The organism is Marivita sp. (assembly GCF_048006345.1).
Taxonomy (GTDB): Bacteria; Pseudomonadota; Alphaproteobacteria; order Rhodobacterales; family Rhodobacteraceae; genus Marivita.
The window spans coordinates 2088411-2202360 of sequence record NZ_CP180351.1 but is presented as its reverse complement, the minus strand read 5'-3'; the positions used below and the strand labels follow the sequence as shown (position 1 = coordinate 2202360).

Genomic DNA, 113950 nt, shown 5'->3' with positions numbered 1-113950 from the left:
GGGTGGAACGATGGAGAACGCTGTTGTCGTGGATGGCGACACGGTTCTGACCCCCGGTGGTTTGCGTCATAGCGATGAAGCCGTGCGTCACAAGATGCTCGATGCGCTGGGCGATCTCGCCTTGGCAGGTGCGCCTTTGCTTGGGCATTACGAAGGCCACAAGGCAGGCCACACTTTGACAAACATGCTCCTGCGCGAACTGTTCGCAACGCCCGACGGCTACCGCGTGCGCGACTGTGACTCGGTGCTTGCGGCACGGCTTCCGGGCGCGGGTGTCGAAGCGCACGAGATTCCCGCGGTTGCCTGACCGCTGCGTCTGGCGTGCGGATCACACAGCACACACCCCTTGTGCAAAACCTCAATCGCTTGTGTGCCTAAAGGCGTTTTGCCTTCCGATTTAATGTGCTAGGACCGATGGCAGACAAGTGGCACATATAGCCACGGCGGCTTAACGAAGGTGACGGGCATGGCAGCGGGCAGAAGCGCAAGAGCTGTGATCGGGGCGGGGCTCTTGGTGTTGACGCTGACGGCGTGCAGCAATGGCGAACGTCCGGGCTTTGGCCCCGGCGGCGTTCCGATCGAGAATTACACCGCCGAGCAGATCTTTGAACGGGGCGAGTTCGAACTGAACAGCAACGACCCCGAGGATGCCGCGTTCTATTTCTCGGAAGTGGAACGGCTCTATCCGTATTCGGAACTCGCCAAGCGGGCTGTCATCATGCAGGCCTTTGCGCATCACAAGAACAAGGACTACGAAAACAGCCGCTCTGCCGCGCAGCGTTATGTCGACTTCTACCCGACTGACGAAGATGCTGCCTATGCGCAATATCTCCTCGCGCTCAGCTATTACGACCAGATCGAAGAAGTGGGCCGCGATCAGGGCCTTACCTTCCAGGCGCTGCAGGCATTGCGTACGGTCATCGAACTCTACCCGGACAGCGAATATGCGCGGTCGGCAGTGCTCAAGTTCGATCTCGCATTCGACCATCTTGCCGGCAAGGAAATGGAAATCGGGCGCTACTATCTACGTCGCGATCATCACGCTGCCGCGATCAACCGCTTCCGCGTTGTGGTCGAAGACTTCCAGACCACAACCCACACCGCAGAGGCGCTGCACCGTCTGGTCGAAGCGTATCTGTCGCTGGGTTTGACCGACGAGGCGCAAACGGCTGGCGCGATCCTGGGTTACAACTACCAGTCGACCGACTGGTATGAGGACAGTTTCAAACTGCTCACCGGGCGTGGTTTGGAATTGAAAGCGACCGGAGACAACTGGCTGCGGCAGATCTATCGCCAGATGGTCAAGGGTCAGTGGCTTTGATCGGGGGGCGGTGCGTCTGACAACGCACCCTGTTGCACAGAATGCTGCGCGCGCTTGAAATACGGGACATGTTGATCATCGACCGGCTGGAGCTTGAGTTCCAGCCGGGTCTCAACGTGTTGACCGGCGAAACCGGCGCGGGCAAGTCGATCTTGCTCGACTCGCTGGGTTTTGTGCTGGGCTGGCGGGGCCGCGCCGAACTGGTCCGCAGCGGGGCTGATCAGGGCGAGGTGACCGCAGTATTCGATCTACCCAAAGGTCATCCGGCGCACGATGTCTTGGCCGAAGCCGGATTCGAGGATGCGGATGAATTGATCCTGCGCCGCGTGAACACCGCCGATGGCCGCAAGACGGGGTGGGTCAATGACCGCCGCGTCACCGGAGAGATGCTCCGCGCCCTGTCCGACACGCTGGTCGAACTGCACGGGCAGCATGACGACCGGGGATTGCTGGACTCAAAGGGGCACCGGGCGCTTCTGGATCAGTTCGCGGGCCATGATGACCTGCTGGCTGCGGTGAGAACCGCGTGGAGTGCCATGTCCAAGGCCCGCAAAGCGCTGACTGAGGCCGAAGCGGCGTACAAGGCCGCACAGGCCGAAGAAGAATTCCTGCGCCATTCGGTGGGGGAGTTGGACAAGCTGTCCCCCGAACCGGGCGAGGACGCAGACCTCGACGCGCGTCGACGTATGATGCAAGCCTCGGAACGTATCCGCGACGACATCGCCCGCGCCGCACAGGTGATGGGGCAGGACGGTGCAGAGGGCGCGTTGTCGGATGCGCTGCGCTGGCTCGAAGGGGTCAGTGATGCTGCTGAGGGGCGTCTGGACGATCCGCTTGCGGCGCTGGCGCGGGCCATGGCCGAACTGGACGAGGCGGCGCGCGGCGTGTCTGCCTGTCTCGATGCTCTGGAGTTTGATCCGCACGAGCTTGAAGCCACCGAAGAACGGCTGTTTGCCCTGCGGGCGCAGGCGCGCAAACATGGGATTGCGCCGGATGATCTGTCCGGTTTGGCCGACACCCTGCGCGATCGTTTGGCCGCATTGGATCAGGGTGCAGACCGCATGACGCGGTTGCAATCCGAGTTGCGCAGCGCTGAAAAAGCCTATGACAGCTCGGCGATGACTCTGCGCGACAGCCGCGCGGCAGCGGCCAAACGGCTGGACGCGGCGGTCTGTGCTGAATTGGCTCCGCTCAAGATGGAACGCGCGGTGTTTGTGACCGATGTCGCGGCCGCGCCCGCTGGACCCGAGGGCAGCGATGCTGTGGCCTTCACCGTTGCCACCAATCCCGGCGCACCGGCTGGCCCCATCGGCAAGATCGCATCGGGCGGTGAACTCAGCCGGTTCCTGCTGGCGCTCAAAGTGTGCCTGTCGGAACAGCGCGATGCCGGACTGACGATGATCTTCGATGAAATCGACCGCGGTGTCGGTGGGGCGACCGCCGACGCCGTCGGTCGTCGTTTGGCGGCTTTGGCCGAAGGCGGGCAGGTGCTTGTTGTCACCCATTCCCCTCAGGTGGCGGCCCTTGGGGCGCATCACTGGCGGGTGGAAAAGCGGGTTGCGGACGAGCAGACCACCTCGACCGTGGTGCCACTTGATCCGCTTGCACGGGAAGGCGAAATCGCCCGCATGTTGTCGGGCGATACCATCACGGATGAGGCCCGCGCGGCGGCGCGGGCGCTCTTGGCGGGTTAGAGGCGCATCATCCCGTATCCGGAGTCCGGCTTCATAGCCGGGCATTTTTTCCGTTCGTTTGCGCCTTGCTTAATGTTCGTGAAGCGCTTGCAAGTGTGTCCTGATACCGACGGTTTCGGACTGTGATCCCATCAGGGGTGGACAGTCCCGACGCATTGAATAAGCCTTGGTAATCAGAAGCTTTTTGGCGTTGTTCGCCTTCCCCGAAAGGACCGCTTGGCATGGCGCCAGCTTTGCGTGGTCAATTGCAGGCAACGAAAAGACAGTTCGCGCGCGGCTGGGATTTGCTGCGCCATAAAGGACCGTCGCAATTCCAGTTCTGGTTGATCGCGCTTTTGATCGGGATTGCTGCCGGTCTGGCCGCCACGTGTTTCAGGCTGGCGATCACGTTCCTGCAAACCTCGGTCTACGGCACGCCCAGCGTCACGACGATCCACAGCTATGCCGAAACCCTGCCATGGTGGATGCTCTTGTTGATCCCGACGGTCGGTGGCCTCGTGGTGGGGGTGATCGTGCATTACTTCACCCCGGACGGTCGGGTGCGGTCAGTCGCCGACGTCATCGAGGGCGCGGCGCTGAACGATGGCCGCGTGGAAAAGAAGGCAGGCATCGCCTCGGCCATTTGTTCGTGGATCACGTTGTCGACGGGTGGAAGCACCGGGCGGGAAGGGCCGGTGGTTCATATCGCCGCGATGATTTCGTCCTGGGTGTCGAACACGATCCGCGCCGATGGGATCACGGGACGCGATCTTTTGGGCTGCGCCGTGGCGGCTGCAGTATCGGCGAGCTTCAATGCACCGATCGCGGGGGCCTTGTTCGCGCTTGAAGTCATCCTGCGCCATTTTGCAGTGCACGCCTTTGCCCCCATCGTTGTCGCCAGTGCGGCGGGAACGGTGATCAACCGCCTCGTGTTCGGAGATGTGACGGAATTCAAACTCCCCGGCACCACGACAGTGGAGTTCTACCTGGAACTGCCGGCTTTCTTCATCCTGGGTCTCGTCTGTGGCCTAGTCGCGGTTGTGATGATGCGTGCCGTCTTCCTTGCAGATGACGTGGGATCGCGGTTTCAGAACAGGATGGGTTTGCCGCATCTGCTGCGTCCGGCCATTGCTGGAGTGATGCTTGGGGCGCTGGCAATCTGGTTCCCGCACATCATCGGTGTCGGCTACGAGACCACGTCCCGCGCTCTGACCGGCGCGCTGCTCTGGCACGAGGCCGTGGTCTTTGCGATGCTCAAGGTGATTGCCGTTGCCATCACCATGGGCGGGCGCATGGGCGGCGGGGTGTTTTCCCCTTCGCTGATGCTGGGCGCACTGACCGGGCTGGCCTTCGGCCTGATCGCCACAGGGCTTTTCCCCGAACAATCGGGCACCGCCACACTCTACGCTTTGGCAGGAATGGGGGCCGTTGCCGCCGCCGTGCTTGGCGCACCCATCTCGACCACGCTGATCGTGTTCGAACTGACGGGTGACTGGCAGACCGGGCTTGCGGTGATGGTCTCTGTCTCAATGTCGACGGCTGTGTCCGCACGCCTTGTCGACCGGTCGTTCTTCCTCACTCAGCTGGAGCGACGCAACGTCCACCTTGCCGCCGGACCGCAGGCCTACCTGCTGGCGATGTTCCGGGTGCAGGGCGTGATGCGCAAACCTACTGACAGCAACGCGGCCGATGAAGAGGCGTGCCTGACCATGATCGAACAGGGACTGTTCGTGCAGGCGCAAGCCACCTTGGAAACAGCGCTGCCACTCTTCGACAAATCAGGCGTGGCCTTCCTGCCGGTGGTGAAACTCGAAGGACCCGAGGACACGCCCGTCTTGCAGGGTGCGCTGTTCCATGTGGACGCTCTCAAGGCCTACAACCGCGCGCTGGCAGCGACGGCTGAAGAAGAACACAGCTGACACCGCGGATCAGATCCGTTCGACCTGCACTCCATCCTGAACCCAGAACGCAAGATGGTCCTTGATCTCGGCCACGTCCTCGTTCGGGTTTTCATAGGACCAAACTGCATTGGAATAGGTCATGCTTTTCGAGACGATGTCGAAATAGCTGGCCTCGCCCTTATGCGGGCAGGTTGTCTTGTGATCAGACACATCCAGAAACGCCATCGCCACATCGGACCGCGGGAAATAGATGACAAACGGCATATCGCCTTCCGTCAATTCCAGAGCATTGGTGCTTTCCGCGATCACGGCGCCACCGGCGCGCACCACCCAAGTGCCTTCAGCGGGTCTGACTGTAATGTGTTTCTGCATGATCCATCCCTTTTGACTGCGATGTACCGGGGTTAACGGGGGAATGTAAATGTTTATGGTCAGATTGGCGCGCAGGCACGCGTCAGCCAAGTTGACACATCGCCCTCGACCAAGGGTCCGATCCGCTCCAAAACCTCCGTATGATAGGCATTGAGCCAATTGCGTTCCGCTTCGGTCAGAAGCCCCGTGTCGATCAGCCGCGTGTCGATGGGCACATAGGTCAGCGTCTCGAACCGGTACATGTCCGGCACTGTCTGACCGGGCAGGGCCGGGGCCTCTTCGACGACGATGAGGTTCTCGATGCGAATACCGAATGCGCCTTCGCGGTAGAACCCTGGCTCGTTCGACAGGATCATCCCCGGCATGAACGGCACTGTCCCCGTGCGCGCCAGCCGTTGCGGCCCTTCGTGTACGCTGAGATACGACCCGACACCGTGCCCGGTGCCATGACCGTAATCAAGTCCATGCTCCCACAGCGCCACACGTGCCAAAGCATCCATGTCGCGCCCAGCCAGCCCCTTGGGCCAGCGCAGACGGGAAATCGCGATCATGCCCTTGAGCACGAGTGTAAAGGCGCGTTTTTCGTCTGCGCCAACCGTTCCAATGGCAACGGTGCGTGTGACATCCGTCGTGCCATCCACATATTGCCCGCCACTGTCCACCAGAAGCAGACCCGGCTCGACCTGACGGTTGGTCTTTTCCGTCACCCGATAATGCACAATGGCCCCGTTTGGACCGGCACCGCAGATCGTGTCAAAGCTGATGTCGCGCAGCGCGTTGGTCGCCGCGCGCTCACTTTCCAGCCGGGTGACCACATCGATCTCGGTGAGGCTGCCCGGCGGTTGATGGTCCAGCCAGCACAGGAACCGCGCCATCGCTGCCCCGTCCCGAAGATGCGCCGCGCGCGCGCCGTCCAGTTCAGCAGACGACTTGCAGGCCTTTGGCAAGGCGCAAGGGTCCTGCGCCTCGATCATCTTGATGCGCGCCTCAGCAAGCGTGTCCGCCACGATCACCGGGCAACTGCCCGGGTCGATCTGCACCGGGCCCTCGAGACCCGTCAAGGCCGGCAAGAATTCCTCAACAGGGGCAACGCGCACTTTGGGCCCAAGGTGATCCCCGAGATTGACCAGCTTTTCAGGGTTTACATACAGTGTGACACTGCCCTCCGCATGCAACAGAGCAAATCCAAGCATAAACGGCGTGCGGGGCAGATCATCTCCACGGATGTTCAAGAGCCAGCAAATACTGTCGGGCAGGGTCAACACGGCTGTTGTTGCAGAACCCAAACCCGCTGAAAGTCGTGCGATCTTGGCCTCATGCGTTTCGCCAGTCAGCTCGACAGGCTGCGCAAAAGCGAGAGTCGCGGGAGGGGCGGGTTGGTCTTCCCAGATTCGATCCACAAGGTTTTCGACCCGCTGCAGGGTCACTGACCCTGCGCTAGTCTCCAATTCCCGGACCTGTGACACGGTGTGCAACCATGGATCGAACCCGACAACCCCACCTGCCGCGACATTTTCAGACAACCAGTCGCCCAGCGACACTTCCGGCCAAGGCACCGGCGTGAACACATCCGCCACCTGCGCCCGCACCTGAACCCGATAGCGGCCATCAATGAACACGCCAGCCTTGTCCTGCAACGCAACGCAGAAGCCCGCCGAACCGGTGAACCCGGTAAGCCAAGCCAGTCGGCTGTCGCGCTCAGCCACATATTCGCCCTGATGGGCATCTGCGCGCGGAACAATGAATCCGTCCACACCCGCAGCCGACATCTCGGCGCGCAGCGCAGCCAGTCGCGGCGGGCCCTGTTCGGGCGAAGATGTCTCGGAAAAGCTTTGGAACATGATGCGGTCTCTCTTCGATATGGCGCGAGCGAACCCGGAATGACACGCAATGGCAAGCCCTGCTGCACCTGTTCAGGGGTTTGAAAAGCCCCCTGCTTCTTCTCTTTATAAATACGCAAACCGCGGCCCGCAGGGCCGCGCTGGTCGGACCGGCAAAGCCGGTCCGAAACCCTGATCAGCTCGCGCGCTTGATGCCCATGAGCCGTGCCCGTGCCCGCGGATCGCTGTCGAAGAGCGATGCCAACTGCTCGGTCATGGCCCCCGCCAGCTGCTCCACATCGGTGATCGTCACGGCGCGCTCGTAATAGCGGGTCACGTTGTGGCCGATGCCAATAGCCAGCAATTCCACCTGCTTGCGCCGCTGAACCATGGCGATCACGTCGCGCAAGTGTTTTTCAAGGTAATTCGCCGGGTTTACTGACAACGTACTGTCATCAACCGGGGCGCCGTCTGAGATCACCATCAGGATCTTGCGCGCCTCAGAGCGGTGCAGCATCCGCCGATGTGCCCATTCCAGCGCCTCACCGTCGATATTTTCCTTAAGCAGGCCTTCCTTCATCATCAGGCCTAGGTTCGGGCGGGTCCGCCGCCAAGGCGCATCGGCGCTCTTGTAGATGATGTGGCGCAGGTCGTTCAGGCGACCGGGCTGCTGTTCGCGCCCCTCATTGAGCCATTTCTCTCGCGCCTGACCACCTTTCCAGGCCCGCGTGGTAAAGCCGAGGATCTCGACCTTGACCGAACACCGCTCCAGTGTCCGGGCCAGAACATCCGCACAGATCGCCGCTATGGAGATCGGGCGTCCGCGCATGGAACCGGAATTGTCCAGAAGCAGCGTCACCACCGTGTCGCGGAACTCGGTGTCCTTCTCGACCTTAAAAGACAACGGCGTCGTCGGGTTGGCAACAACCCGCGCCAGACGGCCGGCATCCAGAATGCCTTCCTCCAGATCGAATTCCCATGAGCGGTTCTGCTGCGCCTGCAGGCGGCGCTGCAGCTTGTTCGCCAAACGGCTTACCGCGCCCTTCAACGGTTCAAGCTGCTGATCCAGATAGGCGCGCAGGCGCTCCAGTTCGACCGGTTCGGCCAGGTCTTCGGCCAGGATTTCCTCGTCATAGGTCGAATCGAACACCTTGTAGTCGGGATCGGCCTCGGAGATCGGGGCAGGGGGCGGCGGCTCCAAGGGCGCTTCGCCGTCGGGAATTTCGGTCTCGTCGCTCAGTTCCTGATCGGCCATTTCGTCCATGGACACCTGCGCCTGGCTGGGGTCCTGGGTTTCGTCCTGGCTCGATTCAGGGTTGGCGTCTGCGTCTTCGCTCTCGTCCTCGTCCTGACCGGTGCTGTCGGGTTCCTGCTCGTCGTCGCTGCCTTCTTCGGCCTGATCCTGCGCGTCCTCGTCCAATTCGTCGGGATCGTCACCCAACTGGTCACCATAACCCAGATCGGTGATCACCGCGCGGGTGAAGCGGGCAAAGGCCGCCTGATCGCTCAGAACATCCTGAAGGTTCTCAAGCGTGCCACCCGCCTGATTTTCGATAAAGCCGCGCCACAGGTCCATGACGTTCTGCGCGCCCGCAGGCAGGTCACGCCCGGTCGCCAGATGACGCACGAGGTATCCCGCTGCTTCGGCGAGAGGCGCGTCCGAGGCTTCCTTCACCTGATCATACCCGCGGCGCATTGCGTCATGCCCGATCTTGGCGTCGATATTACCAGCGGTGCCCGGCATATCGCGCGCACCCATCGCTTCGCAGCGGGCGGTTTCCATGGATTCGTAAAGCTCGCGCGCCAGCTCTCCCTGCGGGGCATAACGCGCGTGGGTGCCGGCATCATGATACCGGCGATACATCGCCATGGCGTCGGCGGTGCCGCGTGCCAGCATCACCTCGTCGCGGGTCAGACGGCGGCTGATCTGCGGCAGGCGCATCGCATCGCCCGAAATGCCCGAAGGGTCGACCGAATAGCTGACCGTCAGGTCAGGGTCGCGCGCCATGACCTTGGTCGCTTCGGCAAGCGCCTTCTTGAACGGATCGGCGGGGTTGTCACTGGGTTTGCTCATGACCTGACCTTTCCACGCAGTTCAGTCGCGCACAATGCAATCTGGTGAAAGACGCAACGCCGCTTGCCGGCTTCTTTGGGCCGAAGATACCTCGGGGGTCTGGGGGACGAACCCCAGACTGTCGGATCGGCTCTGCCGATCCGAAACCCATCACCCCAGGCTCAGAGATGCCGCACTCTCGGGCAGCTCTTCGTCAAAGCAGCGCTGGTAGAACTCGGCCACCGTCTGGCGCTCCAACTCGTCGCACTTGTTGAGGAACGACACGCGGAACGCGTAACCCACATCGCGGAAAATCTCGGCGTTCTGCGCCCAGGCGATCACGGTCCGCGGGCTCATCACGGTGGACAGATCCCCCGACATGAACGCGGTGCGCGACAGGTCCGCCACGGTCACCATCTGGCGAACGATCTTGCGGCCCTTCTCGGTATTGTAATGCGGCGCTTTCGACAGAACGATCGAGGTCTCGGCGTCGATTGACAGATAGTTCAAAGTGGCCACCAGCGACCAGCGGTCCATCTGGCCCTGGTTGATCTGCTGCGTGCCGTGATAGAGGCCCGTGGTGTCGCCCAGACCCACCGTGTTGGCGGTGGCGAAGATGCGGAAATACTTGTGCGGGGTGATCACCTGGTTCTGGTCGAGCAGCGTCAGCTTGCCGTCGGTTTCCAGGACCCGCTGGATCACGAACATCACGTCCGCCCGGCCCGCGTCGTATTCGTCAAACACGATGGCGGTCGGGTTGCGCAGCGCCCAGGGCAGGATGCCTTCCTGGAACTGGGTGACCTGCTTGCCGTCCACCAGCTTGATCGCGTCCTTGCCGATCAGGTCGATCCGGCTGATATGGCTGTCGAGGTTGACGCGCACGCAGGGCCAGTTCAGCCGCGACGCGATCTGTTCGATATGGGTCGATTTCCCGGTGCCGTGATAGCCCTGGATCATCACGCGGCGGTTGTTGCGGAACCCGGCAAGAATCGCCAGCGATGTGTCCGGGTCGAACTTGTAGGTGCTGTCGATGTCCGGCACGCGCTCCGTGCGCTCGGGAAAACCGTGGACAACCATGTCCGTATCAATGCCAAACACCTCGCGTACGGAAATTTCTTCTGTCGGTTTGGCGTTGATGTCGATCGTCCCGTCGGCCATGTTGCGGACATCCTTCTCAGCTGGGGTTTGCGTGTGTGTGGTGCAACATAATGGCGGGAGGAGCAAGGGAAAGGGCATGGGAATTCGTTCATGACGCCGCAAGAAGAGGTGGAAAACCTCATTGTCCGTGTGGCGATGGGCGACCGTGCCGCGTTCAATCGCCTGTATGACAGGACATCTGCGAAACTTTTTGGCGTTTGCCTGCGTGTGTTGAATGATCGCGTGGAAGCCGAGGAGGTGTTGCAGGACGTGTTCGTGACGGTGTGGAACAAGGCGGACAGTTACAAGATCAACGGGTATTCCCCGATGACCTGGCTCATCACGATCACCCGCAACCGCGCGGTGGACCGTCGGCGTGCCATGAAGCTGCCCCCCGTTCCGATCGAGACAGCCGACCTGATGCCTGATAGCAAACCCGGACCCGAAGCCAGTGCCGTCGCCGCGTCCGAGGCGCGTCAGATCAAGGCCTGTCTGGATGAACTGCCGCGCGCGCGAGCGCATCTGGTGCGCCGGGCCTATCTCGAAGGTGACAGCTATGCCGATCTCGCGCAGGCGACGGGCGTGAACCTGAATACCATCCGGACATGGCTGCGCCGCAGCCTGATGGCCCTGCGGGAGTGTTTGAGCAGATGAGCGATCAGACCCTCCCCCCCGATGGCCCAGAAGAGGACGAAGACCGCGTTCTGGCTGCGGAATACGCGCTGGGACTTCTGACCGAAGAAGAACGCGCGCGGTTCGAAGAACGGCTCGACACTGACGCCGCGCTGCGTGCCGAAGTCGTAGCTTGGGACGAACATTTCGCAGCTGTCATCCTTGACGACGTCGAAGAGGTGGCCCCGTCGCCGCAGCTTGCCAAACGCCTGCAGACGATCCTTTTCAAACCGGAGAAACAGTCTTTCTGGCAGCAGATTTGGCCTTATGGCCTGGGCGGTCTTGCCGCCGCGCTGGTACTTTGGCTGTCGATCAGCACGGGTATCCTCGTGCCCGAAGACAGCCGCCTGCAACCCGATCTCGTGGCCGAACTGGCTCCGACGCCAGATGGCGAAGGGCTGGTGATCCGCGCGACTGTCGACACAACGCTTGCCGCGGTCGAAGTGGTCCGAGCGGCAGGCACCCCGCCGGACGGTCGGGTGTTCGAGCTTTGGCTGATTGCCGGCGATGCTGCACCGGTTTCGCTGGGTCTGCTCGAGGACGGCAACAGTACCCTGATCGACCTGCCGCAAGACCTCTTGGCTGTGCTGCCGGGTGCGCTGCTGGCGATTTCCGATGAACCCCCCGGGGGATCGCCGACAGGTGCGCCAACAGGTGCCGTGCGCGCCGCAGGTCCGCTCACGTCCTCGTGATCTAACTGTGATGCGCTTTTTTGAAACACACCTGACCTGAGCTTCGTGTCTTCGTGCGACCCGCAGGACATTCCGGCGGGAAACCCTGGAGGACAATATGACACTGAAGACTTTCATCACAGCCGCTCTGGCAGCCACTGCACTCACAGGCGCCGCATTTGCTCAAAGCAATTCCGGATCCGACAACCCGATGGTAGGGGGCGCCGCAATGTTCCCGGATAAAAACATCGTCGAGAATGCCCTGAACTCTGCAGACCACACAACACTGGTGGCGGCGGTCAAGGCCGCCGGGCTTGTCGATACCCTGATGAGCGAAGGGCCGTTTACCGTTTTTGCGCCCACCAATGCCGCGTTCGACCGCATTTCAGATGAATTGCTGAACGCGCTCTTGCAGCCGTCGGCCAAGGCGCAACTGACGCAAATCCTGACCTGCCATGTGGTGGCGGCAAATGCGATGTCCGATGCTATCGCGGGCATGATTGCGGATGATGGCGGGATGCACCCCGTTCAGACCGTGGGTGGCTGCACCCTGCAGGCCAAGATGGACGGATCCAAGATCACCCTCACAGACGAAAACGGTCGCGAAGCCGCTGTCACGATTGCCGATGTGCGGCAGTCGAACGGCGTCATTCATGTGATCGACCGCGTGCTTTTGCCGGCTCAGTAACCCTTTGAACCCCATCCTAGGGGTGTCTGAGATCGCGCAAAAGTGTGTGCCCCGGTCTTGCGTGTTGGCGGGCCGGGGCACCATGTTCAATCAAGTGAAGGAGGACACGATGTTGAGACGACATTTCCTGCAAACCGCCGCTGCCGCTCTGGGCCTTGGGGCCTTGACCAAAGGCGCAGGTGCAGCCGAAGGCACTTTCGAAATCACGCGATCCAAGGCCGAATGGAAAGCAATGCTGACCTCTTTGGAATATCGTGTGATGCGAGAAGAAGGCACAGAACGGGCGTTCTCCTCGCCGCTCAACGACGAAAAACGCGCAGGTATGTTCCACTGTAAGGGATGTGACCTCGCACTCTATTCATCCGAGCACAAATTCGACAGCGGCACAGGATGGCCCAGCTTCTGGCAGGCACAGGCAAGCGCCATCGAAACCAAGCCTGACAGGTCGCTGTTCATCACTCGCACCGAATGCCACTGCCGCCGCTGTGGCAGCCATCTGGGTCATATCTTCGATGATGGCCCGAAGCCGACAGGCAAACGTCACTGTATCAACGGCGTCAGCCTGACGTTCAGCGCCGCTTAACCGAATTTCGGGTTAGGCGCCTTTGGCGCCCAGCCCAAGTTGCATCAGCGTCTTGCGCACCGGTGTAAGGGTGTAAAGCGCGTCCAATCCCTTGGCTCGTATGTCGCGAAGGGGTTGCGCGCTGAGCATCGAGGTCCGGTTGAGCAGCGTGATCCCGGCAACGCGCGCCCGAATATCTGCAATCCGCTTTTGGTGGTAGGCATCCAGCATCTTGCGATTGCCGATGTCATCTGAATGGCGGGCCAGATCGCGCAGGACGCTCAAATCCTTGAGGCTCATATTGAGCCCCTGCGCGCCGATAGGGGGCACGACATGAGCCGCCTCTGCCACAAGTGCAATCCGTTCGCCGCTCAGGCGATCCGCATGTTGGCTGATGATCGGCCAGATCGTGCGTCGTGACGCTAGTTCCAGCGGCCCGAACAGGCTACAGGACCGCGTTGTCATCGCGTGTTCAAACGCCTCCGGCTCAAGCGCCATCAGCGCTTCTGCCTTTGGGCCTTCCTCCATCCAGACAATCGCCGACGACGGCCGTCCATCAAGATCGGGCAGGGGAACAAAGGTGAATGGTCCCCCCGTTCGGTGAATCTCGGTCGAGACATTGCCATGGGGGATCGGATGCGTGACAGCAAAGGCCAGCGCTTTCTGGCCAAAGCGCGTGGTTTGCACGTCGATCCCCGCCGCCTTGCGCATGGGGGAATTGCGCCCGTCAGCGGCAATGACCAGCTTGCAGCGCACCTTGGTGTCATCGCTAAGCTCGACGCGGGCTTCGGCTTCGCGGGTGAAGAGGGACGTCGTCCGAATGCCCGCGCGGAAGGTGACAGTGTCGAGCCCTTCAAGATGCGCCACGAATTCGCGCCGCAACAGCCAGTTTGGCAGGTTCCATCCAAACGGCTGATCTGAAATGTCGGAGGCGTTGAATTCCTTGGTGACGCGTGCTTTGGGTTCTTCGCCTCCTGCATCGACGATCCGCATCACCTGCAACGGCATCGCATGCGCGGCAAGGCGCGGCCAAAGTCCGATCTCGTCCAGAAAGGCCTGCGCGGGCTGCAGGAACGCCGTGGTGCGCAGGTCCGCACCTTCTGCATTGCGGTCCGTGACGGGCGGTGCCGGATCAAGGCAAAGCACCGAATACCCGTCGGCCCCAAACGCCGCCGCTGCGGCCAGTCCGGCGATCCCGCCCCCGGATACGACGATGTCATAGGTCATGGCGTGGCCTTTCGGTTCGGGTGACACACCCTGCTTATAGGCAGGGTGGTCGCAAAGCGCGATGCGTCAGGGCGCGCTATTTTCCGACCGTGATCAGGATCAGCACAACCATGATGACGGGAACCATGGCCAAAGCCGCCATGGTTAGCGCAACAACACCCCATGTTTTCACGGCCAGCACCAGAAGGGTCAGCAGCGCGACCAGCAAGTAGTAGATCGTGTCCGGCCCACCTTCGTTCAGATCGCGAGCAATCCAGCCGAAAACCGGCACGGAATAGAATGGATTGCGGCGGTAGGCGACGGCTGGTTCGGAAATGGACATGTAAGACCCCTCTTTTTGTCTGCTTGAGAGATAGGCAGCAAAATCGGGGCGGAAACTGCCAAATTGCCGCAACGCAGCAATGAACCGTCAGGTCAGCCGGGCAAGGAACTCGGTCAGGTCTGATGTGTGGTGATGGATGTGATCCGCCGCAACCGCGTTCGGCGCCACATGGACCGTGCGCATCCCCATCGCGTGCGGGGCGGCCAAGTTGCGGGGGTCGTCTTCGAACATCGCAGCACTCCGCGTGTCGGTGCCATCTCGGCCAAACACTTTTTCGAACGCGCTGCGCTCGGGCTTGGGATGGTAATCGGCATGTTCCACGCCATAGACCGCGTCGAATATCCCGTCGAGCCCGCGCGCCTTGAGCACGTTGCGGGCATAGGGCTCAGACCCGTTGGTATAGACAATCTTGCGGCCCGGCAGGTCCTTGATCAGGGATGCCAGATAGGGGTCTTCCGACAAAACCGAAAAGTCGATGTCATGCACATCGTGCAGGTATGGCGCCGGGTCCACATCATGTTCGCGCATCAACCCGGCCAGTGTGGTTCCATAGGTTTTCCAATACTCTACGCGCAGCATGTTCGCCCGGTCCCGATCGACGCCCAGCGAGTCCATGACAAACTTCGTCATGCGCACTTCGATCTGATCGAACAGGCGCACCGCCGGTGAATACAGAGTGTTGTCGAGATCGAACACCCAGTGGCGGACATGTTTGAAAGCGGACTTGACCATGACGGGCAACCTAGGCGGTGTGTGCCGGCGCGGCAATGGCTCAACTTGCGTCTTTTGATAAACCAGCGCTATCGTGAGGAAACTGGATAGGGATCACACGGTATGAAAGATGTGAAGCCTCCTCAGAAAGACGCGTATGCGTCGATCCTCGAGGCGATTGATGTGGGAATCTACCGGCCGGGCGACCGGTTGGTGGAAAGTGATCTGGCTGAACGGTTCGGCATGTCACGGACACCGATCCGCGAAGCGCTGCAACGGCTCGAGACGCAATCGCTGCTGACGCGGGACGGGCGGTCGCTGATCGTGGCGTCGCTCGACCACAACCAGATGGCCGAGCTTTATGTGGTCCGCACCGAACTGGAAGGACTGGCTGCCCGCCTTGCCGCACGACATGCCACCGATGAAGAGGTGCAGGTGTTGCAGGATATGGTGCATGACGACCGGGCCTTGCTGGACGATCCGTCCGCTTTGGCCCGGGCGAACCGCCGGTTCCACAAGCAGATCCATCTTGCCTCGCACAACCGCTTCCTTGTTCAGCAGCTTGATCTGGTGCACCGGTCCATGGCGCTGATGGCGACCACATCGCTGGCGGCGCAGGGCCGGGGTGAAATCGCGCTGGCCGAACATCAGGCGATTGTCGATGCGGTCAAACAGCGTAACGAGGATGCGGCCTATAAGGCGTTGCGAGACCACATTTCGGTTGCCTTTGTCACCCGCTTGAAGCTCGACTCAATGGCCAAGGATCAGGCCTAGTCAGCGGATCGTGGCGTGGATGTCCCCGCCGGGGACATCCGGTTCGGACCGGCCATGTTCGGTCTTGTCCCAATAGAACGGCTTGAACACCAGTTCCGACCACGCCTTGTAGACCGCGAAGACGCCAAGCGGAAAGTAGAAGAACATCATCGGCACCCACTGCATCAAGCCTTTGTGCTGCGTGCGTCCGACCGCAAAGAATCCGGTGAGCAGGGATACCAGCTCGGCACAAAGAAAAAGGGCCAGAAGGCCCTTTGCCCAGTCCGACGGGATCACGTCGAACAGTGGGGTCGAGATCCCGAAGCAGACCAGCCAGAATGACCAAAGTGCCGGGGCCAGCGTGAATTGCACAATGGTGGTCAGGAAGAAGATCTGAAATCCAAGAAATTTCCGCGCACCGATCTGTTTCAGCAGGCGGAAAGGACGGCGCATGTGGACGAGGTAGGTGACGATATACCCCTTGAGCCAACGGGATCGTTGCCGGATCCAGGGCACGATCCGGTTGTTCGCTTCCTCCCGTGTGACGGTCGGGATCAGGATCGTGCGGTAGCCGAACCGGTAGAGCCGGATGCCCAGATCCGCATCCTCGGTCACGTTATGTGCGTCCCAGCCGCCGACATGCTTGAGCGCCGCACGCTTCAGGTAGACGGTTGTGCCCCCAAGCGGGATTGGCAGACCAAGACGCGCTGCACCAGCCAGCACGACCCGGAACCAGATCGCGTATTCGATGGTGAAGCATCGCGCGAGCGCGTTCGACTTGGTGTTGTAGAAATCGAGTATGCCCTGAACACAGGCGACATTCGACGGCGCATGGTGAAACGCCTCGACCACCCGTTCGATCTGGTCGGTGGCAGGCGCATCCTCTGCATCCAGCACGCCGATGATGTCACCGCGCGTGTGCGCCAAGGCGTAGTTGAGGGCGCGGGGTTTAGTCTTGAGTTCACCATCGGGCACCCGAACCACCCGCATCCAGCCGGGCAGAGAGACCGCGTCGATCATTTGGCGGGTCTGAATGTCCTTTTCTTCCAGCACGAGCACCACATCGAGCAGTGCCTTCGGATAGGTGAGTCGAGACAGGCGGAGCACCAATTCATTCGCAATCGCCGCCTCGCGGAACAGCGGCACTATCAGACTGACCACGGGCTTCTCAGAGAGCGGCAGATCAACCGGTCGATCTGGTGGTTTTCTGTACCCGGCCACAAGTACAACGACCTTGAACATCACCGTCGCAATCAGGTTCACCACCGCAACGGCGGTGATCCCTGCAAAGAACGCATTTGGAAACAGATAAATCAACGCAAGGCTGACGCCGAAAAACAAGGACGCCACGATGCCGCGCGACAGGGTGAGTTTGTTGATGTCCCGGCAGGAATAGTCGTCCGGTACAAGCCGTTCGGCCCGGTCGGCGAGGTAGTCGCCGTGTCGGTCCGTCACGATGCGCACCAGATCTTCCTCGGCCACCTCGGCAAACAGGACCGGCCCAAGCGACTGTTCAAGGATATCGCGCAGACGGGTGCGGTCGCGGCCCGGAACGGTTGCCACAAGGATCGCGTCCCCGATCCTGCCCCAAGGCAGGATGCGGTACTCCAGACACATCTCGGGCGCGAGCAACATGTCCAGATCGGGGTCCGGTGGATAGATATCCGGGTCCAGACGCCGCTGCCGCGCGACCAGTTGCCGGGCGCTGTGCATAAGGCGCGCGGCATCGTCATGTGGTCGAGATGCAAAAAGCGGCCTGTCGCGCCGAAGCCCCGGTTCGAGCACCAAAGGCGATGTGCCGCGTGTTTCCGACCTGCCGAACATATGCCCCCCGGACCAATCCGGGGGTCAGTTAAGCCTCAAACGGTTAAGCGGCAGTTAATGCCCGTTCAGGCAGAAACGGTTTTCCGCGCGGCCATCGAGTCGGCAAAGCGTTCGAACAGGTAAAAACTGTCCTGCGGGCCTGGGCTGGCCTCGGGGTGCTGCTGCACCGAAAACACCGGGCGGTCCGCCATGCGAATGCCGCAGTTGGACCCGTCGAACAGCGACACATGTGTTTCCAGCACGCCCTTGGGAAGCGTCTGGCTGTCCACAGCAAACCCGTGGTTCATCGACGTGATCTCGACCTTGCCGGTCTCGGTATCCTTGACTGGGTGGTTTGCGCCGTGATGGCCGTGGTTCATCTTGACCGTCTTCGCCCCCAACGCCAGCGCCAGCATCTGGTGGCCAAGGCAGATGCCGAACATCGGCAGGTCAGTCTCGTTCAGGATCGTCTGGATCATCGGAACAGCATATTTGCCCGTCGCCGCCGGATCGCCGGGGCCGTTGGACAGGAATACCCCGTCGGGATTGTGCGCCAGCACCTCTTCCGCAGTGGCGGATGCGGGCAGAACCGTCACATCACAGCCCGCACTGGCGAGGCAGCGCAGGATGTTGCGCTTCGCACCATAGTCGATGGCCACCACCTTGTGCTTGGGGTCGGTCTGCCGCGCAAAACCATCCGGCCAGGCCCAGCGCATTTCGTCCCAGCGATAGGACTGCGCACAGGTGACGTCTTTGGCCAGATCCAGCCCTTCGAGACCGGGAAAAGCGCGGGCCTTTTCCACCAGCGCGCCAATGTCGAATTTGCCTTCGGGGTTGTGTTCAAGTGCCACATGCGGCGCGCCAAGCTGCCGGATCGCACGGGTCAGGCGGCGGGTGTCGATGCCACCGATGGCAATGCGTCCCCGCGCGGTCAGCCACTCGCTCAGTTCCTGAACCGCGCGCCAGTTCGAGCTTTGCGTCGGCATCCACTTGACCACCATACCCTCGGCCACGGGATCGCCGGTTTCGTCATCGTCCGGGTTCACACCCACGTTGCCGATATGGGGAAAGGTGAATGTCACGATCTGGCCCGCGTAGGACGGGTCGGTCATGATCTCCTGATAGCCGGTCATCGCGGTGTTGAAGCAGAGTTCCGCCACCGATGTGCCAGTTGCCCCAAAGCCCTGACCATAGAAAATCGTGCCATCCGCAAGGGCGAGGCAGGCGGTCGGTGTGTCGTTGGAAAGCTGGGACATGGCGCGACTCCGCAGGGATAAAATCTCGCGGAACCTAAGGCTGTGCCGCCTTGTGGTCAAGTGAAGTCGGAAAATGTGATAGTGTTGTTTATCAATGGCTTAGCGTAAATGCTGGGTGCTTGCTTCTGAAAGGGTCCTCGCTTAATGTGCGCGCTCGTTCAACCTTGGGATAGGAACTCATGGACCTTCGCACCCGGCTCAACACGTCTGTCAAACAGGCGATGCGCGACAAGGACAGTGCACGGCTCTCGACTCTCAGGCTGATCAATGCCGCGATCAAGGATCGTGACATCGCAGCCCGTGGGGAAGGCAACGAAGACGGGGTGGGGGACGACGAAGTCCTTGGCATCCTTGGGAAAATGGTCAAGCAGCGCAAGGATACCGCCAAGACCTACGAAGAAGGCGGGCGGCTTGATCTGGCCGAGCGGGAATTGTCCGAGATTGGCGTGATCGAGGAGTTTCTGCCGCGAAAGCTTACGGATGATGAGGTGACTGCAGCCGTGGATGCTGCGGTGGCCGAAACAGGTGCATCGTCGATCCGGGACATGGGCCGCGTCATGGGTGCGCTCAAATCCAAATACACCGGGCAGATGGATTTCGGTGCGGTGGGCGGCATGGTGAAGGACCGGCTCGCAGCCCTGTGAACATAAGCGTTTCCGTCAACGGAAACGCGGCCCTGCGTCGACGCAGGGCCCTCCGGTGTCACAGACCGAACTCACTTTTGAGGGTGTCCAGCACGTCGGGGTCGTCGATCCGGTAGCGCTGTACAAACCGCGTCTTGTATCCCACGCGTCCCCGCCGCGCGCCGAAATTCTCGCCATGGTTCAGCATGTAGAGCACCGATGGCCGCAACAGCGGGCTTAATGTCTGCCCCGCAAGCGCTGCGAGATAGGGAAACATCCGGTGTTCATGCTGCGTCATCTCGGCCAGGAAGGCGGTCGAGGTTGGCTCTGACGGCGTGTGATAGACGGCTGCACAACTGCCGCAGAGCTTCCAGAAGGGTTTGCGCATCGGGGCGGACAGACTGCGCCTGTCGGCAAGTCCGATGTCGCCGGTCGCGACATCCATGACATAGCCCGATTGCACAAGATACCCGCCGCGCTTCTGCCGTGTCAGCATCTCGGTCACAGTGCCCTGTCGCAACAGGTCATCCGCGTCGAAGGACATCACATAGCCCGGTCGCGTGACCAGATCGGGAAGCGCTTCGCAAAGCACCCGCAGCTTGCGCCACTTGTCGTTGCCCGGCGTGGGGTCGGTGAAGGGTAGGTAGGTGATGCGGGGATCATCCGGCAGGTCAGGCCGTGACTGGCAACAGACCGCTGCACACCAGTCAGGGGCATCTTGTGCCACGAACCCTTCCAGGGTGGTCCGCAGCCGCGCCACAACAGCTTCCCAGTCGCCGACGTGATCGGGGCCGACCATGGGCAGCAGGAACGTCACCTGCCGTGCCGTCTCGTGTGGAATGTCCCGCTCCCGAACCGCCAGAGCCGCGCGTTCCGATGCGACCATCTGTGCAGTCGGATCAGTCCGACCCAACAGCGTCGTGCGCAGCAAATGCCGCGCGCGGGTGAGTTTCGGGACGGCGGGAACCTGTGCCATGCAGCCTCGGGTCAGGGGGTGGCGATGCGCCGAACCTTCTCACTCAGCTCTGCGTACAGCTCTTTGCGTTCGTCTTCGCTCAGAAACGCGCCGATCTCAACCTCTCTTCCGGCACCGGACAACGTGACGTAATGCGGCACCGGCCCGCCTTTCTGGTGCAGATTGACCTGCGTCCAGTACGGGTTGCAGTGCCATTCCTGCGGTGCGCCTTTCGGCGTTTGCCGGGTCAGGTGCAGATCGTCAGGTGTCAGCGTCAGCACTTCCATGATCTGCAAATCCCGCTCGTTCCGCCGCAGCGCGTACCACATGGCACCCAGCGCCATCAGCATGAAGGGCAGGATACCCCACAGCAGAACCGTGCCGATCAGCCCATAAAGCGGGATCGTGGAAAGGGTGAAGATGCCAAGGATAGTCGCCGCAAACCCATGGGCAGGCAGCGATTGGTGCGGCCACAGGCGCAGTTCCTGGTTGTCCTGAGAGGTGTCGGTCCAAGTATATGGCATGGTGGTTCAATACCCGGTCAATAGAAGATCGCAAGCGCGGATAATCTCGTCGCGCTGATGTGCGGCAGAGCCTATGTAGGTCACAAGTGAAGACGTCATGACAGTTGCCATCTGCTGAGGAAAAAGATGCATCTTGCTGTCACCCTCAAGAATGACCGGCATGAGGGTCTTAAAACCGGTGTTCATATCTTTGTTCGACACAAGTGGAACTACGACCCGCGTGGGAAGGTGCATCAGGATGTCTGCTTGAACCACCAAGACTAGAACGCCGTCATCGCTACGGTAAATGTCGAACTGACGGGCCATGCGTCAGAACATACGGTGTTTGGACAACAGAATGCCGTGTTCTTCCACAAACTTGTCATAAGCCTCAAACGCAGCTTTGTTTTCGTCTTTCCATAATTCCGCCTCGGCACGGCGGACATCCTGTTCGATCCCCGCTTCGGCAGCGCGGGACAGGTTCACTCCGGCGTTTTTGGCCCGAGCGATGAGGTCGGCGTCAAGGCTGAGACTGGTGGACTTGCGTGGCATAAGTATACTCCTGTGGAAGAAGTGTACTATCAAACCTACCCGCAAACAACGGTGGGTTTGATAGCAAAAGGCCCCGGCGTTTCCACCGGGGCCTTTCTTTTCAAATTACTCTCAGCTCAGTGTGCGTGCGACTTTTCCCAGTCTTCCCGCTTCGGCAGCTGCTCGAACGTGTGCTCGGGCGGCGGGGAGGGCAGGGTCCATTCCAGCGTGTCCGCGTATTCGTTCCACGGGTTCTTCGCTGTTTCCGCGCGTCCACGGGCAAGGCTCCAAGCCATCACGCCGATGAAGAACAGGAACGAGGCGAAGGACAGGAACGCGCCCCAGCTCGAGATGTAGTTCCAGAAGGCAAAGGCTTCCGGATAGTCGATGTAGCGACGCGGCATACCCTGACGACCCAGGAAGTGCTGCGGGAAGAACGTCAGGTTTGCACCAATGAAGAACGTCCAGAAGTGCAGCCTGCCGGCCCATTCCGGGTACATCTTGCCGGTCATCTTGGGGAAGTAGAAGTAAATGCCCGCGAAGATGCCGAACACCGCACCAAGGCTCATCACGTAGTGGAAGTGCGCAACCACGTAGTAGGTGTCATGGTAGGCCCGGTCCACAGCGGCCTGAGACAGAACGATCCCGGTCACACCACCCACGGTGAAGAGGAACAGGAAGCCGAACGCCCAGAGCATCGGTGTCTTGAACTCGATGGAGCCGCCCCACATCGTCGCGATCCAAGAAAAGATCTTAACGCCTGTCGGCACCGCGATGACCATCGTGGCCAGCATGAAGTAGGACTGCTGGGTCAGCGACATGCCCACGGTGTACATGTGGTGCGCCCACACGACAAAGCCCAGTGCACCGATTGCGATGATCGCCCAGACCATCGGCAGGTAACCGAAGACCGGCTTGCGGCTGAAGGTGGCAATGACGTGGCTGATGATGCCGAATGCCGGCAGGATCACGATGTACACTTCCGGGTGGCCAAAGAACCACAGAATGTGCTGGTAGAGAATCGGGTCACCACCGCCTGCGGGATCAAAGAAGGTCGTGCCGAAGTTACGGTCGGTGAGCAGCATGGTGATCGCGCCTGCCAGAACCGGCAGCGCAAGAAGGATGAGCCAGGCTGTGACAAAGATCGACCAAGCAAACAACGGCACTTTGAAGAGCGTCATGCCCGGTGCGCGCATGTTCAGGAAGGTGGTGATCACGTTGATCGCACCAAGGATGGACGACGCACCCGACACGTGGACCGCGAAGATTGCGAGGTCCATGGACATACCGCCTTCAGTGGTCGACAGCGGCGGGTAGAGAACCCAACCCACACCCGAGCCAAGCTGGCCGTTGCCGCCCGGTGCGAAGACCGAGCAGATCGCCAGCGTCGTACCGGCCACGAAGAGCCAGAAGGACAGGTTGTTCAGACGTGGGAACGCCATGTCCGGCGCGCCAATCTGCAACGGCATGAAATAGTTGCCAAACCCGCCGAAAAGCGCCGGGATCACCACGAAGAACATCATCAGGATGCCGTGACCGGTGATCAAAACGTTCCAAAGATGGCCGTTCGGGGTACATTCGCCAACCGCTGCTGCGGTCAGGCGGGCGCCTTCCATACACATGTACTGAACACCGGGGTTCATAAGCTCCATGCGCATGTAAACGGTAAAGGCCACCGAAATGAAGCCCGCGAGACCTGCGACGATCAGGTAGAGAATCCCGATGTCCTTGTGGTTCGTGGACATGAACCAGCGGGTGAAAAAGCCGCGCTGGTCTTCATGTTCGTGGCCGTGAATGGCGGCGTCTGCCATATCTGCCTCCTGCTGGTTCCCAATAAAAAGGCGCAGGGATTCTCCGAGCGCCATTTGTTCCATCGCCGTTTTAGAATGTGAGACCGGCGGCGGCAACGGACGTATTTGACGCAGATCAAACTTTATTGTCGCACTTTGGTCGGAGCGTTGGCGCAACCGCGCGCTGACCGCAATGGGCCAAGCCGCTGATATCAATGTGTTGTTTCTCAAAATGAAAAGCCCCGGACGCAACTTCGCGTCCGGGGTGTCATGTGCGCGTGAAAACGGTTTAGCCGATCAGGCCACCATCGTCGCGGGTGACGGCAACGACTGCAGACCGCGGCAGGCTGCCTTCGCCATCCGGCCAGTTGCCGCCGTTGTCGCCCGGGTGCTGGATACCGATGAACATCGTCCGGCGATCTGTCGACCAGCACAGGCCGGTGACTTCACAGCCGTTCGGGCCGGTCAGGAAGCGTTCAATGCGGCCTGTCACAGGGTCGCCCGCCAGCATCTGGTTGTTGCCCATGCCGGCAAAATCGCCCTCGTTGCTGTCGTCGCCGTCGGTCTGGATCCAGATCAGACCGGTGTTATCGATGACCATGCCGTCGGGCGAGTTGAAGAGGTTGCCTGCGTTGATGTTTGCCGAACCCGCTTGCGCGCCTTCTGCAACCGTCGGGTTGCCCGCCATCACGTAGAGATCCCACGAGAACCCGTCCGCGCCGTGGTCACCGCCCTCGGGGCGCCAACGCACGATCTGACCGTAACGGTTCGTGTCTCGCGGGTTGACAGCGTTGACCGTCATCGGGTCGCCACCGGCATTGGTGCGCACGGTGCCATCGTCGTTCAACACACCGCGGCGCGAGTTGTTGGTCAGGCAGCAATAGGCTTCGGATGCGTTCGGGTGAACGGCGATCCATTCGGGACGGTCCATCGTGGTCGCGCCGACCTTGGAGGCCGCCATGCGGGTGAAGATCGAGATCATCGCCTGGTCCATACCGGTTGTCGCCGGTGTCAGCGGAACCCAGCGGCCGCTCATGTCGTCCCCAAAAACGGCGACAGACAGCGTGCCGTCCACCAACAGGGTCGAGGTATCTTCGCCCGGCACATAGACGTCATTGCTGACCCAGCGATACATGAACTCGCCACGCTCGTCGTCACCCATGTAGACCACAACGCGGCCATCTGCAGCGATGCCATAGGCGGCGTTCTCATGCTTGAACCGGCCCAGAGCGGTGTGCTTGATCGGGGTCGAGTTCGGATTCGCCGGGTCGATTTCCACGATATAGCCCGCGCGATGTGGCTCGTTCGGGTTGGTTGCTATGTCAAAGCGCGCATCGAAACCGTGGTAGTTGTAGCGGCCCGCATCCACCTTGGTGGATACGCCGTAGCGCCGGAACCCGTCCATCACCATCGAGTTCGCGGACACTTCGGACACAGCACCGAAATAGCCGTTGAAGTTTTCTTCGCAGGTCAGGTACGTGCCCCACGGTGTCCGGCCGGACCCGCAATTGTTGAACGTGCCCAGCGACGCCATGCCGGTCGGATCGGCTTCGGTCTTGAGCAGGTCGTGACCGGCCGCAGGACCAGAGAATGTCATCGGCGTGTTGTGGTGGATGCGGCGGTTGTAGGGGCTGTCGATCACGACCGACCAGCCATCATCGCCCTGTGCCAGTTCCATGACGGTCACGCCCTGAAAGCTTTGCAGGATGCGCACATCGTCCAGCGATTTTGGCATGCCGTCTTCGGTGTGCGGCAGGTTGACCTTGGGGTTCACGTATTCGCTGTTGACGACGAAAATCTCGCGGCCGTCGACATTGAACAATTCCATGCCGTCGGTGTTTTCGCCCATCACGCGGTCTGCATGCTCGAGCGCCACGCCGTTGGCGGGGTCAAACGCGCCTTCAGCATCCGAGAAAAGCGCATCGCCCCAGCGGACGACGGTCTTCCAACTGTAGCCTTCGGGCACGTGGATCGTGCCGTCGGTCTGGGCCGCGATCGGTGTGAACGGGAAGCGCGACGCAGGCTGCGCCATCGCCGTGGTGCCTTTGAGCATGCCTGCGCCCATGACAGCGGCACCAGAACCGAATGCCAGAACACCGCCAAGGAAGCCACGACGCGAGATCGCGCGCTCGACCACCTTGTCGAAATCATTGCCTTCGGGGCGTGGGAAATTCAGCTCGTCCCATTCGTCTGCAGAAAGGTCGTGAATGTCTTTGGGTGTCATGATCCATGTCCGATGTTGATTGACGAAAGCCGGTCGGCGGCGTCCTGCGCCGCGCCGGTCGCGGGCAATTCACCGGATTCGCGTATCAGTTCCGTGACAGGTTTGTGTCAGTTTTGCTGCATCGCCGAAAACGCCGTCAAAGCTCTGCCGCAGCGCGACATCCACATCGTCCATCGTCACCGGCAGCCCCAGATCGACCAGCGATGTCACCCCATATTGCGTGATCCCACAGGGCACGATGCCGTCGAAATGCGAGAGGTCGGGTTCGACATTGATCGAGATTCCGTGAAAGCTCACCCATTTGCGCAGGCGAATTCCGATTGCCGCGATTTTGTCCTCGGCGATTTTACCATCAGGTAAACTTTTCTTCTCAGGCCTCTCGATCCAGACCCCCACACGCCCGTCGCGGATATGGCCGGTCAGGCCAAACTCGCCCAAGGTCGCAATCACCCAGCGTTCAAGATCCTGTACGAAACACCGTACATCCCGCCCGCGCTTGCCCACATCGAGCATGACATAGACCACCCGCTGACCGGGGCCGTGATAGGTATACTGACCACCCCGTTTGGTCTGGAAGACGGGAAAGCGGTCGGGGTCTTTCAGGTCTTCAACCTTGGCGCTGGTTCCAGCGGTGTAAAGCGGTGGATGTTCCACCAGCCAAACCAATTCCTCGGCAGTGCCTTCCGCAATCGCCGCCGCCCGCGCCTCCATAAAAGCCACGGCCTCGTCATAATCCGTCAACCCGTCGGTGATGCGCCATTCGACCTGTGGTGTCGCCATTGTTTTCTTGACTCGCGGTTCATTCGATCCAGAATGGTGGCAATTTTTCGCCGATTTCCTCTGCAATGAACATGTTTTGAAAGGCTTCGCAATGTTCCGTCGGATTTCTCTTAATACCGTATTGGCGGTCAGCCTTATGGCGGCGCCTATTCCCGCAATGGCCAACGATGCTTTGATCGGTGGTATTATCGGTGGGGTGATTGGCGGTGCAATCAGCAACAGCAACAAACAGCGCAGTTCTGCGCCCAAGCGCACATACACAGCCGCCGCGAAACCGAGCATCAGCAGCGCGCAGCGCGAGTTGAATCGTCAGGCGCAGGTCGCACTCAATTATTTCGGGTTTAATGCAGGCACGCCGGACGGTGTAATGGGCCGCAATTCCCGCGCCGCGATTTCCTCGTATCAGGCGCATTTGGGGTATTCTCCGACGGGCCAACTCACGTCTTTCGAGCAGGATTTCCTGATTTCCTCTTATTACCGTGCTCAAGCTGGCGGACCAAACACGGCACAACTGATTGCAAGCAACCCGCAGGGCGTGCGCGGCCTGCTGATCATCTATCGCGATGAACAAATGAACGGCTCGGGCAACAGCGCCACTGCTGCGATCGGCGGGCATTACGGCTTGCCTTCGATCGTTGCCGCGGCGGTCAATGAAGTGGCCAAAAGCTCGGACCCGTCAGCGGAACAACTGGTTCAGCGCCATGGCTTTATCCAGCTCGCGGATATCAACGGCGATGGGCAGACGGATTATATCATCGACACGTCGGTGACCGGCTCGGCCTTCTGGTGTAACGCGCAAGCCTGTACGGTTCGGGTCTTCGCATCGACCCCTGAGGGGTATGAGCGCAATGACTTCCAGGCGTTCAATGTGACCCCGGCGATGTTCTCCTGTGTGCGCGGAACATGCACAAAGACCGACAATGCACCGCAAATGGCGGCTGCGAATCTTGCACCGCAAGCTGCACAACCAACTCTGCCTCAAACCCAGCTGGCCGGTGCACCTGCAGCAGCTATGCCTGCTTTGCCTGTGCCCAGCGCACAAGCCGTGGTGAGTGGTCAGGTGCCAGCCGCCGCGGCCGCGCCCGCAGCGCAATTGCCTTCGTTCATGGTGGGCGGGCAAGCCCCGGCGCAGCAATCTCTCGCGTCTTTCTGCAACAAGGTCAGCTTGCTCACCAGTTCCAATGGCGGCTTCGTCACCGAAGCAACGCTCAGCGATCCGGATTTCGCACTGGCTGAACAGATGTGCCTCACACGCACTTATGCGATGGCACAGGGTGAAGACCTGATGGCCAAGGTGCAAGGTGCAACGCCCGAGCAGATCACCGCGCAGTGCAAGGGTTTCGGGCCGGTGCTCAAAGACCATGTTCTGGCCGTTTCGCTGAAATCACGCGAAGAGGTTTTGCAAGGCGTCTCGTCCTTCATTCTGTCGAGTGGCATGTCGCCCCAACAGCTTGCAGGCACAGCGCGCGTCTGTCTGTCGGTCGGCTACCGGGTCGATGATATGGACGTTGCGATGGGATCGGCGCTGCTGCTCACCGCGCTCGGCGAAGCAGGGTATGCTGAATTGACGGGACACCATCTGAGCCAGGGGATCGGCGCGTCGAAGCGTAGCGAGATTGCGGCGTCATGGTACGATGCGGCTCTCAGTTCCTTTGGTGCAAATGGCGTTTCGGTGTTCGCACCGGGTCAGCCAGAGCGTATGACCCTTGTCCAGAAGGCAGCGATGATGATGTCCGGTCAGCCCAGCGCAGCGGCAGCACCGGTCACGCAGCCTCAGCAGGCGGCCTTGCCCTTGCTGGTTCTGGAATAAGTCTAGGGTCATGAACTTATTTGCATCCCGGCACTGCGTCGGGATGCATTACCGGGGCAACAGCCCCGCCTCCTTGATCGTCGGGATATGGCGTCGGCTGACCGGGATGTCACCCCCAATGGTCATTTGCAACACCGCCCGGTCGCCATCGCGGGTGACTGCGGCGACCTGATCGAAGGCCGCCCAATGCGAACGGTGCACCTGAGCGCCGGGTGTGGCACCCACTTCGCGGATCGCATCTGCAAGGCGCATCAGGATCATCTCTTCTCCCTTGGTGGTACGCACGCGGACATAATGATCCTCGACCGAGATCGCGACCAAAGCCCCGCGTTTGTCGAAGGGAAGGCGGTCGAGCAACGGCACCGTCTCTGGAGCATCTGCGGGCGCGGGGGACAGGTGCCGCGAGAAGAGGTCGATAACGGCCATCACGATCACCGAGATCACCAGCGTCGTGCCCGCGAGCGTCAGACTGCCGGGGCCAAAGGGCACAACGCCAAAGACCGGCCAGTTCAGCGCACTGACAAGCGCAGTCATCGCGAACCCGGTCAGGCATCCCGCCAAGAGAATGCGGGCCAGATGCGCCCTGCCAGAGAGCGAAGGCCGCAAGACCGCGTAGGCGATGAGATAGCCGATGACGTAGCCGAGAACTGTCAGCACAGTCCAATACACCGCACGCGGCAGCAGCGACAGCGAAGACAACGTCCCGAACGGCCCGATCAGCCACAGCACCACGCTCACCGCCGCCAACGCTGTCAGGGTCAGCGGATGCAGCAAATGCGCCCGCCATTCACGAAGCGCGGGATGCGGGCGCGGGTCACTCACGAAGCTGGGCCGTCATTGGCGTATCCTTTCTGGCGGCATGCGGTGCCGCGTCGTTTTGGTGCCTCATCGACACCCTGACGACAAGAGGACGCCATGACGCTTTTGCCTTTTCTGACTGCCCCGATGCCCATTCAGGTACATATCATTGCCGCTGTGCTGGCTCTCATCCTTGGGCCAGTCGCCCTTTATCGACGCAGGCGGGACCGGACACACAAGGTGGTTGGCTATGTCTGGGTGACAGCGATGACGGTGTTGGCCGTCGGGGCGTTCCTGATCCCGTCGCATTTCACACCCATCGGCATCGGCCCGTTGCACGGGTTCGCGATTCTGACGCTCTGGTCGCTTTGGACCGGGATCAAGGCCGCCATCGCCCGCGACATCGAGCGGCACGAGGCGATCCTGCGCAGCCTCTATTCGAACGGTCTCATCATCGCCGGTGCCTTCACTTTTCTGCCGGGCCGCACGATGAATCGGATGCTGTTCGGGGCGCCATCACAGCTGGGTTGGCTGGTGATCGCGGTCCTTCTCGGACTGGTTGCGCTGCGCGTCATTCGGCAGCACAGGGCGCGATGGGGCTGGGCATGAGAGTTTGTCAAAATTTGCCCTTGCCCCCGATTGCGACCTTCGCTAATGAGCCGCCTACCAAGTCAAGACAGTGCGGTCGTGGCGGAATTGGTAGACGCGCAGCGTTGAGGTCGCTGTGGGGTAACTCCCGTGGAAGTTCGAGTTTTCTCGACCGCACCATTTTTCAGAACTACGCCAGATTAGCCGGTCGATTGGCCAAGGAAAGCCTAGCAGAATTTCTTTTGCTCCAGATGGCAGATAGCGCGCGTCACCCAGTAACGCCCACGTTGTTTCGACCAGATTTCCGCATCATATTGCGCTCGTGTGCTGCCTGAGAAAATCGCTCGGTCGATGAGGCTTTCATCGTCGTCATGGAACAAGCCGTGTTGTGTGTTGTGCTCTGTCTTCAGAAGCTCATCAAGCGGACCGTTCGGTTGGTTTGCTCGATGATGTAGCTGAATCTTCGCGCCATCTTTGCCATAGGGTGGTTGGCCGTTCAGCATAATTTCGATGTTCTTGCCGTCCCAGGTCCAGAGTTGCCCCCTTAGCAAGCCGACCCACGGGTCCTTGTATGGATCGGTTCCCCGCATTGCGAGGCCTCCATCGTAGATCTTGCCGTATCTGGTTTCGAGTATTTGTGGGATGCGAACTCTCTCAAGGCCGCACGGGTTCTTTTTCAGGCTGGAATTGCCTTTTTGCTGAAAAGTCAGGGACATGGCGTCCGTCCATCAAATGTTTCCTGATCAATGTGAAATTCAGAATACACTATTTTCGCTAGTTTGTCTCATCAGCAAGCGCTTGTCTTGGTGGTGCTACTTTGCAAGCCGTTTTCGGAACACTCGCGCTGCCAAGGGCGCGCCCATGATGACGACGAAAATCCGCAATACATGGTGCGCCACGACAAAGGCGACGTCTGCCCCCACGATCAGCGCAAGTACAGTCAGTTCCGCCTGACCTCCGGGGGCGAAGGCCAGCAATGCCTCCCTGCCGGGGGCCAAGTCGAGTCCGTAGATCGCCTCCACAAAGATCAGCGTCAGCACGATCAGGATGCCGCAAAAGCCCAGACCGGCGGCGAGGTCCTTGCGAATCTCGGCCATCGTGATCCCGGCGTATTTGGTGCCGATGGTCATGCCGATGAAGAACTGCGCGGCCCAGATCGCTTCGGCAGGGGGGCGGTTGTGCAGCCCGCCTGCGAGCGTCAGCGCGGCGGTGACGATTAAGGGCCCAAGGATTGACGCGCCGAAAAGGCCCACCCGTTTCGCCAGTCGCCAGCCGGTGATCGCGCAGACGGCCATCAGCAGCAGCTCCAGTGGCGGGATACTAGTCGCGGGCGCACCGGGCGGGTTCGACAGGTCCGCCTCCCAGATGCCGATCAGCAGGAAGGGCAGGGCGACCACGATCACCATCACCCGTGTCGCGTGGATCAGGCTGAGCGCGCGGACATTGGCACCGGCTTCTTCGCCGAAGACAATCATATCCTGCAAGCCACCCGGCATGGTCGCGTAATAGGCGGTGGCGAAATCGTAGCCGCAGAAGCGCTGGAAATAGGGCACGCCGGTCACCCCGATCACCGCGACCATCACGGGGACCAGCAGCAACGTGGGCCACATCGCCGGGAAGGTTGCCAGCACGGCGGGGGTCAGCGTTGCGCCAACGGCGACGCCCAGAATGGTGCGCATCGTGTCGTTGAGCGGTTTGACCCCGCGCATGGGCACACCGGCAAGGGCTGCGGCAAGGCAGGCAAAGATCGGTCCCATCAGCCACGGCAGCGGCAGATGTAACAGCTTGAACAGGGCCACACCCACACCTGCGATCGCAAAGGTGCGCAGGACGACTATCATGCGGACATGCCTTTGAGTCGGTAGCGCAGCGAAGTTTGCAGATGTGCCTCCGCAGCGTCGGCGGCGCGGTCTCCATCTCGCTGGCGCAGCGCGGTGGTTACGTCGCCATGCTGCGACACGACGATGCGGATGCGGTCGGGGTCTAAGTACGTCGTCGGGCCAAGCAGGATCAGCGCGTTGTTGATCGCCTCGGCCGAGGCCAGCAGAAACCGGTTGCGGGCGGCGCGGTAAAGCGCCTCGTGAAAGTCCTGATTGATCGCCGCGCCCAAAGTTGGCGTGTCCTGTGCATCGAGGATCCGGGCGTTCATGTCGTCCAGCGCGTCGAACTCAGCCTCGGACCCATGCTGTGCCGCCATACGGGCGGCGGTCCGTTCGAGCACGATGCGCATCTCGTAAAGCTCGACCACCTCGGTCTGCGAAAGCTTGCGGATCACCGCGCCGATGCGGGGGCGGTGTTCGACAATGCCGTTGTTTTCCAGCCGCCTGATCGCCTCGCGCACAGGGGTGCGGGAGAGGTTAAGCCGTTGGGCCACATCTTCCTCTCGCAACCGGTCACCGGGCGCAAAGTCACCGCTGCGCAGGGCGTCGATCAGGCTGGCATAGGCTGCCTCGCCGCTGGAGAAGGAGGATTTATTGGGGTCGGACATTTTGTATCCCTTCGGATACAAAATGAGTACGATATCAATTGGAGCGAGTCAAACATCCGCGGACGTAAAAAAACGCGCCAGGAGTGGCGCGTTCTCGTTCGGCTAAATCAGGGATCAATCCGCCTGCGACAGTTGGAACGGCTCAGGCACCATGCCATGTACGTTTGCGTGTTCCAAGGCACCTGCGTCCAAAAGCTCTTCGTGGACCATCAACACCTTCATGCCATGCGACAGGTCTGTGCGGTCGTGAATGGCGCGAATTTCGGTCTGGTCCTCGGCGTCGAGTTTCGCAATGTCGAAGTCGGTCACATAGGCGCTGATGACCTCGGGCAGCGTTTCGGCCGAAAGGCTCAGGGGCATCAGTGTCATCAGTGCAGCAATCAGTCGGGTCATGGTCTGGTATCCGTGTGGCAGCGGTTCACCAGATCAACGCGGATTTGCGGCGCAAAGTTCCGAAGTCGCGCCACAGGGTGTCGCGGTACGGCTTTGTAACGCCGCCAAATGTAGGGAAAATCCTAAGGCAGCGTGCCTAGCCAGAACCATGCTGTGATGACGGACAATGCGCTTGCCATCAGCACCGAAGAGGCCACGACCCGACGCGCGCGACCATAGATGTTGGCAAACACATAGCAGTTCACACCCGGCGCCATCGCGGCGGTCAGCACGGCGCTGCGGAACGCGCTGTCGTCGAGATCGAAGGCGGTGCCGAGGGTCCATGTGATCGACGGATGCAGCAGAAGGCTGATCGAACATATGAACAGAATGATCCGCATGTCGCCTTCTGGCCGGTAGCGGAACAGCACACCCCCCATGGCGAACAAAGCCGCTGGCAGGGCGGTGCGCACCATCATGTCCAGCGCATCGGTGAAAGGTGCGGGCAGGGACACGTTCAGGACATTGAACACCGCACCGAGCGCGATGCCGATCACCAGCGCGTTTCGGAACATCGCCTTGGCCACAAGCACCGGCAGTTCGCGGTTTGGCTGGCCTGCGGCGCGGGCGCGGACGAACTCCATCGTCGTGATGCCCAGTCCGTAGCAGAGGGGCGAATGCAGCGCGATAATCGCGTAATTGGCAGCGAGCGCATCCGGCCCGAAGGCGCGTTCGGTGATCGCTAGGCCCAGAAGGACCGAATTGGCGAAGAGGCAGGTGAAGCCGATGGCCACGGCGTCTTCCCAGTCGCGGTTGAAGAGGTAGCGCGCGCCGAAAAGGCCCGCGAAAAAGCAGGTGAGCGATCCGGAATAGAAGCTGATCAACAGGGGCAGCGAGAAGCTGTCACCAAGGTCGAGTGTCCAGATGGCGCGGAAGAGAAGGCAGGGGATGGCGACGTTCTGGGTAAAGGACATCAGCCCGTCGATGGAGGCCGCCGACAGCAGCCCGCGCCAAGCCACAAGATAGCCGAAGCCGACAACCAGAAAGACCGGCAGGATGATGTCGAGAAGCGCCTGCATCAGTCGCGTGTCCGTACGGTTCGCCCGCCGTATTGTACGGTCGGCGTCACGCCAGCGGCTGCGTGATCACCATGCCGTCATAGGCCGGTGTGATGTGGTCGGGGGTTTCAGCGTCGACTGTCGCGTAGTCGAGATCAATATGCATATTGGTCAGAACGCCTTGGCGCGGTTTGGCGCGCTCCATCCATTCGAGCGATTGCGCCAGATGCGCATGGGTCGGGTGCGGATCGCGGCGCAGGGCATCGAGGATCCAGACATCGAGGTTTTGCAGATGGTCGTTCCAGACATCCTCGGGGATCTTGGCGACATCCGGCAGGTACGCCAGATCGCCAATGCGGAACCCCAGCGCGTCGATGCTGCCGTGGTTGACCTTGAACGGGGTCAGGGTGACGGTGCCCCCCGCGCCGTCGATATGAACCGGGCCATTAATCGTGTTCATGTCCAGGATCGGCGGGTAGGGGCTGTCCGCCGGTTGCACAAAGGCATAGCCGAACCGCGAGAAGAGATCATTCTGCGTGTCGCCATCGGCCCAGACCTGCAGCCGCTTCCGCATGTTGAAAACGATCATGCGCAGGTCATCCAGCCCATGAACATGGTCAGCATGGCTGTGGGTGTAGACGACTGCGTCCAACTCTCCGATCCCGGCACTTAGCAATTGCGCGCGCATATCGGGACTGGTGTCGATCAGAACACGTGTGATGCCCGCGTCGGTGACGCGCTCGACCAGCATGGAGCAGCGGCGGCGGGTGTTCTTGGGGTTGTCGGGATCACAGGCACCCCATTGTCCGCCAAGGCGCGGTACACCGCCAGACGACCCGCAGCCAAGGATGGTGAAACGCATTTCGCCCATTATGCGGCGGCCTCGTATTGCGCGGCTTTCCAGAACAGGCGCTCGAAATTGGCCTCGGTCTGGGCGGCGAACTCTGCGTAGTCCATTTCGTAGATCTCGGCGCCGACGCGGGCGGTATGGGCTGTGTACGCCGGTTCATTGCGTCTGCCGCGATGGGGTGGCGGCGCAAGGTAGGGGCTGTCGGTTTCAACCAGAACGCGGTCCACCGGGGCGACGGCGAAGATGTCCCGCAACTCCTGACTTTTGGGGAAGGCGGCGATGCCGGACATGGACAGGTAGAAGCCAAGGTCCAATGCGGCGCGTGCAAGCTCTGCTGACGAGGAAAAGCAATGCATCACACAGGTATAGGGCTTGGTCTTGAACCCATCTGTGAGGATTTGCGCCATGTCGTCATCGGCTGCGCGGGCGTGGATGATCAGCGGCAGGCCAGTTTCCTGCGCGGCCTCGATATGCACCTTCAGAGAGGTTTTCTGAATCCCAGCACTTTCGGCGGTGTAATGGTAATCGAGCCCGGTTTCCCCGATGCCGACGAATTTCGGATGCTGCGCCAGTTTGACCAGTTCATCGACCGTCGTCAGGGGTTCATCCGCAGCACTCATCGGGTGGGTGCCTGCGGCGTAAAACACCGGGTCAAATTCCTCGGCGATGGCGCGCACCTGCGGCTCAAGGCGCAGTCGGGTGCAGATCGTGACCATGCGGCGCACACCGGCGTCCAGCGCCCGGGCGATCACCTCGGGGCGTTCTTCGTTGAAATCCGGGAAGTCCAGATGGCAATGGCTGTCGGTGATCTGCGGTATAGACATGAGGCTGGTATCAGGGATGCAGGCAGGAGCGTCAAGACGTGGCTTACGACCTGGGGCAGCCCTCCTGAAGGGCAAGGAAGCTGGAGAGCAGAAGCGACCCGGCCTCCACATTCACCGCCCGACCGTGGCGCAGGCGTTCGCCCTGATCCTGTGCCAGTTGCGCCCAGTGCCGGGCGGCTGTGGGTGAGGGGCAGAGGCGTTGGAAGGTCTGCGCCTCTTGCGGTGCCGCTTCGGGGTCTGGGGGCTGACCCGTGGCACCCGTACGGGCAAGCCGGGTCAGGGCGCGGTCGAACAGACCCAAGAGCAGATCAAGCCGCTCTTCCTTACCACGGCCTGCCGCGCTTTCGGCCAAGGCGATGGCGTGCTGGCGGCTGAGGTCGGGCAGGGTAGAGAGCAGTTTGACGAGGTCTGCATAGAGTTTGAGCCCGTCCTGCTGCATCAGGCGCACCGCTTCGCCCACAGAGCCGCCAGAAAGCGCGGCCAGTGCTGCGGGGTCGGATACGGTCTGGTCGATCTCGGTTGCTGCAAGCGCCTGCGCCATGTCGGCGGCATCGAGTGGGGCCAGCCGCAATTCGCGGCAGCGCGACCGGATGGTGGGCAACAGGCGTGAGGGCTGGTGGCTGACCAAGAGCAGCGTTGTGCGGTCTGGTGGTTCTTCCAGCAGTTTGAGGATCGCATTGGCGGCGCTGACGTTCATGTCGTCGGCGGCGTCGACGATCACCACGCGCCGCCCGCCATCGGCAGAGGACAGCGCGAAAAATCCCTTGAGGCGGCGCACCTCGTCGACGGTGATCTGGGCCTTCAGGCGTTTGGCCTTGTCGTCATAGGGCCGACGCAAAGCAAAGAGGCCCGGCTCTGATCCCGCCTTCATGCGGCGGGACACGGGATGCTCTGGATCGATATGCAAATCGGTCGGGGGCGGTGGCGCACCGAAGAGGCCATCCTCCTGAGTGATGGGTGTGGCCAGCAGGAACCGCGCGATCTGCCATGCCAATGTGGCTTTGCCCACGCCACGCGGCCCGGTGATCAGCCAGCCGTGGTGCAGCCTGTCGGAACTGAAAGCTTGCAGGAAATCCGCCTGCGCCGCGTCCTGACCGTAAAGCTTGAGCGTCTCGCGCGGATGCGGAGCGCCGTCGATGCGGTCTGGTTCTGGCTGTGTCGCGTCACTCATGTCAGATGCGGGCTTACCGCAGCCCAGACATCCTCTGCAACGCTGTCTGCGTCCCGCGCGCCGTCGATCACGCGGAAGCGGCCGGCATATTCCTTGGCCAAGGCGAGAAACCCAGCGCGCATCGCCTCTTGCAGGGACGCGCCGAAATCCTCGAACCGTTCTTCGACGGTGTTGCGCGCCTTGGCGCGGCTGAGGCCGGTTTCCGGGTCCATGTCGATCAGCAGGGTCAGGTCAGGTTCCACCCCGATCATCAGATCGTGCAGAGCATCCACCTTGGCCCGTAGATTGCCGCGCGATAGGCCCTGATACATGCGGGTGCTGTCGGCAAAGCGGTCGCAGATCACGACTTTGCCTGCCTTAAGCGCGGGCTGGATCGTGCGTTCCAGATGGTCGCGGCGGGCGGCGGTGAAAAGCAGGATCTCAGTCTCGGCAGACCAGCGATCGGGATCGCCCTGCAACACCAGCGCGCGGATTTCCTCGGCCCCCGGGCTGCCACCCGGTTCGCGGGTGTGGATCACATCCACCCCTTCCGCGCGGAGCCGGTCCGCCAGCATCCGCGATTGCGTGGATTTTCCCGAGCCATCAATCCCTTCGAAGCTGACGAACAGCCCGGATCGGCTCACATCGTATCCTCGGCGGGGGTCTGCATGCGGCCCAACAGAACCTGCGACACGCTCATCATCCGCGCGACGAAGCCGCTCGCCGGCACCGCGCTGGCTGCGAAAAGTGGGATGCGGTGTTCGGGCAGGCCCTCGGGGCTGATGATCAGCTCGGCCAGCTGCCGCCCTTCGACGATCGGTGCTTCGATCGGTCCGGTGTAGACCACCTCGGCAGTCACGCCCTGGCCGGGGGTGTTCGGCAAGAGCAGCGTCACGTCTTCCTTGGCCATAAGGCCAACGGTCTCGCTCGCCCCCATCCAGACATCGGCTTCAGCGATCACGGCACCCGCGCGGGTGACGGTCTTTTCCGCGAATTGGCGGAAGGCCCAGTTGACGATGGATTCCGATTCCTGTGCGCGGGCCTCAGCCGTGTCCAACCCGGTGATGGTAAAGATCACCCGGCGGTCGCCCTGCTTGGCCGATCCGACAAGCCCGTAGCCCGCTTCCTGCGTATGCCCGGTTTTGAGCCCGTCCGCACCGATCCCCAGTGCCAGAAGCGGGTTGCGGTTGAACCGGTTGGAGGACTCGGCCTCGTCGAACAGAAACTCTTTTTCCGCAAACATCGGGTAGAATTCAGGGAAGTCTTCGATGATATGGCGGGCCAGCAGGGTCAGGTCGCGCATCGACATCACATGCCCCGCAGCCGGCCAGCCGCTGGAATTCTTGAACACGGAATTGGTCATGCCCAATTGCTGCGCGCGTTGCGTCATCATGCGGGCGAACCCGGCCTCGGATCCGTCGGGAGACAGGGCTTCGGCCAACACCACACAAGCGTCATTGCCCGAGAGCACGATGATACCTCGGATCAGGTCTTCGACCGAAACGCGTTCACCCTGACGCAGGAACAGTGTCGAGCCGCCAAAGGAATTGGCATGGGCCGACACCGGCAGTTCCTCGTCCATGCGCAAACGACCGTCTCGCACCGCTTCGAACGCGATGTAGAGTGTCATCAGCTTGGACATGGACGCAGGCGGCAGAGCCTCGTCTGCATTTTTTGCCAGAAGCACCGTGCCGGTCTTCTCATCCAGCACGAACGCGGCAGTGGCCCGCGTGTCGAACGCCGCTGCAGAAGTTGTGGACAGCAGCAGCGCGGCAAGCCCGGCGGAAACAAGACTGCGGTATTTGCGGATCATGGCAGCTCTCCTGTCATACCTGCGGGGTCGGGTCAGTTGGTGACGGCATAGGCGTCGGTAAAGCCTGTATCCTTGATCTTGGCAAGCAAGGTGCTGCGCTCTGCGCGGGTCTGTGCCGGTCCGACCAGAACGCGCCAGAAGGTCTTGCCGCTGGAGGTCTGTTCCAGAACCGTGGGCACCATGCCCGCCTGTCGCATCGCGGTTGCGGTGTTGTTGGCGTTCTGTTCGATGCTGAAGATGCCGATCTGGATGAAGGGCTTGTCCAATGTGGACGTGGCGGCGGGCGCGGCCGCCGGGGCAGGTGCGGTATCGAGGGCTGCAGCTGCGGATTCCGCAATCGGATCAAGCGTAGACTCCGCGACATCGGTCGGCGCGTCAAAGCTGCCATCGCCGATGGGCGCATCCTGCAGCGGCGCTGACGCGGCGTCGTCCGGGACTTCCTCGCGGCGCAGGGCAACAACGTTCAGTTGCGTGGGCGCGCCAGCCAGAACCCCGAGGGCCGCGGCGGCATCGGAGGAGATCTGCAGTCGCGGTCCGGGCGTTTCACGCTCCTTGCGGAACAGCGCACCGATCACGAAGTTGCCGTTGGTCTCGTTGCGGATGATCACCCGTTCGGGCTCGGACACATCCGGGTGTGCCGCCCAGACGCCCCCCAACGAGGGGCGACCGTCCCAGAGGCCGTTTTCGCTGACCTGGAACACCTCTGGCGCTTCGACATCGCGCTCAACCAGCCGCGTGGACCGGGTGCCAGCCGCAGGTGATGCGTCTTGCGCCGCTGCATTAGAGCCGCCCTGCAGAAATGCGGGAAGGTTTGCCCCCTCGCATCCGGCCAGCGCAATCAGCGCCGCGCTGCACATCGCGGTTGTCCGCGCGCTGCGCCATAGCGGAGAGTTGGTGATCCTGAAGTCCATTGCCTGCTCGCCTTCTGCTATGCCCATTCGGGCGCATGTCAGGGCTGATCGCCCCGCGCCGCTCGTTGTTTTGCGCAAAGCTTACAGTCTTCGGTGCGTCAAGAAAAGTCTGACGGCATCGATGCGCAGATTTTCCCCGCTGCCGCTTTCAGAATCGGATTTCAGAGGCTATGTGACCTGCCACCGGAGGTTTGGCAGAGTGGTCGAATGCGGCGGTCTTGAAAACCGTTGGGCGTGAGAGCGTCCCCAGGGTTCGAATCCCTGAGCCTCCGCCACCAAGCATTTTGAAATAGTTTCGTTGGGTCGCCTGTGGCGGCCTTTTTCTTTTGTTTGTATGAGCTTGACGTTTGCCTTGGTTTGTCTTGAGTTTCTTTCGATGGGGCCTATATTCGCTCCTTGAGTGGTATGGAATGTGGTATTTCTGGAATGGCCCTATCTGGGAAGCTGACCAAGAAGTTGGTGGAGAATCTGGGCGCTGGGCGTCACGGCGATGGCAACGGGCTTTACTTGGTTGTTGACCCGTCCGGTGCGCGGCGTTGGATCGTGCGGGTGGTAGTCAAGGGTCAGAAGAACAAGAAGGGCGCGCCGTTGCGCACGGACTTTGGTTTGGGTGGCGCGGACGTTGTGACGATCAACCAAGCGCGCGAACGGGCTTTGGAATACCGACGTATGGCCAAGCAGGGGCTGAACCCCCGTTTTAATGCGAGGCAGGAAATCCCAATATTCGAAGAAGTGGCGCAGCAGGTGCACATTGACCGAATGCCGACATGGAAAAACGCCAAGCATGGTCAGCAATGGATCAACACCTTGCGGGACTACGCTTTCCCCAAGATTGGTAAGATGCCGATCGACAGCGTTGGTCAGCCGGAAGTCATGATGTGCCTTGCGCCAATCTGGACGGAAAAGCACGAAACCGCGAAACGTTTGGCGCAAAGGATCAAGACGGTTTTGGATGTGGCGCGATCCAAAGGCTTTCGATCCGGCGAAAACCCGGTCACTGCGATCAAGGAGGCCGGTGTGCTTCCCAAAGTCAAAACCAAGCCGAAGCATCACAAGGCCATGCAATGGAAGGAAGTTCCTGCGTTCTATGCTGACCTGAAATCACGTAACGCGATGGCGGCAAAGGCGCTGATGTTCACCTGCCTGACAGGATCAAGAACGGGCGAGGTTCTGGGATTGCGTTGGGAAGAGATCGACTTTGAAGAGCGGCTTTGGACCTGTCCGGCCGAGCGGATGAAAACAGGTGAGGATCACCGAGTTCCACTGACAGATGAAATGCTGGCGATCATTGAACCGTTGAAGGCGCTGCGGTCGGAGTATGTGTTTGAAGGGCAGAAGCGGCATAAGCCTTTGTCCAACATGTCGATGCTGATGTTGTTGCGCCGGATGCAAGTCGAAGGCGTCACAGTGCATGGGTTCCGCTCAACCTTCCGAGATTGGGCGTCCGAAGTAGCCAACGTGCCCCGAGAGGTTGCCGAAAAAAGCTTGGCGCATTCGGTCGGGTCAGACGTAGAGCGGGCTTATGCACGGTCTGATCTTCTGGAAAAGCGTCGTGTGTTGATGGAAAGGTGGAGCCAGTTCGTGTCTGGTGGCGTTGGCGAAGTGATTAGTCTCCGGATTTCCGAAAAAAGTTAGGCAAAAAGGTCGACCCATCGACACCTTTTAACAAACTCACATCAATTGAAACAAACCGAGAACAGTTCTTGCCGTGTAAAAAGGTCTAAGCGATAGTACCTTTATGCGGAACTATTTGAACAGTGATGGTGACTCGGATTTAGCGGAGAAGCTGCACCGGATCATTGACGAACTCTTGCGGCCATTCGGTAGGGGAAGTCCGCGAAACGGCTTCTTTGGTACGGGCTTGCCTTTTGATGTCACGAAGCCCAACCAGCATGACTCGAAAGCGGACTTCACGCGTGAGTACGAAATCGTAAAAAACAGCCTTGCGCATGTTAATAGTATTTTGTTCACGATGATCGACGACAAAGATCCTGAAAAAAAGAAGACTCTAGATCAGTTGCAGCGAGAGATTGATCGAAAACTGCGTCTTGCCACGTCCCAAGCAACGATTGAGACCACAACTGATTTGATCCGTCGAAACGTTGCCGACACCGGCGGTTTTGTTGTAACCCTTTGGCTTTTTGTAGATTTTCAGAAGGTGTTGCGTGCTCGTTTAAAGGAGTTAGATGAGCAGCGTGATAAGTTCTGGAATGTGCCTCACCGTGCTCCCGACTACTATGCGCGGGCAATCGCAAACCGTCTGGCGAAGCTCTATGCAAGAGAGACAGGTCAACGACCAACCTCTGGAAGTTCGCCTGTTTCTGGCGCGTCTTCGACAAGCTTTACGAAGGCATTGGAGCAAATATTCGAAGTGCTTGGTATCCAAAGTGGTACCCGATCCCCGGCTGATTGGGCGATTGAGCATCTAACCGAAGAAGATTTTATGCCACATCAGAACGCTCTGGCAAATTTGGGTTTTCCAATAGATGACAACCCGCCCCAGATGGGCTCACTGCTTGGAACGCTGCTTGAAGGTGACGACACTTAAGACCTTTTGGCCGACGTGATCTCGCTTTTTACGAACAGAATCAATCATGCCTGAATGTCTCCGAAGAAAACCAATGGAGACTAAAAAATGGCAAACCTATTTGAGCAAAACCGGAACTACGTTCTTGGCGATCCTGAACTTCAGCTGATTGGTGATCGAGACAAGTTGGCCCAATGGCGTCATAAAGGCATGGGCCCTGCCTTCTACAAGCTGGGCCGCAAAATCATCTATCGCGGCGCTGATCTTAATGCTTGGGCCGAAGCCAACCGCGTAGACCCTGCGCAAGGGGCTGAGTGATGGCGCGGCGTTTCCCGACACGGGGCCTCTGCAAAGATCGGGTCTATGCGATCAAAAATGCAGCACGCATCATTGGTGTGTCAGAGGCAACCTTCCGCAAGTGGCCCAAGGATGGTCTGCGCCTGATAACGGATCAACGCCCGTATCTTGTCAGAGGCGCTGACCTTATCGAGTTCATGCAAAAACGGGCAGCCGCCAACAAGGCCCCGACCGAGAAGGGACAGTTTTATTGCATGACATGCAAAGTACCGCGCAATCCTCGCGATGGAACTTTGACCTACAAGGCCACCACTGCTCTGACGGGACGGATAAGCGGCATTTGTGACGCTTGTGGTGGCAAGGTTGGGCAGTTCTGCAGCGCAAACGAGGCCGGTGATTTCATCGACCTGACAGCCGTGCCGCCCAAGGCTGGGTCACACGCCTAGTTTGACCCAGCAATCTGCACTCAAACGCACACTTCGGACCTGCCGAAGACACCCGCCTTTTTGCAACGTCCAAGCATTTCAATTCCAACCGCCAACACAAAGGATACTGGCATGAAAAAGATCGACCCAAAAAACGAACGTCTGAAACTCGAATATCAGGAATACCTTCGACACGCTGAAGGTTTGGATCACAAGACCATCGACAAGGTGATGGCCGCGATCCGGCAGTTCGAGATGTGCACCAATTGCAAGCCGTTCCTGCGCTTCAACAAGGATCAGGCTATGGCATTTAAGGACTGGCTGGACACCGCCCGCAACAGCCGCACGGGCAAGCCGCTATCCAAAGCAACGATAGCATCAACGCTTCGAGCGGTGCGCGAGTTCTTCCGATGGACTGCTGGCCAGAAAGGATACAAGGCTGCAATTGGCCGGAATGATTGGGTCTACTTCAAACAGGCGCGCAAGGATGCCCGCGCGGCCCAAGCCTCCGCACGGCGCGCGGTGCCCAGCGTGGCACAGGTCGAAAGAGCATTCGAAGCAATGCCTGATGCGACAAGTCTTCAGAAGCGCGACCGAGCCCTTTTAGCCCTTCTGATGTTAACGGGCGCGCGGATCGGCGCGGTGGCGTCTCTGCGCCTCAAGCACGTCGATCTGGAGCGGCGGCACGTCTTTCAAGATGCCCGCGAAGTGAACACCAAGGCGGCTAAGACAATGAACACCACATTCTTCCCGATGGGTGATCAATACATCGCTGCCTTGGCTGACTATATTTTTCATTTGACCCAAGACCTGATGTTCGCCCCCGAAGACGCACTTTTCCCCAAGACTGAAATCATACGCGGCCCTAACGGTTTTGAGGTGGCAGGCCTCTCGCGGCATCCCTTCGCTAGCACCGGGCCATTGAACGAGATCGTCAAGGAAGCCTTTGCCGCTGTTCAACTGCCCCGCTACACGCCCCATAGCTTCCGACACATGCTGGCTCTGCATGGCGACAAGCTGTGTTCAACGCGCGAGACGTTCAAGGCATGGTCGCAGAACATGGGGCACACTAACCCGCTGACCACTGTGTCAAGCTATATGCCCGTATCTGCTGATGCCCAGCGCGAGATCATCTTGGGATTGGGTGGTCCGAAAGAAACTTGATATGCGGGCAGCCCGTCGAAACGGAACGCCAGATGGAATTGATCCTTAACATGGCGCGGTCCGAATAAGTCGATCGTTGAGCAATCACAAGTTGACTAAAGCCGCGCAGAATGGAACGTCTCTAGGAAAAACCTGAGGGGTTCTATGCAGGGATCATTGACTGCCGCGCTTGAAGAAATGCGCCTTCGCTCATTGTCTGAGTTTGAAAAAGGCGAGTATTTCGAAAGGCTTGTGAAGGTTTTCCTCCAAGAGGATACCTTGCAGAGCCAGTCATATGACAAAGTTTGGCTTTTCAAGGACTGGGCGGTCGAACGGGGTCTTCCTGCGAATGATACCGGGATCGACTTGGTTGCGCGACATTCTGACGGTTCTGGTTTTTGCGCAATCCAGTGCAAGTTCTACGCCGCTGACAGCAGCATCAGCAAAGCACAGATGAACTCGTTCGTAGCAGCCGCCTCGACGAGAGAATTTATTAGCCTGATTATCGTCGACACGACATTGCGTGACTTCAGCCCAAATCTCACGGCAATTCTTGACCGTTCGGAAAAGGACTGGCACCGCATTTCGCTGGCTGACCTTGAGAAGAGCCGCATAGATTGGTCGGCATACCTCAGAGATAAAACGGTCAGGCTTGCCGAACCGAAAACGCTTCGTGATCACCAGAAAGAGGCGCTGGAGGCGGTTCGCGCGGGCTTGCATGACGCTGATCGCGGCAAGCTGATCATGGCGTGTGGTACGGGCAAGACCTTCACTGGCCTCAAGATCGCGGAAGAGCTTGGCGGCAAAGGCAAGTTGATCCTTTACATGGTGCCTTCGCTTGCGTTGATGTCCCAAACGGTCCGGGAATGGAAAAACGACTGCGCTGACGATTTCTTGGCCTTCTCTGTCTGCTCAGATGTGAAAGTTGGCAAACGTCAGAGCGATGGCGACGTGATCCAGTTCACGGTTCACGATCTTGCATTCCCTGCGACGACTGATGCCGCCAAGATCGCGCAACAAGTTGAGGACAGTGACCGCGAAAAGATGATCGTGGTCTTCTCGACCTACCAATCCATCCAAGTACTGACCGCCGCCCAGAAAACCCACGGCTTGCCGGATTTCGACTGGATCATTTGCGACGAGGCGCACCGCACCACAGGTGCGACCATCGGAGACGATGAAAGCAACTTTGTCCGTATCCATTCAGACGAACACGTCGCAGGCAAGAAACGCCTCTACATGACTGCGACCCCCAAAATCTTTGGGGAAAACGCAAAGTCGAAGGCCCAGCAAAATGATGTGGCGCTGGCGTCAATGGACGATGAGGCGATGTTCGGCAAAGTCCTGTATCATCGTGGCTTTGCATGGGCGGTCGAGAATAACCTGCTGTCCGACTACAAGGTCATCGTGCTGGCTGTTGATGAAGGTCTAATCAGCGCGGGCGTTCAAAACCGTCTGGCCGAATCCAGCGAAATGAAACTGGACGACGCGACCAAGATCATTGGCTGTTACAAGGCGCTGACCAAACACGAGCTGATTGGCGAAATCGCGGAAAACCCCAAGCCGATGAAGCGGGCGCTGGCGTTCTGCAAAAACATCGCAGTCTCCAAAATGATCACCGAAGAGTTTGCTGCAGTCGTTGAGGAATACCGCAACAATGATGAAATCGGGGATACCAGCGGGCCAGCACTCGACGTTCAAACCCGCCATGTGGACGGCACCTTCAATGCCAAGCAACGCGAAGACTGTCTGGATTGGCTCAAGGCCGAAACGGATGATGACACCTGCCGCGTTCTGACCAATGCGCGATGCTTGTCTGAGGGGGTAGATGTGCCTGCGTTGGATGGCATCATTTTCATGCACCCGCGTAACAGCCAGATTGACGTTGTTCAGTCCGTGGGCCGCGTGATGCGCCGTGCCGAAGGCAAGGACATGGGGTACGTCATTTTGCCCGTCGCGGTGCCTGCTGGCGTGGCACCAGAAGACGCGCTGAATGACAACGAACGCTATAAGGTCGTCTGGCAAATCCTGAACGCGCTACGCGCCCATGACGAGCGGTTTGATGGCACCATCAACCGGATTGGCATCGAAGGTGAAGATGTCTCTGACAAGCTGCAAATCATTGGCGTATCGCAAGAACTGATGGCGACCACTGCCGTAGTCGAAGACATCGACCTCAACAAAACGAAAGCCACGGCACGAAGCGACGTTGGCGGGCAGGCTGGGGATCGCGGCGATGATGAACTTGTCATCGAAGGGCCGGAAAATACCCAAGGCGCATTTGTGTTCGATGAACTGACTAAAGCCATCCGCGCCAAGATCGTCGAGAAATGCGGAACCCGCGAGTATTGGGACAAATGGGCCAAGGACATCGCCAAGATCGCGGAAACCCACATTACGCGGATCAGAACCATCACCGCCAAAGAAGGTCACGAACGTGATGCCTTCTTGGCGTTCTTGGATGAAATCCGGGACGATCTGAACCCGGAAATCTCAGAATCAGACGCCATCGAAATGCTGGCTCAACACCTGATCACCAAACCCGTCTTCGACACGCTGTTCCGGGACAACAAGTTCACCAAGAACAACCCCGTGTCCAAGGCGATGGAAACTGTGCTGGATCAGCTCCACCATCACAACATCGGAAAAGAGGCTGAGACGCTTCAGGGATTCTATGACAGCGTTCGCAGGCAGTCAGAGGGCATCACCACCGCAACGGGGCGACAGGCGCTTGTGGTGCGCCTCTATGACCAGTTCTTCCGCTCTGCCTTCCCCGCGATGACGCAAAAGCTGGGGATCGTGTATACCCCCGTCGAGGTGGTGGATTTCATCATCCATTCCGTCAACGACGTGCTGAAATCAGAGTTCGGGCAAACGCTGGGCAGTAAGGGCGTTCATATCCTTGACCCATTTACCGGAACGGGAACGTTCGTCACGCGCCTGCTGCAATCGGGGCTGATCAAACCCGAAGAGTTGGAGCATAAATACAAACACGAAATCCACGCGAACGAGATTGTCTTGCTGGCCTACTACATCGCCGCGATCAATATCGAGGCGGTCTATCACGACATGGCCAAGGAACACGCGATTGCACAGGGTAAGAGCGGCGAAGACATGCCTTATGCACCCTTCGATGGGATCGTGCTGACGGATACGTTTCAACTGTACGAGCAAGACAAGGACATGATCGCGGACCTATTGCCGGATAACTCAGAGCGGCGAACGGCCCAAAAAGAGCGCGATATTCGGGTGATTGTTGGTAACCCACCGTATTCCTCTGGCCAGCGGAGTGCCAACGACAACGCCGCAAATATTGAGTATAAGAACTTGGATGCAGCAATCGCAGGTACTTATGCAGCCCACTCGCACTCATCCAATCTGCAAAACCTTTACGATAGCTACATTAGGGCATTTAGGTGGGCCAGTGAACGAATTGAAGACTCTGGCGTTGTGGCTTTTGTTTCTGGAAGCGCGTGGATTGAGCGGTCGTTTGCGGATGGGATGCGAAAGTGCTTGGCTGAGGAGTTTAGCGATCTTTATATATTTCATCTGCGCGGTGACATTCGAAAGAACATGCTCTCGAAGGGGGTAGCTAAAGAAGGTCAGAACATTTTTGGTTCGGGGAGTATGACAGGAATTTCAATTGCGATCATGGTTAAATGCGCTTCGAAAACGGCGCGAGGAAGAATACACTTTCATGATGTTGGTCTTGACCTAACAACTATTGAAAAATTGGATGCGCTTCGGACCCTTAAGTCAATAGAAGGAATTTCTGAGAAGGGTGGCTGGAAAATTATTATACCAGATGAGCGCAATGATTGGCTCGATCAAGTAGACACTAGTTTTGAGAACTTCATTGTGACTTTTGACAAATTGAGAAAAGAAGCTTCGATTTTTGCTACTGCGACTATGGGTATGACCTCAAGCCGAGACGCTTGGTGTGTCAACGCTAGTAAGGTCAACCTCGAACAAAATATAAGGCGAACAGCAAGCTATTATAATCGAAAGCTAGAGTTTGGGGCAGACTTAGGCGCGGACCCAAAAGAAATCAGTCTAAGTCGCAGCCTCAAAGGTCGATTTGCGAAGAGAAAGCCCATAAGCGTTGATGTCGAAACGATCTATTGTACTCTCTATCGCCCCTTTCAAAAGCAAATGACCTATTTCTCTCCACAGTTGAATGAGTATATATATAAACTGCCTCAACTTTTTCCGACGAAAGTCGTTAAGAATTTGGTGTTACAGGTGTCTGGCGTTGGCGCGCGGGCCGGATTTTCCGCCTTAATTATGGACGCACTACCCAACTATCATACGATTGATTCGGGAATGTGTTTTCCTCTCAAGCTTTACGAACCCGCCAGCGCCGAGGACGGCCTCTTTGCTACGGGCGAAACCGGCTACACCGAACGCGACGGGATCAGCGATGCGGGACTAAAGCACTTCAAAGACGCCTATCCGGGCGAGCAGATCAATAAGGAAGACTTGTTCTATTACATCTACGGCCTTCTGCATTCTCCCGACTATCGTGAGCGATTCAAGAACAACCTGTCCAAAGAACTTCCCCGCATCCCCGCCGTCAAAACCGCCGCCGATTTCTGGGCATTTTCCAAGGCGGGCAGGGCGCTGGGCGATCTGCATGTGAACTACGAAACCGTTGATCCATACCCCGTGGTGATCGCGGAAGGCGACCTGCGCTTGGCCCATATCGAAGACCCTAAAGCCTTCTACCGCGTCGAAAAGATGAAGTGGGGCGGCAAGGGCAAGGTGAAAGACAAAACCGTCGTCCACTACAACCCGCGCATCACCATGACAGGCATCCCGCTTGAGGCTTATGACTACGTCGTCAACGGCAAACCCGCGCTGGATTGGGTGATGGAGCGCCAATGCGTGAAGAAAGACAAAGCCAGCGGCATCGTCAACGACGCCAACGACTACGCAAACGAAACAGTCGGCAACCCTGCCTATCCGCTGGAGTTGTTCCAGCGGGTGATCACGGTAAGCTTGGAGACGATGAAGATCGTGAATGGGTTGCCTGAGTTGGATATTGATTGATGTCGGTTGATCAGTGTGTCGCATTGGTGCGTAGAGCGGTTGCGCGAGTTACAGAGCAAGTGAATGCAGGCAATTTCTCGGACTTCAACGAGGCGACAATCCAGCATCATTTGGCGTTTCAACTGCATCTAGATGCTGTTTTTCAACGTGGCCACGACTTGGACATTACACTGGAGAAGAAGATCAGGCGTGCTGCTGGCAACTTTCCCAAAAAGAACCGCGCCACCGCAAACATCGACATTTTTTTTCAATTGCCTGATGATGGTACGCGGTGCGCAGTTGAGTTGAAGTGTTTTCATTACGCCAATCACCGAGAGCCGAACAATCGCTATGACGTCTATGCTGATCTAGCAAATTTAGAAATCTATCTGGAAGAACATGCCGATGTAGGTGTGTTTGTCTTGTTCACCGACCATCGTCATTATTTTGACAACACGTATCGCGCCATGAGACCTGCAACCAGTGGTTTCAATACGCGCGAAGGCCATCAGTATCATGTGGGTACTGAACTAGTATATGACACAGTTGATCCTTACGGCCCCCCCCCTCACCCTAAATAGGAATTTTCGATTTTTGTGGGGAAACGCGGGACATCCAGCTCGTTTGCTAATTTTGGAAGTCAGATGACAGAAGTAATCCGAGGCTAAAATGGAACTAACGACATTCACCACGAACCCGCGCTCATTGGAAGACTTGCTTAAGGAAGCAAAGAACGGGAAGATACAGCTCCCCGATTTTCAGCGGTCATGGGTTTGGGACGAAGACCGTATAATTGATCTTCTCGCGTCCATCTCCCGCGCCTTTCCCATTGGCGCAATCATGACATTGAAGACGGGTGGTGACGTGAATTTTCACCCTCGACCCATCCAAGGCGTGGATGAGAAAACTCAATACCCGCCAGAAGAGCTTTTGCTCGATGGGCAGCAACGGTTGACGTCAATATATCAGGTTGCCATGCGTGGTGAAGTTGTTGAGACGACGACAATCAAGCATAAGAAGATTAAAAGATGGTTTTACATCGACATTCGAGCAGCAATTGATCCATCTATTGACAAAGTAGACGCCATTTTTTCAGTGCCGGAAGACAAGAAGCTCAAGTCGAGTGATCGATGGCCATCCGGCCTGAATCTTCAAACCCAAACTGATGAGTTCGAGAACCTTATCTTTCCGATATGTGAGACATTCAATTGGAACAACTGGCAGCGGGATTTAATCACATTTCTAAATGAGAATGGCACGTTTGGTGAACTTTGGAGTGACGTGATCGTTCCTTTTGAGCAGCAGTTTATAAGTGTCTTTAGGGGGTATGATGTACCCGTTATTTCTTTAGGAAAGTCGACAAGCAAAGAGGCTGTTTGTACCGTTTTCGAAAAGGTCAACACCGGTGGTAAAGCTCTCGATGCTTTTGAGTTGGTTACAGCCATGTATGCCGCCGAGGGTCACAAGTTGCGCGATGACTGGTATGGAGATGGGAAAAGCAAAGTCGGTTACGCTGCCCAAATTGCAGCGTTCAACTCCATTGGGGAAAAGAAGGAAGGCGTGCTTAGCAAGGTGGACAACACCGATTTCCTTCAGGTTATCTCCTTGTTCCACACGCGTGATTTGCGACTGGCGGCAGTTGGCGAAGGCAAGCAGGGTAAAGATCTTCCACAGGTTACAGGAAAGCGCGCGGCCTTGTTGAATTTGCCGCTCTCCGCATACCTTACTTATCGGGAGAAAGCTTTGCTCGGTTTTGAGAGGGCTGCGAAGCTCTTGCATATGTTCAGTATCTTCTATGTCCGTGACCTGCCGTATCAAACGCAGGTCATACCTCTAGCCGCGATACTTGCTGATATTGGCCAGAGTTGGGAGAGCGCGGCGGTTCGAGAAAAACTAGCGCAATGGTATTGGTGCGGCGTCTTTGGGGAACTGTACGGCTCGGCTGTTGATACGCGCATAGGATCAGATTTTATGGAAGTTCCAGCATGGTTTGAAGGCGGCCCAATGCCCAAGACAGTCTTGGAAGCCAATTTTCATCGAGACCGACTGCTTTCCATGAGAATGCGCCTCTCGGCTGCATATAAAGGCGTAAACGCGCTTCTTATGAAGAGCGGGGCAAAGGACTTTCGGTCTGGTCAAAAATTTGAACACACAAGTTTCTTTGATGAAGCGGTGGATATTCATCACATTTTTCCGCAAAAATGGTGTTTGGCCAACGGCAAAGGGCGAGAGTTCGACTCCATCATCAATAAGACGCCATTGTCAGCACGTACAAACCGCATAATTGGCGGTGACGCCCCGTCAAAGTATCTTGAGAAGTTGGAAGCTGGTTCTTCTGACGCTGAAAATGTTGATCCTAAGGAGCTAGACAGGTACCTGGAGTCACATCTCATCGATCCAATACTGCTTCGCGAAGACAAGTACGAAACGTTCATGTCTGTCAGACAGCAGAAGCTCCTTGACTTGATCGAGAGCGCCATGAAGAAGCAGGCTGGCTCGGATCAAGATGACGAAGGCTCTTGGGGGGAGCAGGTAGCTTAAGCGTGAAATTGTTTGCTTTTGTATCAATGAGTGGTATTTTGTGTGGTATAATTATTTAGTAACCAAGAAAAGTCAATATATTTCAATGTCTTGGTGGATTAAGTAGGCGGACTGAGCCTCCGCCAGATTTCACAACCCAGGTCCAACGCTCTTCATTTTTTTTGGGCTTTTGTCGAAATCACGTTTCCTCAGGTGTCATCCGATCAGAAGACGCCATTCCGGCGGCTTCCAGACCTGACAGGAGACAGCCAATGACCGCACTTTTCCTCAAACCCGCCCGCAATCTCACGCCCCTCTGGTTCACAGTCGCCGCGCTTGGCGGAGTCGCTTGGAACCTTTTCGGCGCCGTCCAGTTCGCGGGTTCCGTCACCGCAACCGAAGCGAGCCTGATCGCGTCCGGCATGACGCCGGAACAGGCCGCCGTAATGACGGGCTATCCGTTCTGGATGACGCTCGCCTTTGCCGTGGGTGTGTCCGGAGGACTGGTAGGCAGCATCTTTCTGCTGCTGCGCAAATCCGCAGCGATGTCGGTGCTGCTGACCTCGCTGATCGGCTATGTCGCGCTGTGGATCGGCGACATGGTTCACGGCGTCTTTGCGGCCCTCGGCGCGCCGCAGGTCATCATTCTGACCACAGTCGTCGCGATTGCCGCGTTGCTTTTCGCACTGAGCCGTCATCCCGCCGCGAAAGACTGATCGCCAATTCAAGAACGATGCTATCAAACACCGAGGAGAATCCGACATGCAATTCATGCTCATTCTGAACGAAACCGAGGAAGACTTCGCCCAGCGAAATGACCCCGAGCACGCGCAGACATACTGGGGCGGGTGGACAGCCTTCATCGGCGCCATGGCGCAGGCCGGGATCATCGTGAAGGGCGATGGCCTCCAGGGGCCGCACGCTGCGACAACCTTACGCTTGAAGGACGGCAAACGCGTGGTCGAGGACGGCCCCTACGCGGACACGAAGGAGCAGCTTGGTGGCTATTTCGTGATCGAGGTGCCCGATCTGGATACAGCGCTCGACTGGGCCGAGAAGGCGCCCTCGGCCCGGACCGCTTCGGTCGAGGTGCGTCCCATCCTGCCGATGCCGACCCTGCCGGCGTGACCAGGGCGGACGGCTCATCCGGTGCAGCCCGGGCGGCCGAACGCGCCGCCCGGGAAAGTTACGGCAAGCTCGTCGCCATCCTTGCAGCGCAGGACAGGGACATCGCCGCCGCGGAGGACGCTTTGTCGGATGCTCTCGTCGCGGCTCTTCGGGTTTGGCCGGAACAGGGTTTGCCCGCAAACCCAGAAGGCTGGCTTGTCACCGCCGCTCGCAATCGGATGAGGAACGCCGTCAGGGCCGCGACGGTACGACGACGAGCCGAGCCGGAAATTCTCCTCCGAATCGAGGAAATCGAAAACAATGGGCTTACGAAGGTACTGGAATCAGACGACCGGCCAAGACTGATGTTTGTTTGCGCGCATCCCGCCATCGACGCGGCCACGCGCGCACCCTTAATCCTGCAGACCGTGCTCGGGATAGATGCCGCGCGGATCGCCCTCGCCTTCATACTCCCGACAGCCACGATGTCCCAGCGGCTCGTTCGTGCCAAGGCGCGCATCCGCGACGTGGGCATCGCCTTCGCCGTTCCCGAACCGGAGGACATGGCCCCAAGGCTCGACGCCGTGCTCGAGGCGATCTACGCCGCGTTTGGCTCAGGCTGGGACGCATTGGACATGACCGACGACCCGGATGCTCTGACGGGCGAAGCGATCTGGCTTGCCCGACTGATTGTTGCGCAAATGCCGGGCGAGCCTGAGCCGATGGGCCTTCTCGCCCTGATGCTCTATTGCGCGGCACGCCGTCCGGCGCGGCGGGATGCGGACGGCCACTTCGTGCCGCTCGACCGGCAGGATGCGCGTCTGTGGAACCGCGACATGGTCATCGAAGCCGAGGGCCTTCTAGCGCGCGCGTCACAGGCGGGGCGCTTCGGCCGCTTCCAGTGCGAGGCCGCAATACAGTCGGTCCATATCCAGCGCCCTGTGACGGGACGGCTTAACCTCGCCGCGCTCCGGACACTCTACGATCTTCTCGTCGACCGGACCGGCAGCCTGGGGTCAAGGATCGGCCGCGCCGTCGTTATTGCGGAGGCGGGGGATCCGATTCAGGCATGGGCCGAGCTAGAGGCGTTGCCCAGGGATCGTGTCGCGGTGCACCAACCTTGGTGGGTGGCGCGGGCACGGGTCGCGGAACTCGCAGGTGATGCAGTCGGCCGTGCCGAAAGCCTCCGTCGTGCCATCGAGTTGACACAAGACCCAGCCGTCAGAAAGTTTTTGCTAAAGCAATAATGTACGTTCTCTCAGGGATGGAGAACGTCGGATCTCCGTCCCGTCCCCTCCGTTATCATCCACCAAAGAACGGCCATCGACTTCGGCGAAGTTCGAACTGGCGTATTTTGATCCGCTTCAGGTTGACCGCGCTGCTCGCTGTCGACGCTACGCGGTCAATCGACGTGGTTGCGCACTTTCGGAAGGGGCATCTCCTCCCAGCGCCAAGCTTGTAGGCAACCAAGCGGATCGGATGAACTGGAGGCAAGGAATTCATGACTTCCGACCCCGACTCGATTGACTTGCTCAGGCAAACACGGATTGTGTGACGCATCGTAACTCTTTGGGGAAATTGCAGAGTTTATGGAAAACGAATTTGAAGAAAGCCTTGCCGCAACGCTGGCATCCTTGGGTCCGATTGCCGGTTTTGGTGGGCTTGCGGCGCCGACAACAGAAGACGAATTGCTGGCGCTGACGGTTGGGCAGTATCTTGATCTGCTTGATCTGGCGGAAACAACGCTCCGGGATTTTCAGCCGATCATTGCGGCACAGCTGAGCATCATCACATCGCAGCCCGGTATCGAACCGGAGGCCCTGTCCTTCCTTCAGGCTTGGGCGGCGGGTGATTACAGCCTGCTGACGGCCGCCTTCGACGAAGCCCGTTCCCTGTTGTTCGGTGTGCCGCGCGAAACGCTTTTGATCAACGTGCAGGGTCTGGACGGCAATGGAGGCACGCTCGAAGACGATTTTCGTCTGGCTTTTGACGAGGCAGAAGCCAGTCTTGCAAACCTGCTCTGGACCGATTTCAACGGCCTCTTCACATCTCCCACCTTCACCATCGACCCTGATACGGGAAGCTGGTTCGCGCCCGGCAATGCCTTTACGGGCGGATCGCTGGTCGAGCTTTGGACGCTTGTCGGCGAAGCGGCGAGCCAGGCGTTCCTGACCTATTTCAACTCGCAAACCTCTTTGATCAATGATCTTTTCGGTGCCGGCATCACCGCTGTGCAACTGGCACAGGCCGAGGCTGCGGCACAAACCGCGTCGGCGATTGCGTTTGAGGCGCTGCAAGGCTTTGGTGCAACGCTGACGACTTCGGACGATGTCGACCTTGGTGCGTTCGAGTCGCTGGCTCTGGCGCAGTTCCAGGCGGTTGTCGGTGCGATCACCGGCGTCCTGCCGGGAGTGGCTGGCGCACTGAACCAGCTGATCCTCGGCTCGCGCAATTCGGACCCGACCTTTGTCGTCAATCTTGAAGGCAATGTGGACGGATCGGACGAAGGCGACTGGTTCTATCTCAATGACCTTGCCAATATTTTCAACGGCGGGCTTGGGCAGGACATCCTGTTCGGCTTCGGCGGGGACGACCGTTTCACCGGCGGTGCGGATGATGATGCGCTCTTTGGCGGTGACGGTACAGGCGACACGGCGGTTTATTCCGGCCCGCAGGCGCGCTTCACGATCCAGATCGAACGAGACGGCGTGACAGTGATCGACCGCTCCGGCGCTGAAGGCACCGACGCGCTGAGCGAGATCGAATTCCTGTCCTTCGGCGATGCGGCCGATTTCAATCTGGCAACCCAGGTCGGTATCGCGTCATTGAGTGCAGAGGAGATCGCCACCTTTGTCGAACTCTACATCGCCTATTTCAACCGTGCTCCCGATGCCGAAGGCCTCAACTTCTGGGGGTCGGCCTTTGCCAACGGGTTCTCGCTTAAATCGATCGCGACCTTGTTCCTCGATCAGGCGGAAACCCGTGCTGCCTATCCTGACAGTCTGAGCAATCTGGATTTCGCAACACAGGTCTACAACAACGTGCTGGGTCGGACGCCGGATCAGGACGGTCTCGACTTCTGGGCGGGCGCACTCGACAGCGGGGGTGTGACCCGCGATCAGTTCATTCTCGAAGTGCTGCGCGGTGCCAAAGCCGATCCCGATAGCAGCGCCTCGCAGGAGTTCATCGACCTGCAACTGGGCGACCGGGCCTACCTCTCGGACAAGACCGATATCGGCACGTATTTCGCCGTGATCCGGGGACTTTCCGACGTGACCGAAGCGGATTCGGTGATGGATCTTTTCATCCGGGGCGACCAAAGCTCGATCAACGCCGCGTTCGAAGCGACAAACGCGATCTACAATGCAGCGCTTGCGGCGGATGGCGGAGATTTCCTGATCCAGCTCGTTGGTATCGTCGACGATCCCTTCGCGATCTGATCCGTAGAGACCAAACACTGCGACAGCGCGCCCCTCGACGGGCGCGCTGTTCGTTTTAGCTACCGCCCCATGACAGAGACCACCAAAACACAGGGCGGGGCAGCATGAAGATTGCGATCATCGGGTCGGGCATGTCCGGTTTGGCCTGCGCAAACCGATTGGCACGGGCCGGGATGGCGCCGACGGTCTTCGACAAGGGGCGCGGCATTGGTGGGCGTATGGCGACCCGTCGCGCGGATGGTGGATTTCAGTTCGACCACGGCGCACAGATGATCCCCTGCGACAGCGCCGGGTTTCAGGCGTTGCTTGATGAAGCCAGGGCATCTGGCCACGTCGCGGATTGGAACACTGGCGATGGGGTGTCGCACGCGGTCGGCACCCCCGGGATGACGGCGCTTGCCAAATCTTTGGCTACGGACCTTGACCTGCGTCAGGCGACCGAGATCACATCGGTGACACGCAGCGCTGCGGGCTGGGACCTGACCGCAGATCAACCGCTTGGCACGTTCGACCGGGTCGTTTGCACCGCCCCTGTTCCGCAAACGATAAAGTTGGTGGGGCGCGCGCTGACCGAACCGTTGGACCATGTGACCTACGCCCCAAGTCTCACATTGATGGTCGCCCTGAACCGACGCATCGACGCGCCAGCCACTCAGACCAACCCGACGGACGCGCTTGTGTGGATCGCCCATGACAGCACCAAACCGGGTCGGAAAACGCAGAACTGCTGGGTCGCGCAGGCCAGTGCCGAATGGAGCGTCGCCCATCTGGAACTCAGCAAGGACGAGATCGCCGCGCTGATGCTCGACATCTTTCTGGCCCATCACGGTCTTGCCGCGACCGACGTCGCCTATGACACCGCGCACCGCTGGCGCTATGCTCTGGTCACCCAGCCGCTTGGCCAAGCCTTTGTCAAATCTCCGGATGGAACGCTCTACGCAGGTGGCGACTGGTGCCTTGGACCCCACATCGAACACGCATGGCAAAGTGGGACTGCCATTGCAGACGATATCCTGCGCGCCGCATGACCCTGAACGATCCGCGCATCCAACGGCTGATCACCCTGATCCGCGCCGCACTCATCCCGCCTCCGGGAAAGGGCCGCATTGCGCTTGCCGTGACCATGGGCGCACTCTGCCACGTGATCTTCGCCATCGCCGTTCTGTCGATGATGGCCGCCATGTTTTTCGGTATGAGCGAAAGCTTTGGCACCGTTCCGTGGCCGTGGGCCATCCTCGCCAATGCGGCGCTGATCCTGCAATTCCCGCTGGTCCACTCTTTCCTGCTGTCCAAACGCGGCACAAAGATCGTGTCCCGCCTGATCCCCGGTCCGCATGGTGGCACGCTGGCCACCACCACCTACGCAATCATCGCCTCGATCCAACTGGCCGCCCTTTTCCTGCTCTGGACCCCCAGCGGCATCATCTGGTATCGCGCCGAAGGCACCGCCTTTGCCCTGATCTGCACGGCATACGCCGCCACATGGCTCCTGTTGCTCAAGGCCAGCTTTGACGCCGGGGCCGAGGTGCAATCGGGCGCGCTGGGCTGGATGTCGCTTATGGGAAAGATCAAACCGGTCTTCCCAGACATGCCGACCCAAGGCCTTTTCCGCCTGATCCGACAGCCGATCTATGTGGCCTTTGCGCTGACGCTCTGGGCGGTGCCGGTCTGGACGCCAGATCAACTGGCGCTCGCAATCAGCTACACCGCCTACTGTCTGTTTGCTCCGCGCCTCAAGGAAAAACGTTTCGAACAGCGCTATGCTGCCGCATTCCATCGCTATCGGGCCAACGTGCCCTACGTCCTGCCGAAACTTACGACCAAGGAGCCGAAAGATGGCGCAAACCCGGCGCAACAACCTTGAGATTTACGATGATGTGGCCGACCGCTGGTGGTCCGACGACATCCGCTGGGTCCGCACGCTCAAGAACATGGTGCCGGGGCGGCTCAGCTGGTTTGACCGCAAGTTCGACTGGCAGGGCAAGGACGTGCTCGACCTTGGTTGTGCCGGGGGCTTCATGGCCGAAGCCATTGACGACCGCGGCGCCCGCGTCACCGGAATCGACCCCGCGAAAGAGGCCATCGCTGCTGCAAGCGCTCATGCCAAGAGCGAAGGCAAGACGATCCGCTACGACGTTGGAGTGGGTGAGGCGCTGCCCTATCCAGATGCAAGCTTTGACGCGGTGGTCTGCGTCGACGTTCTCGAACATGTACAGAGCCTGCCCATGGTCATCTCCGAAGTGCGCCGCGTCCTGCGCCCCGGTGGCATGTTCCTGTTCGACACCATCAACCGCAATCCCATCGCGCGGCTGGCGACCATCACCATGGCCGAGGATGTGCTGAAACTGCTGCCCAAGGGCACCCATGACCCCGACATGTTCATCAAGCCATCAGAACTCCGCGCCGAATTGGAAACCGCCGGGTTTGCCGTGGGTCAAATGGTCGGCCTCGGCCCGCGCGGGATCAACTGCAAGGGCGATTTCACCTTCGGTCGCGTTCCGGGAACGATGATCATCTACATGGGCACCGCCCGCAGAACCGACCAGACAGGAGCCTGACATGACAACCCTTGCCTTGCTCTCGACCGCACTCCTTTTCGGCGGAATGGTGCTCTACTCCTTCGGCTTTGCGGCCTTCCTCTTCACCGCCCTTCCAGCCGAAACCGCAGGCCCCACCATCCGCCGCGCCTTTCCACATTTCTATCTCTTCGTCATCGCCGGGGCAGGGCTGTCAGCTGTGTTCCTCGCGATGACCGACCCGCTAGGTGCCGCGATCATGGCCGCCATCGCGCTGACGACGATCCCAACCCGCCAAATCCTGATGCCCGCGATCAATGCCGCCACCGATGTCGGCAACAAACGCCGCTTCGGCTTATTGCACGGCCTCTCAGTTGTGATCACTTTGATCCACATTGTTGCCGCAGCCTATGTGCTGCACCGCTTTATCGGTTGACTTCGCGGGGCTAAGGCCCCATGTGCACCTCATCGCCGCGCAGCCGCGTGAGCTTGCCGCGCCCGTCATCTTGGGCGCACCGGCGATACAAGAATTCAGTTCCCCATCACGCAGGGTCCCTGACGCAGTACCAGACGGTACGGGACGGTCCCGTGATGTCTTAAGGTCCTGCGACGCCCTCGTTTGCCGCGATGATGCGGCACCATACCCTCCGTGTGCGCAACCGCATGCGGTCGCAAAGGATACCTTTTGTCTGATTTTGACACTCTGGGCCTCAAGCCCATTCTCCTCGCCGCTCTCAAAGACGCTGGCCTCACCACACCCACCCCGATCCAGGACAAGGCGATTCCGCTTGCCATGGCGGGCAACGATGTTCTGGGCCTTGCCCAGACCGGCACCGGCAAGACAATGGCCTTCGGCATCCCGCTGGTCAGCCACCTGATGGACATGCCCGAACGCCCTGCCGCGAAAACCGCGAAATCGCTGATCCTCGCACCGACCCGCGAACTGGTGAACCAGATCGCCGAAGCGCTGCGCACCCTGACCAAGAAAACCCACCTCAAGGTGAATGTCGTGGTCGGTGGCCAGTCCATCAACAAGCAGATCCATCACCTGCTCAAAGGCACGGACATTCTGGTCGCCACACCGGGTCGTCTAATTGACCTGATGGACCGCAAGGCGGTTGATCTGCGCACCGTCAAGCACCTCGTGCTGGACGAGGCCGACCAGATGCTCGACATGGGCTTCATCCATGCCCTGCGCCGCATCGCGCCCAAGCTCGGCACACCGCGTCAGACCATGCTGTTCTCGGCCACCATGCCAAAACAGATGGAAGACCTGAGCGCGGCGTACCTCACCAATCCACAGCGTGTGCAGGTCGCCCCTCCGGGCAAGGCTGCCGACAAGGTCACCCAATCGGTGCATCACCTGTCCAAGGCCGACAAACCCGCCAAGCTGCGTGAAATCCTGTCGCGCGACCTCGATGCGCTCACTCTCGTCTTCTCCCGCACCAAACACGGCGCGGAAAAGCTGATGAAGGGTCTTGTGGCCGACGGTTACAATGCCGCATCCATCCACGGCAACAAAAGCCAGGGCCAACGCGATCGCGCCATCAAGGCGTTCCGCGATGGCGAGATCAAGGTGCTGGTCGCCACGGATGTGGCTGCGCGCGGCATCGACATTCCCGGTGTGGCCTATGTCATCAACTACGATCTGCCCGATGTGCCCGACAACTACGTCCACCGCATCGGCCGCACCGCCCGTGCAGGCCGTGAAGGCGAGGCGATTGCCTTCTGCGCGCCGGATGAGGCGGATCTGCTGCGCCAGATCGAAAAGCTGATGAAAATCGACGTTCCTGTGGCAAGCGGTTCGGCTCCGAAAGACCCGGTCGCCCGCAAGCCGCAGACCCGTGGTCAGGGGCGTGGTGGCAAAGGTGGGCAAAGCCGCCCCGCCGGTGCGGCGGCCAAGCCGAACGGCAACCGCCGCCGCCGCAACCGGGCGCGCAAAGCCGCTTAAGAGACCTTCGCGTCCCTTCTTCGGTTTTCAAATACTTCAGGGGGGTATGGGGGGGGACAGCGTCCCCCCACCTGTCGGAGCGGCCCCGCCGCTTCGATCTCAAGTCGCGCAGCGCCCCGCAATTTCCCCAAGGTCACCCCTCCCACACGGCCAGACCGGTCCTATGTTGAGGTCAAAGCCAGTGACAGAGGGAGCACGCCGCGATGCAACTCAGGATCAATGGAACGCTTCACGAGGTCGATGTCGAAGACGACATGCCGCTCCTGTGGGTCCTGCGCGATGAGCTTGGTCTGACCGGCACCAAATTCGGCTGCGGCATCGCGCAATGCGGAGCCTGTACGGTGCATCTGGATGGCGTTGCCGTCCGCTCCTGCCAGACTTGGGCCATCGACGCAGAAGGTGCGGACATCCGCACCATCGAAGGTCTTGGCACTCCCGACGCGCTGCACGCGGTGCAGGCGGCATGGCTCACCGAACAGGTGGCCCAATGCGGGTACTGCCAGTCCGGACAGATCATGCAGGCCGCCTCTCTTCTCGCCGAAAATCCGCAACCCACCGATCAAGAGATCGACGACGCCATGTCCGGCAATCTTTGCCGCTGCGGAACCTATCCCCGCATCCGCGCCGCTGTGAAGCGCGCCGCAAGCCAGATGCAGGAGGGCTGATCATGGGACGCCTCAAAACCATCGCCCGCCGCACGTTTCTTATTGGCTCTGCCGCAGTTGCCGGTGGTGTGGCCTTTGGCGTCTACACCGTGCGCAAACCGCATGAGAACCCGCTGACGGCTGCCGTGGGCGAGGCGGTGCTGACGCCTTATGTCAAGATCACCCCTGACGGTATCACCCTCATCACCCCCCGCGCGGATTCGGGGCAGGGGGTCTACCACGTTCAGGCCGCGCTCATTGCCGAGGAACTGGATGTCGATCTCGACCAGATCAAGGCCGATCCCGGCCCGCCCAGCCCTGCCTATTGGAACACCGCACTTGCGGCCGAGGCCGCAGAATTCCTGGTGCCTGCCGCTGGCATGATGCAGGACATGGCCGAAGGGGCGGTGAACTCTGTGATGAAGGTCATGGGTCTGCAGATCACCGGCGGCTCGACCAGCGTGCCCGATCAGTTCGAAAAACTGCGTCTGGCAGGCGCGTCTGCGCGCGAGACGATAAAGGCCGTGGTTGCGGAACGTGAAGGTGTGGCGGTCGCGGACCTCACCACCGCGTCCGGCAACGTGATTTTACCAGATGGTCAAAAAATCCCCTACATCAGCCTCGCCGCCGATCTGGCCGGGGCCAAGGTGGTGCAGGACGTTCCCCTCCGCGATCCATCGCAATGGCGCTATATCGGCAAACCGATGCAGCGGATCGACATGCTGGCGAAAAGCACGGGGACGCAAGACTACGGCATCGACGCTTCGGTCGAGGGCATGGTCCACGCCACCGTCCTGATGAACCCCGCGCAGGGTGGCGGGATGACGGACTATGACGCCTCCGAAGCGCTGGCCATGCGAGGCGTTAAAGCCGTAGTCCCGATCTCCGGTGGGCTTGGGATTGTCGCCGACAACACATGGCGCGCGTTCCGCGCCGCTCAGGCGATCAACGTCACCTGGGAAGACCCAAGCTTTCCGCTTGAGCAAGCCGAGCATTGGGCCGCACTTGAGGCGGCGTTCACGCCTGACGCGCAGGACAGTCAGAAACGCAACGACGGTGATGTGGACACCGCACTCAGCGATGGCGAGGTCCTCACCGCCGAGTACCGCGCGCCGTATCTGGCCCACGCGCCATTGGAGCCGGTCAACGCTATTGTCCGCGTCGACGACGACCGTGCCGAGGTTTGGACCGGCACACAAATCCCGCGCTTCATTCAGGCCAATGTCAGCCGCATTACCGGCATCCCGGCCAACAATGTGACCGTACATGTTCTGATGATGGGCGGCAGTTTCGGGCACCGGCTGGAAGACGAGGTGGTCAAACAGGCGACCGAAATCGCGATGCAGATGAAAGGCACGCCGGTCAAGCTGACCCTCTCGCGCGAAGAGGACATGATCCACGACTTCCCACGCCAGATCGCAATGGCGCGGATGCGGGGCAAGGTGGCGAACGGGCAGGTCGAGGCGCTGGATCTGGGCATCGCCATGCCCTCGGTCATGGCCTCGCAACTCAGCCGCCAAAACCAACCCGCCCCCGGACCGGACAGCCAGATCGTGGCGGGCGCGTGGGAACAGCCCTTTGCTATCCCGCACCAGCGCGTGACGGGCTATCGCGCCCAGCAGCTTGCGCCGATCAGTTCATGGCGCTCGGTCGGCGCATCCTCCAACGGGTTTTTCTACAACGCTGCCCTCGACGAGTTGATCGAAGCTGCGGGCGCCGACCCTTTGGACGAACGTCTGCGCCTCTGCAGCGATCCGCTGGCGCGGCAGGCACTGGAGGCGGTGGCCGAGATGTCGGACTGGTCCGGCATTGGTGGGCTTGCGAATGGGTCAAAGACCGGACGCGGTGTGGCGCTGACCAAGTCGTTTGGCGTGCATTGTGCGCAGGTGATCGAGGTTACCGACACGGACGCGGGCCTTCGCATCGACAATGTTTGGGTTGCTGCCGAAGTGGGCCGGGTTGTCGATCCGGTCAATTTCGAGAACCTTGTGCAGGGTGGGGTGATCTATGCGCTGGGTCACGCCATGAATTCCGAAATCACCTATGCGGGTGGCATCGCCGAACAGTCGAATTTCGACCTGAACCCCGGCATGCGCCTGCATCAATGTCCCAACATCTTTGTGCGCGGGCTGGAAAACGGCGACCGCGTGCTTGGCATCGGCGAACCGCCTGTGCCGCCTGCCGCACCGGCCTTGGCGGGGGCGATCTGGGCGGTGACGGGCACGCGGTTGCGGGAGATGCCGTTCAGCAAGTCGGTGGATTTTGTGTGAGGCAAAGAGATTTTTACCAGATGGTAAAAGATTGTGCGCTTACGTCTTGAAAGCATCACTTACAAATACGGTTAAATTATTTGCCTTTTCGTTACCGTAGCTGACCGTTATCCTAGAGGTCATCATTGGGAATGACGAAAGGCGGGCTCTCAGGTGCCAGAGCGAGACCACTTGACTGTGACGGTGCAACGCGGAGGCCCCGACGCGCCCATGCGGCCCCAGACATTCGAGGTTCCGGCCTATGACAACCAGACCGTTCTGGATGTGGTGTCGTGGATTCAGCAGAACGCCGATCCAACCCTGACCTACCGCTTCGCCTGCCGGGTCGGCATGTGCGGAAGCTGTGCAATGATGGTCAACGGCGTGCCGCGCTGGACCTGCCGCACCCATGTGAGCAAGGTTCTGGATGGCAATGCCATCGAAGTCGGCCCGCTGCGTAATCTGCCGGTGATCAAGGATCTCGCCGCCGACATGGACCCGTTCTTTGACAAATGGGTATCTGCCGAAGGCATGCACCACCCGACGCGGACGCGGGATGATGCCATCGAAGCGATTGATCCGGTGGCGATGGACCGGCAAGAGGCGAACGCCGGGATCGAGTGCATCAACTGCTCGGTCTGTTATTCGGCCTGCGATACGGTTGCGGGCAATCCCGATTACCTTGGTCCCGCCGCGCTGCAACGGGCGTGGACTCTCTATAATGACGCCAAGGATGCGGACCGCGACGCAATCCTTGATGCGGTCTCGGGCAAGGGGGGATGCCATTCCTGCCATTCGATGGGGTCCTGTACGGCCTATTGTCCGAACGAGCTGGACCCGCTGTCGGCCATTGCGGGGCTGAAGCGCGCAACGGCCAAGCGGTTTTTCGGAGGGCGCAAGGGATGAGCGAATTCCACCTCTACATGGCGCAACGTCTGTCGGCCTTGGTGATGGCCCCGTTCGTGATCGTGCATATCGGCGTGATGATCTACGCCATCCAAGGCGGGCTGTCGGCGGCGGAAATATTGGGCCGGACGCAGGGATCGGCCTTCTGGTTTGCCTTCTACGGCCTGTTCGTGGTGGCGGTGTCGATCCATGCCGCCATCGGGTTGCGCACCATCCTTGGCGAGTGGGCGGGCTTGCGAGGGGGCGCGCGCGATGGGGTCGCAGCGGTGATCGGGCTGGGCCTTCTGGCGCTGGGCGCACAGGCGGTCTGGGCGGTGACGGCATGAAGATCGCGCGCGCTCATCCGCTCTGGCTGGCCTATCTGCTGCACAGGCTCTCGGGTCTGGGCCTTGCGCTTTTCCTGCCGCTGCATTTCTGGGTGCTGTCCTATGCGCTGAACGATGCGGCCAAGCTGGACGCCTTTCTGACGCTGACCGAGATGCCGTTGGTCAAGCTGGCCGAGTTCGGTCTGGTCTTCCTTCTGGCGGTGCATTTCTTTGGCGGGCTGCGCCTGATCGCGCTGGAATGGCTGCCGTGGTCCGCGCCGCAAAAGACATGGGCGGCAGCGGCGGTGGCCGGGTCGTTCCTTGTTTCGACAACCTTCCTCTTGCAGGCGATCTGACATGTTCACGACAAAAGACATCGACCGGCACGACACCGACATCCTGATCCTGGGCACGGGCGGCGCTGGCATGTTTGCAGCACTTCACGCGATGCAGAGCGCGCCCGAGGGCACCAAGGTGACCATCGCGGTCAAGGGTCTGATCGGCAAATGCGGCTGCACGCGGATGGTGCAGGGCGGCTACAATGTGGCTTTGGGCGGCGGCGACAGCGTCGAGCGGCATTTCATGGACACGATCGAGGGCGGCAAATGGCTGCCCAATCAGGACATGGCGTGGCGTCTGTGCGAACAGGCGGTGGTGCGTATTCGCGAGCTTGAGAACGAGATCGGCTGTTTCTTTGATCGAAACCCCGATGGGTCGCTGCACCAAAAGGCCTTTGCCGGTCAGACCGCGGACCGCACCGTTCACAAAGGCGACCTGACGGGGATCGAGATCATCAACCGTCTGATGGAACAGGTTCTGTCGCGCCCGGTGGAGAAGTTGCAGGAACACCGCGCGATTGGTCTGATCCCGACGAAGGACGGATCGGCACTGGCGGGTGTGCTGATGATCGACATGCGCACCGGGCGGTTCCGCTTCGTGCGCGCCAAGACGGTGCTGATGGCGACGGGTGGTGGCCCGACCATGTACAAGTACCATACGCCGTCTGGTGACAAGACGATGGACGGGCTTGCCATGGCGCTGCGCGTGGGTCTGCCGCTGCGCGATATGGAGATGGTGCAGTTCCATCCGACCGGCTTGCTTGCGGGTGATCACACGCGCATGACCGGGACGGTGTTGGAGGAAGGTCTGCGCGGGGCAGGTGGGCAGTTGGTGAACCACGCGGGCCAGCGCTTTATGTTCGACTATGACGCCAAAGGCGAACGCGCGACCCGTGATGTGGTCAGCCGGGGCATCTATGCCGAGATGCGCAAGAACAACAATCCGGACCAAGAGGGTGTGTTCATCTCCATGTCCCATCTCGGGCCGGATTTCGTACGCGAGAAATTCAAAGGTATGGTCAAACGCTGTGCCGATAGTGGCTTTGATCTGGCTGCGGGCAAGGTCGAGGTGGTGCCTACCGCGCATTACTTCATGGGTGGTGTGGTGGTCGATGTGGACACGCGCACGGCGATGGAAGGGCTCTACGTGGCTGGGGAGGACGCAGGCGGCGCGCATGGGTCGAACCGGCTGGGCGGCAATGGCGTGGCCAATTCCACCGTTTATGGTGGTATCGCGGGCGACGTGATGGGGGCCGACATTCGTGGCATGGACGCGCTGCGCGATCCGGATGAGAGCGTGATGGAAGCGGAGTTGATGCGCGCCTGTCATCCGCTGACGCGCAAGCCCGAGCTGGTGCTGCCGCTGCGCAAGCAGTTACAGGAGGCGATGTGGGACGAGGTGGGTGTCATGCGCACCGAAGCCGGGCTGAAGCGCGGACTTGGGCGGATTGCTGAGATCTCGGACGCGCTGGGCGATGTGGGGGTTGCCGCCGACAATCTGGCGTTCAACCTCACCTGGCACGATTGGCTGAACCTGCGGTCGCTCTGCGATATTTCCGAGGTCATCACCAAGGCGGCACTGGCGCGGGAGAACTCGCGCGGGGCGCATTACCGCGAAGATTTCCCCGACGCGGGCGCGATGGAGGACAGTTATTTCACCATCGCGCGGCAGGTGGATGGCGCGGTCGAGGTGGGGCGCGAGGATGTGCAGTTCACCATCGTGCGCCCGGGCGAAACCGTGCTGCCTGAGGGGGAGCCGGAGACATTGGTGGCGGCGCAGTGATGGCTGGTTGGTATTCGTCATCCTCGGGCTCGACCAGAGGATCTGTATGGCCAGAGATCCTCGGGTTACGCCTGAGGATGACGCTCCTAAAGACATTCGGAGGCACAGCATGATCCCGATCGATCTGATCCAGAAAACCGCCGAAGCTCTGATGGACAAAGCCGCCATCGAGATCCCCGAGGATTACCTCGACGGTCTGAAAAAGGCGGCCGAAACCGAGGACGGCGACCTGTCGTCCTTTGTCCTCAAGGCGATGCTCGACAATTACGAGGCGGCGAAGGAAGACCGCCGCGCGATGTGCGGTGACACCGGCGTGCCGCGCTGGTTCGTCAAGCTGGGCAATGACGCCAAGGTCGAGGGCGGCATGTGCGCGCTGGAAACCGCGCTGCGACGGGCGACGGCCATCTCGACCAACAGTGTGCCGCTGCGCCCGAACCGGGTGCATCCGCTTTGGCGGACCGATCACAACAACAACGTGGGTATCGGCGCGCCCGAGATCGAATACGGGTTCGAGCCGGAAGGGGAGTGGATCGACTTGATCACCGTCCACAAGGGCGGACTTTTCGGCACGGATTACCGGATGCTTTTCCCGAGCGACGGCATCCAGGGGATCAAACGCTTCTACCTCGACAGCCTCATGGCTTTCGGCAAACGCGGTCTGGCCTGTCAGCCGGCGATCATCGGGATCGGTCTTGGTGGGTCGAAAGACATCTGCATGACGTTGGGCAAGCGCGCCTCGGTCTTGCGCACCGTGGGCAGCCGCAATTCCGATCCGCGCATTGCCGCGATGGAGGACGAGTTCAAGGAACTGGGCAACTCCATCGGCATGGGCGCGATGGGCTTTGTCGGCAAGAACATGGTGATCGATTGCAATATCGAGGTGGGCTACTGCCACACCGGGGGGATGCCCATGTCGGTGCATGCCTTCTGCCTGTCCTCGCGTCGGGCCGTGGCGCGAATTTATCCCGATGGCCGGGTCGAGCACCGCACCGATCCCGATTGGTTCACGCCCTACCAGCGGCGCGAAACGGTCGAGTGGGAACCGATGCGCGAGGCGGCGGAATGAGGCGGGAAGGCTTTTCGAAAAGCCTTTCCGCCGCGATTTCGAAATCGCAGGCGAAGCCGCTTCGAAGCGGCTTGCTCCAAGCGCTTTCACGGAAGGATGGCCAATGAAGCCGCGCGAGATACGTCTATCCACCACGCCGACACCCGATGCGATTGCAGAGCTTCGGTTGGGTGATATCGTTTACCTGGACGGGCTGATGTACACGGCCCGCGAAGGTGTCTACATGCGCGCGCTGGAGGAAAAAGCAAACATTCCCATGGAGTTGCCGTCCGAAAGTGCGGCGAACTTCCATTGTTCCCCGGCGGCGCGGATCAACGCCGACGGGTCCTTCGACATGGGGGCTGTCACGGCTACAGCGTCGTTCCGCTTTGCCAAATGGTTGCCGGAATGGATGGAAAAGACCGGCGCGAAGCTGATCATTGGCAAGGGTGGCATGACCTCCAAGGATTACAAATCCTACTTCGTGCCGAATGGCGCGGTCTACCTTTCGACCGTGGGCTATGGCACCGGGGCGCTTCTGGGGCGCGGGGTGGAGAGTGTCGAAGCGGTGCATTGGAACGAAGAACTTGGTCTTGCACAGGCCATGTGGGTCATCAAATGCAACAAGATGGGGCCGTTTATCGTTGCCTCTGACATGAATGGCGATTGTCTGTTCGAACGGGAGAATGCCAAGATCGCGCAGAATATCGAGCGGGTGTATGAAGGCACGAAACCCGCCGTGCTCAAGCGCTACGGCGAAAGCGACGACAGGTCGGACGAGGTGATATGATCCAGAACCCATTTGCACCCGGGGCCAAGCGCCCGGAGGTGACCGAAGGCCTGTTCTCGCCCGAGGAAGTGGCACTAGCGAACCGCAACTCAGGCGCGTTGCTGGAAACGCTGGGGTTGGAGATCACACCCACAGGCACGCATTACCTGCTCAACCACTTCGATGTGCCGGTGCTTTCAGAGGCCGCGCATGTGCTGACCTTTGAAGGCGCGTTCGATGCGCCCTATGCGCTGACGATGGACGAGATCCGCGCGCTGCCGCAGGTGACACGTCCCGTCACGCTGGAATGTGCGGGGAACGGTCGCGCCGGGGTCAGCCCGCGCTGTTTCTCGATGCCGTGGATGTACGAGGCGGTGGGCACGTCGGAATGGACAGGAACTCCGCTTGCGCCGCTGCTGGAACGGGCAAAGCCGCAGAGCGGCGTGCAGGATTTCGCCTTTCTCGGCGCGGATTTCGGCTTCGACAAAGGCCAGCCGCACTATTTCGGGCGCAGCCTGACGCCCGAGCAGGTCGCGGAGCTAGACGTAATGTTGGTCTGGGGCATGAACGGTCAGCCTTTGCTGCCGCAGCACGGCGCGCCTTTGCGCATCATCGTTCCGGGCTGGTACGGCATGGCGTCGGTCAAATGGCTGACGACGATTGAGGCGCTGACAGAGCGATATCAGGGCTTTCAGCAGGTGCAGACCTACCGCCTGCGCAAGGACGAGAATGACCCCGGCACGCCGGTCACCACGATCCGGGTCAAATCGCTGATGAAACCACCGGGCGTGCCAGATTGGGTGACGCGGCAGCGCTGGTTGCAGGCGGGGCCTGTAACGCTCGAAGGGCGGGCATGGTCCGGAGGTGGGGTTCCGATCATGCGGGTCGAGGTGTTGTTGGGCGACACATGGCAGGACGCTGAACTGACGGGCCGTCCCGACACTTACGCCTGGACCGGCTGGCGCATCGACTGGGATGCGACGCCGGGCGTTTATGACCTCGCGTGCCGAGCCACCGATGCCAATGGCAACACGCAACCTTTGGAAGCCCCGTTCGACATGGCAGGCTTTGCCAACAATTCCGTTCACCGCGTGCGGGTCCACGTGGCAGAGGCCAGCACGTGACGCGCGGAGCCGACGTGGTGATGCAGACCCTTGCGGCGCATGGGGTCAAGGACATCTTCGCGCTCTCGGGCAACCAGATCATGCCGCTTTTCGATGCCAGCCTCGAGGCAGGCATCCGGCTCTATCATACGCGGCACGAGGCGGCGGCGGTCTACATGGCCGAAGGCTATGCGCAACTGTCGCGTGGGGTGGGCGTGGCGCTGGTCACCGCAGGGGCGGGACTCGGGAACGCTCTTGGCCCGCTCCTGACCGCGCGGGCGTCTGACACGCCGGTGCTGCTGCTGAGCGGGGACAGCCCCGTGGGCAAGGACGGGCAGGGCGCGTTTCAGGAGATGGATCAGGTCGCGCTGACCCGGTCGCTGACCAAATGGTCGGTGCGGGTGACGCGGGCTGCCGATCTGGCCGAGGTGATCGACAAAGCGGTGCGCGTGTCCCTGCAGGGGCGGCCCGGTCCGGTGCATGTGTCCCTGCCGGCGGATATCGTTCTGGCCGAGGCCGAGACGGCCACGACACTCTCGATCTCACCGCCGGAGCCGACAAATGTCTCTGCCTTGCGCGACTGGCTGCACTCAGCACAGCGCCCGATGATCGTCTTCGGCCCGTCACTCAACGCGACGCGGCAACCGGGTCTGGCGGCGCGGGTAGAACAGGCGACGGGCGCGCCGGTGGTGGTGATGGAAAGCCCGCGCGGCTTGAAGGACCCGTCGCTGGGCGCCGTGGCGCAGGTCTTTGCCGAGGCGGATCGTGTGCTCTTGCTGGGCAAACCGATGGATTTCACGCTGCAGTTTGGGGCGGCAGCCCCAAAGGCCGGTTGGGCGGTGGTGCATGCCGATCCCGAAGAACTGTCCCGTGCGCGGCGCAATTGTGCCGAACGCCTGACCCGCAGTATCGAAGCCGATCCGGTGGATGTGGCGCGGGGGTTGGCTTTTGGGTCGGGCACAGATCGTGATGGTGACTGGTTGGGCACCGTGCGTGCGGCCTGTGCGCGGCGGAGCAATGTCGGGGCAGGTGATGGCCTCAATTCCAACACCTTATGCGCGGCTGTTCATGCGGTGATGCAAGAGGTGCCAAACCCGGTTCTGGTCTGCGATGGAGGTGAATTCGGCCAATGGGCGCAGGCCAGCGTGTCTTCCCCGCGCCGGATCATCAACGGCGTGTCGGGGGCCATTGGGGGTGGCATCTGCTACGCGATGGCTGCACGCGCCGCGGACCCGGAGGCGACGGTGGTGGCGCTCATGGGGGATGGCACGGCCGGGTTCCACTTGCCCGAGTTCGAAACGGCGGTGCGGGAAAACCTGCCCTTCGTCGCGGTGATCGGCAATGACTTGCGGTGGAACGCCGAACACCAGATCCAGATGCGTGAATTCGGCAGCGACCGTCTGCACGGCTGTGATCTGAGCGAGGCTCGCTACGACGAGGTGGTCACCGCCTTGGGCGGCTTCGGCGCCTACGTGACCGATCTGTCTGATCTGCGCGCCGCCCTGCGCCGGGCCATCGCATCGGGCAAGCCGGCCTGCGTCAATGTAAGGATCGACGGCTTGCCGGCCCCGGTTGTGACCTGATGTTGTGACCTGATTTTGTGACCTGATCTAGATCCCGTGGATCGCCATCACCGCCAGCGTTGCCGGGCGGTGCAGCATCGCGTCGTGATGCGCAGCGAGTTTCGGGTAGTCCGACAGGTCCACACCGGCCTTCTCCATCCAGCGCGGCATCAGGAACAGGTAGGCATCGCAAAACGTATAGCGGTCGCCCATCGCCCATGGCCCCTTGAGGTGGTGGTTTTCCACGACCTTGGCGCAGTCGCGCATGTTGCTGGCCACCTTGGCCTTCATGGCCTCGTGCGCCTCAGGGCTGTCGGCCCAGCGGGCACCGCGCAACAGGTGGGCAAAGGCCACGTGCACCGTCGCGCAGAGATAGGCGCAAAGCGCGTCCGCTTCGGCCCGTTCAAACGGCGTGTCGGGCAGCATGTGGGCCTGCGGATGGATCGCCGCGATGTAGGTCAGGATCGCGGGGTTCTCGGTGATCACGCCATTGGGCGTCATCAGCGCGGGCACGCGGGCCTTGGGGTTGATCTCAAGATAGGCGGGTTCGTTATGAGCCCCTTTGGCGATTGGCACCTCGTGAACCGCGTATTGCGCGCCGACCTCTTCCAGCAGGATATGCGGGGCGAGGGCGGATGATCCCTTGGCATAGTAGAGTGTCAGCACGTGTCGATCTCCGGGTCAGGTTATGGTCAAGCAAGCGCCCGGATCAGGATGCCCAGCCCCAAAAGAAGGGACAGCCCGATCAGCAGCCGCCTGAAGATGTTGTCCGAGATGCGCCGGAAAACCGCAATGCCGATCTGTGCGGCAATCAGAGATGTGGGCAGGGCGATCAGAAAGGCGGTCATTGCAGGTGCGGTGTAGGCCCCGCGCCACCACAGCATGACCGTGGTGGTGAACAGCACGCTGACGTTGAAAGGTTGCAGCACGGCGCGGGTTTCGGCCTTGGGCCACGGGCGCATCGAACACCAGATCACCGGCAGCGCGCCTGACAGCGAGGCCATGCCGCCCAACACACCGCCGGTCAACCCGATCAGGGAATCAAGCACCGGCGTGCGGCGTTCGAACTTGGGCAGGTTTGCGCGGAAGCTGAAGAAGCCGCCGTAAACGATCAGAAGCACACCAATAATCAACTTGAGCGTATCTGCGTCGACAAAGCTGAGCAGCGAGATGCCGACGGGCACTCCCACCAGGCCGGGTATGATGAACCGCAGAAGTCGCGGCACGTTGCGGGTCAACGCCTCGCGGACCACCCACAGACCTTGCAGCCCGGTGACCACAGACATGAGTGCGACGATGGCCACTGCGCTGACGGGGTCGAGCGCAACGAGGAAGAATCCAAGCGCAAAAAGCGCCGTGCCCGTACCAGCCAGTCCGTTGACGAAGCCTCCGGCAATAGCGCCAAGGGTGATGAACAGGATCGCCTCTGACGTCATTGCGCTTCGGACTTTTCTGCTGCTGATCCGGCTGCATGGTCATTGACCGCGCGCAAGAGAGCGGCATGGATTTCTTCGATCACGCGCAACTTTGGGTGCTCTTTTCGATAGGCCAGCCCAAGGACGCGCATCGGTGCTTTTGGTCCAAGTGTCAGTCGATTGAGCGGAATCGCATAGGGACGTGACACGCAGGGGCGCGGAACGATGGACACGCCGAGGTTCGCATGCACCATGCTCGAAATCGCTTCGAGGTTTTCCAGCTCCATCGCCTCGCTGACGCGGATGCCGTTTTCCTGCAGCCAGGTCTCAATCAGCGTGCCCACAACGGCATCGCGGTTGAAGCGGATAAAGGGCTGTGTTTCCAGGATTTTGACAGGGTCAGTTTCGGTGACTTCAGAACCTGTGATAAGGTGCAGCGGCTCTTCCGCGATCTCGAGAAAGACAAGGCCCAGCGGCATCAGAACCGGCTTGGTGACAATGGCGACATCGTAATGCCCACGGTCCAGCCCCGACAGCAAAGCCGAGGTGAGGGCCGGAGTGATCCGAACCCGCAGGTCGGGAAACTGCGCACGCAGGATCGACATCGACAGTGGTGCGAGGCCAATCAGCGTGGTCGGCACCGCACCAAGGACGACTTCACCCGTCAGCCCGTCATCGCCCAGTACCGATGGCACAAGGTTGTCGTACTCTGCGACCAGCTTGCGCGCCCGCGCGACGACAGCACGTCCCAGAGGCGTCAGTTCGGGTGTCCGGTGGCTGCGGTCGAACAGCTGGATGCCGAGTTCGGTTTCCAGCGTCCGCATCTGTTGGCTGACGGCGGCATGGGTGATGAACACCGCATCCGCGGCGGCGCTGAATGTCTTGTGGTCGGCAACTGCGACCAGCGTTTTGAGCAATCGGATCGACATATCGGCATTTCTGTTCGTTTTGCTTACAGAACTTGTAATTTTTTATTACTTCGTCAAAGCTCTACTTAAGGTTAACGTAAGTCAAGAGCCCGCAATAGGGTCGAAGTTCATTTTGGGAGGAGGAAACTATGAAACTACGGACACTTGGTTCTGTATTGGCGGTCGGGGTGGGCCTGATGGCAGGTGCGGCTATGGCCGAATACCCGGAACGCCCGATCAACATGATCATCCCCTACGGTGCAGGTGGGGCAACGGATATTTCCGCGCGCACCATTGCGGAAGCGCTCGGCACGGCGGCTGGTACACCTCTCATCATGGCAAACGTCACCGGTGCGGGTGGGGCAACTGGTTCGGTTGCGGTGCAGAACGCAAAGCCCGATGGCTACACCATGCTGTTTGCGCGCGTTGGCTCGCATTCAGTGAACCCGGCGATGAAGGCAACTTTGCCTTACACGCTTGACGACTTCCGCTTTGTCACCGTCTACGAAATCAACCCGGTCGCCTGCGCTGTGAACCCGAACAGCGGTATCGAATCGATGGATGACCTGATCGCCAAGGTTGCCGAGGGCGGTGTCACCTACAGCTCATCCGGTGTGGGATCGCTGCTGCATCTGGCGGGTGCCATGGTGCTCAAGGAATTCGGTGTCGAGAACCCGCTGACCGAAGCCACGCATATTCCTCTGCAGGGTGGGGGCGCTGCGGCAACGGCTGTTCTGAACGGCACCGCGACATTCATCTGCACGAACACATCGGCGCTGGCGAATTTTGTGGCAAACAACCAGCTTAAGGCGCTGATGGTGACCACGGCAGAGCCGGTGGTGGGCTTTGACGCGCCAACAGCCAACGATCTGGGCAAGCCGCGCCTGAATGCTCTGGTCGGCTGGACAGGGATTGCCGGACCGGCTGGTCTGCCGGATGATGTGAGCGCCAAATGGGGTGACTGGATCACCGAAGCAGCGCAGGATGCCAAGTTCGCGGAAACGATGGGCTCTATGGGCTCGGTCATCGACGTGATGAGCCCTGACGAGGCGATCGAGTTCATCAACAACCAGTACACGGTGTTCCGCGAGCTGGTGGATGAGTTGGGGATGCGGATCGAGGGGTAACGCCTGATCCCCTGAGCCAAGATTGACCCGCGCCGGGGCCGACAGGCCCCGGCGTTTCCACCTGCGGAGCGCCCAGCATCATGTCCGAGAAAACCCTGCATCTGCGGCTTGGGATATTCACCTGTCTCGTCGCCTTGTTCCTGATCTTCTACGCCATCCCCAGTTTCGTGTTCTCGCCTTCGAACGTGGGCAACATCATCCTGTCGCCGCTGTTCTGGCCCTATGTGCTGGCGGGTCTGACGGTGATCGTCGGTCTGGGGCTGCTGGCAAATGCAGTGACCTCGGCCAAGGACACGCCGTTCGAGGATGAAGAGACCGTCCATCCCGAAGGGTCTGCCCCATGGATGCGGCTTGGGGCATTGGCGGTGATCATGGTGCTTGTGATGGTTGGCCTACCGACTTTAGGCATGGTCTGGACCGCGATGCTGGCCTTTGCCGCCTGCGCGTTCCTGTTCCGCACGCGCCATCCCGTTGCGGCCGTGGTTTGCGCGGTCATCGTGCCGCTCTTGCTCTACGCATTCTTCGCGCATGTCGCAGGCGTTGCGATCCCGCAGGGCAATTTCGTGAGGCTGCCATGAGCCTGATGGACAGCCTTGCCGCTGGCTTTTCGCTGGTCGGAAATTTCGAAGCGTTCTTCATGCTGTTTGTCGGCCTCGTGGTCGGCGTCGTGGCCGGGGCCATTCCGGGCCTGTCTGCGACAATGGCTGTCGCGCTGACATTGCCCTTCACCTTTGCGATGACGCCGATCAATGCGATCCTGCTGCTTCTCGGGGTCTACAAGGGCGGCATCTTTGGCGGGTCGATCCCGGCGATCCTGATCAAGACGCCGGGCACGCCTGCATCTTCGGCCACGATCCTGGACGGTCATCCGATGGCCGAACGGGGCGAGGCGGGCAGGGCGCTGGGCATGGCGCTTTATGCCTCCTGCACGGCGGACGCGGTGTCGAACCTTGCCCTGATCCTCTTTGCCGGGTGGCTTGCGTCCTTTGCTCTCAACTTCGGACCGCCTGAGTTCTTTGCGCTCATCCTCTTTTCGCTGACCATCATCGCCGGAGTGTCGGGCGAAAGCCTGCTGCGTGGGGCCTTGTCGGCCTTGGCCGGATTGCTGCTGGCGACCATCGGACTGGACCTTGTCTACGGCACCAATCGCTTCACCTTTGGCAACCCGAACATGATGGGCGGTCTGAACTTTATTGCGGTTCTGATCGGCCTGTTCGCCATTCCCGAGATCATCAACATGGCGTGGAACCCGGTGGCACATCTGGGGCGCACGCGGGCGTTGGGCAAATCGCGATGCAGCTGGGCCGATTACAAGAACAGCTTCAAGACCATCATCCGGGGCAGCATGATTGGCGTGTTCCTTGGCTCCATTCCCGGCATCGGGGCGGCACCTTCAGCCTTCCTCAGCTATTCCGAGGCGCGGCGCACCTCCAAGAACAAGGACAATTTCGGCAAGGGCGAGATCGAAGGCGTGGCGGCATCAGAAGCGGGCAACAACGGAGTGGCCGGGGCGACGTTGATCCCGCTGCTGGCATTGGGTGTTCCCGGTGACGTCATTACCGCCATCATCATCGGCGCGTTCATGGTGCACGGGCTTCAGCCGGGACCGATGATGTTCATTCTGAATGTCGACATCATCTATGGCCTCTTCATCGGCCTGATCGTCAGTTCCGTGTTCCTGCTGATCGTTGGATCGGTGGCGATCCGGGGGTTCCGGTTTGTCGCGGATGTGCCCAAGCGCATCCTGATGCCGGGGGTACTGATCCTGTGCATCTACGGGGTGTTTGCCGTGAACAACAACATCTTCGACGTGGGCGTGATGTTCGTCATGGGCTGGGTCGGCTACATCATGATGCGCAACCGAATCCCGGCTGCACCGTTCCTGATCGCGTTCATCCTTGGCCCGCTGCTTGAGGACAATTTCCGTCAGGCGATGCTCATGTCCGGCAGCGACCCGAGCATCCTGTTCCGGGGGCCGATCACGTGGTTCTTCTGGTTCCTGACCTTCGTGACGGTGTTCGCCATCACCCGCAGCACCCTGCGCAAGAAGGTGCCGCTCAGTTGAGATCTTCGAGGAGGCGGCCATGCCGGCGCGTCTCCTCGATCACCTGACCAAAGGTGGTCAGACCCCGTGCCTCAAGCATCGGAAGCATCTTAACGAGCACCTCTGCCGTAGCGCGCGCATCGCCAAGCGCTGTGTGCCGCAACGCGACCGGGATGGTGACGTTGAGCCGTTCGCACAGCGCGTCGAGCGTATGGCGTTCACTTGCCCCAAACAGCACTGCGGAGAGCAGCACTGTGTCGAGGATCGGATGGTCCCAAGTGACGCCCGTGGCCTTGGCCTGACGGTGCAGGAACGCCATGTCGAAGGGCGCATTATGTGCCACGATCACCGCGTCGCGAGAGAAGTCGTGGAACCGTTTTGACACCGCGCGAATGTCCGGCTGCCCGCGCACCATCGCGTCGGTGACCTTGTGCACCTTGGTCGAGGCGGGCGGGATCGGGCGACCCGGATCGACCAGTTGGTTGATCTGTTCGCCGTCAATGATCCGCCCGTTCAGCACCCGCACCGCGCCCAGCTGCACCACGTCGTCTTTGTGAGGCAAAAGCCCTGTGGTCTCGGTATCGAAGACCGAAAAACACAAGCTGCGGAGGGGGCGGTCAAGGATGTCCATCTCGGCGGCACCACGACGCTGGTCCAGCAGGTCGAAATCATAGATCAGCGGGCGGGGCGCGTCTGGCGAAAGGTCGAGGGTCTGGCTGTCGATCACCATGAGGTAGCCGCCGCCCTCCATCGGTTTCAGTTTGGTGTCAAAGCTTTGCGTGCCGTCCTGTGACTGTGCGGTGAACTGCACATCCATGCCCGTCCGGCCAAGCTTTCCAACCGCGGCCCCAAGGCTTTTGGGGTCAAAATATTCGGTGATCTGCGCGTTCAGGCGCGGCACGCCAAGCTGCGCCAGCACCTCGGCGGCTTGCCCGTCATAAAGCACGATCTGGCCGCTTGACCCGACAAGGATCGTCGCCACGGGGATTTCGGTCAGCAGCGCCGTCAGGCGGGCTTTCTCAGCCGTCAGCCGGGCGGTTTCAGTGGCGATTGCCTGTGCCGTGGTCAACGCCGTTTCATTCAGTTGCTGCGCAACTGCCGAGGCCGCCGGTGCGAGATCGCCAAGATACCGCGCCGCTTTCATGTCCAATGCGCCGTCGACCCCGGCATGGGCGCGGGTCCGCATCTGTGACGCCAGCCGTTCGATGGGTTTGGCGACGTTTTCGTCGAACAGAAGCCAGATGCCGACGGTCAGCCCAAGGATCAGAAACGCGGCAAGGATGGCGGCAAAGGTAAATCCGTTGGCCAATGTGGTTTCCAGAGCGCGGACATAGCCGAACCACAAGGCGGCACCTACGGACGCAAGCCCGCCAAGACCGAGAAGACAGAAGAACAGAAAGATGCGCAAACGCAGGCTGAGTTTCGACAACATCGCGTCACCCCTTGCGACACACGCCGGTGACGATTGGATCGTCCTGAGGCGTGTCGCGCCAGACCGGATCGCCACCATCGCCAAGCGCAGGATCAGCGCGCTGTCCGGTCGCGCAGTTCACCATCAACTCGACCGACCGCACCGTGCTCCATCTCTGAAAGAAATAGACATCCGCCATAAAGAGCGCCGCATTGTCTGAGTTCGCGCGGACATTCCCGGTGTCGAGCGCGATAAAGCGTTCGGTATAGGGCACCAGATAGGTCCAGGGCCGATAGAATGCCGTGCCTTCGACGGTCTGAACGACCTCCACGCCGTCCGGTAGCGCGTCGGAGGTGCGGCTGTACCAGCTGTATTCGCTGCTGATCGTGGTGGCGAGCATCGCCGCCCCGGCGGCAAGCGGCACAAGCCATTTCGGCACGCGCCCACCGGTCATGCGGGCGATCAGCATCATGACACCCGCACCGGCGATGCCTGCGATGATGACCGCGATCAGTTCCAGAAACATCTATCGTCCTCCCAAACGACGCGCGTCAACTCAGCATGCCGCGTCCGTGTCCCACTGCTGATTGCAGCGACTTTATCACCACGAAGGCATCCCGAAGATGACTTCGCTCAAAATCCGACAGGTCCGTCGGGCTTAGGAAATTGTCCGGCATGATACCAGCCCGAACCTGCGCTGCCTGATGTTCGAGCCGAGTTTCCGCGATCAGGTCATAGGCGTCCCGCAGGTCCTGCCCGCCAGATGTGCTGAGCACACCTGCCGCGATCGCCGCGTCAAGCCGTGCTGCAGTGTTGACGGCGGTCAGCTTGCCTTGCAGCGCATAGATGCGGCCCAAATCCACCACCGGCACCACGCCATTGTGCTTGAGATCGATCTGGTTCTTGTGCTCGCCCGACCGGATCGTCGCAAACCCGCGCAACAGGCCCAGGGGCGGTGTGTGTTTGAGCGAGTTCGACACCATATGCGCCACAAAGATCGAGTTGGCGGCGGCCTTGCGCAATGTCTCGGCCTGCAAATCCTCGAACAAGGCCTTGGTGCCGCCAATGGGCCGTAGGTCGAACATCACGCTTGCCAGCATCTGCGCTTCCGGGTTCGGCGTCTTGATCCAGCCCGCGAAATAGTCGCGCCAGACGCGCACCGGCTGGCGCCAGCGCGGGTTCGTCGCCATCATGTCGCCGGGACAATAGACATAGCCGCAGGTGTCCAGCCCGTCGCAGACGAACCGCGCCAGCGCTTCGAAATAGGGCATGTCGGTATCGGTCACGCTGTCATCCAGAAACAGGCAATTGTCCTGATCGCTGACGCCGGTCTGTTCCTGCCGCCCTTGCGATCCGCAGGCCAGCCAGAGATAGGGCACAGGCGCCGGTCCAAGCTTGGTTTCGGCCAGAGCGAGCAAACGGCGCGTCGCGGTGTCGGCCACATCGGTGATCAGCCGGGTGATGACCTCGTGCCGGTTGCCGCCCGCCACAAGTTGCGCCAGCAGTTGCGGAATGCGCTTGGTGACCTGTGCCATCTCTTCGGCGCTGTCCGAATGGGCGATCTCGGACACCAGCTCGGCCGAGCTGACCGCCTGAAACCGCGTGAGGTCGGTCTGGGTGACGATGCCCACCAGTTTGCCTGCATGGCAGACGGGGATATGCCCGATGCGCCGCTCCATCATCATGTGCAGAACGTCCGATCCGATGGCGGATGGCGGCAGGGTGACGGGATCGGGGGTCATCACCTTGGTGATCTGTGTGTCAAAAGGCAGGGCATCGCCGACAACCTTGCCCGACAGGTCGCGGATCGTGGCGATCCCCTGCAAGACATCGCCTTCAGCCACGCAAATCGACGACACACGCGCATCGCGCATCAGGCGGGCAGCGGTCTGGACATCAGTAGCGGGCGGGCAGGTGAGCGGCTTGGTCGCCATAAGCGCCTCGACCGGGGTGGTGGCCAGATTGGCCTTGTTCGGTTTCTCGGTCCGGCTGCGGTCAAAAAACCGGCGGAAGGCCGGGTCGTCGCGCATCGCCTTATGGAACCGATGTGCGGGCAGCATCAGGAGGGTTGTCTCGGTCACTGCCCGTGCCGAGGTCACGCTGGCCCCGTCGCGCAAAAGCCCGCGTTCGCCAAAGGAATTTCGCGGACCCAGCAGCGAGATCGGAACATCATGTTCGTCGCGGATTTCCACGTCGCCGCGATAGACGACGAACAATCCCTCCAAGGCTGCGTTCAGCGCATAGATCTCCTCACCCGGCTCAAAGGTCTTGACGGTGAAGGCCTCGATCAGGGTCTGAAGGGCTGCTGGCTCCATCGCGTCATAGGGATGGATCGCGGACAGGAACTGGGCCATCGAAAGGGAGTCACGTGTCATGAAAAGACCTGTCTTCCTATGTAAAAAGTCCCGCCCCGGACGACCGGCGCGGGACCGCGTTTTCAGGGGGCGCCACCCCGAAGGGTGACGCGTCCTGTTGGCTTAGTGGTCCTGAGCCGCGCCGGCACCGCGGGGGATGCGGACGCTTTCAACCAACTCTTCGATCTCGCGCGGGATTGGTGCTGTCATCTTCGACACGGTGAAGGCCACCGCGAAGTTGATCATCGCACCCACCGCCCCGAAGGAGGTCGACTTGATGCTGCCCAGAAGCGGGTCTGCGTCGGTGAAGCTGTTGGTGTCCGGAATGAACAGCCAGCCCTTGTGCAGGAAGATGTAGACCAGCGTGGTGATCAGACCGGCCAGCATGCCCGCAACCGCACCCTTGTTGTTCACCTTGGTGAAGATGCCCATCATGAGTGCCGGGAAGATCGACGCCGCAGCCAGACCGAAGGCGAGGGCCACCGTCTGCGCCGCAAAGCCCGGAGGGTTGAGGCCCAGATAGGTTGCGACCGCAATCGACACCGCCATGGCAATCCGTGCCGACAGAAGCTCGTTCTTTTCGGACATGTTCGGGGTCAACTGACCTTTCAGAAGGTCGTGGCTCACCGCCGAAGAGATGGCCAGAAGCAGACCGGCAGCGGTGGACAGCGCGGCGGCAAGACCACCGGCAGCCACCAGACCGATCACCCAGCCGGGAAGGTTGGCGATTTCCGGGTTGGCCAGAACAAGGATGTCGTTGTTGAACTTGGTCAGTTCGTTCGCGTCACCCCAGCCAGCCGCCTGTGCCTTGGCAACGGCCTCCGGGTTCTTGTCGTTGAAATAGGCGATCCGCCCATCCCCGTTCTTGTCTTCCCAGCCCAGAAGGCCGGTCTTCTGCCATGTGGCCATCCAGTCGTAACGCGGATCTGTCTCGATCTGCTCGAGGCTCACCGGTTCGCTGTTGGCACCATTCGGCCAGAACATGTCGGTGATGTTGAGGCGCGCCATCGCACCCACGGCAGGCGCCGTCAGGTAGAGCAGGGCGATGAAGACAAGCGCCCAGCCTGCGGACCAGCGTGCGTCGGACACTTTCGGCACGGTGAAGAACCGCATGATCACGTGCGGCAGACCTGCCGTCCCGATCATCAGCGACAGGGTGAAGAGCACCATGTTGAACGTGTCGCCGTTATGGGTGGTGTACTCATTGAAGCCCAGATCACGCAACAGCGCATCCAGCGTGACAAGCAGCGGCTCGCCGCTCGTGGTGTGATCGCCAAAGAGACCAAGACCCGGGATCGGGTTGCCGGTCAGCTGCAGCGAGATGAAGACCGCCGGGATGGTGTAGGCGGTGATCAGCACGACGTACTGTGCCACCTGCGTGTAGGTCACGCCCTTCATGCCGCCGAACACGGCATAGGCGAACACGATCACCGCACCGATCAGAAGACCCGTGGTCGAGCTCACTTCGAGGAAGCGTCCAAAGGCCACGCCAACACCCGTCATCTGGCCGATCACGTAGGTCACGGATGCGATGATGAGGCAGATCACGGCCACAAGGCGCGCGGTCGGGCTGTAGAAGCGGTCCCCGATGAATTCGGACACGGTGTATTTGCCGAACTTCCGCAGGTAGGGGGCCAGCAGCAGCGCCAGAAGCACGTAACCGCCTGTCCAGCCCATCAGGAAGGTCGAGTTGTCATAGCCGGTGAAGGCGATAAGGCCCGCCATCGAGATGAACGAGGCCGCAGACATCCAGTCGGCTGCGGTTGCCATCCCGTTGGTGACCGGGTGCACACCGCGACCGGCGGCATAGAATTCCGATGTGGAACCCGCGCGGGCCCAGATCGCGATGCCGATGTAAAGCGCGAAGGACGCGCCCACAAAGAGCAGGTTGATGGTAAACTGATCCATGGCCCTTATTCCTCGTCCACGCCGTATTCTTTATCGAGCTTGTTCATCCGCCAGGCGTAGAAGAAGATCAGCGCCAGAAAGACGAGGATCGACCCCTGCTGGGCGAACCAGAAGCCCAGATCGGTGCCCCCGACCGAAATGCCCGAAAGCATCGGGCGCAGCAGGATGCCGAACCCGAACGAACAGATGGCCCAGATCACCAGGCTCACCAGGATGATGCGCACGTTTGCTGCCCAATAGCCCGCGTCGGACTTTCCAGCAGCCTGCGCTGATTGTGATGTGTGGTCCGCCATTGCGGCTCCTCCTCTTCCCTCGTTGCACGTGCCCCGTCCGAACGGGAACCGTATCCTGTGTGACGCGGCGTGAAGGCCGCGGTTGGCTACCGCTCAGGCGGTGGCGCGTCGAACGATGTCGCCAAGCGTTGTGGCGATCTCGTCAATGGCTCCCATCGCATCCACACGGGCGAGCGCACCCTGTGCGTCGTAGAATGCGATAAGTGGGGCGGTTTGGGCATGATATGCATCAAGCCGGGCCGCGACGGTTTTAGCGTTGTCGTCGGCGCGGCGTTTGAAATCGGTGCCTTGGCACTTGTCACATTGGCCCGCGACTTTCGGGGCCTTGTACGTGTCGTGATAGCCTTCGCCGCAGCCGCCGCAGGTGAACCGCCCGGAAATCCGGTCGACCATCGCGGCATCATCCACATCAAGGCTGACCGCCGCGTCGATCTTCTGGCCGCTTTCGGCCAGTAGCATGTCCAGAGCCTTGGCCTGCACCGTGGTGCGCGGGAAGCCGTCAAGGATCACGCCCTTGGCACAGTCGGCATCCGCCAACCGGTCGCGCAGGATGGCGATGACGATATCGTCGCTCACCAAGTCTCCCGCTTCCATCACGGCCTTGGCCTGTTCGCCTGCGTCCGTGCCCGCGGCCACAGCCGCGCGCAGCAGGTCACCCGTGCTCAGTTGGACAAGGCCGAACTGTTCTTCCAGCATGCGGGCCTGCGTGCCTTTGCCTGCGCCCGGAGGGCCAAGCAGGATCAGAACCGGCGCGGTTGTGGGTGTTGTGCTTCCGTCCATCGCCATCACCCCCGGTTCATCCGGTTTTCGATGAGGTCATCGACGACGGAGGGGTCTGCGAGAGTGGATGTGTCGCCGAGGGCGCCGTAGTCGTTTTCGGCGATTTTGCGCAGAATGCGGCGCATGATCTTGCCGGAGCGGGTTTTCGGCAGGCCGGGGGCCCATTGGATGAGGTCGGGCGAGGCGATGGGGCCGATCTCGGTGCGGACCCAGGCGCGGAGCTCCTTCATCAGCTCATCGCTCGGCTCGATCCCGTTCATCAGGGTGACATAGCAGTAGATGCCCTGGCCCTTGATGGCATGCGGGTAGCCGACCACGGCAGCCTCGGCCACCTTGGCATGCGCCACCAGCGCCGATTCCACCTCGGCCGTGCCCATCCGGTGGCCCGACACGTTGATCACATCGTCCACCCGGCCGGTGATCCAGTAATCCCCGTCGGCGTCGCGCTTGCAGCCGTCGCCCGAGAAGTAATAGCCCTTGTAGTCCGAGAAATAGGTCTTCTCGAACCGCTCGTGATCGCCCCAGACGGTGCGCATCTGCCCCGGCCAGCTGTCCTTGATCGCCAGCACGCCTTCGGTCGGGCTGGCATGGATTTCCTCGCCCGATTGCGGGTCGAGCACCACCGGCACCACGCCGAAGAACGGCTTCATCGCCGCCCCCGGTTTGGTCGCATGGGCGCCCGGCAGCGGGGTGAGCAGGTGCCCGCCGGTTTCCGTTTGCCACCATGTGTCGACGATCGGGCAGCGGCCCCCGCCCACCACGTCATTGTACCAGTTCCACGCCTCGGGGTTGATCGGTTCGCCCACCGTGCCCAGAAGCTTGAGCGAGGATAGATCGCATTTCGTTACGAATTCGTTGCCCTGACCCATCAGGGCGCGGATTGCGGTCGGCGCCGTGTAGAACTGGTTAACGGAATGCTTCTCGCAGACCTGCCAGAAGCGCGACGCGTCCGGATAGGTCGGCACACCTTCGAACATCAGCGTCGTCGCGCCGTTCGCCAAAGGCCCGTAAACAATGTAGGAATGCCCGGTGACCCAGCCCACATCGGCGGTACACCAGTAAACGTCGCCTTCATGATAATCGAAGGTAATTTCATGGGTCAGGGCGGCGTAAACCAAATATCCACCAGTTGAGTGCACAACCCCCTTGGGCTGCCCGGTCGAGCCCGATGTGTAGAGAATGAAAAGGGGGTCTTCGGCATTCATTTCGGCAGGCTGGCTGACGTCTGACGCCTCCAGCGCCATTTCATTGTAGTCGTAATCGCGCCCGTCGACCCATGTGGTCTGGCCGCCGGTGCGCTTGACGACAAGGCACTTCACGCTGTCCTTGCAGTGCAGGAGGGCTGCATCGGCATTGGATTTGAGCGGGGTCTTGCGGCCGCCGCGCGGCGCTTCGTCGGCGGTGATGACGACCTTGGCGTCCGAGCCGTTCACCCGCGCGGCCAGTGCGTCGGGCGAGAAGCCGGCAAAGACGATGGAGTGGATGGCACCAATCCGCGCGCAGGCCAGCATGGCATAGGCCGCTTCGGGGATCATCGGCAGGTAGATCACCACGCGGTCACCCTTGCGCACGCCCATTGTCTCGAGGATGTTGGCCATCCTGCAGACGCTGCCATGCAGGTCGCGATAGGTGATGTGCTTGGCCGGCTCGTTGGGATCATCCGGCTCGAAGATGATCGCGGTCTGATCGCCACGGGTCGCCAGATGCCGGTCGACACAGTTCGCGGCCACGTTCAGCGTGCCATCAGCAAACCAGTTGATCTTGACCTGACCCAGCGTGAAATCAACGTTCTTCACCTGCGTCGGCACCTTCATCCAGTCCAGACGCTGCGCCTGCTCCGCCCAGAACCCATCAGGATCAGACACAGACCGCGCATACATCTCCTCATACCGCGCCGCATTTATGTGGGCGCGGGCGACGGTTTCAGCGGATGGCGGATACACGGCCGTACCATCTGTGGTGGTGGTTTGATCGTTCATGGTTTTGGTCTCCCTCGCGCCGCCTGATCCCCCTCAGGCGCTTCAGACTGCGATCACAGACGTGTTATCGCGGCTTGTTTCGATCATAGGCGAAGGTGAAAACAATAAAATAAGTAAAATAAAAACAGGTATTTGGATGTAAATATTTTTCAGATAGTAAGGAAAATGCGTAAACAAATTTACTTTCCGCAGGGTAAAGCCCTAAGAAACAAGGTAAGTTCTTGGCATGGGTTTTTGGGCTGTTTGCGGTAACCGTGACACGCGGTAGCAGGCTTGGAATTCGCGCCATGGGTGTGACATATTGATCCGGTATGCCGTTGCATGCAGAATTTTCGCTGCCCGCTTTTTGACCAACTCGCAAAAACTGCCCGAAAACCGGGCGCTGAGTCGGAGGCCAACTCAACACCAGACTTGGTGCCTGTGCCGCGCTTGGCCTAGACTGAACGCATCACGCACAGGAGCGCCGAACCAGATGACAGACATGACCCCTTTGGAACGCCGGATCGCCGTGGGCCGTGGCGATGCACCCGCAGACCTGGTGTTGCGCGGTGCCAAGACGCTTGATCTGATCACCGGTGACCTCATGGATGGAGATATTGCCATTTGCGATGGCATGATCGCCGGCACCTGCGGCAACTATGACGGGGCCGAAATCCGGGACATGACGGGTCTGATCCTCGTTCCGGGGTTCATCGACACCCATCTTCACATCGAAAGCTCGCTGGTCACGCCGTATGAATTCGACCGCTGTGTCGCCCCGCATGGCGTGACCACGGCAATCTGTGATCCGCACGAGATCGCCAATGTCATTGGTGCCGCGGGCATCCGCTATTTCCAGGAGGCCAGCCGCCACACGCTGATGGACATCCGCGTGCAACTGTCGTCCTGCGTGCCGTCGACTCATATGGAAACCGCGGGCGCCGAATTGCTGGCCGCTGATCTGGCGCCGCTCATGGGGCATCCGTCGGGCATCGGTCTTGCCGAATTCATGAATTATCCCGGCGTTATCTATCGGGATGCTCAGGTGATGGAGAAGCTGCATCTGTTTGAGGGCGGTCATATTGACGGCCATTGCCCGCAATTGCGCGGGATGGACCTCAACGCCTATATCTCGGCGGGGATTTCCACGGAACACGAGGCGACGACTGCGGACGAGGCGCGCGAGAAACTGCAAAAGGGCATGCGCGTTTTGATCCGCGAGGGGTCGGTGTCAAAGGATTTACACGCGCTGCAGCCGCTGCTGACCGAACGCACCGCGCCTTACATGTGCCTCTGCACCGATGACCGGAACCCGCTCGACATCGCGGAAGAGGGGCATCTTGATTACATGATCCGCACCCTGATCGCATTGGGCACGCCACCTCTGGCGGCCTATCGCGCGGCGTCGCTGTCGGGGGCCGAGGCCTTCGGGCTCAAGGATCGCGGATTGATCGCACCGGGCAAGCGGGCGGATATTGTGGCGGTTCGGTCGCTTGAGGCCTGCGACGTGCAAAAAGTATTCTGCGCCGGGGTAGAGGCGACAGCCGAGAATTTTACCAAGCGGTCAAAAATAGAACCGGTGGGCACAGGTTCCGTCCACGCGCCGCATCTGACCCCTGAGGATTTCCGCGCAAAGGCGAACCGGTCCGAGACTGATGTGATCGGCATCGTCGAAGGCAAGATCATCACCGAACATCTGCACGAGACCATTGCGGTCGAGGACGGCGATAAACATCCCGACCCGTCGCGCGACCTCATTCGCATCGCGGTGGTGGAACGGCATGGCAAGAACGGGAATATCGCCACCGGCTTCGTGCGCGGTTTTGGCTTGCAGCGGGGGGCAATTGCCTCGACCGTCTGCCACGACCACCACAACATCGCCTGCGTTGGTGTGGATTACGCCGATATGGCGCTGGCGGCGAACCGGCTGTCCGAGATCGAAGGCGGGTTTGTTGTGGCTTCCGGGGGTGAGGTGCTGGCCGAACTGGCGCTGCCGGTGGCCGGGCTGATGAGCCTTGAGCCGTTTGAAGAGGTACATGACCGGCTGGTGGACCTGCGTGCGGCGGCCAAGAGCCTGGGCGTGACGCTCAATGAGCCATTCCTGCAACTGGCGTTTCTGGCGCTGCCGGTCATTCCCGCGCTCAAGATCACCGACCGGGGAATGGTCGATGTGACAAAATTCGAGATCATTCCTTAACGGACGGCGACCGCAAGCAATTCGGTCAGAAGCGGGTTGGGATAGCGACGGTCCAGCGTGACCGCGTAGAAGAGTTCATGCAGGTCCAGCATCGCCGCCTGTACCAGATCCCCGCGCGCGAGCTCGTCTTGCACGACGATCGGCGGAACCACGGCCAAGCCTGTGCCGCGCAGGGCGAGAAGGCGGATCATGGCCATGTCGTCAACCTCGGCGGCGATGATGGGCTTGGCGCGAACGCGGGCCAGCAGCGTGTCGAAGGCGTTGCGGATCTGCGTGTCGCGGGTGGGAAGGATCAGGGGATGATCGGCCACCAGCTCTTCGAGCGGGCGATTGCCGCGCACCCGGTCGGGCGTGCCGAAGAGACCCACGGTTTGATCCGCCAGCTTTTGCGTCAGGTACGGGCTGATCGCATCGCGGGCAGGGGGCGTGTTGGTCAGCACAACGTCGAGGTTGAGCGCATCCAGAGCGGCGTAAAGCTCGGCTGCGCTTCCGGAGCGGAGGATCACTTCGACATCGGGGCGGCCAAGGACCGGTTCCAGAAAGGTGATCTGGAAGTTGCGCGACAGAGTCGACAAAGCGCCAACTCGCAACGCGCGGGCCGGACGGGCTGTTTCGCGCAGCGTGTCGAGCAGTTCTTCGCCGGCCGAAAAGATCGTGTCGGCATGGTCGAGCGCGATGCGTCCGGCTTCGGTCAGATGCAGGGCGCGGCCCCGGCGCTCAAAAAGTGTTTGGCCGAGACGATCCTCCAACTGTTTGATTTGCGATGATAAAGCCGATTGCGACAGGTTCAGCCGCTCGGCTGTGCGGGTAAGATTTCCGTCATGGGCCACGGCCCAGAAGTAGCGCAGGTGATGGTAATTGAGATCCGACATTCGTTCTATTTAAGTGAACGATTGATCCTAAACAATGTATTTTTCTTCACCAAAGCGGCAGGCTACGTCCCGGTCAAGATCACGCCCTCAAAGGAGACCGTATCATGATCACCGCCGTGCCGCTTCTTGCGCCTGCGTTTTTCGCCATCGTCGGGTTTGTCTACATGCGCAGTGACATGCCGCGCGGATCGGCCCAGTTGCGTCTGGGTGAATATGCCGGTCTGGCCGCGATGGTGGTGTCCTTGGGCGCTTTGGCGCTGCTGATCGCCAATGGTTCGGCAACCAGCCCGTTGATCGGCGCGGCCGAGATGGGCTTTGCCGCCCGGATCGACGCGGTGAGCGTGACCATGCTGATGCTGGTGAGCTTCATCGGCTGGGTCGTGATGCGGTTTGCGGTGACCTACACGGATGGAGAACAGAACCAGACGCGGTTTCTCGGCTGGTTGAGCCTTGGCCTTGCGTCGGTGCTTCTGCTGGTGACAGCAGGCAACCTGATCCAGTTGATCATCGGCTGGGGCGCGGTGGGTCTTTGCGTCAACCGGCTGCTGCTAACCTACCCCGAGCGGGCGGCGGCACAGCGGGCGGCGCGGAAGAAGGCGCTGTGTTCGATGGCGTCGGATGGAGGCTTGATCCTTGGCGCGTTTGCGCTGGCGGCAGCCTATGGCACGGCGGACATTCACTCGATCATCGAGGCTGCGCGGGCGGGCGAAGGCGGCGGTGCCGCGGTCCTTGCGGCTGGTCTGCTGGCGATTTCGGCGCTGTTCAAATCGGCGCAGGTGCCGACCCATGGTTGGTTGACCGAGGTGATGGAAGCGCCGACGCCGGTTTCTGCCCTGCTGCACGCGGGTGTGGTGAATGCGGGTGGCTTCCTCTTGATCCGGTTTGCGGATGTCATGCTGCTGGCCCCCGGTGTGTTGAGTGTGCTGGTGATCCTTGGTGGCTTCTCGGCCTTGTTCGGTGGTCTGGTGATGCTGACCCAGCCATCGGTCAAAACCTCGCTCGCATGGTCTACGGTTGCGCAGATGGGCTTCATGATCCTGCAATGTGGTCTGGCACTCTTCCCGTTGGCGCTGCTGCATATCGTGGCGCACTCGCTTTACAAGGCGCATGCCTTCCTTGCCTCGGGTGGTGCCGTGGCGCAGGTGGCGTCGATCCGGCGGCCCGGCCCGGTGGCGATCCCGAATGGCAAGGCGGTGCTCAAGGCCTTCGCCATCGCGCTGGCGATCTACGGCACACTTGGCCTGCTGCTGGGCATCGACGGCAAGTCGGCACAGGCCATCGCGCTGGGGGCTGTGCTGGTGATGGGTGTGGCGTACCTGCTGGCGCAGGGTTTGGCGGATCACGCGCCCGAACTGCTGACCCGGCGTATGGCGGTCTATTCCTTGGCGACCACAGTGAGCTACTTCGCGCTGCAATCCATCGCGATCTGGTTGACCACGGGTGCGTTGCCCGCAACCCCGGCTCCCGGCCCGCTGCAATGGGCGCTGATGGTGCTGACCATCCTCAGCTTCGGCACCGTGGCGCTTGCGCAGGCCACCTTCCCGAACTGGGCCAGCCACCCTGCCGCCCAAGGCCTTCGGGTGCATCTTTCGAACGGATTTTACCTCAACGCGGTATTTGACCGGCTGACAGGCGGCTGGGCCGCACGGTCACGGTAATGGACAGGACAGGAGATCAAGACATGCTGACAATGGTTGAACGGTTCTCGGGTCCGGCCCTTGAGATCATGGCTGGTGCCAAGAATGCCGCCGCCCATATCCCGCCGCTTTGGTCGCTTGAGGCAACGGTCGCGGTGAACCCCTATGTTGGACAGGCTGGCGAGCCGTTGCAGATGGCCGCCGCCCGGCTGGCGCGGGTCGCGGGTGTGCGGACGGTGCCGGAGCGGGCACATTTCAAGGCGAAGTTCGCGGCACATGAGCTGAGCGTTGCCGACCTTGAGGCGGGTCTGGCCGAAGTGCCGGAGCTGACGGCGACGGTTGAGGAGCTGATCGCGGCGATGGACAAGACGGTTGCAGCGCCCGAAACCCTGCCGACACTGGCCGATTTGGCCGAAGAGGTGTCAGACATCAACTGGCCCGACTTTGTGGCCGAGCGGATCGGGCATTGGGCAGGCGGTCATTACGACACCGGTCAGGCGCTCTGGCCTGCGCCCAAGACACGGGCGTGGCTGTCGTGGCGGTCCTTTGCGCAGCGGGACCTGACGCCCGAGATTTTCGGTCTGACCGGGTTTGCGTCGCGGGTGGCGTCGATGTCGATGTCCGCACGGGGCGCGCTGACGAAGTGTGCCGAGGATATGGGGATCACGGCGGGTGCCTGCGAAAGCTATTTCCACACGCTCCTGATGCGGCTCGGTGGCTGGGCGCAGCTTGCTTCGGGCGAGGCGTTCCGCGCGAACCTGAAAGGTGGTGCCAACAACGACATCACCGACCTTCTGACCGCCAAGCTGGTCTTCGAAGCGGCGCTGCTGGCGCGGTACAAGGACAAGATTGGCGATAAATGGGCCAAGGTGCTTGAGGCGCACGCCCAGCCTATCGTGCCGAGCGAGGACGATCTGATCGACGCAGCGCTTCAGGCGGCGGCGGATCACGCGGCGGCGCGGGCGCTGGACGAAACGTTGGCGCAGTCGGTGGCGGCCAAGCAAGTTGTGCCAAACGTACAGGCGGCATTCTGCATCGACGTGCGGTCCGAAGTGTTCCGGCGGGCGCTGGAGGCCACGGGTGACGGGATCGAGACCATTGGTTTCGCGGGCTTCTTTGGCATCGCTGCGGCGCATCACGGGTTTGCGTCGGATGTGCTGGAAACACGGGGTCCGGTGCTGATCAACCCCGGTGCAACCTCGGCTGCGACCGATCCGCAGGACAGCGACGTGCTGACCCGCGTGGCGAAACGGGTGACGCGGGCCTGGGGCCGGTTCCGGCTGGCGGCTGTGTCCAGCTTTGCCTTCGTTGAGGCGACGGGGCCCTTGTATCTTGGCAAGCTGGTGCGGGATTTGCTGGCGCAGAAGCATCCGAGCCTTGGCAATGATCCGGCACCTGCCTTGTCCGATAACCTGACGCTTGAGGACCGGATCGGCATGGCGGCGACGATCCTGTCGGCGATGTCGATGAAATCAGGCTTTGCCAAGGTCATTCTGCTGGCGGGTCATGGCGCTGGGGTGGTCAACAACCCCCATGCGAGCGCGCTGCAATGTGGTGCCTGTGGGGGCCATGCCGGGGACGTGAACGCGCGGCTGGTTGCCCTGTTGCTGAACGATGCAGAGGTGCGGGTGGGATTGGTCAAGAAAGGCATCGACGTGCCTGCCGAGACCGTGTTCGTGGCTGGTCTGCATGACACGGTGACAGACGAGGTGCGGCTTTACGAAGATGATCTGCCTGCGGGACACACGCAGGGTGCAACGATTGCCGCGTTGAAACAGGCTTTGTCGATGGCGGCCAAGGTGACACGCGCGGAGCGGTCCGCGCGGTTGCCGCGGGCGACGGATCAGGCGGCGGTGATGGAGAGGGCGAAGAACTGGTCGGAAACCCGGCCGGAATGGGGGCTTGCAGGTTGTTCCGCGTTCATTGCAGCCCCCCGGTCGCGGACCATGGGGCGGAGCCTTGAGGGACGGTCGTTCCTGCACAGCTATGACTGGCGGCAGGACAAGAATTTCCAGGTGTTGGAATTGATCCTGACCGCGCCTGTGGTCGTGGCAAGCTGGATCAGCCTGCAATACTACGGTTCCTCCGTCGCACCGGATGCGTTTGGGGCTGGGAACAAGCTGCTCCACAACGTGACCGGTGGCATCGGTGTGGTCGAAGGCAATGGCGGCGTGCTGCGTGGTGGTCTGCCGTGGCAGTCGGTGCATGACGGCGAGAAATTCATGCATGATCCCCTGCGGTTGTCGGTGGCCGTTGAAGCGCCGCGCGAGGCGATCAGCGAGATCCTCAACCGTCACGCTGGTGTTGCAGCGTTGTTCGATAACGGCTGGCTCAAGCTTTTCGCGATGGACGACGAGGGCCGGTTGGGCTGGCGGTATACTGGCGGTGGCAATTGGATGTCGCTGCGGGGCGACAAGGCTGCGACGCAGATCGCGGCGGAGTAAGGCTTGAATTGAGGCCTCGCCCGGCGGCATGCCGGGCAGCCCCCGACCGCCCCCACGGGCGGGGGCTTCACCCCCACCCGCGGTCGGAGGCTACTCTTCTCAAAAGGTTCACGCCTCGGTGATAAAAACCTCAACCCCAAGCCCGCGCAGCACGTCCCAGTAGGTCGGGAAGGTCTTGGACACACAGTAGGGATCTTCGATCCGCACGCCTTTGACCATTATCGCGGCCAAAGCAAAGCACATGGCGATGCGGTGGTCGGCATGGCTGTCGATAAGCCCGTCGCTCACATGGCTGGCCAACGCCGGATCGCCATGCACGATCAGGTCGTCACCTTCGACCGAGGCCAAACCTTCACGTACTTGCAACAGGCCCTTGTGCACTGCGTCGATCCGGTCGCATTCCTTGACCCGCAGGTTCTCGATCCCGGTAAAGCGCACGGGCGTTTCATTGAACGCCGCCAGAACGGCAAGGGTCGGGATGGCGTCCTGCATCTGTGAACCGTCTATTTCCGCAGGCATATGCGGAAAGGCGGCGATCATGTCATAAGCTTTGGCGTCGGGCTGGTTCATGTCTCCGGGGGCCGTACCGATGTCGATGCTTCCACCGGTCAGCTTCTCTGCAGCCCATAGGTAGGTCGCGGCACTTGCGTCGGGTTCGACATGGTAATCGGCAGCGCAGTAGCCACCGGGTTCGACGATGATCTGGTTTTCGGACGGGAACTCCACCGTCGCCCCAAAGGCGCGCATGACGGCGGCGGTGATGTGCAGATAGCCAACGGCGCCGATCTTGCCACCGCCGATGGTGATGCGGGTCTCAGCGTCGCCCATCGCGGCGAGCATCATAATGGCCGAGATATATTGGCTGGAGAGCTTGCCGCTGACTTCGATCTCACCGCTCTGGAAACTGCCGGTGCCTTTGACTGTGACAGGCGGGCAACCGGTCTCGGAGGTGGCGTCAACGCCCATCGCCTGCAACGTGTCGAGCAGGGGCGCGATGGGGCGTTTCTGCATGTGCTCGTCGCCGGTGACGATGGTGGTGCCGTTCACCAGTGCCACAGCGGCAGTCAGGAAACGGGTCGCAGTGCCTGCATTGCCAAGGAATAGAGGTTCGGACGCTGGGTGAAGGGTGCCAGAGCCTGTGACTTCGACCGTGGTCTCGTCGATCTCGGTGATGCCCACACCCATCTGCCGGAGAGCGGTCATCATGTAATGCGTGTCGTCGCTGCGCAGGATGCCGGTCAAGCGGCTGGTGCCGCGTGCCAAAGCCGCCACCAGAAGCGCGCGGTTGGTCACGGATTTGGAGCCGGGCAGGGTAACGCGGCCCACCAGCGGCTGGGTCACAGGGGTGATCTGGGCGATGGGCAAGGGCATCAAGGATCTCCGGTCGGAATGTCAGATGCGGGTTTACGGGTTTTGCCGCGCGTCGCAATGCGAAAGTCGCGGCTCCGGGGTGGTGTTGGCGAGGTCAACGACTCATTGACTGATCCAGTATTTCGATTATTCGTGAAATATGGAAATAAGAATCGCAACACAACTGTCCACGCTCGGCCACCCCCAACGGCTCGCCATCTTTCGCATGCTCATGCGCCGGATGCCGGACCGGGTTCCAGCGGGCGAAATCGCGGACGCGCTGGACGTCAAGCCGTCCACACTGTCGGCCTATCTGTCGAACCTGCTGGACGCCGGATTGCTGATCCAGACGCGGGTCGGGACATCGCTTCGTTACAGTGTGAACGTAACAAACGTGCAGGGGATGCTGGATTTCCTGCTGCTCGATTGTTGTCGGGGCAGACCCGATATGTGCAGCCCTCTGGCGGCCAGTTTTGGACAAGGAGCAATCGATATGTCTCTGAAAAAGTTCAATGTTCTCTTCATCTGCACCGGTAATTCCGCGCGGTCGATCTTTGCGGAAACGATCCTGCGGGACATGGCCGGGGATCGGTTCGAGGTCTATTCCGCAGGCACGAAACCCTATTCGGAATTGAACGCGATGGCATTGGATGTGCTGCGCAAGAAGGGCCATGAGATCTCGGGCTTGCGCGCCAAGAACGTGCAGGAGTTCATGGCCGAGGGCGCGCCGAGGTTCGATTTCGTCTTCACGGTCTGCGATCAGGCCGCGAACGAAGATTGCCCGGCATGGTCGGGCCAGCCGATCAGCGCTCATTGGGGCATGGTCGATCCGGTCAAGGCAACCGGGTCAGACGCCGAGCGCAGCCTCGCGTTTCAGGCGGCATATGGCGCGCTGCGCAACCGGATCAGCGCCTTTACCGCGTTGCCCATGAACACGCTTGACCGGATTTCGCTGCAGAAAGCGGTCGATGACATTGGACAGATGACCGAAGAGGACACCTCCGCATGACCACCTACGCGCTGAACGGGCTTGGCCGCATTGGCAAGCTTGCCCTGAAACCCTTGTTGGAGCAGGGGGCGAAGATCGCGTGGATCAATGACGCGGTGGGCGATCCCGAGATGCATGCGCATCTCTTCGAGTTCGACACGGTGCATGGGCGTTGGCAGGCAGAGTTTGCACATGACGCGGACAGCATCACCATCGACGGTGTGCGTCTGCCGTTTGTCGGGACAAAGGACCTGTCTGCGCTGCCGATGGACGGTGTGGATGTGGTGATCGACTGCACCGGCGTTTTCAAAACCGAGGCGAAGATCGCGCCCTATTTTCAAATGGGCGCGAAGAAAGTCGTGGTCTCGGCTCCGGTCAAGGACGGGCCGACAGCGAACATCGTCTATGGTGTGAACGACGACATCTATGATGCTGAAACACATGATATTGTCACCGCGGCCAGTTGTACAACCAACTGCTTGGCCCCGGTTGTGAAGGTGTTGCATGAGAGCATTGGGATAAGCCATGGAACAATCACGACAATCCACGATGTGACAAATACGCAAACCATCGTGGATCGCCCCGCCAAAGACCTGCGCCGCGCGCGGTCGGCTTTGAATTCGCTGATCCCGACAACCACCGGCAGTGCGACGGCGATCACGCTGATCTATCCGGAACTCAAGGGGCGGTTGAACGGCCACGCGGTGCGCGTTCCGTTGCTCAATGCGTCGCTGACCGATTGCGTGTTCGAGATGGAGCGCGCGACCACCGTGGAAGAGGTGAACGCGCTGTTCAAGGCGGCGGCCGAGGGGCCGCTCAAGGGTATTCTGGGCTACGAGGAACGCCCGCTTGTGTCGACCGACTATACCAATGACACGCGGTCGAGCATCGTTGATGCGCTGTCGACGATGGTCGTGAATGGCACGCAGGTGAAGGTCTACGCGTGGTACGACAACGAGATGGGCTATGCGCACCGGCTGGTGGATGTGGCGCTGATGGTGGGTGGTCGGTTGTGAGCAAACCCGAAGGCCTTTCCGCCTATATCGCCGTGACGGCGGCCTATTGGGCCTTCATGCTGACCGATGGCGCCTTGCGGATGCTGGTGTTGTTGCACTTTCACACGCTGGGCTTTTCGCCGATCCAGCTGGCCTATCTGTTCGTGCTCTACGAGATTGCAGGCATGGTCACCAACCTGAGCGCCGGGTGGATCGCGGCGCGGTTTGGATTGACCTCGACGCTGTATGCAGGGCTTGGATTGCAGGTGGTGGCGTTGCTGGCGCTGGCGCAGCTGGACCCGACATGGGCCATCACCGCCTCGGTCGCGTTTGTCATGTTCGTGCAGGGCGCGTCGGGTGTGGCCAAGGATCTGGCCAAGATGTCGTCCAAATCCGCGGTCAAACTGCTTGCGCCTAAGGAAGACGGCGGGCTGTTCCGCTGGGTCGCCATCCTGACCGGATCGAAGAATGCCGTTAAGGGTGTTGGGTTCCTGCTTGGGGCCGCGCTTTTGGCGACACTGGGCTTTGTCGCGGCGATCTATGCGATGGCGGCGGTGCTGGCGGTGATCCTGTTGGCGATCATCATCTTCATGCCGTCGGGCCTGCCGAAAGGGCGCAAAGGCGCGAAGTTCTCAGAGGTCTTTTCGAAATCCGCCAATGTGAACTGGTTGTCGGCGGCACGGGTGTTCCTGTTTGGGGCGCGGGACGTGTGGTTCGTGGTGGGCATCCCGATCTACTTCTACGCGGTGTTGTCGGATGGCACGACAGAGGGCAATCGGGCGGCCTTTTTCTTGATCGGGACGTTCATGGCCGTCTGGATCATCCTGTATGGTTTCGTGCAGGCGAACACGCCGAAGCTCTTGAAGGCCAAAGAGCGGAGTGAGGGCGCGCTGATCGCGGATGCGCGGAAATGGGCGTTCCTGCTGCTAACGGTGCCGGTTGCGCTGACAGCGGCGGCGGTTCTGGCACCCGAGCCGCAGACCTGGCTGACGGTGACCTTGGTGGTCGGGCTGCTCGTGTTCGGGGCACTGTTCGCCATCAATTCAGCGCTGCATTCCTACCTGATCCTTGCCTTCACGCAGAGTGAACGCGTCACGATGGATGTGGGCTTTTATTACATGGCCAATGCGGGCGGACGGTTGTTGGGCACGGTGCTGTCGGGTCTCAGCTATCAGGTCGGAGGACTGCCCTTGGTGCTGGGCACAGCGTCGGTGATGGTGGCCTTGGCCGCGTTGATTTCAGGACGGTTGCGCAGTGAAGCTGTGGCGCAGACCGCGTAGGCAGGAGCCCTCGACACGGGGCACAAAGACAGGCACTTCTTTGGGGACGTTCTGACCATAGGAGTGCCCATGACCGCCTTTGCCTTTGCCACAGCAGGAATGATCCGGTTCGGACGGGGGGAGGCGGTGACCGCGGTGCCGTCCTTGGTGGCGCTGGGCGCGCGGGTGCTTCTCGTGACGGGCGCGACGCCCCAGCGGGCGGCATGGCTCAAGAATACACTCGAGGCGGAAGGCGTTGCGGTGACGGTGTTCCCCGTCGCGAAAGAACCGGATGTGGCCCTGATCGAAAACGGCGTTGCTGCCGCGCGCGAGGCGCAGGTCGCGGCAGTGATCGCGATTGGCGGCGGCTCGGTTGTTGATGCGGGCAAGGCGATTGCAGCGCTGGCACCGGCCACGCGGCCAATGCTGGACCATCTGGAAGTGGTGGGCAAAGGTCTGCCGCTGGACGCCGCGCCATTGCCTTTTGCAGCCTTGCCAACAACCGCCGGGACCGGGGCCGAGGTGACCAGGAATGCGGTGATCGCCGTCCCCGAAGCACAGCGCAAGGTGAGCCTGCGCGACCCGCGCATGTTGCCGACACTGGCCATTGTCGATCCGGCGCTATCGGACAACTGCCCGCGCGGTGTGACCTTGGCATCAGGGCTGGACGCGGTCACGCAGGTGATCGAGCCCTATCTGTCCTCCAAAGCCAATCCGCTGACGGATGCGATCTGTCGGGATGCGATCCCCAAGGGCTTGGTGGCGATTAGGCAGATCATGGCGGGTGAAGACCCCGAGGCGCGGGATGCGCTGGCCTGGGTGAGCCTATGCGGTGGTCTGGCTTTGGCCAATGCGGGTTTGGGCGTTGTGCATGGTCTGGCTGGGCCGCTGGGCGGCCTGTCCAATGCGGCGCATGGAGCGATTTGCGGTGCGCTTCTGCCGCATGGGATACGGGCCAATGCCAAGGCAGGCGATACTCCGGTGCTGGCGGCACGGATCGCCGAGGTGCAAGGCTGGATCGCACAGGCTTTGGGCGGTGCGCCAGACGACGCGTTTGACACGCTGCATGATTGGTCGCGCGAAGCCGGGTTGCCGGGGCTGAATGCGCAGGGGATCACCGATGCGGCGCGGGCAAAGGCGGCCAAGGACGCGGTCAGCTCATCCTCGATGAAGGCGAACCCTGTGGCATTGAGCGAGGCGCAGCTTTTGGATCTGATGGAACGCGCCAGATAAGGCTTCGTCAGGTCAGGCGATGGCGTAAAGCTCGACCTGAACGCTGCTTTGGTTGCGTGCGCCGACGCCGACAAAGAGCGTGCGATTGACCCAGGCATAGCGTTCGTCGCCGGTTTCCAACCGTGCATGGGTGCGCATGTAATAAGATGCCGGGTCAACGGTTTCGCCTCGGGCGACGGCCTCCAACACCTTTTTCGGACCATGGCGGTAGCCATAGTTGAGGATCTCGATGGTCGCGCCATCGTCTGTTTCCATTGCGTAGCGCGTGTCCAACTCGGCCAGTCCGTCGGCGAATATGGTTTGCCAATCCGCCCCCACATTCAGGATGCGACCGGACAGGCGCGGGCCTGTAACGGTGCCACCCACAATCGGAATGATCCGACGCGCCCCTGCGCGGCCAGCCCCCATTTCGCGGATCGGGTCAAGGGTCACCTGCAAGGTGCAGACGTGATCAAGTTTGGGCTGTGGCAGTATCATGGATACCCTTTCGCAACTAAACTGTTTACTAGATTAACAATATGCGATACGCATCGCTTGGACAACAGGAGATGACAGATGGCATCGCTGCGCAAGACTGACCGTCACGCCGAGGACGAAACCCTTGGCGAAACACCCGATCTTGAAGAGTTCATCGGCTACAACCTCAAACGCGCCTACGTGATCGTGCAGGCGGATTTCCGTCGCGCGCTGGGCGAGGACGGGTTTGCGCCGCGTGTGTTCTCGGCGCTGTCTCTGGTGGTGCAATACCCGAACGTCACCCAAAGCGGGCTGGCGCGGATGCTCGGGATCGAAAGGTCGGGGCTTGTCGCCATCGTAGACGAATTGGAAGGGCGCGGTTTGCTCAAGCGGACCAACGTGCCGGGGGACCGACGGGTTCAGGCTTTGGTGCCGACGCAGAAGGGCAAGACTGTGTATGCCGAAGCGCGGGCCACTGTGCGGGCGCACGAGGAACAGTTGCTGTCGAACCTGAGCACCGACGAAAAAGCGACGCTGATGGCGTTATTGGCCAAGATCAGGGCAAACGGGGAATGAGCATGCAGGATTGGGCAGGTTGCGGAGCCATCGTCACAGGTGGGGCGTCCGGTCTTGGCGCGGCCACAGCGCGACGCTTGGCCGAAGACGGGTTGAAGGTCGTGTTGTTCGACATGAACGCGGATTTGGCGGCAGAGCACGCCGCCGCCATTGGTGGCACATTTGCCCATGTCGATGTCAGCGATCCGGCCTCTGTGGTTGCGGGGCTCGACATTGCGGTTGCCGCATTTGGCGTGCCGCGGGTTCTGGTCAATTGCGCGGGGATCGGCGGGGCCGCAAAGACCGTGTCGCGCGGGCAGGCCCATGATCCGGCGCTGTTCGAACGCACCATTCGCGTGAACCTGATGGGCAGTTTCAATTGCGCCAGCCAGGTCGCCGCACAGATGGTTGCGGCAGCACCCATGGGCGCGGACGGCGCGCGGGGGGTGATCGTGAACACCGCCTCGGTCGCGGCGTTTGACGGGCAGGTGGGGCAATTGGCCTATGCGGCCTCCAAGGGGGGGATAGTGTCGATGACCCTGCCGATGGCGCGGGATCTGGCGGACAAGGGTGTTCGTGTCTGCACCGTGGCACCGGGCCTGTTCCTGACGCCGCTGCTGCACGAATTGCCGGACGAGGTTCAGGCGTCGCTGGGCGCGCAGGTGCCGTTCCCGTCAAGGCTGGGCGATCCAACGGAATACGCCGCGCTGGTGTCGCACATCACGCAAAACCCGATGCTCAATGGCGAAGTGATCCGCCTCGATGGCGCGATCCGGATGGCGCCTCGGTAACGGTTTCCAAGGGGAGGGGACCATGAATATCAAAGCAGACCTGATTGACAGCGATTTCTGGCAACCGGAATTCGAGGTCGAAACCCGCAACGATGGCACGATCCTGATGCGCCAGAAGGGCGACCTGACCGGATATCTGCCGACCTTGGCGGATTATCTCGACAAATGGGCCGACCAGACGCCGGATCAGACATGGATCGCGCGGCGTGGTGCGGACGGCGCATGGGTGCGGATCACTTATGGTGATGCCCGTCAGCAGGCCCGCCACATCGGGGGCGCTTTGCTTGCGTTGGGGCTTGGGCCGGATCGGCCCCTGTTGATCCTGTCCGAGAACAGCCTTGAACATGCGCTTTTGGGTGCGGCCTGTTTCTATGTCGGCATTCCCTATGCGCCCGTGTCCCCGGCCTATTCGCTTGTATCCAAAGACCACGGGAAATTGCGCGATATCGCAGCGGTGCTGAACCCAGGGGCTGTCTTTGCCGACAAGGCCAGCGCCTTTGCACCGGCATTGGACGCCATCGCCGCCGACGGCCGTCACGTTTTGGCGGTTCAGGATGCGGTCGAGGGCGCGGTGTTGTTCGAGGACTTGCTGAACGGTGATGCGGCCTTGGCCGACACAGCCCGGCTTGAGGTCAACGAAGACAATGTGGTGAAGTACCTGTTCACCTCGGGATCAACCGGATCGCCCAAGGCGGTGATCAACACCAACGGGATGATCTGCGCGATGGAGGCGATGGTGCGGGATTGCTATCGCTTCCTGACCAAGACGCCTCCCGTGGTGCTGGATTGGGCTCCGTGGAACCATACGGCGGCCGGCAACAAGGTGTCGTATCTCGTGCTGACCAATGGCGGCACCTATTACATCGACGATGGCAAACCCGCGCCCGGCAAGTTCGACGAGACGCTGCGCAATCTGCGGGACGTGTCCTGCACGTGGTATTTCAACGTCCCTATCGGCTGGGAAATGCTGGTTGATCAGCTTGAACAGGATGCAGAGCTGGCCCAGACTTTCTTCAAGGATCTCAAGATGATGTTCTATGCCGGGGCAGGCATGGCGCAGCATACCTGGGACCGGTTGCGCGCCATCGGACGCAAGACAACCGGACGCGAGGTCCTGCTGTCCACCAGCCTTGGCGCGACCGAGACCGCGCCTTTTGCGCTGTCCTGCACCGAGGTTCAGGAGAAGTCTGGCAATGTCGGCGTTCCCTCGCGCGGGCTGCTGATGAAGCTGGTGCCGAATGGTGGCAAGTTGGAGCTGCGCCTGAAAGGGCCAACCATCACGCCGGGCTATTATGGTGACCCCGAAAAGACCCGGTCGGCTTTTGACGAGGAAGGGTATTACTGCATGGGTGACGCGCTGCGTCCGGCTGATCCTGACGATCTGAGCAAAGGCTTTTTCTTCGACGGGCGCGTGGCCGAGAATTTCAAGCTGAACACCGGCACATGGGTTGCCGTAGGCTCGGTGCGCGCGTCGTTGGTGGATGCGATGGACGGGTTGATCCGGGACGCGGTGATCACTGGCGAAAACGAAGCCGAACTGGGCGCTTTGGTGCTGCTGTCAGAGCAAGCGGCCAAGATGGACAAGGCAGGTTTGACGGCAGCCTTGACCGAGAAGCTGACGCAGGCCGCCAAGGCCGCAACCGGATCGGCCAGCCGGGTGCAGCGCATCCTTGTGCTCAACGAGACACCGAGTTTCGACCGGGGGGAAATCACCGAAAAAGGGTCTTTGAACCAGCGGGCGATGCGCACGAATTTCGCGGACGCTGTGCGCGAGCTGCATTCGGGTGGCCCCGGAGTGATCTCGGTCTAGACGCGCCTTTCAGTCGGGGCGACCCACGGGTGTAAGGCTGGTGAAGGCCTTACCCGTGACCGCCTCGTACTCCGTTTCGTCCCAGAACCCGATGAGAATGCCGGATTCCGCCGCGATCTTCTGGCGGGCCAGCACTTGCGGTGTTGCGGTGATCCTTGTGTGATGCCGCGTGGCCCAGTCGAGAAGGGCAGCCTCCATCCGGCGGCGCACTTCTTGGTGTTCCGGTAGGTCTGACGCGCCAAGGTCCGTCAGTTCCTTGGGGTCAGTTTCCAGATCGAACAGCACGGGTCGGAAGGTTTCGCAGCGGATGTATTTCCAGCGACCGTCAAAGATCATTGTTGTGTGGGCATCCTCCTGCGGCACATCCAGCGCCTTTGCCATTTCGGACCAGTGGTAATCATGTTCGCTGATCACGTAGCGGCGTGAAAAGCCGTCTGTTCCGTGCAGGATCGGCGTCAGGTCGCGGCCTTCGAGGATGTGGGGTTTGGGCGGTGCACCAAGGGCTGACAGGAAGGTCGGCGCAAGGTCGATCATCTCGACCAACGCATCCGACACGAGGCCGCGCGTGGCGTCCGCTTCGGGGCGCGGGTCATGCAGGATGAGCGGCACCTTGACTGCCACCTCGTGGTAGAAATCCTTGTCGCCCATCCAGTGGTCACCCATGTAATCGCCGTGATCCGACGTGACCGCGATGATGGTGTTCTGGCTCAGGCCGGTGTCGTCCATCCACTTGAACAGACGACCCAGATTGTCGTCCAACTGCTTGATAAGCCCCATATACGCCGGGATCACATGTTCACGCACGTGATCGCGGGCAAAGCTGCGGCAAACGCGGGCGTCTAGATAGGCGCGCATCAGCGGGTGGTCCGTCTGCTTTTCGCCCTCGGCGCGGATCGGGTCAACGATGTGCCGTTCGTCATACATGTCGTGGTAGGGGGCGGGCACGATATAGGGCCAATGCGGTTTGATATAGCTGAGGTGGCAGACCCACGGGCGGCCATCGGCCTGCGCCTCTTGCATGAAATCCATGGCCCGGTTGGTCATGTAGGCGGTTTCAGAGTGTTCTTCGGGGATATTGGCCGCAAGCCGCGAGTTCTTGAGCAACCACGCGGAAAGCAGTTCACCGTCGGGGTCCAGACCGGAATTGGCAAAATCCTCCCATGGGTTGTCCGAGGAGTAGCCAAGCGCCACGAGGTAATCGTCATAGGCCGACCAGTTCTGGCGCGCGCTGTCCGGGTGCAAACCGTCATCGCGCTCGAACGGTTCAAAGCCACATTCCGACCGGCGCACCCCGATTTCGCTTTTGGGATCGATGCCCAACCACGCCATGCCTTCGGCATCCGCGACCATGTGGGTCTTGCCCACGAGAACCGCACGCGCACCGATATCGCGCAGATGGTCGCCGAGCGTTGGTTCCCCTACGCGCAGGGGCATGCCGTTCCAGGTGGACCCATGGCTGCGCACGTAGCGGCCGGTATAGGCCGACATGCGCGAGGGGCCACAGACCGGAGATTGCACATAGGCGTTGGTGAAGCGCACGCCGCGCTGGGCGAGGGCGTCGATATGCGGGGTGTGCAGATGCGGGTGGCCGTAGCAGCTCAGGTAATCGAACCGCAGTTGGTCTGCCATGATCCACAGGACATTGGGACGGTCGGTCATTCTGCGCGGTCCTTGTGTAGCAGGTCTTCGATGGGTGTGTGCAGGAAGGCCTCCAACCTGTCCAGAAATCCGACGAAGGTCAGAATCTCGTCCTCGCTAAACACCTCGCGCAGAGCTTCGCGCCGCCGACGCATCACAGGCGCTGCGGTCTGATAGGCAGCTTGGCCTTTTTCCGTAAGTTCAACAATGGTTTGCCGCCCGTCGCGGCTGTCGCGGTGCATCACGACATAGCCCTTTTTGCGCATCTCTGGCAGCGCGCGGCTGAGCAAGGAATGGTCAGCCCTCTGAACCGTGGCAAGATCGCGGATCGTCATCGGGCCAGCTTCGGTCAGGTCCCACAGGGTGCGCCATTCGACAATCGAAAGACCACCGCCATGCTGCAGGCACCGCTGCCCTTGAGTGCGGGACGCGGAATAGACGGCGGGCAGACGCGAGAACAGGTTTGTGTCTTCGCGGGATTGGCGGGCGCGAATGCGGTCCTCGCTGATGCGTTCGGCAACATCTGACATGATCGTCCTCCCAATTCCCTGATAAAGACCGAAAAAAATATACGTGACAAGTCATATATTTTCTGCAAGCCTAATCCCAAGCCTTCGAGACTGGGGGCGCATGCCCGGGAGGTGGGCGTGATTCATTGGGAGGACATGACATGCTCAGGACGACGCTTTTGGGTGCGGCGATTGCGCTTGCGCCCTTGGCTGTTTCGGCACAGGCCACACTGACCGCTGAAACAACCACACCGGGATCGACCCCGCATTACATCGACACGACATTCGCCGCGATCCTCGAAAGCGCAGGGGTCGCGACGCTGCAGATCACCGAAGGCGCCACGCTGACGAACTCTGTGCAGGCTGTGGCAGAAGGGCAGTTGGACATGGCTCCGGCCCCGCTCATTCTGCCGTTCCTCCTGTCCCGTGGCATTGGCCCCTATAGCGGCGTCGGACCAGAGAAGGGTGCCGAACTGGCGGGCAACATTCGCGCGCTGTTCTTCAATGCCGGGTCTGCGCAGGTCCTCGGACATTACAACAGTGCCCCCATCGACGACATTCGCAATCTCGAAGGCAAGCGGATCTGGAACGGTCCGCCGCGCGGCGCGGCTCTGACCTCGGGGCGGGCCATGATCCAGTTGCTGTCTGGCCTGAAGGACGGTGAGGGCTACGAGGGTGTTCAGAACCAATGGCCGGACGCTGTTTCGACCATCACGGGCGGTGGCGCGGATGCGTGGACCATTCCCGAAGGTTTGCCATCGGGCCGCCAGATCGCCCTTGCTGCTGCAGGGGGCATCACAATCTATGACGTGCCGTCTGACCTGCTCAACAGCGAGTTGGGCCAGCAGATCGTCGCGGCACCGGGTCATGCCCCCTATTCCGTGCCGGTCGAAGAGTTCCGAAAAGCCTATGCGGGCAACGACATCACCGTTGTCACCGATGACGACACATTCGACAGCTTTGCGACCGCCTTTGCGCAGATCGTTTCGGCTGACATGGACGAAGAGCTGGCCTACCAACTGACAAAGGCGTTCCTTGAAGGCGAGGAGCGCTTTGTCACCAGTTCGCCGCGTGGGCCATATCTGGCGATGTCGTTCGGGGATGTTGACGGTGTCAGACAGGGGGCCTGCGGTGCTGTTCAGATGAAGATGCACCCCGGTGCGATCCGTGCCTTCGAAGACGCAGGTCACATGGTCGCGGATTGCCTGCGTCCCTGATCGCAGTCCGTCATATTCAAAAGTGCTGGCAAGCGGCTGCCGCTGGCCAAAGCTGACACCCAAGGACCTTTTCCATGCGCTCTGACAGCCAAGTGGGCCGCGCATCGCGGGCCCAGACCCTTGCGACCATTCTGGCGTTGGTCCTTGTGACCGTGGGCATGCTGAACACGCTGCCCGAGATACCGGGGTTGCAGGATTGGGCGCGCGAGGTCACTGGCCGGCCGTTCTTTCGCGTTTCGGGTTTCCCGTCCGAGTATTTCTACCCGCCGGTCTTTTTCCTGATGATGCTGATCGTGGCGCTTGATGCGAGCGTCTACCGGGCGTGGCGCGGCACCCGGCCCGAGAGGGCATGGTTGGGACTGATGATGGATGCCGGGTTGGTCCTTGCCGCATTCCTCGCCGCCTTTGGCTTTCTGGTCGAGATCGACAGCGTGTGCCTGATTGACCAGATCACCGGCGAACGTGCCCGGCTGATTCAGGACGCGGCCGAGAGGTCAGCGGGTGTGATCCCGGGCTTGTCCTTCGAGGCGGAAGTGCCCGCCTGTCAGGCCCGCTTCGGCGTCTGGATCCTGCCGCTTCTCTTCACCATCATCACGCTGTTTTTTCTCTACAATATTCGCGTTTGGGGCTTTCCGCTCGTCGCCGTAGCCACCATCGTCGTGCTCTATACGGTGGGCACGGCGATCATCTGGGCGCTCGATCTGAGCGACAACAATTTCCTGCTGACCAAGCTGGGCGCGGATGGTGGCGATGCCTTGTCAGCCGCTGTCCAGAAGGCGACCAACGTCTTCATCACGCCGGATGGGTTCATGGGACGGTTCATGGACATCGTGGTCAATCAGGTCTTTCCTTACGTGATCCTTGGTGCGCTGTTCGGCACGTCGGCGGGCGGGACGTCCCTGATCAAGCTGGCGGTGCGGGCGACCCGGCGGCTGCGCGGCGGGCCAGCTCACGCGGCGATTGTGTCTTCGGCGATGTTCGGCACCATCACCGGTGGTCCGGTGACCAATGTGCTGTCCACGGGGCGGTTGACCATCCCGATGATGCAGCGGAACGGCTTCAATCCCTATTTCGCAGGGGGGGTCGAAGCGGCGGCGTCCTCGGGCGGGCAGATCATGCCACCGGTCATGGGAGTGGCGGCTTTCGTCCTCGTGGCATTGACAGCGGTGCCCTATACCAAGGTCATCGTGGCGGCGTTTCTGCCCGCGATGTGCTTTTTCTTTTCGATCTTCCTTGCGGTGATGTTCCAGGCGCGTCGGGAAAAGGTCGAAGCGATGCGCGACATTCCTGAAGACCTGATCATGGACCGCCAGGACTGGCTGAACCTTGTCATCATCATTGTTCCGATCCTCACCATCCTGTTTCTGCTGCTCGGCAACAAGGATGTGGTGCAGGCCGGTGCCATGGGGCAAATCCTGCCTGCGGGACTGGTGCAGACCATCGTCAACTCAACCGGGGACGCGGTCTCTGCCGGCTGGTGGGCAGTGGCGGTCCTGATCCCGTTGCTGTTTCTCGATCCCGAAACGCGGGCGAAGCCATCGAAGATCCTGATGTCGCTTGCGGATGGCGGTATTCTCATTTCGCGCCTGTTCCTGCTGCTGTTTGCGGTGTCGATCATTTCCGCTTTCCTGAATGAAAGCGGCCTGACCGGAGAATTGACCCGCGCGGTGACATCCTGGCTGGAGACAGCCAACAGCCTCACGCTGTTCGGAGTGACGATCCCGATTGTCGGCGGCGTTTACCTGATGCTGGCGCTGTTCTGCGCCATGGTCTGCGCGATCATCCTTGGCATGGGGATGCCAACGGTTCCGGCTTATGTGAATGTCGCACTGCTCTTGGGACCTCTGCTGGCCAATCTGGGTGTCAGCTTTTTCACCGCGCATATGTTCGTGTTCTATTTCGCCGTTGCGTCGGCCATCACGCCGCCAGTGGCTGTCGCCGCCTTTGCCGCCGCGTCGATCACACGGGCAGAGCCGATGCGGACAGGCGTTGCTGCCGTGCGGGTGGGAATCGTGATGTTCGTCATCCCCTTTGTCTTTGCGTGGTATCCCGAACTGTTGCTGATCGAAGAGGCTGTGACCATCACCAATGAAAACGGTCAGCGCGTTTTGATCGAGGGCTATAGCGGGCAGGTGGACACGGCGCACCTTCTGTGGCTGGGCGCAAAGCTGGTTCTGGCGCTTTACCTGATCGCGTCTGCCTTGGCCAAGTTTGACAGCTGCCGGATGACCCGTGTCGAAGTGGCTGCCCGGCTTGTCCTTGCGGTTCTGGTTTTGTGGAAAACCGACACGCTGATGTGGGTGGGCCTAGTGGGAGCGGTGCTTGTTCTGTGCTGGCATCACCTGATCGCAGCACGGCGGGTGGTCCAGCCTGTCACGTAGGTGAAGCGAAGGTCGGAGCGCGGCACCGCAATGGATGCCGCGACCGGATCACATGGCGTCAATCACCCAGACCAGCCAGAGCGTGATCGGTGGGAACGCTGCAAGGATAACCACCCGCACCATGTCGGTCAGAACGAAGGGCAGGGCGCCCTTGTAGGTCTGGCCGATGGGCGTTTCCTTGGCCATCGAGTTGATGATGAACAAATTCATCCCGACAGGGGGCGTGATCAGCCCGACCTCGACGACGATCAGGACAAGGATTCCGAACCAGAGGCCGAAGTCATTGGCGCTCATCCCGAAGTCGAGAGCGGACATGATCGGGAAGATGATCGGCACGGTCAGCAGGACCATCGACAGGCTGTCCATGACGCAGCCAAAGACGAGGTACATGATCAGCACGATGGTCAGCACGAACCAAGGCGAGAAGCCCTGATCTCCAACCCAGACCGACGCGGTTTGCGGCAATTGGGTGAGCGACAGGAAGTTGTTGTAGATGCCCGCGCCAAGGATGATGAGGAAGATCATCGCAGAGGAGGCGGCGGTCGATAGGATCGCCTGATTGAGCTTTCCCCATGTCATCTGGCCCGATGCCAGTGCGACCAGCCCCGTGCCCGCTGCACCTACGGCAGCGGCCTCGGTCGGGGTGAAGATACCTGCGTAGATGCCACCGACGACGGCAACGAAGATCAGGATCACGGGCCAGACCTGACCCAACGCCTTCATTCGCTGGCCCCACGGCACGCGGTCTTTGACGGCGGCGCTGTTGGGCGACCAGTGGACCCAGACCGAGATGGCGATCATGTAGCCAATGGCGGCGAGGATGCCGGGGATAAGGGCCGCGACAAACAGCTTTTCGATATTCTGCTCGGCCAAGATCGCGTAGATCACGAGGATCACCGAAGGCGGGATCAGGATGCCCAAGGTGCCGCCTGCCGCAAGTGCGCCCGTGGCCAGCGATCCGGGATAGCCGTAGCGGCGCAACTCGGGCAGGGCGACCTGTCCCATCGTGGCAGCGGTGGCGAGCGACGATCCGCAGATGGCGCCAAAGCCTGCACAGGCCCCGACGGCGGACATGGCAACGCCCCCTTTGCGATGCCCCAGAAAGCTTTCAGCGGCGCGGAAGAGGGCCGCGGACATGCCGGACAGGGTCGCGAACTGACCCATCAGCAGGAACAGCGGGATGATCGAGAACGAGTAGTTGGAAAACGTGCCGTAGGTCAGCGTCTTGAGCTGGTTCAGCGTCATCATGGATGACCCGATCACCAGATAGGTGCCACCGACGCCGACCCCGATCATCGCCAAGGCGATCGGTGCGCGCAGAAAGACCAGTGCAAGCAGGATCGGGAACGACCAGAGGGCCAGTTCGATATTGGTCATGACATGCGGCTCCTAGTCCGAAAATCCGGCAATCCGACGACCGGACCGCACCACGCAGAACGCCGCGACGATGATGAAGCCGACCGCCCCCGCGAGGCTGGCGGCATAGCCCTGCCACACCGGGATTTGCGCGATCAGAGTGGTTTCGCCAAAAGACAGCTTGTCTTGCATGCCCAGATACAGCCGCCATGTTCCAACCGCGGCGACCACCAGCATCGCCACGTTGAACAGAAGGTCCAGAAAGCGGTCCATCGTCTTGGGCATAACGGGCTGGAACAGGTCCACCCGCGCATGCGCTTCATTGAATTGGGCCCAGGGAAGAAAAGCAAAGATCGCCGCCGCCATGCCGATTTCGGTCAGGTCATAGATGCCGCGTATGGGGCCAAGGCCAATGTCCAATGGCACGAGCGCACGACCGATGATGGACACGCAGGTCAGGACAACAATGCATAAAAGCACCGCGCCACCGCCGATGGCCAGCAGACGTGCAATGAGTTCGACAATGATCTGAAGCCGTCGGTACATGCCACCCTCCCCAAGGTACGGTGGGCCATTGCGCACGGCCCACCGCGTTTACTGCTCGGATTGATCAGCCGCCGTGCTTCGCAATCAGCGACTTGGCCTGTTCGATCAGCGCCGCGCCGTCGATACCCTTGGCATCCATGTCGGCAATCCAGCGGTCGATCACCGGCTGTGACGCTTCTTTCCAACGGGCGACTTCGGCTTCGTCCAACTGAACGATGGTGTTGCCTGCGTTGACCGCGATCTCACGCGCCGGGGCGTCCATGTCCCACATCACCTGCGTGGCGAAGGCCGACAGCTTGGCACCCGACTCTGCGTCGATGATCGCGCGCAGATCGTCGGGCAGGGCTTCGTACTTGGCCTTGTTCATCACGAGAACGATGGCTGCGGTATAGAGCGACTCGTTTCCTGCGAATTCGGTGTGGTTGCTCACCAGTTCCGACAGGCGGATAGCCGTGGTCACTTCCCACGGGATCACGGTTGCCTTCACGACGCCTTTGGACAGCGCTTCGGGAATGGCAGGCAGGGGCATACCCACGGGTTCTGCACCCAGTTCTGCCATCAGGTCGTTGATGATCCGGGTCGGACCGCGCAGGGTGAGGCCCTGCATGTCTTCAAGGCTGGTCACGCCATCGGTCGAGTGGATGAGACCGGGGCCGTGAACCCAGGCACCCAGAACCTTCACATCGCTGTATTCGTTGTTCTGGAAATCGGTTTCCACCATTTCCCAATAAGCTTTGGCTGTGGCAACCGGGTTGGTCATCATGAACGGCAGCTCGAACACTTCGGTGCGCGGGAAGCGACCGGGGGTGTAGCCGACAACGGTCATGGAGAGATCGACCACGCCATCGCGCGCCTGATCCATCAGTTCGGGCGGACGGCCACCCAGAGACATGGCGTCGAAATGTTCGATCTTGATGCGACCGCCGGACGCTTCCTCGACGCCCTGAGCCCAAGGCTTCAGGATCTGTGCCGGAACCGGTGCGGGCGGCGGCAGGAACTGGTGCAGGCGCAGGGTTACTTCCTGTGCATAAGCGGCGCTGGACACGCCAAGCGCTGCAACGGCGCCAAGCATGGCAGTTTTGACGAAACTTCTTCTTTTCATGGAAAATCCTCCCAGATTTTTCGGACTTGATGGTGTTTCTTGAGGAACACTCCGCGCCATTACATGTTTTCCGATGCGGAACGGAATGTCTCCACTGGTCAGGTGGTGGTAAGAAACGTGCATTTCGAACGAACCGTCATGCACATCCCGTGGTTCGACCAACGGCCTCCGCTTTACTTTCTGAAGTTTGGCTCCCTCTTCTCCAGAAAGGCCCGCAGGCCTTCTTTTGCGCCATCGGATGTTTGACACATCGCGGCGGCCAGGCTTTCGGTGAACAGGCCATCCGACCGGGACATGTCGCCGATCCGCGATAGCGCGTTGATCATCAGGTAATTCGAGAACGGCGCGTTGTCCGCGATTTTGCGTGCCAGCTTGTGGGCAAGATCCAGACCTTCGCCTTCGCCTACGGAATAATGCGCAAGACCCAGAGATACCGCGTCCTCTGCACCGTAATTGCGCCCGGTCAGCATCATCTCGCGCATGCGATCCGGTCCGATGATGCGACCCACGCGAACTGTAGCGCCACCACCCACGAAGATGCCGCGACGGCCCTCGGGAAGCTGGAAACGCGCCGTCGGTTCGGCGATCCGCACATGGGTCGACGCCGCGATCTCGAGCCCGCCGCCGATCACGGCACCGGTCAGAACTGAAATCACCGGCAGGCCGCCGAATTCGATCAATTCGGAGACGCGATGCCAGTTGCGGGAATGGTAGACGCCGTCGATTGGGGGGCGATGTTCATGCTCGGCCAGATCAAGGCCCGAGCAGAAATGCCCGCCTTCGCCACGCAGGATCACCGCGTTCACGCCTTCGGGCGGATGTGAAAAGAAATGGTCCAGATCGTCGATCAACGCATCATTCATGGCGTTGCGCTTTTCCGGGCGGTCGAAAATCAGCGTGGCGATATCACCGTCGATTTCAACGCGTGTCACGGCACCCGTACGTGTTGAGCCATCGTGCATGTCATCCTCCCGGTTCTTCAATTAGTTTTGTTGTATATGTAAACGGTTTTGCTGTATAGCGTTTTTTGAAGGCACTGATTTCTTGCCGCGGGAGGGCAGACATGGTCGATTTCTCAAAGGTCCAAGCCATTGATTTTCATACACATGCAGAGGAGCCCTGCAATCAGTGCCGCGATGATGGGTACAATGAATTCCAGGCGGGCATGGCGGCTTATTTCAAGAATCCCGCTGGGGCCGAGGGCATGTTGCCGACAGTTCAGGACACCGCGACCTACTATCGCGAGCGCAATATCGCGGCGGTGATCTTTCCGGTCGATGCAGAACGCGAAACCGGGTTCAGACGCTATTCGAACGAAGAGGTCGCACAGCTTTGCGCCGACAATGACGACATCCTGATCCCGTTTGCCTCCATCGACCCGCACAAGGGCAAGGCAGGTGCCCGAGAGGTGCGGCGGTTGGTGCGCGAGTTCGGCGTGCGCGGCTTCAAGTTCCACCCGACCATGCAGGGGTTTTTCCCCAATGACCGCGAGGCCTGTTACACCGTGCTTGAAGCCTGCGCCGAAGAGGGTGCCATCACATTGTTCCATACCGGGCAAACGGGCGTTGGCTCCGGCATGCGCGGTGGGATGGGCATGCGGCTCAAATATTCGAACCCGATGCATCTGGACGACGTCGCGGTGGATTTCCCGGACATGCCGATTGTTCTGGCGCATCCCAGCTTCCCGTGGACCGAAGAGGGCCTCGCGGTCGCGCAGCACAAGCCGAATGTCTATTTCGACATGTCGGGATGGTCGCCAAAGTATTTTCCCGAGATCTTTATCAAATACGCCAACTCGATCCTGAAAAAGAAGATGCTCTTCGGGTCGGACTGGCCTGCGATCACGCCCGATCGCTGGCTCAAGGATTTTGCCGATGCGCCCTTCAAGGACGAGGTGCGGCCACTGATCCTCAAGGAAAACGCGATGCGTCTTCTTGGTGTGACTGACACGGGCGCCTGATCCATGACCGACTTCACCGCACCAACCGATGATATCCTGTTTTCCCTGCGACATGTGGCGGGGGCGCAGCGCGCGGCGGATTGGGACGACGCGCTGGCGTCGGACATCCTGGGACATTTCGCACAATTCGCCGAAGGTGTGCTGGCACCGTTGAATGCCATCGGCGATGCGCAAGGTGCCCGGCTTGTCGAGGGGCGCGTCATCATGCCTGACGGGTTTCGCGAGGCGTATGCCCAATTGGCCGAGGGGGGCTGGCAGGGGTTGCGCGCGCCAGAACGGTTTGGCGGCATGGAACAGTCGGCGCTTGTTGCGGCGGGTGTTTCAGAAGTCTTCAGCGGGGCCAATCACGCCATGCAGATGGTGTGCACACTTGTGCCTGGCGCCATCGAAACGCTGCTGCATTTCGGAACGCCCGACCAGCAAGAGACGTGGATTCCGCGCTTGGCCTCGGGTGAGGTGTTGTCGACCATGTGCCTGACCGAAGCCGGGGCCGGCTCGGACCTGTCTGGCATCCGGTGCAAAGCCGTGCGCGATGGCGAAGGCTGGCGGCTGGACGGAGAAAAGATTTTCATCTCCGGTGGCGATCAGGACATGTCTAGGGGAATCCTGCATCTGGTGCTTGCCCGCAGTGGATCGGTCGAGGATGGGCTGAAAGGTCTGTCACTGTTCCTGTGTTCAGGGGATGACGGTGTGACCGTCACGCGGATCGAGGAAAAGCTGGGGCTGCATGCCTCACCCACCTGTCAGCTGGCGTTTCAAGACACGCACGCCGAACTTGTCGGTGCAGAAGGCGATGGGCTGCGGGCGATGTTCACGGTGATGAACCACGCGCGGCTTGACGTGGCTTTGCAGGGCGTCGCCCATGCCGCTCGTGCGTCGCAGATTGCGACCGACTACGCCAATGACCGTGTGCAGGGGCGGCGCAAAGACGGCAGTCCCGCCCGGTTGTCCGATCATGCGGATGTGCAGCGGATGTTGGCAGAGCAGGCATCGCTTGCGATTGGCGCACGGGCGATGTGCCATGTGGCTTTCGTCGAGATGGCGTGCGGCAAACGCCCCGATCTCGTCGCCTTCCTCACACCCTTGTGCAAGGTGTTCGGCTCGGACGCCGGGATTAAGGCGGCCGATCTCGGAATACAGATCCTTGGCGGCTATGGGTATCTGAACGAGTACCAAATAGGGCAGGTCTGGCGCGACGCGCGGATCACGTCGATCTATGAAGGGGCGAACGGAATCCACGAACGCAGCATCGCGACGCGCGGGCTCAAGGGGCCAGGGGCAGACCAGTTCGCAGACCTGATCCGCGAACTGGGTGGTGCGTCGGACAGAGTGTCGGCAGATCTGGCCGATTGGATCACATGGCGCGACCGGATGCGCGCAGAGGCCGAGGCCGAGCATGAGGCGCACGCCTTCGCGCAGGCAACCGCGCGGCTGTATTTCCGGGCATGTTGGGCCAAATGCGCGTCGGTTGCGGACATGCACCCCGAGCCATCGCGCATCTCAGGACTTGCGGAACGCGTGCTCAGTTCGTGAACAGAGCGCGGTAGTCTGTCGGGGTCTGCCCCCGCGCCGCGCGAAACCGTTTCGAGAAATAGGACGGGTCAATGAAGCCCAAACGGTAACCGACTTCGGACACCGGCAATTGCGTGAAGGCCAGAAGACGACAGGCCTCCTGCATCTGATGCTGTTCGATATAGGCGGCAGCCCCCAGCCCGGTTGCTGCGCGGCACAGGCGGCTCAGATGACCGGTGCTGATCGACAATGCCTTGGCAAAGTCCGAAGCCGACC

General features: G+C 60.7%; 104 protein-coding genes, 2 tRNA genes and 1 pseudogene (2 of these 107 only partly in view). 59 read left to right on the top strand and 48 right to left on the bottom strand.

The features are described from left to right. The 4 genes from lpxC to ACMVPR_RS10810 all read left to right on the top strand — a co-directional run. Positions 1-307, top strand: the 3' end of a protein-coding gene (gene lpxC, locus ACMVPR_RS10825) for a UDP-3-O-acyl-N-acetylglucosamine deacetylase (RefSeq protein ID WP_416882889.1). Its footprint begins 614 nt before the window's first position; the window shows 307 of its 921 coding nt (coding positions 615-921); its start codon lies beyond the left edge, outside the window; its stop codon occupies positions 305-307. Positions 308-466: 159 nt separating this feature from the next. Next, positions 467-1321: an outer membrane protein assembly factor BamD gene (locus ACMVPR_RS10820; RefSeq protein ID WP_416882888.1), complete on the top strand. Its 855-nt coding sequence runs from the start codon at positions 467-469 to the stop codon at positions 1319-1321. Between the two features lie 41 nt (positions 1322-1362). Further along, a complete protein-coding gene (gene recN / locus ACMVPR_RS10815; RefSeq protein ID WP_416882887.1) occupies positions 1363-3015 on the top strand; it encodes a DNA repair protein RecN in 1653 nt (550 codons plus the stop codon). A 221-nt stretch (positions 3016-3236) separates the two neighbouring features. Beyond that, entirely contained in the window at positions 3237-4913 is a 1677-nt protein-coding gene (locus ACMVPR_RS10810; protein ID WP_300582454.1) for a chloride channel protein, read from the top strand. Positions 4914-4922: 9 nt separating this feature from the next. Here the strand turns inward: ACMVPR_RS10810 and ACMVPR_RS10805 are convergent, their stop codons facing one another. From ACMVPR_RS10805 to cobS, 4 genes are all read right to left on the bottom strand, one after another. Continuing rightward, complete coding sequence (locus ACMVPR_RS10805; RefSeq protein WP_416882886.1) at positions 4923-5267, bottom strand: DUF427 domain-containing protein; 345 nt, start codon at positions 5265-5267, stop codon at positions 4923-4925. Between the two features lie 59 nt (positions 5268-5326). Further along, positions 5327-7108 (bottom strand): aminopeptidase P family protein, encoded by a 1782-nt coding sequence (locus ACMVPR_RS10800; protein ID WP_416882885.1) that lies wholly within the window; start codon positions 7106-7108, stop codon positions 5327-5329. 175 nt (positions 7109-7283) lie between these two features. Next, positions 7284-9161 (bottom strand): cobaltochelatase subunit CobT, encoded by a 1878-nt coding sequence (gene cobT / locus ACMVPR_RS10795; RefSeq protein ID WP_416882884.1) that lies wholly within the window; start codon positions 9159-9161, stop codon positions 7284-7286. Positions 9162-9311: 150 nt separating this feature from the next. Then, a complete protein-coding gene (gene cobS, locus ACMVPR_RS10790; protein WP_292264706.1) occupies positions 9312-10298 on the bottom strand; it encodes a cobaltochelatase subunit CobS in 987 nt (328 codons plus the stop codon). A gap of 90 nt (positions 10299-10388) precedes the next feature. Here cobS and ACMVPR_RS10785 point away from each other — a divergent pair, with 90 nt between their 5' ends. The 4 genes from ACMVPR_RS10785 to msrB all read left to right on the top strand — a co-directional run bounded on the left by ACMVPR_RS10785 (position 10389) and on the right by msrB (position 12891). Next, positions 10389-10931 (top strand): sigma-70 family RNA polymerase sigma factor, encoded by a 543-nt coding sequence (locus tag ACMVPR_RS10785; protein WP_416882883.1) that lies wholly within the window; start codon positions 10389-10391, stop codon positions 10929-10931. Then, complete coding sequence (locus tag ACMVPR_RS10780; RefSeq protein ID WP_416882882.1) at positions 10928-11641, top strand: anti-sigma factor domain-containing protein; 714 nt, start codon at positions 10928-10930, stop codon at positions 11639-11641. Before ACMVPR_RS10785 ends, ACMVPR_RS10780 begins: the two co-directional genes overlap by 4 nt. 97 nt (positions 11642-11738) lie before the next feature. Continuing rightward, positions 11739-12308 carry a fasciclin domain-containing protein gene (locus ACMVPR_RS10775; protein WP_416882881.1) on the top strand — a complete coding sequence of 190 codons (570 nt, stop codon included), beginning with the start codon at positions 11739-11741 and terminating at the stop codon, positions 12306-12308. Between the two features lie 109 nt (positions 12309-12417). Beyond that, the gene (gene msrB / locus ACMVPR_RS10770) at positions 12418-12891 is read left to right on the top strand and encodes a peptide-methionine (R)-S-oxide reductase MsrB (protein WP_416882880.1); all 474 of its coding nucleotides are present in this window, start codon (positions 12418-12420) and stop codon (positions 12889-12891) included. A 12-nt stretch (positions 12892-12903) separates the two neighbouring features. Here msrB and ACMVPR_RS10765 read toward each other — a convergent pair whose 3' ends face one another. The 3 genes from ACMVPR_RS10765 to ACMVPR_RS10755 all read right to left on the bottom strand — a co-directional run bounded on the left by ACMVPR_RS10765 (position 12904) and on the right by ACMVPR_RS10755 (position 15151). Beyond that, positions 12904-14097 carry a UbiH/UbiF family hydroxylase gene (locus ACMVPR_RS10765; protein ID WP_416882879.1) on the bottom strand — a complete coding sequence of 398 codons (1194 nt, stop codon included), beginning with the start codon at positions 14095-14097 and terminating at the stop codon, positions 12904-12906. Positions 14098-14173: 76 nt separating this feature from the next. Beyond that, the gene (locus ACMVPR_RS10760) at positions 14174-14419 is read right to left on the bottom strand and encodes a hypothetical protein (protein ID WP_416882878.1); all 246 of its coding nucleotides are present in this window, start codon (positions 14417-14419) and stop codon (positions 14174-14176) included. A gap of 87 nt (positions 14420-14506) precedes the next feature. Next, positions 14507-15151 (bottom strand): pyrimidine 5'-nucleotidase, encoded by a 645-nt coding sequence (locus tag ACMVPR_RS10755; RefSeq protein ID WP_416882877.1) that lies wholly within the window; start codon positions 15149-15151, stop codon positions 14507-14509. Positions 15152-15253: 102 nt separating this feature from the next. On the opposite strand from ACMVPR_RS10755, the gene ACMVPR_RS10750 reads away from it, so the two are divergent. After that, positions 15254-15904 (top strand): GntR family transcriptional regulator, encoded by a 651-nt coding sequence (locus ACMVPR_RS10750; RefSeq protein ID WP_292264694.1) that lies wholly within the window; start codon positions 15254-15256, stop codon positions 15902-15904. Here ACMVPR_RS10750 and ACMVPR_RS10745 read toward each other — a convergent pair whose 3' ends face one another. After that, positions 15905-17707 carry a glycosyltransferase family 2 protein gene (locus ACMVPR_RS10745; RefSeq protein ID WP_416882876.1) on the bottom strand — a complete coding sequence of 601 codons (1803 nt, stop codon included), beginning with the start codon at positions 17705-17707 and terminating at the stop codon, positions 15905-15907. It lies immediately after the preceding gene. Between the two features lie 65 nt (positions 17708-17772). Beyond that, on the bottom strand, positions 17773-18942 hold the full coding sequence (carA, locus tag ACMVPR_RS10740; protein WP_416882875.1) for a glutamine-hydrolyzing carbamoyl-phosphate synthase small subunit: 1170 nt from the start codon (positions 18940-18942) through the stop codon (positions 17773-17775). A 179-nt stretch (positions 18943-19121) separates the two neighbouring features. Here carA and ACMVPR_RS10735 point away from each other — a divergent pair, with 179 nt between their 5' ends. After that, positions 19122-19586: a GatB/YqeY domain-containing protein gene (locus ACMVPR_RS10735; RefSeq protein WP_416882874.1), complete on the top strand. Its 465-nt coding sequence runs from the start codon at positions 19122-19124 to the stop codon at positions 19584-19586. A gap of 58 nt (positions 19587-19644) precedes the next feature. Here ACMVPR_RS10735 and ACMVPR_RS10730 read toward each other — a convergent pair whose 3' ends face one another. From ACMVPR_RS10730 to lipB, 7 genes are all read right to left on the bottom strand, one after another. After that, positions 19645-20541, bottom strand: a complete 897-nt coding sequence (locus tag ACMVPR_RS10730; protein ID WP_416882873.1) for a hypothetical protein — start codon at positions 20539-20541, stop codon at positions 19645-19647. 11 nt (positions 20542-20552) lie between these two features. Continuing rightward, positions 20553-21044 carry a DUF2244 domain-containing protein gene (locus ACMVPR_RS10725; RefSeq protein ID WP_416882872.1) on the bottom strand — a complete coding sequence of 164 codons (492 nt, stop codon included), beginning with the start codon at positions 21042-21044 and terminating at the stop codon, positions 20553-20555. 6 nt (positions 21045-21050) lie between these two features. After that, a complete protein-coding gene (locus tag ACMVPR_RS10720) occupies positions 21051-21350 on the bottom strand; it encodes a CcdB family protein (protein ID WP_416882871.1) in 300 nt (99 codons plus the stop codon). A gap of 3 nt (positions 21351-21353) precedes the next feature. Further along, a complete protein-coding gene (locus tag ACMVPR_RS10715; RefSeq protein WP_300582407.1) occupies positions 21354-21575 on the bottom strand; it encodes a type II toxin-antitoxin system CcdA family antitoxin in 222 nt (73 codons plus the stop codon). A gap of 116 nt (positions 21576-21691) precedes the next feature. Further along, entirely contained in the window at positions 21692-23365 is a 1674-nt protein-coding gene (gene ctaD / locus ACMVPR_RS10710) for a cytochrome c oxidase subunit I (RefSeq protein WP_416882870.1), read from the bottom strand. A gap of 268 nt (positions 23366-23633) precedes the next feature. Then, a complete protein-coding gene (locus ACMVPR_RS10705) occupies positions 23634-25568 on the bottom strand; it encodes a PhoX family protein (RefSeq protein ID WP_416882869.1) in 1935 nt (644 codons plus the stop codon). 69 nt (positions 25569-25637) lie between these two features. Continuing rightward, positions 25638-26348: a lipoyl(octanoyl) transferase LipB gene (gene lipB / locus ACMVPR_RS10700; protein WP_416882868.1), complete on the bottom strand. Its 711-nt coding sequence runs from the start codon at positions 26346-26348 to the stop codon at positions 25638-25640. 91 nt (positions 26349-26439) lie between these two features. Between lipB and ACMVPR_RS10695 the strand changes: the two genes are divergently transcribed. After that, positions 26440-28158, top strand: a complete 1719-nt coding sequence (locus ACMVPR_RS10695; protein WP_416882867.1) for a peptidoglycan-binding domain-containing protein — start codon at positions 26440-26442, stop codon at positions 28156-28158. 48 nt (positions 28159-28206) lie between these two features. Here the strand turns inward: ACMVPR_RS10695 and ACMVPR_RS10690 are convergent, their stop codons facing one another. Continuing rightward, entirely contained in the window at positions 28207-28980 is a 774-nt protein-coding gene (locus tag ACMVPR_RS10690) for a LytTR family DNA-binding domain-containing protein (protein ID WP_416882866.1), read from the bottom strand. Positions 28981-29073: 93 nt separating this feature from the next. On the opposite strand from ACMVPR_RS10690, the gene ACMVPR_RS10685 reads away from it, so the two are divergent. Further along, complete coding sequence (locus ACMVPR_RS10685) at positions 29074-29565, top strand: DUF2306 domain-containing protein (protein WP_416882865.1); 492 nt, start codon at positions 29074-29076, stop codon at positions 29563-29565. A 72-nt stretch (positions 29566-29637) separates the two neighbouring features. Continuing rightward, positions 29638-29724: transfer RNA gene (locus ACMVPR_RS10680), tRNA-Leu, on the top strand. Between the two features lie 47 nt (positions 29725-29771). Here ACMVPR_RS10680 and ACMVPR_RS10675 read toward each other — a convergent pair. The 11 genes from ACMVPR_RS10675 to ACMVPR_RS10625 all read right to left on the bottom strand — a co-directional run bounded on the left by ACMVPR_RS10675 (position 29772) and on the right by ACMVPR_RS10625 (position 39010). Beyond that, positions 29772-30260: an HNH/ENDO VII family nuclease gene (locus tag ACMVPR_RS10675; RefSeq protein ID WP_416882864.1), complete on the bottom strand. Its 489-nt coding sequence runs from the start codon at positions 30258-30260 to the stop codon at positions 29772-29774. A gap of 96 nt (positions 30261-30356) precedes the next feature. Continuing rightward, positions 30357-31385, bottom strand: a complete 1029-nt coding sequence (locus ACMVPR_RS10670) for an AbrB family transcriptional regulator (RefSeq protein ID WP_416882863.1) — start codon at positions 31383-31385, stop codon at positions 30357-30359. Further along, entirely contained in the window at positions 31382-32032 is a 651-nt protein-coding gene (locus ACMVPR_RS10665; protein WP_416882862.1) for a GntR family transcriptional regulator, read from the bottom strand. Before ACMVPR_RS10665 ends, ACMVPR_RS10670 begins: the two co-directional genes overlap by 4 nt. 114 nt (positions 32033-32146) lie before the next feature. Continuing rightward, on the bottom strand, positions 32147-32425 hold the full coding sequence (locus ACMVPR_RS10660; RefSeq protein WP_416882861.1) for a hypothetical protein: 279 nt from the start codon (positions 32423-32425) through the stop codon (positions 32147-32149). A 122-nt stretch (positions 32426-32547) separates the two neighbouring features. After that, entirely contained in the window at positions 32548-33483 is a 936-nt protein-coding gene (locus ACMVPR_RS10655) for an AEC family transporter (RefSeq protein ID WP_416882860.1), read from the bottom strand. Positions 33484-33529: 46 nt separating this feature from the next. Further along, a complete protein-coding gene (locus ACMVPR_RS10650; RefSeq protein ID WP_416882859.1) occupies positions 33530-34333 on the bottom strand; it encodes an MBL fold metallo-hydrolase in 804 nt (267 codons plus the stop codon). Continuing rightward, entirely contained in the window at positions 34333-35136 is an 804-nt protein-coding gene (locus ACMVPR_RS10645; protein ID WP_416882858.1) for a TatD family hydrolase, read from the bottom strand. Before ACMVPR_RS10645 ends, ACMVPR_RS10650 begins: the two co-directional genes overlap by 1 nt. Positions 35137-35179: 43 nt before the next feature. Then, entirely contained in the window at positions 35180-36307 is a 1128-nt protein-coding gene (locus ACMVPR_RS10640; RefSeq protein ID WP_416882857.1) for a DNA polymerase III subunit delta', read from the bottom strand. Next, positions 36304-36930, bottom strand: a complete 627-nt coding sequence (tmk, locus tag ACMVPR_RS10635) for a dTMP kinase (RefSeq protein ID WP_416882856.1) — start codon at positions 36928-36930, stop codon at positions 36304-36306. Before tmk ends, ACMVPR_RS10640 begins: the two co-directional genes overlap by 4 nt. Continuing rightward, positions 36927-38099: a D-alanyl-D-alanine carboxypeptidase family protein gene (locus ACMVPR_RS10630; protein WP_416882855.1), complete on the bottom strand. Its 1173-nt coding sequence runs from the start codon at positions 38097-38099 to the stop codon at positions 36927-36929. The genes tmk and ACMVPR_RS10630 overlap by 4 nt, the downstream gene beginning before the upstream one ends. Positions 38100-38131: 32 nt before the next feature. Beyond that, positions 38132-39010, bottom strand: coding sequence for an SPOR domain-containing protein (locus tag ACMVPR_RS10625; RefSeq protein WP_416882854.1), 879 nt, complete (start codon positions 39008-39010; stop codon positions 38132-38134). A gap of 185 nt (positions 39011-39195) precedes the next feature. On the opposite strand from ACMVPR_RS10625, the gene ACMVPR_RS10620 reads away from it, so the two are divergent. From ACMVPR_RS10620 to ACMVPR_RS10480, 29 genes and pseudogenes are all read left to right on the top strand, one after another. Further along, positions 39196-39285, top strand: a tRNA-Ser gene (locus ACMVPR_RS10620). Positions 39286-39436: 151 nt separating this feature from the next. Further along, the gene (locus ACMVPR_RS10615; protein WP_416882853.1) at positions 39437-40645 is read left to right on the top strand and encodes a tyrosine-type recombinase/integrase; all 1209 of its coding nucleotides are present in this window, start codon (positions 39437-39439) and stop codon (positions 40643-40645) included. 103 nt (positions 40646-40748) lie between these two features. Then, positions 40749-41558 (top strand): hypothetical protein, encoded by an 810-nt coding sequence (locus ACMVPR_RS10610; RefSeq protein ID WP_416882852.1) that lies wholly within the window; start codon positions 40749-40751, stop codon positions 41556-41558. Between the two features lie 87 nt (positions 41559-41645). Beyond that, positions 41646-41855, top strand: a complete 210-nt coding sequence (locus ACMVPR_RS10605; RefSeq protein WP_416882851.1) for a MerR family transcriptional regulator — start codon at positions 41646-41648, stop codon at positions 41853-41855. Beyond that, positions 41855-42280 carry a hypothetical protein gene (locus ACMVPR_RS10600; protein WP_416882850.1) on the top strand — a complete coding sequence of 142 codons (426 nt, stop codon included), beginning with the start codon at positions 41855-41857 and terminating at the stop codon, positions 42278-42280. The genes ACMVPR_RS10605 and ACMVPR_RS10600 overlap by 1 nt, the downstream gene beginning before the upstream one ends. A 111-nt stretch (positions 42281-42391) precedes the next feature. After that, entirely contained in the window at positions 42392-43423 is a 1032-nt protein-coding gene (locus ACMVPR_RS10595) for a tyrosine-type recombinase/integrase (RefSeq protein ID WP_416882849.1), read from the top strand. A 144-nt stretch (positions 43424-43567) separates the two neighbouring features. After that, positions 43568-48451 (top strand): DEAD/DEAH box helicase, encoded by a 4884-nt coding sequence (locus ACMVPR_RS10590; RefSeq protein ID WP_416882848.1) that lies wholly within the window; start codon positions 43568-43570, stop codon positions 48449-48451. Beyond that, on the top strand, positions 48451-49011 hold the full coding sequence (locus ACMVPR_RS10585; RefSeq protein WP_416882847.1) for a hypothetical protein: 561 nt from the start codon (positions 48451-48453) through the stop codon (positions 49009-49011). The genes ACMVPR_RS10590 and ACMVPR_RS10585 overlap by 1 nt, the downstream gene beginning before the upstream one ends. Positions 49012-49099: 88 nt before the next feature. Then, positions 49100-50971 (top strand): GmrSD restriction endonuclease domain-containing protein, encoded by a 1872-nt coding sequence (locus ACMVPR_RS10580; RefSeq protein ID WP_416882846.1) that lies wholly within the window; start codon positions 49100-49102, stop codon positions 50969-50971. Between the two features lie 251 nt (positions 50972-51222). Continuing rightward, positions 51223-51666, top strand: coding sequence for a hypothetical protein (locus tag ACMVPR_RS10575; RefSeq protein ID WP_416882845.1), 444 nt, complete (start codon positions 51223-51225; stop codon positions 51664-51666). Between the two features lie 46 nt (positions 51667-51712). Continuing rightward, positions 51713-52078, top strand: a complete 366-nt coding sequence (locus ACMVPR_RS10570) for a YciI family protein (protein WP_416882844.1) — start codon at positions 51713-51715, stop codon at positions 52076-52078. Continuing rightward, positions 52075-52308, top strand: a pseudogene (locus ACMVPR_RS10565) (sigma factor); the annotation flags it as partial. The gene ACMVPR_RS10570 and the pseudogene ACMVPR_RS10565, both read left to right, overlap by 4 nt. 114 nt (positions 52309-52422) lie before the next feature. Further along, on the top strand, positions 52423-53304 hold the full coding sequence (locus tag ACMVPR_RS10560) for an RNA polymerase sigma factor (protein WP_416884647.1): 882 nt from the start codon (positions 52423-52425) through the stop codon (positions 53302-53304). A gap of 342 nt (positions 53305-53646) precedes the next feature. Continuing rightward, positions 53647-55497 (top strand): DUF4214 domain-containing protein, encoded by a 1851-nt coding sequence (locus tag ACMVPR_RS10555; protein WP_416882843.1) that lies wholly within the window; start codon positions 53647-53649, stop codon positions 55495-55497. Positions 55498-55601: 104 nt separating this feature from the next. Further along, complete coding sequence (locus ACMVPR_RS10550; RefSeq protein ID WP_416882842.1) at positions 55602-56525, top strand: NAD(P)/FAD-dependent oxidoreductase; 924 nt, start codon at positions 55602-55604, stop codon at positions 56523-56525. Beyond that, a complete protein-coding gene (locus tag ACMVPR_RS10545) occupies positions 56522-57361 on the top strand; it encodes an isoprenylcysteine carboxylmethyltransferase family protein (RefSeq protein WP_416882841.1) in 840 nt (279 codons plus the stop codon). The genes ACMVPR_RS10550 and ACMVPR_RS10545 overlap by 4 nt, the downstream gene beginning before the upstream one ends. Beyond that, positions 57333-58055, top strand: a complete 723-nt coding sequence (gene ubiG, locus ACMVPR_RS10540) for a bifunctional 2-polyprenyl-6-hydroxyphenol methylase/3-demethylubiquinol 3-O-methyltransferase UbiG (protein WP_416882840.1) — start codon at positions 57333-57335, stop codon at positions 58053-58055. The genes ACMVPR_RS10545 and ubiG overlap by 29 nt, the downstream gene beginning before the upstream one ends. 1 nt (position 58056) lies before the next feature. Further along, entirely contained in the window at positions 58057-58449 is a 393-nt protein-coding gene (locus tag ACMVPR_RS10535) for a DUF4149 domain-containing protein (protein WP_416882839.1), read from the top strand. A gap of 249 nt (positions 58450-58698) precedes the next feature. Beyond that, positions 58699-59964 (top strand): DEAD/DEAH box helicase, encoded by a 1266-nt coding sequence (locus tag ACMVPR_RS10530; RefSeq protein ID WP_416882838.1) that lies wholly within the window; start codon positions 58699-58701, stop codon positions 59962-59964. A 203-nt stretch (positions 59965-60167) separates the two neighbouring features. Beyond that, complete coding sequence (locus tag ACMVPR_RS10525; RefSeq protein ID WP_416882837.1) at positions 60168-60629, top strand: (2Fe-2S)-binding protein; 462 nt, start codon at positions 60168-60170, stop codon at positions 60627-60629. Positions 60630-60631: 2 nt separating this feature from the next. Then, entirely contained in the window at positions 60632-62878 is a 2247-nt protein-coding gene (locus tag ACMVPR_RS10520; RefSeq protein WP_416882836.1) for a molybdopterin cofactor-binding domain-containing protein, read from the top strand. A gap of 171 nt (positions 62879-63049) precedes the next feature. Further along, the gene (locus tag ACMVPR_RS10515; RefSeq protein ID WP_416882835.1) at positions 63050-63763 is read left to right on the top strand and encodes a succinate dehydrogenase/fumarate reductase iron-sulfur subunit; all 714 of its coding nucleotides are present in this window, start codon (positions 63050-63052) and stop codon (positions 63761-63763) included. After that, positions 63760-64089 carry a succinate dehydrogenase gene (locus ACMVPR_RS10510; RefSeq protein ID WP_300586376.1) on the top strand — a complete coding sequence of 110 codons (330 nt, stop codon included), beginning with the start codon at positions 63760-63762 and terminating at the stop codon, positions 64087-64089. Before ACMVPR_RS10515 ends, ACMVPR_RS10510 begins: the two co-directional genes overlap by 4 nt. After that, complete coding sequence (gene sdhC, locus ACMVPR_RS10505; RefSeq protein ID WP_416882834.1) at positions 64086-64424, top strand: succinate dehydrogenase, cytochrome b556 subunit; 339 nt, start codon at positions 64086-64088, stop codon at positions 64422-64424. Before ACMVPR_RS10510 ends, sdhC begins: the two co-directional genes overlap by 4 nt. A 1-nt stretch (position 64425) precedes the next feature. Further along, entirely contained in the window at positions 64426-66189 is a 1764-nt protein-coding gene (locus tag ACMVPR_RS10500) for an L-aspartate oxidase (RefSeq protein ID WP_416882833.1), read from the top strand. A gap of 109 nt (positions 66190-66298) precedes the next feature. Then, positions 66299-67255 (top strand): fumarate hydratase, encoded by a 957-nt coding sequence (locus ACMVPR_RS10495; RefSeq protein ID WP_416882832.1) that lies wholly within the window; start codon positions 66299-66301, stop codon positions 67253-67255. Positions 67256-67358: 103 nt separating this feature from the next. Then, complete coding sequence (locus ACMVPR_RS10490) at positions 67359-68024, top strand: fumarate hydratase C-terminal domain-containing protein (protein WP_416882831.1); 666 nt, start codon at positions 67359-67361, stop codon at positions 68022-68024. Beyond that, positions 68021-69127, top strand: a complete 1107-nt coding sequence (locus ACMVPR_RS10485; protein WP_416882830.1) for a sulfite oxidase — start codon at positions 68021-68023, stop codon at positions 69125-69127. The genes ACMVPR_RS10490 and ACMVPR_RS10485 overlap by 4 nt, the downstream gene beginning before the upstream one ends. Then, positions 69124-70689 carry a thiamine pyrophosphate-binding protein gene (locus tag ACMVPR_RS10480; protein WP_416882829.1) on the top strand — a complete coding sequence of 522 codons (1566 nt, stop codon included), beginning with the start codon at positions 69124-69126 and terminating at the stop codon, positions 70687-70689. Before ACMVPR_RS10485 ends, ACMVPR_RS10480 begins: the two co-directional genes overlap by 4 nt. Before the next feature lie 27 nt (positions 70690-70716). Here the strand turns inward: ACMVPR_RS10480 and ACMVPR_RS10475 are convergent, their stop codons facing one another. The 3 genes from ACMVPR_RS10475 to ACMVPR_RS10465 are packed head-to-tail and all read right to left on the bottom strand — an operon-like array spanning position 70717 to position 73012. Further along, positions 70717-71334 (bottom strand): glutathione S-transferase family protein, encoded by a 618-nt coding sequence (locus ACMVPR_RS10475; RefSeq protein ID WP_416882828.1) that lies wholly within the window; start codon positions 71332-71334, stop codon positions 70717-70719. Between the two features lie 26 nt (positions 71335-71360). Continuing rightward, positions 71361-72104: a sulfite exporter TauE/SafE family protein gene (locus tag ACMVPR_RS10470; protein ID WP_416882827.1), complete on the bottom strand. Its 744-nt coding sequence runs from the start codon at positions 72102-72104 to the stop codon at positions 71361-71363. Then, entirely contained in the window at positions 72101-73012 is a 912-nt protein-coding gene (locus ACMVPR_RS10465) for a LysR family transcriptional regulator (protein WP_416882826.1), read from the bottom strand. Before ACMVPR_RS10465 ends, ACMVPR_RS10470 begins: the two co-directional genes overlap by 4 nt. A gap of 128 nt (positions 73013-73140) precedes the next feature. On the opposite strand from ACMVPR_RS10465, the gene ACMVPR_RS10460 reads away from it, so the two are divergent. From ACMVPR_RS10460 to ACMVPR_RS10450, 3 genes are all read left to right on the top strand, one after another. Beyond that, positions 73141-74118, top strand: a complete 978-nt coding sequence (locus ACMVPR_RS10460) for a Bug family tripartite tricarboxylate transporter substrate binding protein (RefSeq protein WP_416882825.1) — start codon at positions 73141-73143, stop codon at positions 74116-74118. Positions 74119-74198: 80 nt separating this feature from the next. After that, positions 74199-74696, top strand: a complete 498-nt coding sequence (locus tag ACMVPR_RS10455) for a tripartite tricarboxylate transporter TctB family protein (RefSeq protein ID WP_416882824.1) — start codon at positions 74199-74201, stop codon at positions 74694-74696. After that, the gene (locus tag ACMVPR_RS10450) at positions 74693-76183 is read left to right on the top strand and encodes a tripartite tricarboxylate transporter permease (protein ID WP_416882823.1); all 1491 of its coding nucleotides are present in this window, start codon (positions 74693-74695) and stop codon (positions 76181-76183) included. Before ACMVPR_RS10455 ends, ACMVPR_RS10450 begins: the two co-directional genes overlap by 4 nt. Here ACMVPR_RS10450 and ACMVPR_RS10445 read toward each other — a convergent pair. The 7 genes from ACMVPR_RS10445 to acs all read right to left on the bottom strand — a co-directional run bounded on the left by ACMVPR_RS10445 (position 76176) and on the right by acs (position 84887). Continuing rightward, the gene (locus ACMVPR_RS10445) at positions 76176-77594 is read right to left on the bottom strand and encodes an exonuclease domain-containing protein (protein ID WP_416882822.1); all 1419 of its coding nucleotides are present in this window, start codon (positions 77592-77594) and stop codon (positions 76176-76178) included. The two genes, ACMVPR_RS10450 and ACMVPR_RS10445, sit on opposite strands and share 8 nt — an antisense overlap. A gap of 4 nt (positions 77595-77598) precedes the next feature. Then, on the bottom strand, positions 77599-78099 hold the full coding sequence (locus ACMVPR_RS10440; RefSeq protein ID WP_416882821.1) for a hypothetical protein: 501 nt from the start codon (positions 78097-78099) through the stop codon (positions 77599-77601). 25 nt (positions 78100-78124) lie between these two features. Further along, on the bottom strand, positions 78125-79948 hold the full coding sequence (locus tag ACMVPR_RS10435) for a DUF294 nucleotidyltransferase-like domain-containing protein (RefSeq protein ID WP_416882820.1): 1824 nt from the start codon (positions 79946-79948) through the stop codon (positions 78125-78127). Between the two features lie 102 nt (positions 79949-80050). Then, entirely contained in the window at positions 80051-81835 is a 1785-nt protein-coding gene (locus tag ACMVPR_RS10430; protein ID WP_416882819.1) for a sodium:solute symporter family protein, read from the bottom strand. A 5-nt stretch (positions 81836-81840) separates the two neighbouring features. Then, positions 81841-82128: a DUF4212 domain-containing protein gene (locus ACMVPR_RS10425; protein ID WP_300586412.1), complete on the bottom strand. Its 288-nt coding sequence runs from the start codon at positions 82126-82128 to the stop codon at positions 81841-81843. A 93-nt stretch (positions 82129-82221) separates the two neighbouring features. After that, entirely contained in the window at positions 82222-82908 is a 687-nt protein-coding gene (locus ACMVPR_RS10420; protein WP_416882818.1) for an adenylate kinase, read from the bottom strand. 5 nt (positions 82909-82913) lie between these two features. After that, positions 82914-84887, bottom strand: a complete 1974-nt coding sequence (gene acs, locus ACMVPR_RS10415) for an acetate--CoA ligase (protein WP_416882817.1) — start codon at positions 84885-84887, stop codon at positions 82914-82916. 481 nt (positions 84888-85368) lie between these two features. Here acs and ade point away from each other — a divergent pair, with 481 nt between their 5' ends. Then, positions 85369-87063 carry an adenine deaminase gene (gene ade / locus ACMVPR_RS10410; RefSeq protein ID WP_416884646.1) on the top strand — a complete coding sequence of 565 codons (1695 nt, stop codon included), beginning with the start codon at positions 85369-85371 and terminating at the stop codon, positions 87061-87063. On the opposite strand, the gene ACMVPR_RS10405 is transcribed toward ade, so the two are convergent. Continuing rightward, entirely contained in the window at positions 87060-87935 is an 876-nt protein-coding gene (locus ACMVPR_RS10405) for a LysR family transcriptional regulator (protein ID WP_416882816.1), read from the bottom strand. The genes ade and ACMVPR_RS10405 overlap by 4 nt on opposite strands. A 104-nt stretch (positions 87936-88039) precedes the next feature. Here ACMVPR_RS10405 and ACMVPR_RS10400 point away from each other — a divergent pair, with 104 nt between their 5' ends. Together ACMVPR_RS10400 and ACMVPR_RS10395 are read left to right on the top strand one after the other, a co-directional pair. Continuing rightward, the gene (locus ACMVPR_RS10400) at positions 88040-89593 is read left to right on the top strand and encodes a proton-conducting transporter membrane subunit (protein ID WP_416882815.1); all 1554 of its coding nucleotides are present in this window, start codon (positions 88040-88042) and stop codon (positions 89591-89593) included. 23 nt (positions 89594-89616) lie between these two features. Beyond that, positions 89617-92016: a YbcC family protein gene (locus ACMVPR_RS10395; RefSeq protein WP_416882814.1), complete on the top strand. Its 2400-nt coding sequence runs from the start codon at positions 89617-89619 to the stop codon at positions 92014-92016. Between the two features lie 108 nt (positions 92017-92124). Here the strand turns inward: ACMVPR_RS10395 and ACMVPR_RS10390 are convergent, their stop codons facing one another. Further along, positions 92125-93387, bottom strand: coding sequence for a 3-phosphoshikimate 1-carboxyvinyltransferase (locus ACMVPR_RS10390; protein WP_416882813.1), 1263 nt, complete (start codon positions 93385-93387; stop codon positions 92125-92127). Positions 93388-93526: 139 nt separating this feature from the next. Between ACMVPR_RS10390 and ACMVPR_RS10385 the strand changes: the two genes are divergently transcribed. From ACMVPR_RS10385 to ACMVPR_RS10370, 4 genes are all read left to right on the top strand, one after another. Beyond that, positions 93527-94375: a helix-turn-helix domain-containing protein gene (locus ACMVPR_RS10385; protein WP_416882812.1), complete on the top strand. Its 849-nt coding sequence runs from the start codon at positions 93527-93529 to the stop codon at positions 94373-94375. Then, a complete protein-coding gene (locus tag ACMVPR_RS10380; protein WP_416882811.1) occupies positions 94372-95370 on the top strand; it encodes an ArsJ-associated glyceraldehyde-3-phosphate dehydrogenase in 999 nt (332 codons plus the stop codon). The genes ACMVPR_RS10385 and ACMVPR_RS10380 overlap by 4 nt, the downstream gene beginning before the upstream one ends. Beyond that, positions 95367-96629, top strand: a complete 1263-nt coding sequence (gene arsJ / locus ACMVPR_RS10375; RefSeq protein WP_416882810.1) for an organoarsenical effux MFS transporter ArsJ — start codon at positions 95367-95369, stop codon at positions 96627-96629. The genes ACMVPR_RS10380 and arsJ overlap by 4 nt, the downstream gene beginning before the upstream one ends. A gap of 69 nt (positions 96630-96698) precedes the next feature. Continuing rightward, positions 96699-97841: an iron-containing alcohol dehydrogenase gene (locus ACMVPR_RS10370; protein ID WP_416882809.1), complete on the top strand. Its 1143-nt coding sequence runs from the start codon at positions 96699-96701 to the stop codon at positions 97839-97841. 12 nt (positions 97842-97853) lie between these two features. Here the strand turns inward: ACMVPR_RS10370 and ACMVPR_RS10365 are convergent, their stop codons facing one another. Further along, positions 97854-98318 (bottom strand): DUF3237 domain-containing protein, encoded by a 465-nt coding sequence (locus tag ACMVPR_RS10365; RefSeq protein WP_416882808.1) that lies wholly within the window; start codon positions 98316-98318, stop codon positions 97854-97856. A 78-nt stretch (positions 98319-98396) separates the two neighbouring features. On the opposite strand from ACMVPR_RS10365, the gene ACMVPR_RS10360 reads away from it, so the two are divergent. From ACMVPR_RS10360 to ACMVPR_RS10350, 3 genes are read left to right on the top strand one after another with little or no spacing between them, the layout of a single operon-like run. Beyond that, positions 98397-98873 carry a MarR family winged helix-turn-helix transcriptional regulator gene (locus ACMVPR_RS10360; protein ID WP_292266573.1) on the top strand — a complete coding sequence of 159 codons (477 nt, stop codon included), beginning with the start codon at positions 98397-98399 and terminating at the stop codon, positions 98871-98873. A 2-nt stretch (positions 98874-98875) separates the two neighbouring features. Further along, entirely contained in the window at positions 98876-99643 is a 768-nt protein-coding gene (locus ACMVPR_RS10355; RefSeq protein WP_416882807.1) for an SDR family NAD(P)-dependent oxidoreductase, read from the top strand. Between the two features lie 22 nt (positions 99644-99665). After that, positions 99666-101453 (top strand): feruloyl-CoA synthase, encoded by a 1788-nt coding sequence (locus ACMVPR_RS10350; protein WP_416882806.1) that lies wholly within the window; start codon positions 99666-99668, stop codon positions 101451-101453. 9 nt (positions 101454-101462) lie between these two features. Here the strand turns inward: ACMVPR_RS10350 and ACMVPR_RS10345 are convergent, their stop codons facing one another. Together ACMVPR_RS10345 and ACMVPR_RS10340 are read right to left on the bottom strand one after the other, a co-directional pair. Further along, positions 101463-103112: a sulfatase-like hydrolase/transferase gene (locus tag ACMVPR_RS10345; protein ID WP_416882805.1), complete on the bottom strand. Its 1650-nt coding sequence runs from the start codon at positions 103110-103112 to the stop codon at positions 101463-101465. After that, entirely contained in the window at positions 103109-103621 is a 513-nt protein-coding gene (locus tag ACMVPR_RS10340) for a MarR family winged helix-turn-helix transcriptional regulator (protein WP_416882804.1), read from the bottom strand. The genes ACMVPR_RS10345 and ACMVPR_RS10340 overlap by 4 nt, the downstream gene beginning before the upstream one ends. A 140-nt stretch (positions 103622-103761) precedes the next feature. On the opposite strand from ACMVPR_RS10340, the gene ACMVPR_RS10335 reads away from it, so the two are divergent. Beyond that, positions 103762-104817, top strand: a complete 1056-nt coding sequence (locus ACMVPR_RS10335; RefSeq protein WP_416882803.1) for a TAXI family TRAP transporter solute-binding subunit — start codon at positions 103762-103764, stop codon at positions 104815-104817. Between the two features lie 74 nt (positions 104818-104891). Next, positions 104892-107198: a TRAP transporter permease gene (locus ACMVPR_RS10330; protein WP_416882802.1), complete on the top strand. Its 2307-nt coding sequence runs from the start codon at positions 104892-104894 to the stop codon at positions 107196-107198. A 48-nt stretch (positions 107199-107246) separates the two neighbouring features. Here the strand turns inward: ACMVPR_RS10330 and ACMVPR_RS10325 are convergent, their stop codons facing one another. From ACMVPR_RS10325 to ACMVPR_RS10310, 4 genes are all read right to left on the bottom strand, one after another. Beyond that, positions 107247-108575: a TRAP transporter large permease gene (locus ACMVPR_RS10325; protein WP_416882801.1), complete on the bottom strand. Its 1329-nt coding sequence runs from the start codon at positions 108573-108575 to the stop codon at positions 107247-107249. A 12-nt stretch (positions 108576-108587) separates the two neighbouring features. Continuing rightward, the gene (locus ACMVPR_RS10320) at positions 108588-109100 is read right to left on the bottom strand and encodes a TRAP transporter small permease (protein WP_416882800.1); all 513 of its coding nucleotides are present in this window, start codon (positions 109098-109100) and stop codon (positions 108588-108590) included. Positions 109101-109164: 64 nt separating this feature from the next. Further along, positions 109165-110202: a TRAP transporter substrate-binding protein gene (locus ACMVPR_RS10315; protein ID WP_416882799.1), complete on the bottom strand. Its 1038-nt coding sequence runs from the start codon at positions 110200-110202 to the stop codon at positions 109165-109167. Positions 110203-110375: 173 nt separating this feature from the next. Next, positions 110376-111164 carry a crotonase/enoyl-CoA hydratase family protein gene (locus ACMVPR_RS10310; RefSeq protein ID WP_416882798.1) on the bottom strand — a complete coding sequence of 263 codons (789 nt, stop codon included), beginning with the start codon at positions 111162-111164 and terminating at the stop codon, positions 110376-110378. A 101-nt stretch (positions 111165-111265) separates the two neighbouring features. Here ACMVPR_RS10310 and ACMVPR_RS10305 point away from each other — a divergent pair, with 101 nt between their 5' ends. Next, positions 111266-112162, top strand: a complete 897-nt coding sequence (locus ACMVPR_RS10305) for an amidohydrolase family protein (protein ID WP_416882797.1) — start codon at positions 111266-111268, stop codon at positions 112160-112162. A 3-nt stretch (positions 112163-112165) separates the two neighbouring features. After that, positions 112166-113695: an acyl-CoA dehydrogenase family protein gene (locus ACMVPR_RS10300; RefSeq protein ID WP_416882796.1), complete on the top strand. Its 1530-nt coding sequence runs from the start codon at positions 112166-112168 to the stop codon at positions 113693-113695. Here ACMVPR_RS10300 and ACMVPR_RS10295 read toward each other — a convergent pair. After that, positions 113685-113950, bottom strand: the end of a protein-coding gene (locus ACMVPR_RS10295) for an AraC family transcriptional regulator (protein ID WP_416882795.1). It continues 586 nt past the right edge of the window; 266 of the gene's 852 nt are visible here — the last part of the coding sequence; its start codon lies beyond the right edge, outside the window; its stop codon occupies positions 113685-113687. The two genes, ACMVPR_RS10300 and ACMVPR_RS10295, sit on opposite strands and share 11 nt — an antisense overlap.

What these genes read in the sequence shown, in the direction of transcription:
- ACMVPR_RS10535 (WP_416882839.1), top strand. Translation starts at nt 58,057, where the DNA reads ATGACAACCCTTGCCTTGCTCTCGACCGCACTCCTTTTCGGCGGAATG.
- ACMVPR_RS10820 (WP_416882888.1), top strand. Translation starts at nt 467, where the DNA reads ATGGCAGCGGGCAGAAGCGCAAGAGCTGTGATCGGGGCGGGGCTCTTG.
- ACMVPR_RS10435 (WP_416882820.1), bottom strand. Translation starts at nt 79,948, where the DNA reads ATGACACGTGACTCCCTTTCGATGGCCCAGTTCCTGTCCGCGATCCAT.
- cobS (WP_292264706.1), bottom strand. Translation starts at nt 10,298, where the DNA reads ATGGCCGACGGGACGATCGACATCAACGCCAAACCGACAGAAGAAATT.
- ACMVPR_RS10340 (WP_416882804.1), bottom strand. Translation starts at nt 103,621, where the DNA reads ATGTCAGATGTTGCCGAACGCATCAGCGAGGACCGCATTCGCGCCCGC.
- ACMVPR_RS10450 (WP_416882823.1), top strand. Translation starts at nt 74,693, where the DNA reads ATGAGCCTGATGGACAGCCTTGCCGCTGGCTTTTCGCTGGTCGGAAAT.
- ACMVPR_RS10385 (WP_416882812.1), top strand. Translation starts at nt 93,527, where the DNA reads ATGGAAATAAGAATCGCAACACAACTGTCCACGCTCGGCCACCCCCAA.
- ACMVPR_RS10455 (WP_416882824.1), top strand. Translation starts at nt 74,199, where the DNA reads ATGTCCGAGAAAACCCTGCATCTGCGGCTTGGGATATTCACCTGTCTC.
- ade (WP_416884646.1), top strand. Translation starts at nt 85,369, where the DNA reads ATGACCCCTTTGGAACGCCGGATCGCCGTGGGCCGTGGCGATGCACCC.
- ACMVPR_RS10370 (WP_416882809.1), top strand. Translation starts at nt 96,699, where the DNA reads ATGACCGCCTTTGCCTTTGCCACAGCAGGAATGATCCGGTTCGGACGG.
- sdhC (WP_416882834.1), top strand. Translation starts at nt 64,086, where the DNA reads ATGAAGATCGCGCGCGCTCATCCGCTCTGGCTGGCCTATCTGCTGCAC.
- ACMVPR_RS10655 (WP_416882860.1), bottom strand. Translation starts at nt 33,483, where the DNA reads ATGCAGGCGCTTCTCGACATCATCCTGCCGGTCTTTCTGGTTGTCGGC.
- ACMVPR_RS10745 (WP_416882876.1), bottom strand. Translation starts at nt 17,707, where the DNA reads ATGTTCGGCAGGTCGGAAACACGCGGCACATCGCCTTTGGTGCTCGAA.
- ACMVPR_RS10585 (WP_416882847.1), top strand. Translation starts at nt 48,451, where the DNA reads ATGTCGGTTGATCAGTGTGTCGCATTGGTGCGTAGAGCGGTTGCGCGA.
- ACMVPR_RS10695 (WP_416882867.1), top strand. Translation starts at nt 26,440, where the DNA reads ATGTTCCGTCGGATTTCTCTTAATACCGTATTGGCGGTCAGCCTTATG.
- ACMVPR_RS10800 (WP_416882885.1), bottom strand. Translation starts at nt 7,108, where the DNA reads ATGTTCCAAAGCTTTTCCGAGACATCTTCGCCCGAACAGGGCCCGCCG.
- ACMVPR_RS10805 (WP_416882886.1), bottom strand. Translation starts at nt 5,267, where the DNA reads ATGCAGAAACACATTACAGTCAGACCCGCTGAAGGCACTTGGGTGGTG.
- ACMVPR_RS10575 (WP_416882845.1), top strand. Translation starts at nt 51,223, where the DNA reads ATGACCGCACTTTTCCTCAAACCCGCCCGCAATCTCACGCCCCTCTGG.
- ACMVPR_RS10755 (WP_416882877.1), bottom strand. Translation starts at nt 15,151, where the DNA reads ATGGTCAAGTCCGCTTTCAAACATGTCCGCCACTGGGTGTTCGATCTC.
- lipB (WP_416882868.1), bottom strand. Translation starts at nt 26,348, where the DNA reads ATGGCGACACCACAGGTCGAATGGCGCATCACCGACGGGTTGACGGAT.
- ubiG (WP_416882840.1), top strand. Translation starts at nt 57,333, where the DNA reads ATGGCGCAAACCCGGCGCAACAACCTTGAGATTTACGATGATGTGGCC.
- ACMVPR_RS10600 (WP_416882850.1), top strand. Translation starts at nt 41,855, where the DNA reads ATGGCGCGGCGTTTCCCGACACGGGGCCTCTGCAAAGATCGGGTCTAT.
- ACMVPR_RS10440 (WP_416882821.1), bottom strand. Translation starts at nt 78,099, where the DNA reads ATGTTTCTGGAACTGATCGCGGTCATCATCGCAGGCATCGCCGGTGCG.
- ACMVPR_RS10630 (WP_416882855.1), bottom strand. Translation starts at nt 38,099, where the DNA reads ATGATCCGCAAATACCGCAGTCTTGTTTCCGCCGGGCTTGCCGCGCTG.
- ACMVPR_RS10750 (WP_292264694.1), top strand. Translation starts at nt 15,254, where the DNA reads ATGAAAGATGTGAAGCCTCCTCAGAAAGACGCGTATGCGTCGATCCTC.
- ACMVPR_RS10550 (WP_416882842.1), top strand. Translation starts at nt 55,602, where the DNA reads ATGAAGATTGCGATCATCGGGTCGGGCATGTCCGGTTTGGCCTGCGCA.
- ACMVPR_RS10560 (WP_416884647.1), top strand. Translation starts at nt 52,423, where the DNA reads ATGTTTGTTTGCGCGCATCCCGCCATCGACGCGGCCACGCGCGCACCC.
- ACMVPR_RS10400 (WP_416882815.1), top strand. Translation starts at nt 88,040, where the DNA reads ATGATCACCGCCGTGCCGCTTCTTGCGCCTGCGTTTTTCGCCATCGTC.
- ACMVPR_RS10665 (WP_416882862.1), bottom strand. Translation starts at nt 32,032, where the DNA reads ATGTCCGACCCCAATAAATCCTCCTTCTCCAGCGGCGAGGCAGCCTAT.
- ACMVPR_RS10650 (WP_416882859.1), bottom strand. Translation starts at nt 34,333, where the DNA reads ATGGGCGAAATGCGTTTCACCATCCTTGGCTGCGGGTCGTCTGGCGGT.
- ACMVPR_RS10810 (WP_300582454.1), top strand. Translation starts at nt 3,237, where the DNA reads ATGGCGCCAGCTTTGCGTGGTCAATTGCAGGCAACGAAAAGACAGTTC.
- ACMVPR_RS10510 (WP_300586376.1), top strand. Translation starts at nt 63,760, where the DNA reads ATGAGCGAATTCCACCTCTACATGGCGCAACGTCTGTCGGCCTTGGTG.
- ACMVPR_RS10555 (WP_416882843.1), top strand. Translation starts at nt 53,647, where the DNA reads ATGGAAAACGAATTTGAAGAAAGCCTTGCCGCAACGCTGGCATCCTTG.
- ACMVPR_RS10705 (WP_416882869.1), bottom strand. Translation starts at nt 25,568, where the DNA reads ATGACACCCAAAGACATTCACGACCTTTCTGCAGACGAATGGGACGAG.
- ACMVPR_RS10345 (WP_416882805.1), bottom strand. Translation starts at nt 103,112, where the DNA reads ATGACCGACCGTCCCAATGTCCTGTGGATCATGGCAGACCAACTGCGG.
- ACMVPR_RS10525 (WP_416882837.1), top strand. Translation starts at nt 60,168, where the DNA reads ATGCAACTCAGGATCAATGGAACGCTTCACGAGGTCGATGTCGAAGAC.
- ACMVPR_RS10500 (WP_416882833.1), top strand. Translation starts at nt 64,426, where the DNA reads ATGTTCACGACAAAAGACATCGACCGGCACGACACCGACATCCTGATC.
- ACMVPR_RS10320 (WP_416882800.1), bottom strand. Translation starts at nt 109,100, where the DNA reads ATGTACCGACGGCTTCAGATCATTGTCGAACTCATTGCACGTCTGCTG.
- ACMVPR_RS10785 (WP_416882883.1), top strand. Translation starts at nt 10,389, where the DNA reads ATGACGCCGCAAGAAGAGGTGGAAAACCTCATTGTCCGTGTGGCGATG.
- ACMVPR_RS10660 (WP_416882861.1), bottom strand. Translation starts at nt 32,425, where the DNA reads ATGACCCGACTGATTGCTGCACTGATGACACTGATGCCCCTGAGCCTT.
- ACMVPR_RS10675 (WP_416882864.1), bottom strand. Translation starts at nt 30,260, where the DNA reads ATGTCCCTGACTTTTCAGCAAAAAGGCAATTCCAGCCTGAAAAAGAAC.
- ACMVPR_RS10305 (WP_416882797.1), top strand. Translation starts at nt 111,266, where the DNA reads ATGGTCGATTTCTCAAAGGTCCAAGCCATTGATTTTCATACACATGCA.
- ACMVPR_RS10310 (WP_416882798.1), bottom strand. Translation starts at nt 111,164, where the DNA reads ATGCACGATGGCTCAACACGTACGGGTGCCGTGACACGCGTTGAAATC.
- ACMVPR_RS10360 (WP_292266573.1), top strand. Translation starts at nt 98,397, where the DNA reads ATGGCATCGCTGCGCAAGACTGACCGTCACGCCGAGGACGAAACCCTT.
- ACMVPR_RS10735 (WP_416882874.1), top strand. Translation starts at nt 19,122, where the DNA reads ATGGACCTTCGCACCCGGCTCAACACGTCTGTCAAACAGGCGATGCGC.
- ACMVPR_RS10765 (WP_416882879.1), bottom strand. Translation starts at nt 14,097, where the DNA reads ATGACCTATGACATCGTCGTATCCGGGGGCGGGATCGCCGGACTGGCC.
- ACMVPR_RS10335 (WP_416882803.1), top strand. Translation starts at nt 103,762, where the DNA reads ATGCTCAGGACGACGCTTTTGGGTGCGGCGATTGCGCTTGCGCCCTTG.
- ACMVPR_RS10490 (WP_416882831.1), top strand. Translation starts at nt 67,359, where the DNA reads ATGAAGCCGCGCGAGATACGTCTATCCACCACGCCGACACCCGATGCG.
- ACMVPR_RS10725 (WP_416882872.1), bottom strand. Translation starts at nt 21,044, where the DNA reads ATGCCATATACTTGGACCGACACCTCTCAGGACAACCAGGAACTGCGC.
- ACMVPR_RS10390 (WP_416882813.1), bottom strand. Translation starts at nt 93,387, where the DNA reads ATGCCCTTGCCCATCGCCCAGATCACCCCTGTGACCCAGCCGCTGGTG.
- ACMVPR_RS10380 (WP_416882811.1), top strand. Translation starts at nt 94,372, where the DNA reads ATGACCACCTACGCGCTGAACGGGCTTGGCCGCATTGGCAAGCTTGCC.
- ACMVPR_RS10715 (WP_300582407.1), bottom strand. Translation starts at nt 21,575, where the DNA reads ATGCCACGCAAGTCCACCAGTCTCAGCCTTGACGCCGACCTCATCGCT.
- ACMVPR_RS10465 (WP_416882826.1), bottom strand. Translation starts at nt 73,012, where the DNA reads ATGTCGATCCGATTGCTCAAAACGCTGGTCGCAGTTGCCGACCACAAG.
- recN (WP_416882887.1), top strand. Translation starts at nt 1,363, where the DNA reads ATGCTGCGCGCGCTTGAAATACGGGACATGTTGATCATCGACCGGCTG.
- ACMVPR_RS10325 (WP_416882801.1), bottom strand. Translation starts at nt 108,575, where the DNA reads ATGACCAATATCGAACTGGCCCTCTGGTCGTTCCCGATCCTGCTTGCA.
- ACMVPR_RS10425 (WP_300586412.1), bottom strand. Translation starts at nt 82,128, where the DNA reads ATGGCGGACCACACATCACAATCAGCGCAGGCTGCTGGAAAGTCCGAC.
- ACMVPR_RS10300 (WP_416882796.1), top strand. Translation starts at nt 112,166, where the DNA reads ATGACCGACTTCACCGCACCAACCGATGATATCCTGTTTTCCCTGCGA.
- ACMVPR_RS10625 (WP_416882854.1), bottom strand. Translation starts at nt 39,010, where the DNA reads ATGGACTTCAGGATCACCAACTCTCCGCTATGGCGCAGCGCGCGGACA.
- ACMVPR_RS10775 (WP_416882881.1), top strand. Translation starts at nt 11,739, where the DNA reads ATGACACTGAAGACTTTCATCACAGCCGCTCTGGCAGCCACTGCACTC.
- ACMVPR_RS10430 (WP_416882819.1), bottom strand. Translation starts at nt 81,835, where the DNA reads ATGGATCAGTTTACCATCAACCTGCTCTTTGTGGGCGCGTCCTTCGCG.
- ACMVPR_RS10350 (WP_416882806.1), top strand. Translation starts at nt 99,666, where the DNA reads ATGAATATCAAAGCAGACCTGATTGACAGCGATTTCTGGCAACCGGAA.
- ACMVPR_RS10470 (WP_416882827.1), bottom strand. Translation starts at nt 72,104, where the DNA reads ATGACGTCAGAGGCGATCCTGTTCATCACCCTTGGCGCTATTGCCGGA.
- ACMVPR_RS10545 (WP_416882841.1), top strand. Translation starts at nt 56,522, where the DNA reads ATGACCCTGAACGATCCGCGCATCCAACGGCTGATCACCCTGATCCGC.
- ACMVPR_RS10720 (WP_416882871.1), bottom strand. Translation starts at nt 21,350, where the DNA reads ATGGCCCGTCAGTTCGACATTTACCGTAGCGATGACGGCGTTCTAGTC.
- cobT (WP_416882884.1), bottom strand. Translation starts at nt 9,161, where the DNA reads ATGAGCAAACCCAGTGACAACCCCGCCGATCCGTTCAAGAAGGCGCTT.
- ACMVPR_RS10645 (WP_416882858.1), bottom strand. Translation starts at nt 35,136, where the DNA reads ATGTCTATACCGCAGATCACCGACAGCCATTGCCATCTGGACTTCCCG.
- ACMVPR_RS10420 (WP_416882818.1), bottom strand. Translation starts at nt 82,908, where the DNA reads ATGGACGGAAGCACAACACCCACAACCGCGCCGGTTCTGATCCTGCTT.
- ACMVPR_RS10670 (WP_416882863.1), bottom strand. Translation starts at nt 31,385, where the DNA reads ATGATAGTCGTCCTGCGCACCTTTGCGATCGCAGGTGTGGGTGTGGCC.
- ACMVPR_RS10605 (WP_416882851.1), top strand. Translation starts at nt 41,646, where the DNA reads ATGGCAAACCTATTTGAGCAAAACCGGAACTACGTTCTTGGCGATCCT.
- ACMVPR_RS10355 (WP_416882807.1), top strand. Translation starts at nt 98,876, where the DNA reads ATGCAGGATTGGGCAGGTTGCGGAGCCATCGTCACAGGTGGGGCGTCC.
- ACMVPR_RS10315 (WP_416882799.1), bottom strand. Translation starts at nt 110,202, where the DNA reads ATGAAAAGAAGAAGTTTCGTCAAAACTGCCATGCTTGGCGCCGTTGCA.
- ACMVPR_RS10485 (WP_416882830.1), top strand. Translation starts at nt 68,021, where the DNA reads ATGATCCAGAACCCATTTGCACCCGGGGCCAAGCGCCCGGAGGTGACC.
- ACMVPR_RS10405 (WP_416882816.1), bottom strand. Translation starts at nt 87,935, where the DNA reads ATGTCGGATCTCAATTACCATCACCTGCGCTACTTCTGGGCCGTGGCC.
- ACMVPR_RS10520 (WP_416882836.1), top strand. Translation starts at nt 60,632, where the DNA reads ATGGGACGCCTCAAAACCATCGCCCGCCGCACGTTTCTTATTGGCTCT.
- ACMVPR_RS10330 (WP_416882802.1), top strand. Translation starts at nt 104,892, where the DNA reads ATGCGCTCTGACAGCCAAGTGGGCCGCGCATCGCGGGCCCAGACCCTT.
- ACMVPR_RS10580 (WP_416882846.1), top strand. Translation starts at nt 49,100, where the DNA reads ATGGAACTAACGACATTCACCACGAACCCGCGCTCATTGGAAGACTTG.
- ACMVPR_RS10365 (WP_416882808.1), bottom strand. Translation starts at nt 98,318, where the DNA reads ATGATACTGCCACAGCCCAAACTTGATCACGTCTGCACCTTGCAGGTG.
- ctaD (WP_416882870.1), bottom strand. Translation starts at nt 23,365, where the DNA reads ATGGCAGACGCCGCCATTCACGGCCACGAACATGAAGACCAGCGCGGC.
- ACMVPR_RS10730 (WP_416882873.1), bottom strand. Translation starts at nt 20,541, where the DNA reads ATGGCACAGGTTCCCGCCGTCCCGAAACTCACCCGCGCGCGGCATTTG.
- ACMVPR_RS10570 (WP_416882844.1), top strand. Translation starts at nt 51,713, where the DNA reads ATGCAATTCATGCTCATTCTGAACGAAACCGAGGAAGACTTCGCCCAG.
- acs (WP_416882817.1), bottom strand. Translation starts at nt 84,887, where the DNA reads ATGAACGATCAAACCACCACCACAGATGGTACGGCCGTGTATCCGCCA.
- ACMVPR_RS10495 (WP_416882832.1), top strand. Translation starts at nt 66,299, where the DNA reads ATGATCCCGATCGATCTGATCCAGAAAACCGCCGAAGCTCTGATGGAC.
- ACMVPR_RS10610 (WP_416882852.1), top strand. Translation starts at nt 40,749, where the DNA reads ATGCGGAACTATTTGAACAGTGATGGTGACTCGGATTTAGCGGAGAAG.
- ACMVPR_RS10640 (WP_416882857.1), bottom strand. Translation starts at nt 36,307, where the DNA reads ATGAGTGACGCGACACAGCCAGAACCAGACCGCATCGACGGCGCTCCG.
- ACMVPR_RS10595 (WP_416882849.1), top strand. Translation starts at nt 42,392, where the DNA reads ATGAAAAAGATCGACCCAAAAAACGAACGTCTGAAACTCGAATATCAG.
- ACMVPR_RS10445 (WP_416882822.1), bottom strand. Translation starts at nt 77,594, where the DNA reads ATGTTGTCGAAACTCAGCCTGCGTTTGCGCATCTTTCTGTTCTTCTGT.
- ACMVPR_RS10615 (WP_416882853.1), top strand. Translation starts at nt 39,437, where the DNA reads ATGGCCCTATCTGGGAAGCTGACCAAGAAGTTGGTGGAGAATCTGGGC.
- ACMVPR_RS10760 (WP_416882878.1), bottom strand. Translation starts at nt 14,419, where the DNA reads ATGTCCATTTCCGAACCAGCCGTCGCCTACCGCCGCAATCCATTCTAT.
- ACMVPR_RS10590 (WP_416882848.1), top strand. Translation starts at nt 43,568, where the DNA reads ATGCAGGGATCATTGACTGCCGCGCTTGAAGAAATGCGCCTTCGCTCA.
- ACMVPR_RS10685 (WP_416882865.1), top strand. Translation starts at nt 29,074, where the DNA reads ATGACGCTTTTGCCTTTTCTGACTGCCCCGATGCCCATTCAGGTACAT.
- ACMVPR_RS10780 (WP_416882882.1), top strand. Translation starts at nt 10,928, where the DNA reads ATGAGCGATCAGACCCTCCCCCCCGATGGCCCAGAAGAGGACGAAGAC.
- ACMVPR_RS10460 (WP_416882825.1), top strand. Translation starts at nt 73,141, where the DNA reads ATGAAACTACGGACACTTGGTTCTGTATTGGCGGTCGGGGTGGGCCTG.
- msrB (WP_416882880.1), top strand. Translation starts at nt 12,418, where the DNA reads ATGTTGAGACGACATTTCCTGCAAACCGCCGCTGCCGCTCTGGGCCTT.
- carA (WP_416882875.1), bottom strand. Translation starts at nt 18,942, where the DNA reads ATGTCCCAGCTTTCCAACGACACACCGACCGCCTGCCTCGCCCTTGCG.
- ACMVPR_RS10395 (WP_416882814.1), top strand. Translation starts at nt 89,617, where the DNA reads ATGCTGACAATGGTTGAACGGTTCTCGGGTCCGGCCCTTGAGATCATG.